This is a genomic window from Streptomyces sp. NPDC002577 (genome assembly GCF_053594815.1).
In genome coordinates this window covers 1-115,275 of the sequence record NZ_JBSFWK010000027.1, presented here as the reverse complement: position 1 = coordinate 115,275, position 115,275 = coordinate 1, and the positions used below count along the sequence as shown (strand labels likewise).

Annotated in this window: 89 protein-coding genes, 1 pseudogene and 1 riboswitch; of the genes and pseudogenes, 51 read left to right on the top strand and 39 right to left on the bottom strand. The window is 70.5% G+C overall.

Going from position 1 to position 115,275, the window contains the following annotated elements:
• The first annotated feature begins 217 nt into the window (after positions 1 to 217).
• From ACWD4J_RS28245 to ACWD4J_RS28235, 3 genes are all read left to right on the top strand, one after another.
• Positions 218 to 556, top strand: coding sequence for a DUF3817 domain-containing protein (locus ACWD4J_RS28245; protein WP_451398250.1), 339 nt, complete (start codon positions 218 to 220; stop codon positions 554 to 556).
• A gap of 18 nt (positions 557 to 574) precedes the next feature.
• Complete coding sequence (locus ACWD4J_RS28240) at positions 575 to 1,645, top strand: acyl-CoA dehydrogenase family protein (protein WP_451398249.1); 1,071 nt, start codon at positions 575 to 577, stop codon at positions 1,643 to 1,645.
• 80 nt (positions 1,646 to 1,725) lie between these two features.
• The gene (locus ACWD4J_RS28235; RefSeq protein WP_451398248.1) at positions 1,726 to 3,426 is read left to right on the top strand and encodes a methylmalonyl-CoA mutase family protein; all 1,701 of its coding nucleotides are present in this window, start codon (positions 1,726 to 1,728) and stop codon (positions 3,424 to 3,426) included.
• A gap of 30 nt (positions 3,427 to 3,456) precedes the next feature.
• Here ACWD4J_RS28235 and ACWD4J_RS28230 read toward each other — a convergent pair whose 3' ends face one another.
• Positions 3,457 to 4,074, bottom strand: a complete 618-nt coding sequence (locus ACWD4J_RS28230; RefSeq protein ID WP_451398247.1) for a TetR/AcrR family transcriptional regulator — start codon at positions 4,072 to 4,074, stop codon at positions 3,457 to 3,459.
• 252 nt (positions 4,075 to 4,326) lie between these two features.
• On the opposite strand from ACWD4J_RS28230, the gene ACWD4J_RS28225 reads away from it, so the two are divergent.
• From ACWD4J_RS28225 to ACWD4J_RS28210, 4 genes are all read left to right on the top strand, one after another.
• Positions 4,327 to 5,298, top strand: a complete 972-nt coding sequence (locus tag ACWD4J_RS28225; protein ID WP_451398246.1) for a tetratricopeptide repeat protein — start codon at positions 4,327 to 4,329, stop codon at positions 5,296 to 5,298.
• A gap of 601 nt (positions 5,299 to 5,899) precedes the next feature.
• A complete protein-coding gene (locus ACWD4J_RS28220) occupies positions 5,900 to 6,532 on the top strand; it encodes a DUF6230 family protein (protein ID WP_451398245.1) in 633 nt (210 codons plus the stop codon).
• A 132-nt stretch (positions 6,533 to 6,664) separates the two neighbouring features.
• On the top strand, positions 6,665 to 7,192 hold the full coding sequence (locus tag ACWD4J_RS28215; RefSeq protein WP_451398244.1) for a DUF6114 domain-containing protein: 528 nt from the start codon (positions 6,665 to 6,667) through the stop codon (positions 7,190 to 7,192).
• On the top strand, positions 7,182 to 8,471 hold the full coding sequence (locus ACWD4J_RS28210; protein WP_451398243.1) for a hypothetical protein: 1,290 nt from the start codon (positions 7,182 to 7,184) through the stop codon (positions 8,469 to 8,471). The genes ACWD4J_RS28215 and ACWD4J_RS28210 overlap by 11 nt, the downstream gene beginning before the upstream one ends.
• Positions 8,472 to 8,592: 121 nt before the next feature.
• Here ACWD4J_RS28210 and pyk read toward each other — a convergent pair whose 3' ends face one another.
• The 3 genes from pyk to pta form a co-directional block, all read right to left on the bottom strand.
• On the bottom strand, positions 8,593 to 10,023 hold the full coding sequence (pyk, locus tag ACWD4J_RS28205; protein WP_451398242.1) for a pyruvate kinase: 1,431 nt from the start codon (positions 10,021 to 10,023) through the stop codon (positions 8,593 to 8,595).
• Positions 10,024 to 10,096: 73 nt separating this feature from the next.
• On the bottom strand, positions 10,097 to 11,350 hold the full coding sequence (locus ACWD4J_RS28200; RefSeq protein WP_451398241.1) for an acetate kinase: 1,254 nt from the start codon (positions 11,348 to 11,350) through the stop codon (positions 10,097 to 10,099).
• An 89-nt stretch (positions 11,351 to 11,439) separates the two neighbouring features.
• Positions 11,440 to 13,518, bottom strand: a complete 2,079-nt coding sequence (pta, locus tag ACWD4J_RS28195; protein WP_451398240.1) for a phosphate acetyltransferase — start codon at positions 13,516 to 13,518, stop codon at positions 11,440 to 11,442.
• Positions 13,519 to 13,838: 320 nt separating this feature from the next.
• Between pta and ACWD4J_RS28190 the strand changes: the two genes are divergently transcribed.
• Positions 13,839 to 14,864 (top strand): ATP-dependent 6-phosphofructokinase, encoded by a 1,026-nt coding sequence (locus tag ACWD4J_RS28190; protein ID WP_451398239.1) that lies wholly within the window; start codon positions 13,839 to 13,841, stop codon positions 14,862 to 14,864.
• 70 nt (positions 14,865 to 14,934) lie between these two features.
• Here the strand turns inward: ACWD4J_RS28190 and ACWD4J_RS28185 are convergent, their stop codons facing one another.
• Positions 14,935 to 15,624, bottom strand: coding sequence for a response regulator (locus tag ACWD4J_RS28185; protein WP_451398238.1), 690 nt, complete (start codon positions 15,622 to 15,624; stop codon positions 14,935 to 14,937).
• A complete protein-coding gene (locus ACWD4J_RS28180; protein ID WP_451398237.1) occupies positions 15,621 to 17,354 on the bottom strand; it encodes a sensor histidine kinase in 1,734 nt (577 codons plus the stop codon). Before ACWD4J_RS28180 ends, ACWD4J_RS28185 begins: the two co-directional genes overlap by 4 nt.
• Positions 17,355 to 17,543: 189 nt before the next feature.
• Here ACWD4J_RS28180 and ACWD4J_RS28175 point away from each other — a divergent pair, with 189 nt between their 5' ends.
• From ACWD4J_RS28175 to ACWD4J_RS28160, 4 genes are all read left to right on the top strand, one after another.
• Positions 17,544 to 18,920 (top strand): cation:dicarboxylate symporter family transporter, encoded by a 1,377-nt coding sequence (locus ACWD4J_RS28175; protein WP_451398236.1) that lies wholly within the window; start codon positions 17,544 to 17,546, stop codon positions 18,918 to 18,920.
• A gap of 113 nt (positions 18,921 to 19,033) precedes the next feature.
• Entirely contained in the window at positions 19,034 to 19,453 is a 420-nt protein-coding gene (locus ACWD4J_RS28170) for a MerR family transcriptional regulator (RefSeq protein ID WP_451398235.1), read from the top strand.
• 5 nt (positions 19,454 to 19,458) lie between these two features.
• On the top strand, positions 19,459 to 19,791 hold the full coding sequence (gene trxA, locus ACWD4J_RS28165) for a thioredoxin (RefSeq protein ID WP_451398234.1): 333 nt from the start codon (positions 19,459 to 19,461) through the stop codon (positions 19,789 to 19,791).
• 165 nt (positions 19,792 to 19,956) lie between these two features.
• Positions 19,957 to 22,266, top strand: a complete 2,310-nt coding sequence (locus ACWD4J_RS28160; protein WP_451398233.1) for a HelD family protein — start codon at positions 19,957 to 19,959, stop codon at positions 22,264 to 22,266.
• 86 nt (positions 22,267 to 22,352) lie between these two features.
• Here ACWD4J_RS28160 and glgB read toward each other — a convergent pair whose 3' ends face one another.
• From glgB to ACWD4J_RS28135, 5 genes are all read right to left on the bottom strand, one after another.
• Positions 22,353 to 25,526 carry a 1,4-alpha-glucan branching enzyme gene (gene glgB / locus ACWD4J_RS28155; RefSeq protein ID WP_451398232.1) on the bottom strand — a complete coding sequence of 1,058 codons (3,174 nt, stop codon included), beginning with the start codon at positions 25,524 to 25,526 and terminating at the stop codon, positions 22,353 to 22,355.
• Between the two features lie 95 nt (positions 25,527 to 25,621).
• Positions 25,622 to 27,070, bottom strand: a complete 1,449-nt coding sequence (locus ACWD4J_RS28150) for a maltokinase N-terminal cap-like domain-containing protein (RefSeq protein ID WP_451398231.1) — start codon at positions 27,068 to 27,070, stop codon at positions 25,622 to 25,624.
• 231 nt (positions 27,071 to 27,301) lie between these two features.
• Positions 27,302 to 29,005: a maltose alpha-D-glucosyltransferase gene (gene treS, locus ACWD4J_RS28145; RefSeq protein WP_451398230.1), complete on the bottom strand. Its 1,704-nt coding sequence runs from the start codon at positions 29,003 to 29,005 to the stop codon at positions 27,302 to 27,304.
• Positions 29,002 to 31,089 carry an alpha-1,4-glucan--maltose-1-phosphate maltosyltransferase gene (locus ACWD4J_RS28140; protein WP_451398229.1) on the bottom strand — a complete coding sequence of 696 codons (2,088 nt, stop codon included), beginning with the start codon at positions 31,087 to 31,089 and terminating at the stop codon, positions 29,002 to 29,004. The genes treS and ACWD4J_RS28140 overlap by 4 nt, the downstream gene beginning before the upstream one ends.
• Before the next feature lie 333 nt (positions 31,090 to 31,422).
• The gene (locus ACWD4J_RS28135) at positions 31,423 to 32,628 is read right to left on the bottom strand and encodes a S8 family peptidase (RefSeq protein WP_451398228.1); all 1,206 of its coding nucleotides are present in this window, start codon (positions 32,626 to 32,628) and stop codon (positions 31,423 to 31,425) included.
• A gap of 423 nt (positions 32,629 to 33,051) precedes the next feature.
• On the opposite strand from ACWD4J_RS28135, the gene glgP reads away from it, so the two are divergent.
• Positions 33,052 to 35,685: an alpha-glucan family phosphorylase gene (gene glgP / locus ACWD4J_RS28130; protein WP_451398227.1), complete on the top strand. Its 2,634-nt coding sequence runs from the start codon at positions 33,052 to 33,054 to the stop codon at positions 35,683 to 35,685.
• Positions 35,686 to 35,763: 78 nt separating this feature from the next.
• Here the strand turns inward: glgP and ACWD4J_RS28125 are convergent, their stop codons facing one another.
• From ACWD4J_RS28125 to ACWD4J_RS28100, 6 genes are all read right to left on the bottom strand, one after another.
• A complete protein-coding gene (locus ACWD4J_RS28125; RefSeq protein ID WP_451398226.1) occupies positions 35,764 to 37,608 on the bottom strand; it encodes a hypothetical protein in 1,845 nt (614 codons plus the stop codon).
• 49 nt (positions 37,609 to 37,657) lie between these two features.
• Positions 37,658 to 39,376 carry a hypothetical protein gene (locus tag ACWD4J_RS28120; RefSeq protein ID WP_451398225.1) on the bottom strand — a complete coding sequence of 573 codons (1,719 nt, stop codon included), beginning with the start codon at positions 39,374 to 39,376 and terminating at the stop codon, positions 37,658 to 37,660.
• Between the two features lie 2 nt (positions 39,377 to 39,378).
• Positions 39,379 to 40,281 carry a carbohydrate ABC transporter permease gene (locus tag ACWD4J_RS28115; protein WP_451398224.1) on the bottom strand — a complete coding sequence of 301 codons (903 nt, stop codon included), beginning with the start codon at positions 40,279 to 40,281 and terminating at the stop codon, positions 39,379 to 39,381.
• Positions 40,278 to 41,189, bottom strand: a complete 912-nt coding sequence (locus ACWD4J_RS28110; RefSeq protein WP_451398223.1) for a carbohydrate ABC transporter permease — start codon at positions 41,187 to 41,189, stop codon at positions 40,278 to 40,280. Before ACWD4J_RS28110 ends, ACWD4J_RS28115 begins: the two co-directional genes overlap by 4 nt.
• A gap of 112 nt (positions 41,190 to 41,301) precedes the next feature.
• Positions 41,302 to 42,630: an ABC transporter substrate-binding protein gene (locus ACWD4J_RS28105; RefSeq protein ID WP_451398222.1), complete on the bottom strand. Its 1,329-nt coding sequence runs from the start codon at positions 42,628 to 42,630 to the stop codon at positions 41,302 to 41,304.
• Positions 42,631 to 43,021: 391 nt separating this feature from the next.
• Complete coding sequence (locus tag ACWD4J_RS28100) at positions 43,022 to 44,362, bottom strand: ROK family protein (RefSeq protein WP_451398221.1); 1,341 nt, start codon at positions 44,360 to 44,362, stop codon at positions 43,022 to 43,024.
• A 361-nt stretch (positions 44,363 to 44,723) separates the two neighbouring features.
• Between ACWD4J_RS28100 and ACWD4J_RS28095 the strand changes: the two genes are divergently transcribed.
• Together ACWD4J_RS28095 and ACWD4J_RS28090 are read left to right on the top strand one after the other, a co-directional pair.
• On the top strand, positions 44,724 to 45,635 hold the full coding sequence (locus tag ACWD4J_RS28095; protein WP_451398254.1) for a BadF/BadG/BcrA/BcrD ATPase family protein: 912 nt from the start codon (positions 44,724 to 44,726) through the stop codon (positions 45,633 to 45,635).
• A gap of 120 nt (positions 45,636 to 45,755) precedes the next feature.
• Positions 45,756 to 50,150 (top strand): glycoside hydrolase family 38 N-terminal domain-containing protein, encoded by a 4,395-nt coding sequence (locus ACWD4J_RS28090; RefSeq protein ID WP_451398220.1) that lies wholly within the window; start codon positions 45,756 to 45,758, stop codon positions 50,148 to 50,150.
• 25 nt (positions 50,151 to 50,175) lie between these two features.
• Here the strand turns inward: ACWD4J_RS28090 and ACWD4J_RS28085 are convergent, their stop codons facing one another.
• Positions 50,176 to 50,670, bottom strand: a complete 495-nt coding sequence (locus ACWD4J_RS28085) for a DUF1990 family protein (RefSeq protein ID WP_451398219.1) — start codon at positions 50,668 to 50,670, stop codon at positions 50,176 to 50,178.
• A 129-nt stretch (positions 50,671 to 50,799) separates the two neighbouring features.
• Here ACWD4J_RS28085 and ACWD4J_RS28080 point away from each other — a divergent pair, with 129 nt between their 5' ends.
• Positions 50,800 to 51,801: a GNAT family N-acetyltransferase gene (locus ACWD4J_RS28080; RefSeq protein ID WP_451398218.1), complete on the top strand. Its 1,002-nt coding sequence runs from the start codon at positions 50,800 to 50,802 to the stop codon at positions 51,799 to 51,801.
• Positions 51,802 to 52,059: 258 nt separating this feature from the next.
• On the opposite strand, the gene ACWD4J_RS28075 is transcribed toward ACWD4J_RS28080, so the two are convergent.
• From ACWD4J_RS28075 to glgX, 6 genes are all read right to left on the bottom strand, one after another.
• Complete coding sequence (locus ACWD4J_RS28075) at positions 52,060 to 54,144, bottom strand: M4 family metallopeptidase (RefSeq protein ID WP_451398217.1); 2,085 nt, start codon at positions 54,142 to 54,144, stop codon at positions 52,060 to 52,062.
• 472 nt (positions 54,145 to 54,616) lie between these two features.
• Positions 54,617 to 56,449 carry an ABC transporter ATP-binding protein gene (locus tag ACWD4J_RS28070; protein WP_451398216.1) on the bottom strand — a complete coding sequence of 611 codons (1,833 nt, stop codon included), beginning with the start codon at positions 56,447 to 56,449 and terminating at the stop codon, positions 54,617 to 54,619.
• Positions 56,446 to 58,206: an ABC transporter transmembrane domain-containing protein gene (locus tag ACWD4J_RS28065; RefSeq protein ID WP_451398215.1), complete on the bottom strand. Its 1,761-nt coding sequence runs from the start codon at positions 58,204 to 58,206 to the stop codon at positions 56,446 to 56,448. The genes ACWD4J_RS28070 and ACWD4J_RS28065 overlap by 4 nt, the downstream gene beginning before the upstream one ends.
• Positions 58,207 to 58,247: 41 nt before the next feature.
• Positions 58,248 to 60,110 (bottom strand): ABC transporter ATP-binding protein, encoded by a 1,863-nt coding sequence (locus ACWD4J_RS28060; RefSeq protein ID WP_451398214.1) that lies wholly within the window; start codon positions 60,108 to 60,110, stop codon positions 58,248 to 58,250.
• Complete coding sequence (locus tag ACWD4J_RS28055; RefSeq protein WP_451398213.1) at positions 60,107 to 62,020, bottom strand: ABC transporter ATP-binding protein; 1,914 nt, start codon at positions 62,018 to 62,020, stop codon at positions 60,107 to 60,109. The genes ACWD4J_RS28060 and ACWD4J_RS28055 overlap by 4 nt, the downstream gene beginning before the upstream one ends.
• Positions 62,021 to 62,118: 98 nt before the next feature.
• Positions 62,119 to 64,446 (bottom strand): glycogen debranching protein GlgX, encoded by a 2,328-nt coding sequence (gene glgX / locus ACWD4J_RS28050; protein WP_451398212.1) that lies wholly within the window; start codon positions 64,444 to 64,446, stop codon positions 62,119 to 62,121.
• A gap of 201 nt (positions 64,447 to 64,647) precedes the next feature.
• Here glgX and ACWD4J_RS28045 point away from each other — a divergent pair, with 201 nt between their 5' ends.
• The 8 genes from ACWD4J_RS28045 to ACWD4J_RS28010 all read left to right on the top strand — a co-directional run bounded on the left by ACWD4J_RS28045 (position 64,648) and on the right by ACWD4J_RS28010 (position 72,817).
• Entirely contained in the window at positions 64,648 to 65,862 is a 1,215-nt protein-coding gene (locus ACWD4J_RS28045; protein WP_451398211.1) for a L,D-transpeptidase, read from the top strand.
• A gap of 179 nt (positions 65,863 to 66,041) precedes the next feature.
• Positions 66,042 to 67,352, top strand: a complete 1,311-nt coding sequence (locus ACWD4J_RS28040; protein ID WP_451398210.1) for a L,D-transpeptidase — start codon at positions 66,042 to 66,044, stop codon at positions 67,350 to 67,352.
• Positions 67,353 to 67,490: 138 nt separating this feature from the next.
• The gene (locus tag ACWD4J_RS28035) at positions 67,491 to 68,258 is read left to right on the top strand and encodes an enoyl-CoA hydratase/isomerase family protein (RefSeq protein WP_451398209.1); all 768 of its coding nucleotides are present in this window, start codon (positions 67,491 to 67,493) and stop codon (positions 68,256 to 68,258) included.
• A gap of 333 nt (positions 68,259 to 68,591) precedes the next feature.
• Positions 68,592 to 69,089, top strand: coding sequence for an ATP-binding protein (locus ACWD4J_RS28030; RefSeq protein WP_451398208.1), 498 nt, complete (start codon positions 68,592 to 68,594; stop codon positions 69,087 to 69,089).
• Positions 69,090 to 69,537: 448 nt separating this feature from the next.
• Positions 69,538 to 70,335, top strand: a complete 798-nt coding sequence (locus ACWD4J_RS28025; protein WP_451398207.1) for a polysaccharide deacetylase family protein — start codon at positions 69,538 to 69,540, stop codon at positions 70,333 to 70,335.
• The gene (locus ACWD4J_RS28020; RefSeq protein WP_451398206.1) at positions 70,335 to 71,561 is read left to right on the top strand and encodes a YVTN family beta-propeller repeat protein; all 1,227 of its coding nucleotides are present in this window, start codon (positions 70,335 to 70,337) and stop codon (positions 71,559 to 71,561) included. Before ACWD4J_RS28025 ends, ACWD4J_RS28020 begins: the two co-directional genes overlap by 1 nt.
• A gap of 57 nt (positions 71,562 to 71,618) precedes the next feature.
• Positions 71,619 to 72,533, top strand: coding sequence for a helix-turn-helix domain-containing protein (locus ACWD4J_RS28015; protein ID WP_451398205.1), 915 nt, complete (start codon positions 71,619 to 71,621; stop codon positions 72,531 to 72,533).
• A 65-nt stretch (positions 72,534 to 72,598) separates the two neighbouring features.
• Positions 72,599 to 72,817 carry an EF-hand domain-containing protein gene (locus ACWD4J_RS28010; protein ID WP_451398204.1) on the top strand — a complete coding sequence of 73 codons (219 nt, stop codon included), beginning with the start codon at positions 72,599 to 72,601 and terminating at the stop codon, positions 72,815 to 72,817.
• 87 nt (positions 72,818 to 72,904) lie between these two features.
• Here ACWD4J_RS28010 and ACWD4J_RS28005 read toward each other — a convergent pair whose 3' ends face one another.
• The 4 genes from ACWD4J_RS28005 to gcvT form a co-directional block, all read right to left on the bottom strand.
• The gene (locus ACWD4J_RS28005; protein ID WP_451398203.1) at positions 72,905 to 74,272 is read right to left on the bottom strand and encodes an L-serine ammonia-lyase; all 1,368 of its coding nucleotides are present in this window, start codon (positions 74,270 to 74,272) and stop codon (positions 72,905 to 72,907) included.
• Between the two features lie 165 nt (positions 74,273 to 74,437).
• Positions 74,438 to 75,700 carry a serine hydroxymethyltransferase gene (glyA, locus tag ACWD4J_RS28000; protein ID WP_451398253.1) on the bottom strand — a complete coding sequence of 421 codons (1,263 nt, stop codon included), beginning with the start codon at positions 75,698 to 75,700 and terminating at the stop codon, positions 74,438 to 74,440.
• 79 nt (positions 75,701 to 75,779) lie between these two features.
• Positions 75,780 to 76,157, bottom strand: coding sequence for a glycine cleavage system protein GcvH (gene gcvH, locus ACWD4J_RS27995; RefSeq protein ID WP_451398202.1), 378 nt, complete (start codon positions 76,155 to 76,157; stop codon positions 75,780 to 75,782).
• A gap of 273 nt (positions 76,158 to 76,430) precedes the next feature.
• Complete coding sequence (gene gcvT, locus ACWD4J_RS27990) at positions 76,431 to 77,555, bottom strand: glycine cleavage system aminomethyltransferase GcvT (RefSeq protein WP_451398201.1); 1,125 nt, start codon at positions 77,553 to 77,555, stop codon at positions 76,431 to 76,433.
• A 178-nt stretch (positions 77,556 to 77,733) separates the two neighbouring features.
• Positions 77,734 to 77,873, bottom strand: a riboswitch (glycine riboswitch).
• A 167-nt stretch (positions 77,874 to 78,040) separates the two neighbouring features.
• Here gcvT and ACWD4J_RS27985 point away from each other — a divergent pair.
• From ACWD4J_RS27985 to ACWD4J_RS27940, 10 genes are all read left to right on the top strand, one after another.
• The gene (locus tag ACWD4J_RS27985; protein ID WP_451398252.1) at positions 78,041 to 78,715 is read left to right on the top strand and encodes an AAA family ATPase; all 675 of its coding nucleotides are present in this window, start codon (positions 78,041 to 78,043) and stop codon (positions 78,713 to 78,715) included.
• Between the two features lie 324 nt (positions 78,716 to 79,039).
• Positions 79,040 to 79,798 (top strand): enhanced serine sensitivity protein SseB, encoded by a 759-nt coding sequence (locus ACWD4J_RS27980; RefSeq protein WP_451398200.1) that lies wholly within the window; start codon positions 79,040 to 79,042, stop codon positions 79,796 to 79,798.
• Positions 79,799 to 80,024: 226 nt separating this feature from the next.
• Positions 80,025 to 80,819 carry an enhanced serine sensitivity protein SseB C-terminal domain-containing protein gene (locus ACWD4J_RS27975; RefSeq protein ID WP_451398199.1) on the top strand — a complete coding sequence of 265 codons (795 nt, stop codon included), beginning with the start codon at positions 80,025 to 80,027 and terminating at the stop codon, positions 80,817 to 80,819.
• A gap of 448 nt (positions 80,820 to 81,267) precedes the next feature.
• On the top strand, positions 81,268 to 82,269 hold the full coding sequence (locus tag ACWD4J_RS27970) for an ABC transporter permease (protein WP_451398198.1): 1,002 nt from the start codon (positions 81,268 to 81,270) through the stop codon (positions 82,267 to 82,269).
• A 98-nt stretch (positions 82,270 to 82,367) separates the two neighbouring features.
• Positions 82,368 to 84,140, top strand: a complete 1,773-nt coding sequence (locus tag ACWD4J_RS27965; RefSeq protein WP_451398197.1) for an ABC transporter substrate-binding protein — start codon at positions 82,368 to 82,370, stop codon at positions 84,138 to 84,140.
• Between the two features lie 127 nt (positions 84,141 to 84,267).
• Positions 84,268 to 85,269 carry an ABC transporter permease gene (locus ACWD4J_RS27960; protein WP_451398196.1) on the top strand — a complete coding sequence of 334 codons (1,002 nt, stop codon included), beginning with the start codon at positions 84,268 to 84,270 and terminating at the stop codon, positions 85,267 to 85,269.
• The gene (locus ACWD4J_RS27955; RefSeq protein ID WP_451398195.1) at positions 85,266 to 86,366 is read left to right on the top strand and encodes an ABC transporter ATP-binding protein; all 1,101 of its coding nucleotides are present in this window, start codon (positions 85,266 to 85,268) and stop codon (positions 86,364 to 86,366) included. The genes ACWD4J_RS27960 and ACWD4J_RS27955 overlap by 4 nt, the downstream gene beginning before the upstream one ends.
• Before the next feature lie 44 nt (positions 86,367 to 86,410).
• A complete protein-coding gene (locus tag ACWD4J_RS27950) occupies positions 86,411 to 87,682 on the top strand; it encodes a dipeptide ABC transporter ATP-binding protein (protein ID WP_451398251.1) in 1,272 nt (423 codons plus the stop codon).
• Between the two features lie 183 nt (positions 87,683 to 87,865).
• Entirely contained in the window at positions 87,866 to 88,555 is a 690-nt protein-coding gene (locus ACWD4J_RS27945; RefSeq protein ID WP_451398194.1) for a trimeric intracellular cation channel family protein, read from the top strand.
• 25 nt (positions 88,556 to 88,580) lie between these two features.
• Entirely contained in the window at positions 88,581 to 89,447 is an 867-nt protein-coding gene (locus tag ACWD4J_RS27940; RefSeq protein ID WP_451398193.1) for a thioesterase family protein, read from the top strand.
• 10 nt (positions 89,448 to 89,457) lie between these two features.
• Here ACWD4J_RS27940 and ACWD4J_RS27935 read toward each other — a convergent pair whose 3' ends face one another.
• Positions 89,458 to 90,048 (bottom strand): TIGR03086 family metal-binding protein, encoded by a 591-nt coding sequence (locus ACWD4J_RS27935; protein ID WP_451398192.1) that lies wholly within the window; start codon positions 90,046 to 90,048, stop codon positions 89,458 to 89,460.
• Between the two features lie 198 nt (positions 90,049 to 90,246).
• The gene (locus tag ACWD4J_RS27930; RefSeq protein WP_451398191.1) at positions 90,247 to 90,867 is read right to left on the bottom strand and encodes a TetR family transcriptional regulator; all 621 of its coding nucleotides are present in this window, start codon (positions 90,865 to 90,867) and stop codon (positions 90,247 to 90,249) included.
• Positions 90,868 to 90,985: 118 nt separating this feature from the next.
• Between ACWD4J_RS27930 and ACWD4J_RS27925 the strand changes: the two genes are divergently transcribed.
• The 3 genes from ACWD4J_RS27925 to ACWD4J_RS27915 all read left to right on the top strand — a co-directional run bounded on the left by ACWD4J_RS27925 (position 90,986) and on the right by ACWD4J_RS27915 (position 92,779).
• Positions 90,986 to 91,147 carry a hypothetical protein gene (locus tag ACWD4J_RS27925; protein ID WP_451398190.1) on the top strand — a complete coding sequence of 54 codons (162 nt, stop codon included), beginning with the start codon at positions 90,986 to 90,988 and terminating at the stop codon, positions 91,145 to 91,147.
• A 49-nt stretch (positions 91,148 to 91,196) separates the two neighbouring features.
• The gene (locus ACWD4J_RS27920; RefSeq protein WP_451398189.1) at positions 91,197 to 91,532 is read left to right on the top strand and encodes a DUF4190 domain-containing protein; all 336 of its coding nucleotides are present in this window, start codon (positions 91,197 to 91,199) and stop codon (positions 91,530 to 91,532) included.
• 83 nt (positions 91,533 to 91,615) lie between these two features.
• Positions 91,616 to 92,779, top strand: coding sequence for a cysteine desulfurase family protein (locus ACWD4J_RS27915; RefSeq protein WP_451398188.1), 1,164 nt, complete (start codon positions 91,616 to 91,618; stop codon positions 92,777 to 92,779).
• A gap of 63 nt (positions 92,780 to 92,842) precedes the next feature.
• On the opposite strand, the gene ACWD4J_RS27910 is transcribed toward ACWD4J_RS27915, so the two are convergent.
• Positions 92,843 to 93,526: an N-acetylmuramoyl-L-alanine amidase gene (locus ACWD4J_RS27910; RefSeq protein ID WP_451398187.1), complete on the bottom strand. Its 684-nt coding sequence runs from the start codon at positions 93,524 to 93,526 to the stop codon at positions 92,843 to 92,845.
• Between the two features lie 60 nt (positions 93,527 to 93,586).
• On the opposite strand from ACWD4J_RS27910, the gene mnmA reads away from it, so the two are divergent.
• Positions 93,587 to 94,708 (top strand): tRNA 2-thiouridine(34) synthase MnmA, encoded by a 1,122-nt coding sequence (gene mnmA / locus ACWD4J_RS27905; RefSeq protein WP_451398186.1) that lies wholly within the window; start codon positions 93,587 to 93,589, stop codon positions 94,706 to 94,708.
• Positions 94,709 to 94,744: 36 nt separating this feature from the next.
• Here mnmA and ACWD4J_RS27900 read toward each other — a convergent pair whose 3' ends face one another.
• From ACWD4J_RS27900 to ACWD4J_RS27890, 3 genes are all read right to left on the bottom strand, one after another.
• The gene (locus ACWD4J_RS27900; protein ID WP_451398185.1) at positions 94,745 to 94,894 is read right to left on the bottom strand and encodes a hypothetical protein; all 150 of its coding nucleotides are present in this window, start codon (positions 94,892 to 94,894) and stop codon (positions 94,745 to 94,747) included.
• Positions 94,895 to 94,924: 30 nt separating this feature from the next.
• Positions 94,925 to 95,233 carry a hypothetical protein gene (locus tag ACWD4J_RS27895; protein ID WP_451398184.1) on the bottom strand — a complete coding sequence of 103 codons (309 nt, stop codon included), beginning with the start codon at positions 95,231 to 95,233 and terminating at the stop codon, positions 94,925 to 94,927.
• Between the two features lie 62 nt (positions 95,234 to 95,295).
• On the bottom strand, positions 95,296 to 95,622 hold the full coding sequence (locus ACWD4J_RS27890; RefSeq protein ID WP_451398183.1) for a DUF427 domain-containing protein: 327 nt from the start codon (positions 95,620 to 95,622) through the stop codon (positions 95,296 to 95,298).
• A 51-nt stretch (positions 95,623 to 95,673) separates the two neighbouring features.
• Between ACWD4J_RS27890 and ACWD4J_RS27885 the strand changes: the two genes are divergently transcribed.
• From ACWD4J_RS27885 to ACWD4J_RS27865, 5 genes are all read left to right on the top strand, one after another.
• Complete coding sequence (locus tag ACWD4J_RS27885) at positions 95,674 to 96,213, top strand: LOG family protein (RefSeq protein WP_451398182.1); 540 nt, start codon at positions 95,674 to 95,676, stop codon at positions 96,211 to 96,213.
• A 71-nt stretch (positions 96,214 to 96,284) separates the two neighbouring features.
• Positions 96,285 to 96,974 (top strand): SDR family oxidoreductase, encoded by a 690-nt coding sequence (locus ACWD4J_RS27880; RefSeq protein ID WP_451398181.1) that lies wholly within the window; start codon positions 96,285 to 96,287, stop codon positions 96,972 to 96,974.
• A gap of 57 nt (positions 96,975 to 97,031) precedes the next feature.
• Entirely contained in the window at positions 97,032 to 98,045 is a 1,014-nt protein-coding gene (locus ACWD4J_RS27875) for a methionine synthase (RefSeq protein ID WP_451398180.1), read from the top strand.
• A 113-nt stretch (positions 98,046 to 98,158) separates the two neighbouring features.
• The gene (ligA, locus tag ACWD4J_RS27870) at positions 98,159 to 100,351 is read left to right on the top strand and encodes an NAD-dependent DNA ligase LigA (protein ID WP_451398179.1); all 2,193 of its coding nucleotides are present in this window, start codon (positions 98,159 to 98,161) and stop codon (positions 100,349 to 100,351) included.
• A 311-nt stretch (positions 100,352 to 100,662) separates the two neighbouring features.
• Positions 100,663 to 102,945, top strand: coding sequence for a putative bifunctional diguanylate cyclase/phosphodiesterase (locus ACWD4J_RS27865; RefSeq protein WP_451398178.1), 2,283 nt, complete (start codon positions 100,663 to 100,665; stop codon positions 102,943 to 102,945).
• A gap of 126 nt (positions 102,946 to 103,071) precedes the next feature.
• On the opposite strand, the pseudogene ACWD4J_RS27860 reads toward ACWD4J_RS27865, so the two are convergent.
• Positions 103,072 to 103,483: pseudogene (locus ACWD4J_RS27860) on the bottom strand (TetR/AcrR family transcriptional regulator).
• Positions 103,484 to 103,570: 87 nt separating this feature from the next.
• Between ACWD4J_RS27860 and ACWD4J_RS27855 the strand changes: the two are divergent.
• From ACWD4J_RS27855 to ACWD4J_RS27825, 7 genes are all read left to right on the top strand, one after another.
• The gene (locus tag ACWD4J_RS27855; protein ID WP_451398177.1) at positions 103,571 to 103,939 is read left to right on the top strand and encodes a DUF4267 domain-containing protein; all 369 of its coding nucleotides are present in this window, start codon (positions 103,571 to 103,573) and stop codon (positions 103,937 to 103,939) included.
• 32 nt (positions 103,940 to 103,971) lie between these two features.
• Positions 103,972 to 104,463 carry a cupin domain-containing protein gene (locus ACWD4J_RS27850; protein WP_451398176.1) on the top strand — a complete coding sequence of 164 codons (492 nt, stop codon included), beginning with the start codon at positions 103,972 to 103,974 and terminating at the stop codon, positions 104,461 to 104,463.
• A gap of 108 nt (positions 104,464 to 104,571) precedes the next feature.
• Complete coding sequence (gatC, locus tag ACWD4J_RS27845) at positions 104,572 to 104,868, top strand: Asp-tRNA(Asn)/Glu-tRNA(Gln) amidotransferase subunit GatC (protein WP_356633907.1); 297 nt, start codon at positions 104,572 to 104,574, stop codon at positions 104,866 to 104,868.
• A gap of 7 nt (positions 104,869 to 104,875) precedes the next feature.
• A complete protein-coding gene (gene gatA / locus ACWD4J_RS27840; protein WP_451398175.1) occupies positions 104,876 to 106,375 on the top strand; it encodes an Asp-tRNA(Asn)/Glu-tRNA(Gln) amidotransferase subunit GatA in 1,500 nt (499 codons plus the stop codon).
• The gene (locus tag ACWD4J_RS27835; RefSeq protein WP_451398174.1) at positions 106,372 to 106,611 is read left to right on the top strand and encodes a hypothetical protein; all 240 of its coding nucleotides are present in this window, start codon (positions 106,372 to 106,374) and stop codon (positions 106,609 to 106,611) included. The genes gatA and ACWD4J_RS27835 overlap by 4 nt, the downstream gene beginning before the upstream one ends.
• A 15-nt stretch (positions 106,612 to 106,626) precedes the next feature.
• On the top strand, positions 106,627 to 108,144 hold the full coding sequence (gene gatB / locus ACWD4J_RS27830) for an Asp-tRNA(Asn)/Glu-tRNA(Gln) amidotransferase subunit GatB (RefSeq protein WP_451398173.1): 1,518 nt from the start codon (positions 106,627 to 106,629) through the stop codon (positions 108,142 to 108,144).
• 160 nt (positions 108,145 to 108,304) lie between these two features.
• Complete coding sequence (locus ACWD4J_RS27825; protein ID WP_451398172.1) at positions 108,305 to 108,736, top strand: hypothetical protein; 432 nt, start codon at positions 108,305 to 108,307, stop codon at positions 108,734 to 108,736.
• Between the two features lie 43 nt (positions 108,737 to 108,779).
• Here ACWD4J_RS27825 and ACWD4J_RS27820 read toward each other — a convergent pair whose 3' ends face one another.
• The 4 genes from ACWD4J_RS27820 to ACWD4J_RS27805 form a co-directional block, all read right to left on the bottom strand.
• A complete protein-coding gene (locus ACWD4J_RS27820) occupies positions 108,780 to 109,685 on the bottom strand; it encodes an SAM-dependent methyltransferase (protein WP_451398171.1) in 906 nt (301 codons plus the stop codon).
• Positions 109,686 to 109,887: 202 nt separating this feature from the next.
• Complete coding sequence (locus tag ACWD4J_RS27815; protein WP_451398170.1) at positions 109,888 to 110,835, bottom strand: SGNH/GDSL hydrolase family protein; 948 nt, start codon at positions 110,833 to 110,835, stop codon at positions 109,888 to 109,890.
• A gap of 315 nt (positions 110,836 to 111,150) precedes the next feature.
• Positions 111,151 to 113,370: an MMPL family transporter gene (locus ACWD4J_RS27810; protein WP_451398169.1), complete on the bottom strand. Its 2,220-nt coding sequence runs from the start codon at positions 113,368 to 113,370 to the stop codon at positions 111,151 to 111,153.
• Between the two features lie 256 nt (positions 113,371 to 113,626).
• Positions 113,627 to 114,301, bottom strand: a complete 675-nt coding sequence (locus ACWD4J_RS27805) for a DUF4232 domain-containing protein (protein ID WP_451398168.1) — start codon at positions 114,299 to 114,301, stop codon at positions 113,627 to 113,629.
• 188 nt (positions 114,302 to 114,489) lie between these two features.
• On the opposite strand from ACWD4J_RS27805, the gene ACWD4J_RS27800 reads away from it, so the two are divergent.
• The gene (locus tag ACWD4J_RS27800; RefSeq protein WP_451398167.1) at positions 114,490 to 115,065 is read left to right on the top strand and encodes a hypothetical protein; all 576 of its coding nucleotides are present in this window, start codon (positions 114,490 to 114,492) and stop codon (positions 115,063 to 115,065) included.
• The last annotated feature ends 210 nt before the right edge of the window (positions 115,066 to 115,275 follow it).

Sequence of the window (115,275 nt, the reverse complement as noted above, 5' to 3'; positions counted from 1 at the left end):
CCTGCCCCCGAGTGATCAAACGGAAGATGTCCAACTGGCCGCTCAAACGGGCCGAGCATCGCAACGGGACACCACCCGCACCGGACACCGTCACCGTCACCATCACCCGGCAGGACAGAACCTAAGTCACCGCCATTGGGACTAGGCCCTGTCGGCCTAGGGCGCGGGGAGCGGGGCGCCGCAAGATCTCCTCTTGTGCCCGGTTACGCTCGTAGCCATGAAACGAAGCGTGCTGACCCGCTACCGCGTCATGGCCTACGTCACCGGCGTCCTGCTGGTCCTGCTGACCCTCGGTGTGATCGCCAAGTACGTGCTGGACATGAACGGCGCCGCGGACTTCACGCGGGTCGTCGGCATCGCGCACGGCTGGCTGTACGTGGTCTATCTCGTCTTCGCCTTCGATCTCGGGTCCAAGGCCAAGTGGCCGGTCGGCAAGCAGCTGTGGGTACTCATCGCCGGTACCATCCCGACCGCCGCCTTCTTCGTGGAGCGCAAGGTCTCCCGTGAGCTCGAGGCCAAGGTCGCGGAGGACGGCGCGGCGGTCGCCGAGGCCTAACCGGCCGGACAGCCCCGTATGACCGCCCGCGACGGCATCGCTCCCGGCGATCACCCGCTGATCGTCGCCGCGCGCCGGCTCGCCGCCGACGTGCTCGCCCCGGCCGCCGAGGCGGCCGACCGCGAGGGCGTGGCGCCCGGGACGATCGCCGCGGTGAAGGCCTCCGGCGTGCTCGGCGTCGGCGCGCCCGAGCGGTACGGCGGTGCGGACGCGCCGGACGCCGTCGCCCGGGAGATCGCGGAGATCCTGGCGGGGGCCTGCTGCTCGACGTTCTTCGTGCAGGCCCAGCACCACACCCCCGTACAGCTGCTGCGGACCGGCGAGCAGGCCGCCCGCGAGCGCTGGCTCCGCCCGCTCGGCGAGGGCGAGCTGCTCGCCGGGATCGCCTTCTCCCATCTGCGGGCGTTCCCGGACCGGCCGGTGCGGGTCACACGCGAGCGTGCGGGCTGGCGCTTCGACGGGCGGGTGCCCTGGTACACGGGCTGGGGACTCAACGACGTGTTCCTGCTGGGCGGGGCCACCGACGACGGCGAGGTGGTCTTCGCCGCGGCCGAGCCCCGCGAGCAGTCCGGCCTGACGCCCACCGCACCCCTCCAGCTGGCGGCCCTGACCGGTACACGCACGGTGGGCCTGCTCCTGGACGGCCTCGTGGTGCCCGAGGAGGCGGTCGTGCAGCACCTCCCGTACGAGGAGTGGGCCACCGCCGACCGGCCCAAGAACACCAACACCAACCCGGCGGTCTTCGGCGTGGCACGCGCCGCACTGGATCTGCTGGACGCATCCGGCGACCCCGAGGCGAAGGCGACGGCCGGTGTCCTGCGCGACCGCCTCGCGGCCACGCGGCGGGACGCCTACGCGCTCGTGGACGAGGTCCCGGCCGGCGAGCGCATCCCCGACCGGCTGCGGCTCAAGATCCGCGCGTACGACCTGATGCGTGCCGCCACCACCGCGGCGATCGTCGCGGGCGGCGGCCGTGCCGTCGCGCTGAGCAACCCGGCCCAGCGCCTTGCCCGCGAGGGGCTCTTCCTGGTCGTGCAGGGCCAGACGGCTGACGTCCGCGCCGCGCATCTCGTGGCGTTGCGGTCCTGACCTGCACCGATGGGTTCCCTGGGAGACTGGCCCGAGTTCGGCCGTCGACATTTACTAGGACGTCCTAGTAACTTCGAAGTATGGACGCTGACGCCATCGAGGACGGCCGCCGCCGCTGGCAGGCCCGCTACGACGCTGCGCGCAAGCGTGACGCCGACTTCTCCACGCTCTCCGGGGACCCCGTGGAGCCGGTGTACGGACCCCGGCCCGGGGACGCCTACGAGGGCTTCGAGCGGATCGGCTGGCCGGGCGAGTACCCGTTCACGCGCGGCCTGTATCCGACCGGCTACCGCGGCCGTACGTGGACGATCCGCCAGTTCGCGGGCTTCGGCAACGCCGAGCAGACCAACGAGCGCTACAAGACGATCCTGTCGAACGGTGGCGGCGGGCTCTCGGTCGCCTTCGACATGCCGACCCTCATGGGCCGCGACTCGGACGACCCGCGCTCCCTGGGCGAGGTCGGCCACTGCGGTGTGGCGATCGACTCGGCGGCGGACATGGAGGTCCTGTTCAGGGACATCCCGCTGGGCGACGTGACGACGTCGATGACGATCAGCGGGCCCGCGGTGCCCGTCTTCTGCATGTACCTCGTCGCCGCGGAACGCCAGGGCGTCGACGCCGCCGTCCTCAACGGCACGCTCCAGACCGACATCTTCAAGGAGTACATCGCGCAGAAGGAGTGGCTCTTCCAGCCCGAGCCCCATCTGCGTCTGATCGGCGACCTGATGGAGTACTGCGCGCGGAACATCCCCGCGTACAAGCCGCTCTCCGTCTCCGGCTACCACATCCGCGAGGCCGGCTCGACGGCCGCGCAGGAGCTGGCGTACACGCTCGCGGACGGCTTCGGCTACGTCGAGCTGGGGCTCAGCCGCGGTCTGGACGTGGACACCTTCGCGCCGGGGCTCTCCTTCTTCTTCGACGCGCACGTCGACTTCTTCGAGGAGATCGCCAAGTTCCGTGCGGCGCGGCGCATCTGGGCACGGTGGATGAAGGAGGTGTACGGCGCGAGGACGGAGAAGGCGCAGTGGTTGCGGTTCCACACGCAGACCGCGGGCGTCTCGCTCACCGCCCAGCAGCCGTACAACAACGTCGTACGGACGGCCGTCGAGGCGCTCGCGGCGGTTCTCGGCGGCACCAACTCACTCCACACCAACGCCCTCGACGAGACCCTCGCCCTGCCGAGCGAGCAGGCGGCGGAGATCGCGCTGCGCACACAGCAGGTGCTGATGGAGGAGACGGGCGTCGCCAACGTGGCCGACCCGCTGGGCGGTTCGTGGTACGTCGAGCAGCTCACCGACCGTATCGAGGCGGACGCCGAGCGGATCTTCGAGCAGATCAAGGAGCGGGGGCGGCTGGCGCATCCGGACGGGCAGCACCCCATCGGGCCCGTGACCTCCGGCATCCTGCGCGGTATCGAGGACGGCTGGTTCACCGGAGAGATCGCCGAGTCCGCGTTCCGGTACCAGCAGGCGCTGGAGAAGGGGGACAAGAACGTCGTCGGCGTCAACGTCCACCAGGGTTCTGTCACCGGGGATCTGGAGATTCTGCGGGTCGGCCATGAGGTGGAGCGGGAGCAGGTGCGGGTTCTCGGTGGCCGCAGGGCCGCGCGGGACGACGCCGCGGTGCGGGCCTCGCTGGATGCGCTGCTCGCGGCCGCGCGCGGTGGCTCGAACATGATCGGGCCCATGCTGGGGGCGGTGCGGGCGGAGGCCACGCTCGGCGAGATCTGTGACGTCCTTCGGGCCGAGTGGGGCGTATACACGGAGCCGCCCGGTTTTTAGCAGGTGCCGCCGACGTGGGCACAACAGTGGTCAGTTGCTCGCCAAGCCCTCGATCAGCAGTCGCGTGAACCGTTTCGCCCACTCCTCGTCCACGGGTTCCGCGCTGACCAGGGTGCGGTGGACCACCGCGCCCGCGACCACGTCGAAGATGAGGTCCGCCGTGCGGGCGGCGGCTGCCGGGTCCTTCTCCACGGGGAGTTCGCCGCGTGCCTGGGCGCGGCTGCGGCCCTCCAGTACGAGGCGCTTCTGGCGTTCCACGATCGACGTGCGGATGCGTTCGCGCAGTGGCTCGTCGCGGGTGGACTCCGCCACCACCGCCATGAGGGCGGTCTTCGCCTCGGGCCGGTCGAGGATGGCCGCGAACTGGAGCACCACGCCCTCGATGTCCGCCGCGAGGCTGCCGCGGTCGGGGAGTTCGAGCTCGTCGAAGAGGACCGCCACCGCGTCCACGACGAGTTCGTTCTTGCCGGCCCACCGCCGGTACAGCGTCGTCTTGGCGACCCCCGCCCTGCTCGCGACGTCGCCCAATGTGAGCTTGGACCAGCCGAGTTCGACCAGCGCCGCCCGGGTCGCCTCCAGGATCGCGGCGTCCGCCGCTGCGCTGCGCGGGCGGCCCGTACGGGAGGCGGAGGGCGTACGACTCGGCATGCGGGCGACCCTACTCGCAGCTTCTGTGCCCCTGGCTCAGTGAGGCAGATCACCGGGTAAGAGCCCTGCAAACACCGCCCCGGCGCCCCGCCGCACAGTTACGCTACGACCCGTATCGAAAGCGGTGGCGAGGGCGCCTGCGGCGCATCTCGCACCGAAAGAGTGACAACCACCCGCGCCAGGTGGGGACCCGGCGCAGTGCAGAACACGAACGCTTTTCACAGTCGCGCGCGAAAGGGGGAGGATGTAGCCATGCAGCCTAGGAACATGTCCATGAGCGGCGTCGTCGACCTCGCCGCGGTGAAGGCGGCCCAGGAGGCCAAGGCGAAGGCGGAGCAGGCGCGCGCCGAAGCGGCCCGGCAGGGCGGGGGCGGAGCCGTGTCCCCCGCCAGCCTCGTCATCGATGTCGACGAGGCGGGTTTCGAGCTCGACGTCCTGCAGCGCTCCACCGAGGTTCCGGTCGTCATCGACTTCTGGGCCGAGTGGTGCCAGCCGTGCAAGCAGCTCGGTCCTCTCCTCGAGCGGCTGGCCCTTGAGTACAACGGGCGCTTCGTCCTGGCCAAGGTCGACGTCGACGCCAACCAGATGCTCATGCAGCAGTTCGGGATCCAGGGCATCCCGGCGGTCTTCGCGGTGGTGGCCGGCCAGGCGCTGCCGCTCTTCCAGGGCGCGGCCCCCGAGGGGCAGATCCGGCAGACCCTGGACCAGCTGATCCAGGTCGCCGAGCAGCGCTTCGGCCTGACGGGCCTCATGGTCGACCCGGACGCGCAGGGCGAGGAGGCCCCGGCCCCCCAGGTGCCGGCGGGCCCGTACGACGCGTTGCTCGAGGCCGCGGTGCAGGCGCTGGACGCGGGCGATCTGGGCGGTGCCGTCCAGGCGTACAAGAACGTCCTCGCCGACGACCCCGGCAACACGGAGGCGAAGCTGGGCCTGTCCCAGGCCGAACTGCTGAAGCGGGTGCAGGACGTGGACCCGCAGCAGGTGCGCAAGGACGCGGCCGACAAGCCCGGCGATGTCGTGGCGCAGATCGCCGCGGCCGACCTGGATCTGGTGGGCGGGCACGTCGAGGACGCCTTCGGCCGGCTCGTCGAGACGGTGCAGCGCACGGCGGGTGACGACCGGGACGCGGTGCGGCTGCGCCTTCTCGAGCTGTTCGAGGTGGTCGGCTCCGAGGATCCGCGCGTGGCGACGGCCCGCAGGGCGCTGGCGCGGGCCTTGTTCTGACCCGTTCCCGGCGCTGGGGCTTGTGATGCCCAAGTGAAAGATTTGGTGATGGGGGACCAGAGCGGCCGCGTTTTACCAAAACTTGGTAAACGCGGCCGCTGTTACTCCAAGTAAGTCGGGGGTCGTTTTCTGTCCGGTTCTGCCCGGTGATCGGCCGAAGTGTCAACGGCTGAGAAGGCACCCTCAGTTGCCATTCCATACCCGCCGGTACTGGTTCGGTTATGCGGCCGTTACTAGTCAGTAACGAACCCCCTTGTGTCGGCGCCGAGAATGCACCACGATCGGCCACGCTCGGTCCATTGCCTTTCTGCCCGACAGCCAATCGGGGGAAGGGTTTTCTGGGTCCCCACCGAGTGGGCCGGCGGACAGGAGCGCCGGCCGAGGACAGGGGGGTCTCCGTCGTGAGGCGGAGCCTGTCCATCAGGTTGTGCGTGATGAGTTCAGGCGCGACCAGTGGTTGTCGCTCGGGGGTGATCGCCGGTGTTTCGGGTGCCGTCAGCGCCTCGACGCGGCGCTCTCCTTCCCGAGGACGTAGCACTTCTCCCATCCCAGGTCGGGCCCTGGAGCACGACCGGAGATGTACGTCCGAGAAGGAGGAAATATGGAGTCCCAGGTGCGTGGCGGGACCAGATGGAAGCGTTTCGCGGTTGTGATGGTGCCGAGTGTGGCCGCCACCGCCGCAATAGGCGTCGGCCTGGCGCAGGGCGCGCTCGCAGCGTCGTTCAGCGTCTCCGGCCAGTCGTTCAAGGTGACGACGGACGAGCTCGTCGGCAAGGGCTTCTCGCAGTACGGAGCCATTGACGAGGGGTACACCCTCAAGGGTGAGAAGACGGCGCACGCGGTCGCGGTGTCCGGGTTCAAGACCGCGTCGATCACGAACATGTGCCAGTCCGTGGTCACCCCGGACGTGCCGTTCCTCGGTTCCGTCACCCTGACGCTGACGGCCGGTGGCGGCGGTACGCCGGTCAAGGCGCAGAACCTGTACATCGACGTGGCCGACCTCAACGCCGACGCCACGTTCAAGGGCCTCGACATCGGTGTTGCCGCCGGGAAGGCCGACAAGGGTCCGGGCATCTCCGAGGACGACCAGGCGAACCCGTTCGGCTTCGCCCAGCAGGCCGACGAGGTCGTGCTGAAGAACGTGAAGCAGACGGCGTGGGCCACCACCGCCGGAACCTTCAAGCTCAGCGGTCTGCACATGTCGCTGTCCACGGGCGTCAAGGAGTGCTACTAGGCACTCCGGTGGCGGGCGGGGGAGTCTCGCGGCTGTCCCGCCCGTCCGCTCCACCCCTGCCCTCACGCGCGGCAACACCCCTAATCCAGCCTTCACTTCCCACAGCAACGCCGTTCCAGGGAGCTGTTTTCGATGAGCGCCGAGACTCCGGCTACGCGCGGCCGATTCACCGACTGGCGGCTGCGGTTCCGCGCCTGGCGTGGCGATCGGCCGTTCTGGGCGGGCCTGTTCGTCCTGTTCAGCGGAATCCCGATCGCCTACTTCCCGTACGCGAATCTCCAGCTCGGTCATCTGTCGCTGGCGATGTCCACGACGGCCGGCGCGGGGTCCCTGATCATCGGCGTGCTGCTGATCGTGCTCGGCATAAGCCTGTGGTTCCAGAAGCACGTGCGGGTCTTCGCGGGTGTCGCGGCGATTCTGCTGGCGCTGGTGTCGATCCCGGTGTCCAACCTCGGCGGCTTCGTGATCGGCTTCCTGTTCGCGCTCATCGGCGGTGCGATGGCCGTCTCGTGGGTGCCGGGTGCGCAGCCCGCCCCCGAGGAGGGCACCGCGCCGGAGGGTGATGCGGCGGCCACGGGCGTGGACGGTCTGAGCAAGGCTAACGACCTGTCAGGAACGAGCCCGGCCAACGGGGCGAACGGGAGGCACAGTGCCGGCTGACGAGGTGACCCACGGGACTGAGGTGGACGAGTCCCGTGTGAGAACCGGGCCGCGCCACGCGGCACCCAAGAAGCCGCTGTTCACCAGGTTCCACATGCCGGCCGGCAAGGCTCTTGCCGTGGCCGCGATGCCCACGGCGGTCATCATGGGGATGGGCTTCACGCCGACGCTCGCCCGCGCCCAGGACCAGCCGTCGGCGAAGAACCTGACGGTCGACGAGTACCAGAATTGTGTCGAGGCTCTGGACGACTCCGCGGACGGCAAGGACGCGTCGGCCTCGCCGTCGCCGTCCGCCTCCGCGTCGGAGAGCGCCACCGACTCCGCCGACAAGGCCGAGGCGACCCCGTCGCCGTCCAAGGACACGACCTCTTCGTCGGATTCAGGTTCCGACGACAAGGCCGAGCCCTCGCCGTCCGCGTCCTCCGCGGGCACGTCGCAGAAGTCTTCGGACAGCGGTACGTCCACCGCGACGCCGGCCCCCTCGGCGTCCGCGAGCAGCGACAACCTGCTGGACAGCATCGGCGACGCGATCACGGACGTCCTCACGGGCGGCAGCGGCTCCTCGGCGAGCGCGACGCCCACGCCGTCCGCCTCGGCGAGTGCGAGCAAGGACACGTCCGGCGACGACGCGTCCGACACCGTCAAGGACACCGTCGACAAGGTCACCGACACGGTGAAGGACACCGTCAAGGACACGACCGACAAGGTGTCCGAGGCGGCAGAGGACACCGCGGACAAGGTCACCGACGCGGCCACCGCGACCCCCAGCCCATCCGCGAGCTCCACCACGGACGCGGAGGACTGCCCGGCCGCCACCGACGACGAGGGCGGCGTCGAGCCGATCGTGGCCCTGCCCGACGACCCCTGGTACCTGGACGCCAGCTCGCTGCTGCTCAAGGGCGCCGACTACAAGGGCATCGTCAAGGTGAAGACCGCCAACGGCACGGTCAAGGAAGTCCTGAAGTACGTCATCTCCGACGGCACGGACATCGGCGACCTGCACCAGACGGTCAAGGACGACCAGGCCGGCAAGACCTACCACGTGCAGGCGGCCGAGGGCTCGACGTCGACCATCCGCAACGGCGAGACGGTCATGTACACGGAGAGCATCTCCGGCAACCTGTTCGGCCTGGTGCCGGTCACGTTCAGCCCGGACAACCCGCCGCCGCTCAACCTCCCGCTGATCTACTTCACCAAGGTGAAGGTCGTGCAGGCCGGCCAGTTCGGCGGCGACCTGCACGTGCCGGGACTGCACCAGTACACGACCGACCTGAACTGACCGGGCACTGCCGCAGCCGCGGCCGTATCGGACCCGTCCGGGAGCCGCAACACAGCTGAGGGCGCCCCCTGTCACAGGGGGCGCCCTCAGCCGTTTCGCGATGCTGTTTCCGGTTGCGGGATCAGTCCCGTGCGGCGGCGCCCAGGTGGTGCACCCGGACCATGTTGGTGGTGCCGGGGACGCCGGGGGGCGAGCCGGCGGTCATGACCATGATGTCGCCCGCGTTGTAGCGCTGGAGCTTGAGCAGCTCGGCGTCGACGAGCTCGACCATCGCGTCCGTGTTGTCCACGTGCGGGACGACGAACGACTCCACGCCCCAGCTCAGCGCGAGCTGGTTGCGGGTGGACTCCTCCGTGGTGAAGGCCATGATCGGCTGGGAGGCGCGGTAGCGCGAAAGGCGGCGGGCGGTGTCACCGGACTTGCTGAAGGCGACCAGCGCCTTGCCACCCAGGAAGTCCGCGATCTCGCAGGCGGCACGGGCCACCGAACCACCCTGCGTACGCGGCTTCTTGCCGGGCACCAGCGGCTGCAGGCCCTTGGACAGCAGCTCCTGCTCGGCCGCGACGACGATCTTCGACATCGTCTTCACGGTCTCGATCGGGAACGCACCGACGGACGACTCCGCCGAGAGCATGACCGCGTCCGCGCCGTCCAGGATCGCGTTGGCGACGTCGGACGCCTCGGCGCGCGTCGGGCGGGAGTTGGTGATCATCGACTCCATCATCTGGGTCGCGACGATCACCGGCTTGGCGTTGCGGCGGCACAGCTCGATGAGGCGCTTCTGCACCATGGGGACCTTTTCGAGCGGGTATTCGACGGCCAGGTCGCCGCGGGCGACCATCACGCTGTCGAACGCCATCACGACGTCCTCCATGTTCTCGACCGCCTGCGGCTTCTCCACCTTGGCGATGACGGGGACCCGGCGGCCCTCCTCGTCCATGACCCGGTGCACGTCCTTGACGTCGTTGGCGTCCCGGACGAAGGAGAGCGCGACCATGTCGCAGCCCATGCGCAGCGCGAACCGGAGGTCCTCGATGTCCTTCTCGGACAGCGCAGGGACGTTCACATGGGCGCCGGGCAGGTTGATGCCCTTGTGGTCGGAGATGACACCGCCCTCGATGACGACCGTCCTGACGCGCGGGCCGTCGACCTCGACGACCTTCAGCTCGACGTTGCCGTCGTTGATCAGGATCGGGTCGCCCTTGGACACGTCGCCGGGCAGGCCCTTGTAGGTCGTGCCGCAGATCGACTTGTCGCCCGGGACGTCCTCGATGGTGATGGTGAACTCGTCACCGCGCACCAGCTCGACGGGGCCTTCGGCGAAGGTCTCCAGGCGGATCTTGGGGCCCTGGAGGTCGGCGAGGACGCCGATGGCCTTCCCGGTCTCCTTGGCAGCGGCCCGGACGCGGTCGTACCGCCCCTGGTGCTCGGCGTGCGAGCCGTGGCTGAAGTTGAAGCGGGCCACATTCATGCCGGCTTCGATCATCCCGACGAGTTTTTCGTGGGAATCGACGGCGGGGCCCAGCGTGCAGACGATTTTCGAACGGCGCATGGGGCGATCCTATCGGTTTGTTTCGCTTCGGAATATTCCGTCTGGCGGAAGATACAAATGGGCGAATGGGTGCTCAGGCGTTGCCATTTTCGGTCCTCGCTGATGCGACAGCTGATGCGACAAGTGCGTAGCTCTGGCGAGCGATCTCCAGTTCCTCGTCGGTGGGTACGACGGCGACCGCCACGCGCGCGTACTCGGGCGAGATGAGCCGCGGTCCGTCGGCCCGGACGGCGTTCAGCTCGCCGTCGACCGCCAGGCCCAGCTCCTCCAGGCCCGCGACGGCGGCCTCCCGCACCGGGGCCGCGTTCTCGCCCACGCCCGCGGTGAACGCCACCGCGTCCACCGTGCCCAGTACCGCGTAGTAGGCGCCGATGTACTTCTTCAGCCGGTGGATGTAGATGTCGAACGCGAGCCGCGCCTGTTCGTCGCCTTCGTCGATCCGGCGGCGGATCTCCCGCATGTCGTTGTCGCCGCACAGCCCGATCAGGCCGCTCTTCTTGTTCAGCAGTTCGTCGATCTCGTCGGCCGACATGCCGCCGACCCGCATCAGATGGAAGATGACGGCCGGGTCCATGTCACCGGAGCGCGTACCCATCACGAGCCCCTCCAAAGGCGTCAGCCCCATGGAGGTGTCCACGCACCGCCCGCCGCGCACCGCGGACGCCGACGCGCCGTTGCCCAGGTGCAGCACGATCACGTTGACCTCGGACGGGTCCTTGCCGAGCAGCTTCGCGGTCTCGCGGGAGACGTACGCGTGCGACGTGCCGTGGAAGCCGTAGCGGCGGATGCGGTGCTCGTCGGCGGTCTTGACGTCGATCGCGTAGCGCGAGGCGGACTCCGGCATCGTCGTGTGGAAGGCGGTGTCGAAGACCGCGACCTGCGGCAGGTCCGGGCGCAGGGCCTGGGCGGTGCGGATGCCGGTGAGGTTCGCCGGGTTGTGCAGCGGCGCGACCGGGATCAGCCGCTCGATCTCGGCGAGCACCGCGTCGTCGATGACGGTCGGCTCGGTGAAGTGCTTGCCGCCGTGCACCACGCGGTGGCCGATCACGGCGAGCTCGGGGGAGTCCAGGCCGAGCCCGTCGGCCGCCAGCTCCTCGGCGACCGCCTTGAGCGCCGCGTCGTGGTCGGAGATCGGACCGGTGCGCTCGCGCTTCTCGCCGCCGTCGGTGAGGGGGGTGTGCACCAGGCGGGAGGTCTCCTCGCCGATCCGCTCGACCAGGCCCACGGCGAGCCGTGAGCTGTCGCTCATGTCGAGGAGCTGGTACTTCACCGACGAGGAGCCGGAGTTGAGGACGAGTACGCGAGTCGCCGCGCGGGTGTCGGACACGGATGGGGTGCTTTCTGGTGCGGAGGAGGGGGTGCTGTCGATGCGCCGGGACGGGCCTCGCCCGGTCATGCCCTGGCTCGTGCCTCGGCTCATGCCTTGGCGGGGCCCTGGGCCTGGATCGCCGTGATGGCGACCGTGTTGACGATGTCCTGGACGAGCGCTCCCCGGGACAGGTCGTTCACGGGCTTGCGCAGGCCCTGCAGCACCGGGCCGACGGCGATCGCGCCGGCCGAACGCTGCACGGCCTTGTAGGTGTTGTTGCCGGTGTTCAGGTCCGGGAAGATCAGCACGCTGGCCTGGCCCGCGACCTCGGATCCCGGCAGCTTGGTGGCGGCCACGCTCGGCTCGACCGCCGCGTCGTACTGGATCGGGCCCTCGATCAGCAGATCGGGGCGGCGCGAGCGCACCAGCTCGGTGGCCTCGCGCACCTTGTCGACGTCCGCTCCGGAGCCCGACGTTCCGGTCGAGTACGACAGCATCGCGATCCGCGGCTCGACGCCGAACCGGGCGGCGGTGGTGGCCGACTGGATGGCGATGTCCGCGAGCTGCTCGGCGTCCGGGTCCGGGTTCACGGCGCAGTCGCCGTAGACGAGGACCTTGTCGGCCAGGCACATGAAGAACACCGAGGACACGATCGACGCGTCCGGCTTGGTCTTGATGATCTCGAAGGCGGGACGGATGGTCGCGGCCGTGGAGTGCACCGAGCCGGACACCATGCCGTCGGCCAGGCCCTGCTGGACCATCAGCGTGCCGAAGTAGTTCACGTCCGCCACCACGTCGGTCGCGAGCTCGACGGTGACGCCCTTGTGGGCGCGCAGCGCCGCGTACTCGGCGGCGAACTGGTCGCGCAGCTCCGAGGTCCCCGGGTCGAGGATCTGCGCGCCGGAGAGGTCGATGCCGAGGTCGGCGGCCTTCTTGCGGATCTGCTCGTCGGGGCCGAGGAGGGTCAGGTCGCACACATCGCGGCGCAGCAGCACTTCGGCGGCGTGCAGGACGCGCTCCTCCGTGCCCTCGGGCAGCACGACCCGGCGCCGGTCTGAGCGGGCCTGCTCCAGCAGCTTGTGCTCGAACATCATGGGCGTGACGCGGGTGGTGCTGGGCGCCGAGACCCGCTTGACCAGGTCGCTCGTGTCCACGTACCGCTCGAAGAGGCCGAGCGCCGTCTCCGCCTTGCGGGGCGTCGCGGCGTTCAACTTGCCCTCCAGCGCGAACAGTTCCGCCGCCGTGGGAAAGCTGTTGGTCGCCACCGAGACGACCGGTGTGCCGGGGGCCAGGCGGTCCGCGAGGGCCAGGATCTCCGGCGTGGGCACCTCGCCCAGGGTCAGCAGCACACCCGCGATCGGCGGTGTCCCCGCACTGTGCGAGGCCAGTGTGCCCACGACGAGGTCGGCGCGGTCCCCCGGAGTGACGACCATGCAGCCGGGGGTCAGCGCGGTGAGGAGGTTCGGCAGCATAGCGCCGCCGAAGACGAAGTCGAGCGCGTCGCGGGAGAGGCCGGCGCTGTCGCCGAGGAGCACCTTGCCGCCCAGCGCGTGGGTGATCTGCGCGACCGTCGGAGCGGACAGCGCGGCATCGTCCGGCAGGACGTAGCACGGCACCGGCAGACGCGTGTCCACGCCCTGCTGGACGGCCTCGCGGTCCTCCGGCGCCACCCGGTTGGCGATCATGGCGATGACGTCGCAGCCCAGACCCTCGTACGCGCGATGGGCGTTGCGGACCTCGGCGAGCACCGACTCCGCGGTCTGCTTCCTGCCGCCCACGACCGGCAGCACGGACGCGCCGAACTCGTTGGCCAGGCGCGCGTTCAGAGCGAGCTCGTCGGGCAGCTGGGTGGCGGCGAAGTCGGTGCCGAGGACGAGGACGACGTCGTAGTCCCGGGCGACCCGGTGGAAACGGTCGACGAGCCGGGAGACCAGCTCGTCGGTGCCCTGCTCGGCCTGGATCGCCGAGGCCTCCTCGTACGGGAGGCCGTAGACGGATGCCGGATCCTGCTCCAGACGGTAGCGGGCGCGGAGCAGTTCGAAGAGGCGGTCCGGGCCTTCGTGGACGAGGGGACGGAACACGCCCACCCGGTCGACCTGGCGGGTCAGGAGCTCCATGACCCCCAGCTCGACGACCTGGCGCCCGTCGCCCCGGTCGATCCCGGTCACGTACACGCTGCGCGTCACGCTTGCTCTCCGTTTCGTCGCTGTCCGGTGGTGGCCGCCATGGACGTACTCGTGGTGCACATCGGAGCCGAGCGCTCGGATCGTGACCAGTCAGACAGAAAATACCCGCTGTCGTGGGCGTTGCCCTCTTGACAATACCCTTGGAGGTGGTTACGGCGCCCGCCGGGAGAAGGGCCTGGTGGGGGCCGGGGAACAGCACTGCGGACCGAGTCCTGGGGGCCGCCGCGGGGGCCCAGATGGCGCAGGACGCGAAGCACCTGGGGCCGTGAAACAATCGGACTGGCTCACAAGTATCACCAGCGAGCAGGAGACACAGCACGATGCGTATCGGAGTTCTCACCGCAGGCGGCGACTGCCCTGGGCTGAACGCAGTCATCCGGTCGGTCGTGCACCGCGCCGTCACGCACTACGGAGACGAGGTCATCGGCTTCGAGGACGGTTACGCGGGCCTGCTCGACGGGCGCTACCGCAACCTCGACCTCAACGCGGTGAGCGGCATCCTGGCCCGCGGCGGCACGATCCTCGGCTCATCCCGCCTGGAGCGCGACCGGCTCCGCGAGGCCTGCGAGAACGCCCGCGACATGGCCCGCGAGTTCGGCATCGACGCGCTCATCCCGATCGGTGGCGAAGGCACCCTGACCGCCGCGCGGATGCTCTCGGACGCGGGTCTGCCCGTCGTCGGGGTGCCGAAGACCATCGACAACGACATCTCCTCCACGGACCGCACCTTCGGCTTCGACACCGCGGTCGGTGTCGCCACCGATGCGATAGACCGCCTCAAGACCACAGCCGAGTCGCACCAGCGCGTCATGGTCGTCGAGGTCATGGGCCGTCACGCCGGGTGGATCGCGCTGGAGTCCGGCATGGCGGGCGGCGCGCACGGCATCTGCCTGCCCGAGCGTCCCTTCGACCCGGCCGACCTGGTCAAGATGGTCGAGGAACGCTTCGCGCGCGGCAAGAAGTTCGCCGTGATCTGCGTCGCCGAGGGCGCCCATCCGGCCGAGGGCACGATGGACTACGGCAAGGGCGCGATCGACCAGTACGGCCACGAGCGCTTCCAGGGCATCGGCACCGCCCTCGCGTTCGAGCTCGAGAGGCGCCTGGGCAAGGAGGCCAAGCCGGTCATCCTCGGCCACGTCCAGCGCGGCGGCGTCCCCACCGCTTACGACAGGGTCCTCGCCACGCGCTTCGGCTGGCACGCCGTGGAGGCGGCCCACAGCGGCGGCTTCGGCCATATGACGGCGCTGCGCGGCACGGACATCGCCATGGTGCCGCTCGCCGAGGCCGTCACCGAGCTGAAGACGGTGCCGAAGGACCGCATGGACGAGGCGGAGTCGGTCTTCTAGACATCGGTCTCCTGGACGTCGGTCTCCAGGACGTCGGTCTTCTAGGACACGGCCCGGCAGGGCCGTTCCTCTACTGCCCCGGAACCCACCGGTACTGGAACTCCGGCCGCCCCACCTGCCCGTACTGGGGACTTCGCGCGGCCCGCCCCGTGGTGACGAGGTGCTCCAGGTAACGGCGCGCCGTGATCCGGGAGATGCCCACGGACTCGGCCGCCGCCGTGGCCGTCAGGCCGTCGGCGGAGTCGCGCAGGGTGCGGGTGACCCGTTCCAGGGTCGGGCCGCTCAGGCCCTTGGGGAGCGCGGCAGGCCCGGGGGCCCGCAGGGTCGCGAGCGCCCGGTCCACCTCGTCCTGGCCGGTGGCCTCGCCGGCCGTCGTACGGAACTCCGCGTACCGTACGAGCCGGTCGCGCAGCGTCGCGAACGTGAACGGCTTCAGGACGTACTGCACGACGCCGAGCGAGACCCCCTCGCGGACCACCGCGAGGTCCCGGGCCGACGTCACCGCGATCACGTCGGTGTGGTGGCCGGCCGCGCGCAGGGTGCGGGCGAGTTGGAGGCCGTGGCCGTCCGGCAGGTGCAGGTCCAGCAGGAGCAGGTCGACCTGTATGCGGTCGAGGGCGCGGCGGGCCTCGGCGGCGCTGTGCACCACTCCGGCCACGGTGAAGCCGGGGACCCGGCCGACGTAGAGGCGGTGGGCGTCCGCGGCGACGGGGTCGTCCTCGACGACCAGTACGCGGATCTCCTCCTGCGGAGTGCTCACTCTTTGCCTCCGGGACCGGAGCCGTATGCGGCTTCCCTCGAGTCGGTTTCCGTCTCACCCGAGGGAGCCGGAATCGTGGGCACGGCGGTCGGCCGGGCACCCACAGCGGTTGCACGGCTGCCCACAACGGTGGTGGTCAGCGGCAGGCTCGCCGTGAAGTCCGCGCCGCCCTCCGCCGATTCCGTCACCGTCAGCGTGCCCCCGTTTCGTAGCACCGTCTGCCGTACCAGGGCCAGGCCCAGGCCGCGGCCGCCCGAGTCCGCGGGCTTCGTGGACCAGCCGCGCTGGAACACGGCCTCGGCGTGGGCCGGGTCCACTCCCGGGCCGGTGTCCGACACACGCAGGATCAGGCCGTCGTCGGCCGCGCGCGCCGTGACGGTCACGCACGCGTGCAGGGAGCCCTGGGCCGCGTCGACGGCGTTGTCGATCAGGTTGCCGAGGATCGTGACGAGGTCGCGGGCCGGCAGGGACTCCGGCAGCAGGCCGTCGTCGATGCGGCTGTCGTCGGAGACGAGAAGCTCCACGCCCCGCTCGTTCGCCTGGGCGGCCTTGCCGAGCAGCAGCGCCGCGAGCACCGGCTCGCCGACCGCCGCGACCACCTGGTCGGTGAGCGCCTGCGCCAGCTCCAGCTCGGCCGTGGCGAACTCGACGGCCTCGTCGGCCCGGCCCAGCTCGATGAGCGACACGACGGTGTGCAGCCGGTTCGCCGCCTCGTGCGCCTGGGAGCGCAGGGCCTGCGTGAAGCCCCGCTCGGAGTCCAGCTCGCCCATCACGGCCTGCAGCTCGGTGTGGTCGCGGAGCGTCACGACCGTACCGCGGCGTTCGCCGCCGGACACCGGCGAGGTGTTGACGACGACGACCCGGTCCGCGGTCAGGTGCACCTCGTCCACGCGCGGCTCCGTGGCCAGCAGCGCGCCGGTCAGCGGGGCGGGCAGGCCGAGCTCCGCGACGTTCCTGCCGATCACGTCGTCAGCGGCGGACACGCCGAGCAGCTCCCGCCCGCCGTCGTTGATCAGCGCGATCCGCCGCTGCCCGTCCAGCATCAGCAGCCCCTCGCGGACGGCGTGCAGGGTCGCCTCGTGGTAGGCGTGCATACGGCTGAGCTCGGTCGCGTTCATGCCGTGGGTGTGCCGCCGCAGCCGGGCGTTGATCACATACGTGCCGATGCCCCCCAGGATCAGCGCGCCCGCGGCGACGCCGAACAGCGCGGCCAGCTGGCTGCGCACCCGGGCGCTGATCTCGTCGACGCTGATACCCGCGCTGACCAGCCCGACGATCCGCCCGCCGCTGCGGATCGGCGTCACCACGCGCACCGACGGGCCCAGCGTGCCCGTGTAGGTCTCGTAGAAGGTCTTCCCGTGCAGCGCCGGCTCGATGTGGCCGAGAAAGTGCTGTCCTATCTCCCGCTCGTTGGGGTGCGTCCAGCGGATGCCGTGCGTGTCCATGATCGTGACGAAGTCGACGCCGGTGCTGCGCTGCACCTGAAGCGCGTACGGCTGGAGGACCAGCGACGGCTCGGCGTCGTCGACCGCGTCCCGCACCGTCGGCGCCACCGCGACCGCACGCGCCGCCGCGCCCGCCTGGCGCCGCGCGGCCTCCTCGGCCTGGCGTCCATCACTGATGTACGTGAAGAGGGCGCACCCGGCCACGACGACGGCGACCAGCACGACCTGCATGGCGAAGAGCTGGCCGGCCAGGCTGCGGGGGCGGGACACGCGGGGCAGACGCATGGAGCCAGTCTGCCTCGGTGGATAAGCGTGAACTAAATGAACGCAAGGGTGACCGCGCTCACAGCCTGGGAGATAGTCACCGCATTGAATCCGGCCAGGACGTGAGCCGCACGGACTGCGCGTATCGCGCCGAGTACCGCCCCTGCCGTACCCGCGCACGCCAATGATGTCGTTCAAGGAGGCACACCCGTGTCCGCAGCACAGGTGACACCCGTAGCCAAGCGGGACCGAACCCACTATCTGTACATCGCGGTGATCATCGCGGTGGCGATCGGCATCGCCGTGGGCCTGATCGCCCCCGACCTGGCGGTCGAGCTGAAGCCGATCGGCACCGGCTTCGTGAACCTGATCAAGATGATGATCTCGCCGATCATCTTCTGCACGATCGTGCTGGGCATCGGTTCGGTCCGCAAGGCCGCCAAGGTCGGCGCGGTCGGCGGTATCGCGCTCGGCTACTTCCTGGTGATGTCGCTGGTCGCGCTGACCATCGGTCTCGTCGTCGGCAACATCCTGCACCCCGGTGACGGGCTGCACCTGACCGACGCGATCAAGGCGACCGGGCACGACCAGGTGTCCAGCGAGGCGCTGCCGCCCGTCGAGTTCGTGCTGTCGATCATCCCGATGACCTTCGTCTCCGCGTTCACCGAGGGCCAGGTGCTGCAGACCCTGCTGGTGGCGCTGCTCACCGGCTTCGCGCTGCAGGCCATGGGCCCGGTCGGCCAGCCGATCCTGCGCGGTGTCGAGCACATCCAGCGGCTGGTCTTCCGCATCCTCTCCATGGTCATGTGGGCCGCCCCGATCGGTGCCTTCGGCGCCATCGCCGCGGTGGTCGGGTCCGCCGGTCTCGACGCGCTCAAGAGCCTCGCCGTGCTGATGCTCGGCTTCTACGTGACCTGCTTCCTGTTCGTCTTCGTCGTGCTCGGCATCCTGCTGCGGGCCGTCGCGGGGCTGAACATCTTCACGCTGTTCAAGTACCTGGCCCGCGAGTTCCTGCTGATCCTGTCCACCTCGTCCTCCGAGTCCGCGCTCCCGCGGCTCATCGCGAAGATGGAGCACCTGGGCGTCAGCAAGCCGGTGGTCGGCATCACCGTCCCGACCGGCTACTCCTTCAACCTCGACGGCACCATGATCTACATGACCATGGCGTCCCTCTACATCGCCGACGCCCTCGGTACGCCGATGTCGATCGGTGAGCAGATCCCGCTGCTGCTCTTCCTGCTGCTCGCCTCCAAGGGCGCGGCGGGCGTCAGCGGCGCCGGCCTCGCCACGCTGGCCGGCGGTCTGCAGTCGCACAAGCCCGCCCTGGTGGACGGCGTCGGTCTGATCGTCGGCATCGACCGCTTCATGAGCGAGGCCCGCGCCCTGACCAACTTCGCGGGCAACGCCGTCGCCACCGTCCTGGTCGGCACCTGGACCAAGGAGATCGACAAGGAACGCGTCCGCCAGGTCCTCGCCGGCGACCTGCCCTTCGACGAGACGACCCTGCTGGACGAGGACTCCGCCGGTGAGCCGGCGGGCGAGGTGCCCTCGCCGCGGGACGGGGCGCAGGAGTCGGTCAAGGCGTAGCGCCCGCCTCCACTGATCGCCGACGCCGGACGGGCTGGATCACTCCAGCCCGTCCGCGCTTTCCTTTGTCGCCTGTTGCCTTGACGTCGGCGTCAAGGACTACGGTCGCTCGCATGCGAATCGGCGAACTGGCAGCCCGGGCCGGGACGACCACGCGGGCACTGCGGTACTACGAGTCGCGGGGGCTGCTGCCCGCGCGGCGCGGCAGCAACGGGTACCGCACGTACGACGAGCGGGATCTGCGGCTGCTGCAGCAGATCAGGACCCTGCAGGACTTCGGGTTCGACCTGGAGGAGACCAGGCCGTTCGTGGACTGTCTGCGGGCCGGTCATCCGGCCGGCGACTCGTGCCCCGCGTCGCTCGCCGTCTACCGGCGAAAACTCGCCGAACTGGACGCGCTCATCGGCGAGCTGGCCGCCGTACGGGACGGGGTCCGCGCGCAGTTGGAGCGGGCCGAGCAGGCGCGCGACGAGCTGGCGGCCGAGGCGGGGGCTCCGGGTGGTCCGGAGCCGCACTGCGAGCTGGGAAGGTGACGGAAATGATCAAGGCGGCAGGCGTGGCCGAGGTGACCGACGCGGACTTCGAGTCGGAGGTGGTGGCGTCGGGCGTACCGGTCCTGGTCGAGTTCACGGCGGACTGGTGCGGCCCGTGCCGGCAGCTCGCGCCGGTGCTGAGCGACATCGCCCGGGAGGAGAGCGACCGGCTGAAGGTCGTACAGCTGGACGTGGACGCGAATCCGCAGACGACGATCGCGTACGGCGTGCTGTCGATGCCGACGCTCATGCTCTTCCGCGACGGCGAACCCGTGAAGTCGATGGTGGGCGCGCGCCCGAAGAGGAGGCTGCTGGCGGAGCTGGCCGACGTGCTCTGAACCCGGCGGACCGCAGCGGACCGAACAAGAAATCCCCCGGCGCAATTGCGTCGGGGGATTTCTTTGGCGTATATTCAATCTTTCGTGACTTCAGGCCGGTTGAGTCACGGAGAAGTTCAATGACGACACTATATCCGGGCGGGAGCGGAATTGTCAAACGGGCGCATGGAAAAAGGTCGTAATACACCGGGTGTGGACGAGGAATTGCAGCGCGAACAGGAATTCATCGACGGCCTCTACGCGCGCGTGGACGCGCTGCGCGGCGGCACCGAGGCCGAACTGGCGGGCGCGCTGGCCCCGGTCGGCAACGGCCTGCAGGCACGGCTCGAACGGGATGTGCTGGTCGCCGAACGCTCCGGTCTGCTCGCCGCACTCAATGCGGTGGACGGTTCGCTCTGCTTCGGGCGTATCGATCTCACGGAGGGAACGACCCATCACATCGGACGCGTCGGAATCCGCGAGGACAATGCCGAGCGCACCCCGGTTCTGATCGACTGGCGCGCCCCCGTCGCCCGCCCCTTCTATCTCGCCACCGGCCATACGCCGATGGGCCTGCGCCGCCGCCGGCACATCACCATGAAGGGCCGCACGGTAACCGAACTGCACGACGAGATCCTCGACCTCGACGACGCAACCCGCACCGGCCATGAGGACCCGACCGGTGACGCGGTGCTGCTGGCCGCCCTGAACGCGGCGCGCACCGGCCGCATGGGCGACATCGTGCAGACCATCCAGGCCGAGCAGGACCGCATCATCCGCGCCCCGCACCGCGGCGTCCTCGTCGTCGAGGGCGGCCCCGGCACCGGCAAGACGGCGGTGGCGCTGCACCGGGCCGCGTATCTCCTCTACGAGCACCGCGAACTGCTCGCCAAGCGGGCCGTGTTGATCGTCGGCCCGAACCCGGCGTTCCTCGGCTACATCGGCGAGGTCCTGCCGTCGCTCGGCGAGACGGGCGTGCTGCTCGCGACGATGGGCGAGCTGTATCCCGGCGTACGGGCCACCGGCACGGACACCCCGCACGCGGCCGCGGTCAAGGGCCGCGCGGAGATGGCGGACGTCCTCGCAGCCGTCGTCGGCGACCGGCAGGCGCTGCCCGACCCGGTGCTCACCATCGAGCACGACCGGGAGGTGCTGCTGCTCGACGACGACCTCGTACGGGTGGCCCGCGACCGCACCCGCGCGACCGGCCTGCCGCACAACGTGGCCCGCGAGCACTTCGAGGGCCACATCCTCAACACCCTCACCGACATGGTCGCCGAGCGCATCGGCACCGACCCGTACGACGGCACGAACCTGCTCGACGCGAGCGACATCACCCAGATCCGCGACGAGCTCGCCGAGAACCCCGAGGTGTGGTCGGCCGTCGACGAGCTGTGGCCGCGGCTCACCCCGCAGCAGCTGGTCGCCGGATTCCTGGCCGATCCCTCCCACCTGTCCGACGAGGACGCCGCGGCGATCCGGCGCCCTTCCCCCAGTGCCTTGAGGGCCCGGGAGGTGCCCTCATCGCGCGCGTGGACCCCCGCCGACGTGCCCCTCCTCGACGAGGCCGCCGAACTCCTCGGCGAGGACGAGCGGATCGTGCGGGCCGCGGCAGACCGGGAGCGGCGCGAGCAGATCGCGTTCGCGCAGGGCGTCCTGGACGTCTCGTACGCCTCGCGGACCTACGAGTTCGAGGACAAGGAGGACAGTGACCCCGACGGCTCCGAGGTCCTGTCCGCGCACGACATCATCGACGCCGAGCGGATGGCGGAGCGGCACGAGGAGGCCGACCACCGCAGCGCCGCAGAGCGGGCCGCCGCCGACCGTACCTGGGCGTTCGGCCACATCATCGTCGACGAGGCGCAGGAGCTGTCGCCGATGGCGTGGCGGCTGCTGATGCGCCGCTGCCCGACGCGCTCCATGACGCTGGTCGGCGACCCGGCCCAGACGGCGGAGGAGGCCGGCGTCGGCTCCTGGGAGAAGATCCTCGAGCCGTACGTCGAGGACCGCTGGGAGCACAACCGGCTCGGCGTCAACTACCGCACGCCCGCCGAGATCATGGACGTGGCGGCCGCCGTGCTCCGCGCCGAGCATCCCGGCTTCGAACCGCCGAGCTCGGTGCGGTCGACGGGGGACCGCCCCTGGGCGCGCGCCACCACCAGGGCCGAACTTGCGGGCACGGTCGCGAAGGCCGTCGCCGAGACGGCCCCCGCCGAGGGCCGGCTCGCGGTCATCGCGCCTCGCGACCTGCACCGCGAACTCGCCGCGCAGCTGCCGGGTGTCACGGCCGGAGCCGAACCGGACCTGACGCACCCGGTGGTCCTGCTCGACCCGCGTCAGTCGAAGGGTCTGGAGTTCGACACGGTCCTGGTCGTCGAGCCGTCCCGCTACGGCACGAGCGACCTGTACGTGGCCCTGACGAGGGCGACGCAGGCCTTGGGCGTCATCCACAGCACCCCGCTGCCGGAGGCACTTATCAGCCTGTCCGGCGTTTGAGGACGAGGCCGTTCAGGCCGATAGAAGGGGGTCCGGGGGGCGAAGCCCCCCGGGGTACGGGACGGGCAGGGGCGGAGGGGGCGAACTCAGGCCGGCCGCAACCACACCGTGGCAAGCGGCGGCAGCGTGAGCCGGATGCTCGCAGGGCGCCCATGAGCGCCCTGCGGCTCCGGCTTGACCGGGTCGGGGTTGTGCACGTCGCCACCCCCGTACCGCGCCCGGTCGGTGTTCAGCACCTCGTGCCACGCGGGCACGTCGTCGGGAACCCCCAGCCGGTACTCGTGACGCACCACCGGCGAGAAGTTGGAGACGACCAGAAGCGGGGAGCCCTCCGCGTCATGGCGCAGGAACGCGAAGACGTTGTCCTCCGACGCGTTGCCCTCGATCCAGGCGAACCCGGCCGGGTCCGTGTCCCGCTCCCACAGGGCGGGTTCGCGCACGTACACCGCGTTCAGGTCACGCACCAGATCCCGTACGCCCCGGTGGTCGGGCTCTGCCGAGTAGGCCGGGTCGAGCAGCCACCAGTCCGGGCCGTGGCTCTCCGACCACTCGGCGCCCTGCGCGAACTCCTGTCCCATGAAGAGGAGCTGCTTGCCGGGGTGGGCCCACATGAAGCCCAGATACGCACGGTGGTTGGCGCGCTGCTGCCACCAGTCGCCCGGCATCTTCGACACCAGCGAGCCCTTGCCGTGCACCACCTCGTCGTGCGAGATGGGCAGCACGTAGTTCTCGCTGTAGGCGTACACCATCGAGAACGTCATCTCGTGGTGGTGGTACTTGCGGTGCACGGGCTCGTGCGACACATAGCCCAGCGAGTCGTGCATCCAGCCCATGTTCCACTTCAGGCCGAAGCCGAGACCGCCGAAGCCGCCCGGGCCGACGTGGTGCGTGGCGCGCGTGACACCGTCCCAGGCCGTGGACTCCTCGGCGACGGTGACGACGCCCGGCACCCGCCGGTACACCGTGGCGTTCATCTCCTGCAGGAACGCCACCGCGTCCAGGTTCTCCCGGCCGCCGTACACGTTCGGGGTCCACTGGCCGTACTCGCGCGAGTAGTCGAGATAGAGCATCGAGGCGACGGCGTCGACGCGGAGCCCGTCGATGTGGAACTCCTCGCACCAGTAGACCGCGTTCGCCACCAGGAAGTTGCGGACCTCGTCGCGACCGTAGTCGAACTCCAGCGTGCCCCAGTCGGGGTGCGCGGCCCGCTGCGGGTCCTGGGGCTCGTACAGGGGAGTCCCGTCGAACTCGGCCAGCGCCCAGTCGTCGCGCGGGAAGTGCGCCGGGACCCAGTCCATGAGCACGCCGATGCCAGCCCGGTGCAACGCGTCGATCAGGTACTTGAAGTCGTCGGGGGTGCCCATACGGGCCGTCGGGGCGTAGAACCCGGTGACCTGGTAGCCCCACGAGCCGCCGAAGGGATGCTCGGCGACGGGCATCAGCTCGACGTGTGTGAAACCCAGGTCGTTGACGTACGCGGGGAGCTGCTCGGCCAGCTGGCGGTACGTGAGCCCCGGCCGCCAGGACGGCAGATGCAGCTCGTAGACCGAGAACGGCGACTCGTGCACGGGACGGGCGGCGCCGCGCCTCGCCATCCACTCGTCGTCCCGCCAGACGTGGTGCGACTCGTCGATCACCGACGCGTTGGCGGGCGGGACCTCCGTACGGCGGGCCAGCGGGTCCGCCCGCACCGTCTTCGAGCCGTCGGGCCGGGTGATCTCGTACTTGTACAGCTCGCCCACGCCGAGCGACGGCACGAACAGCTCCCAGATGCCGGACGAGCCCAGCGAGCGCATCGGGTAGCCGGTGCCGTCCCAGTAGTTGAAGTTCCCGACCACCCGCACGCCGCGTGCGTTCGGCGCCCACACCGTGAAGCGGGTGCCGGTCACCCCCTGGTGCACCATCGGCCGCGCACCGAGCGCCATCCACAGCTGCTCGTGCCGGCCCTCGCCGATCAGATGCAGATCGAGTTCACCGAGCGCGGGCAGGAAGCGGTACGGGTCGTGGGTCTCGACCTCGGCTCCTTCGTACGTCACGAGCAGCTTGTAGTCGGGAATGTCCCGCAGCGGCAGCACACCGGAGAAGAAACCGTCGCCGTCGTCGTGCAGTTCCGCCCGCAGCCCCTTGCCGACGACCGAGACCGACCGCGCGTACGGCCGCAGCACACGGAACACGACGCCGGCGCGCACCGGGTGGGCACCGAGCACCGAGTGCGGGGCGTGGTGCGTACCGCTGAGGAGCCGCTCCCGGTCGTCGTACGGCACGGGGTCGGCGGGCCGCCCGCCAGGCCGTCCCGGAGGGGAGTTCCTGGGCCCGTTCCCTTTGCCGGACGCGCCCTGCTCGGCGGCGGCATTGCCGGACTCGGCGTTGTTCGGGGCCGCTTCCCCGCCGGACGCGTTGCCGGGGACGGGTGCCCCGGGAGCCGTCCCGCCGGAACCGCCCGCTGCGGGGGACGCTTCGCCGGCTGCGGGGTCTTTGGCCGCCGCCATGGCCGGGGTGGTGTTCTGCTGTGCGGCGTTGCCCGAGACCGGGATCGCGCGGGACGCCCCGCTCGAGGCGGCCGTCGCACCGGCTGCCCGGCCGGGGGCAGTCCCTGAGGCCGTTTCATGGGAAGCGGCTGCTGCGCGTGTCGCCTCGCCGGCTGCGGGGTTCCCCGCAGCCGCCGTGGTCCTGGCGGTCTCGGCCGGGACCGCGTCGCCCGCGGCGGCTGCCGCGCGGGCAGCCTCGCTCGACGCGGCCGCCGAAGCCGTCCGGATCGCCCCGGCCGAGGGGGTTGTCCCGGCGGTCACCCGGCCGGAGGCGGCCGTACCCGCCTCGCGGGCCGTCTCGCTGAGAGCGGTCCCGGGCTGTTCCTTGCGTTCCTTGCCTGAAGCGGCCTTCCCAGTCACTGTCTTCTCCGAAGCCGCCGTGTCGGTCACTGCCTGGCCGGTCACTGCCTTGTCCGTCGCCGTCCCGCTCGTACTGGTCGCCTGCGATTCCGCCCCGCCGGCCTTCGCCTCCTTCGCGGCGACGCCCTTGCCGGAGGTCCTCGACGTCCTCGACGTCCGTGGCGTGCTCGACGTGCTCTTCGGCGACGTGCTCTTCGCGGAGCCGCCGTCCGGTTTCGCCGATGTCTTCTTCGTCTCCTTCTTGGCGGCACCGGCGCCGGAACCCGCGGCGCCCTCGGAGCTCGGTTCCGCTGATCGCGGCGCGGGCGGTGCGGGCGGCGCGGCCGGAGCCTCGGACTCGTCGGACGGCTTGCGGGCTGGTGGGCGGGTCACGGGGGAGGCCTCCTCGGAGGGCATCGTGTCGGTCGCGGGGCTTGTCGGCGGGTCGTGGCGGTCGTGGGCGGTTCGTGCGCGTCGATGGGCCGATGTCAGCGGCCCGGGCCGGGGTCGCGGGCCGACGCGGCGAGCCGGCGTACGGCGGCCAGCGGTACGGGCAGCCAGTCGGGCCGGTGCCGGGCCTCGTAGAGGACCTCGTACACCGCCTTGTCCGTCTCGTAGGCGCGCAGTATCACGGGCTCGGTGCGCGGGTCGCTGCCCGACACCTCGGCGTACCCCCTGCAGTACGCGGCCCGGCAGGTGTCGGCCCACTCGGGCGCCCACGGCTGGTGGGAGCGTGCGGCGTAGTCGAAGGAGCGGAGCATGCCCGCGACATCCCGCACCGTCGGCTGCGGCATCCGGCGTTCGGCGAGCGGACGCGCCGGCTCGCCCTCGAAGTCGATGAGCGACCACTCTCCGGCCGGCGAGCGCAGACACTGCCCCAGGTGCAGATCGCCGTGGACGCGCTGGGCCGTCCAGGTCTGACCCTCGGCGCCCAGCTGGGCCAGCGCGTCGAAGGCGGAGCGCAGCCCGGGAGCGTACGGGCGCAGGGCGGGCACCGCCTGGGCGGTCGCTTCGAGGCGCTCCGTCATCCCGCGGGCGAGGAGTTCCACCTGGGCACGGCCCAGCGTCGCGGTGGGCAGCGCACGGCCGAGCGCGAGGTGCACTTCGGCGGTCGCGCGGCCGAGGGCCCGCGCCTCCCCGCTGAAGTCCTCGCCCTTGGCGAGCATGCGCAGCGCCAGCTCCCAGCCGTCCGCGGACCCCTTGAGATAGGGCTGCAGCACGCCGAGTACGAGCGGTTCCGCCGCAGGACCCGGCTCGTGCGACTCGAACCAGGCGACCGGCGCCGGCACCCGGCCGCAGCCCTGCCGGGCCAGCGCCCGCGGCAGCTCCAGGTCCGGGTTCACACCGGGGACCACACGCCGGAACAGTTTCAGGATGAACGTATCTCCGTAGACGAGCGATGTGTTGGACTGCTCCGCGCCCAGCGCGCGCGGCACCAGCCCGAACGGGATGTCCACGCGGGTGTCGCGCCCGAACTGCAGCTCCCCGAGCCGCCCGGGCAGCCGCAGCCGCTCGAGCAGCAGCTCGGCGATGTGCGGATCGTGCAGCCCCTCGTACACGGTCTGCCCGGCCAGCGGGCCGTGGGTCACGTGCCCGATCAGTGCGGGCGCGAGATGCGGGGGCAGCGCCTTCCGTACGCCGATCAGCAGCTGGTAGCAGTCGGTGTGCGGGGCGCTGCTGTGTCCCGGCGTGCCGGCGGTGTGTATGGGCTGATGGTGCTGCTCCGCCTGGACGAGGAGGTGGAGGACACCGGGGGAAGTCAGGGGCGGCTCCACCAGTTCGGTCGCGGAGACCAGCGCGAAGCCGGTGACGGGCCTTCCCTTGCCGGCGAACCAGCGCTGCCGCGGCAGCCACTCACGCAACAGGGGATCGAGCGACGCCAGCAGGTCGGGAGGCGCGATGGACGTCGTACCCCTGCGGGTGGCGGCTTCCGACATGGCGTCGCGTCCTTTCCCCGGGCACCCACAGAAATGCGCGTCAAGTGTCCCGGAATGCGGCAAATGCTGTGCGGCTGTGCGGGACGTGTCGGGTGAGGATGGTCCGTACGGGATCGACCGGTACGACAGGTTCGGCCCGTGCGACGGGCTCGACCGGTGCGACACCGTACGGACTCGGTGATGGTCACAGTTCCCAGGGCGGGGCGGCGGAAACCGCCCCGCCGCCCGGAACTACGCGGCGCCTTCCTTGCGCAGCCGGAACCAGTAGAAGCCGTGCCCGGCGAGGGTCAGCAGATACGGCAGCTCACCGATGGCCGGGAACCGCACCCCGCCGATCAGCTCCACCGGATGCCGGCCGTCGAAGGCCTGCAGATCGAGCTCCGTCGGCTGCGCGAAGCGCGAGAAGTTGTTCACGCACAGGACCAGGTCGTCCTTGTACTCGCGCAGGAAGGCCAGCACGGCGGGGTTCGACGAGGGCAGCTCGGTGAACGAGCCGAGCCCGAACGCCATGTTCTGCTTGCGGATCTCGATCATCCGGCGCGTCCAGTGCAGCAGCGAGGACGGGGACGACATCGACGCCTCGACGTTGGTGACCTGGTAGCCGTAGACCGGGTCCATGATCGTCGGAAGGAAGAGCCGCCCCGGGTCGCAGGACGAGAAGCCCGCGTTGCGGTCGGGTGTCCACTGCATCGGTGTCCGCACCGCGTCGCGGTCGCCGAGCCAGATGTTGTCGCCCATCCCGATCTCGTCGCCGTAGTACAGGATCGGCGAGCCGGGCAGCGACAGCAGCAGGGCCGTGAACAGCTCGATCTGGTTGCGGTCGTTGTCCAGCAGCGGTGCCAGTCGGCGGCGAATGCCGATGTTGGCGCGCATGCGCGGATCCTTGGCGTACTCCGCGTACATGTAGTCGCGCTCTTCGTCCGTGACCATCTCGAGCGTGAGCTCGTCGTGGTTGCGCAGGAAGATGCCCCACTGGCACTTGGTGGGGATCTCCGGCGTCTTGGCCAGGATCTCCGAGACCGGGTAGCGCGACTCCCTGCGGACCGCCATGAAGATGCGCGGCATCACCGGGAAGTGGAACGCCATGTGGCACTCGTCGCCGCCGATCGCGTAGTCGCCGAAGTAGTCGACGACGTCCTCGGGCCACTGGTTGGCCTCTGCCAGCAGGACCGTGTCCGGGTAGTGGGCGTCGATCTCCTTGCGGACCCGCTTGAGGAACTCGTGCGTGGCCGGGAGGTTCTCGCAGTTGGTGCCCTCTTCCGCGTACAGATACGGCACCGCGTCCAGCCGGAAGCCGTCGATGCCGAGGTCCAGCCAGAAGCGCAGCGCGGCGAGGATCTCCTCCTGCACGGCGGGGTTCTCGTAGTTCAGGTCCGGCTGGTGGGCGAAGAAGCGGTGGAAGAAGTACTGCTTGCGGACCGGGTCGAAGGTCCAGTTGGACACCTCGGTGTCGACGAAGATGATCCGCGCGTCCTGGTACTGCTTGTCGTCGTCGGCCCACATGTAGTAGTCGCCGTAGGGGCCGTCGGGGTGGGCGCGGGACTCCTGGAACCACGGGTGCTGGTCGCTGGTGTGGTTCATGACGAAGTCGATGATCACCCGCATACCACGCTGGTGAGCGGCGTCCACGAACTCCACGAAGTCGGCGAGGTCACCGAACTCGGGCAGGACGGCCGTGTAGTCGGAGACGTCGTAGCCCCCGTCGCGCAGTGGCGATTTGAAGAAGGGCGGCAGCCACAGGCAGTCGACGCCGAGCCACTGCAGATAGTCGAGTTTGGCGGTGATGCCCTTCAGATCTCCGACGCCGTCGCCGTTGCTGTCCTGGAACGAGCGGACCAGTACCTCGTAGAAGACGGCTCGCTTGAACCACTCCGGGTCCCTCTCCTGGGCGGGAGTGTCCTCGAAGGTGTCCGGGACGGGTTCGTTGACGATCATGTTGTGGGTGACCCTCCGATCGGTGAGGACGGTCGCAGGACGTTGAAGACGTGCGCGGGCGCTCGACCCGGCTCCAGGCGCACGTAATTGGCCCTGCCCCATTGGTAGGTCGTTCCGGTGAGCTCGTCGCGCACCGGGACGGTGTCGTGCCAGTTCAGTCCTAGCAGCGGCATGTCCAACGAGATCGTCGCCTCCTGGGTGTGGTGCGGGTCCAAGTTGGCGACGACCAGAATCGTGTTCGAACCGTTGCGCTTTGAGTACGCGATGATCGCGTCCTGGTCCGAGTGGTGAAAGTGCAGGTCACGCAGTTGCTGAAGGGCCGGATTGAGGCGCCGGATCCGGTTCAGCGTGGTGATGAGGGGCGCAATGGTGTTCCCCGTGCGCTCTGCGGTCTTCCAGTCGCGCGGGCGCAGCTCGTACTTCTCGGAGTTCAGATACTCCTCGCTGCCCTCGCGCAGCGGGACGTTCTCGCACAGTTCGTATCCGCTGTAGACGCCCCAGGTCGGCGAGAGCGTGGCGGCCAGCACGGCCCGCACCTCGAAGGCGGGCCGACCGCCCTTCTGCAGGTAGGCGTGGAGGATGTCGGGCGTGTTCACGAAGAAGTTGGGCCGCATAGAGGCGGCCGCGTCCCCGGACAGCTCGGTGAGGTAGTCGGTCAGCTCCTGCTTGCTGTTGCGCCAGGTGAAGTACGTGTACGACTGCTGGAAGCCGATCGCGCCGAGTGTGCGCATCATCGCCGGGCGGGTGAACGCCTCGGCCAGGAAGATCACGTCCGGGTCGGTGCGGTTGATCTCGGCGATGACCTTCTCCCAGAACACCACCGGCTTGGTGTGCGGGTTGTCCACGCGGAAGATCCGCACCCCGTGGTCCATCCAGTGCCGCAGCACCCGCACGGTCTCGGCGACCAGGCCCTTCATGTCCCGGTCGAAGGCGATCGGGTAGATGTCCTGGTACTTCTTCGGCGGGTTCTCCGCGTACGCGATGGTGCCGTCCGGCCGGTGGTGGAACCACTCGGGATGCTTCTGGACCCACGGGTGGTCGGGGGAGCACTGCAGCGCGAAGTCGAGAGCGATCTCGAGGCGCAGCTCCGTGGCCTTGCGCACGAAGGCGTCGAAGTCCTCGATCGTGCCGAGGTCCGGGTGGATGGCGTCGTGCCCGCCCTCAGGGGAGCCGATGGCCCACGGCACACCGACGTCGTCCGGACCCGCCGACAGGGTGTTGTTCGGTCCCTTGCGGAACGTTGTGCCGATGGGGTGAACCGGCGGCAGGTACACCACGTCGAAGCCCATCGCCGCGATCGCGGGCAGGCGCTCGGCCGCGGTCCGGAAGGTGCCGCTGACAGCGGGCCTGCCTTCCTCGACGACCGCGCCCTCCGAGCGCGGGAAGAACTCGTACCAGGAGCCGAACAGCGCCCGCTTCCGCTCGACCAGCAGCGTCAGGGGCTCTGAGGAGGTCACCAGCTCGCGCAGCGGGTAGCGGGCGAGCACCTCGTCCAGCTCGGACGTGAGCGCCGCCGCCAGCCGGGACGCGGCCGGGCGCCCGGTGTCGCGCAGTGCGTCCACCGCGGCCAGCAGGGCCTCACGGCCGCCGTCGGCCTTGGGCACCCCCTTGGCCGCCCGCTCGTACAGCAGGGCGCCCTCCTCCAGGACCAGCTCCGTGTCCTGGCCGGCGGGGATCTTGATCCGTGCGTGGTGGCGCCAGGTGCTGACCGGATCGCTCCAGGCCTCCACCGCATACGTCCAGCGGCCCTCGGCGTCGGGCCTGACCGTCGCGCCCCAGCGGTCGGTGCCCGGTGCCAGCTCGCGCATCGGAGTCCACGGCCCGCTGCGGCCTTCCGGATCGTGCAGTACGACGTTGGCCGCCACCGCGTCATGGCCCTCGCGGAAGACGGTCGCGGTGATCTGGAACGCCTCGCCCGCCACGGCCTTCGCGGGCCTGCGACCGCAGTCGACGAGGGGGTGGACATCCAGAACGGGGATGCGGCCGATCATGGGATCACCTGGGGAGTCTCTATGGAGGGGTGTGGGCGATATGCCCTTTGCCCTTTGTATCTGTGGTGTCGACGACTGGCGCGTTGCGGGCATGACCGCTCCTGTCCGCGTTCACTCATTCGGAGGGGCGCCGATGGCGCTCCGACTGTTCTGGTGTCAGGAGGGGGGTTGGCCGATACGAAGGTATGAAGAGGGTCTAACACGGGAAACGGACGGCGAGGTGTCCGAGAGGTTTCTGTGCGTACCGGATGAGCCTTCCCCACGTCCTCGGGTGGGCAATCCGGTGGAGTGTTAACTACTCGCGCGTAGGTGCGCACACAACACCGGCCCCGCCGCGGAGACGGGGCCGGTGCCATGAACACGCCTTTCTCGACGGCTTTTCCTTCGCCAGTGCCCCGAGGGGCCCGAGAGGTACCCCCCAGGCTGCTACGGGTTGTTGACCTGGAGAAGCTTGTTGGGCGAGCCGGGCAGTGCGCCGGTGATCCTGCCGGACACGGCCCGGTCGACGAGAGCCTTGCTCACGTCGGCCGGAGATGCCCAGGCGTGGTCGGCCAGATAGAGCGCGGCAGCGCCCGCGGCGTGCGGCGCCGCCATGGACGTACCGGAGAAGGTCGCCTCGCCCGTGTCGTCAGCGTATGACGCCGATGTGATGTCCACACCGGGAGCGAACAGGTCCACTCGCGCTCCCCAGTTCGAGAAGCTCGCCCGGGCGTCCTTCTGGTCGGTCGCGCCGACCGTGATCGCCTCCCGCACCCGGGCGGGTGAGTCGAGGGAGGCCGGGAGCCCCTCGTTCCCCGCGGCCACCGTGTACGTCACACCGGAGGCGATCGAGTTGCGCACCGCCGCGTCCAGCTGGGCGCTGGCGGGACCGCCCAGGCTCATGTTGGCGACCGCCGGCTTGTGCGCGTGCTTCGTCACCCAGTCGATCCCGGCGATGACCTGTGCCGTCGTGCCGCTGCCCGCGTCGTCGAGTACGCGTACGGCGACGACGTTCGCCTTCTTCGCCACGCCGAACCTCGTGCCCACGGCGGTGGCCGCCACATGGGTGCCGTGGCCGTTGCCGTCCTGGGCGACGGCGTCGTTGTCGACGAAGTCCCAGCCGCTGCTCGCCCGGCCGCCGAAGTCCTCGTGCGTGGTGCGGATGCCGGTGTCGATGACGTACACCGTCACTCCCTGGCCCGCGGACTCCGGCCAGGTGTAGGACTTGTCGAGCGGCAGGTCGTCCTGGTCGATGCGGTCGAGGCCCCAGGACGGCGGGTTCTGCTGGTTGTGGTCCACGGTCACCTTCGCGTCCTGGACGACCGAGGCGACCTTCGGGTCGGCCGCCAGACGCCGGGCCTCCGTGGCGTCCGCTCGCACCGCGTACCCGTTGAGTGCCGTGCTGTAGGTGTGGCTGATTTTCGCCCCGTACTTCGACGCGATGGCCTTGCCGGCGTCCGACGGGGCCTTCGTTCCCCCCTTGAGCGTCACGATGTAGCTGCCGCTGACGGAACCGGGTGCCCCGGCCCCCAGAACGAGCCCCTCCGCGGGGGCCGCATGCGCCGGCAGGGTGACGGCCGAAAGCACCGCGGCCGTGGTGACCGCGGTGAGAGCCCCTCCCCAGCGCAGACGCTGTGTACGCGTCAGTGCCATGTCGTGAGTTCCCCTCCTCAACTCGACATGCGCCGGGCAGAGTTCAGCCGCTGGTGCTGGTCTGTCGATCCCCCCGCCGACGCCACTTGGCAGCCTCTCGTGCGGTGTGAAGCGCTACAAGACCACCGGAGGGGGCGGAATCGGCCATATCGCCCGTGATGAGCTCGTGAAGGCTGCGAAGGTTGCGGCGATTTCCGGACACGTGTGCGGGCTGGGGGGCCGGCGCCCGCCGGGGGAGAGCGCCGACCACATCCCGTGCACCGGTGGACACACTGTGCGCCGTGGTTACGAGGCTGCCGCGCCGCTAGTGTCGAAGTCACGTGACATGCCTTGAGGGGCCCGTACCGTAATCACTGAGGCACCCCGACGGTGATCAACCACCTCCGCAAGAGCGGCGCCATCTCAGCGCCAAAGAGGAGCCACGTGAAGGCCATCCGTCGATTTACCGTACGTCCCGTTCTCCCCGAACCCCTCCGTCCGCTGAGCGACCTCGCGCGGAATCTGCGCTGGTCGTGGCATGCGGAGACGCGTGATCTCTTCGAGTCCGTCGACCCGGGGAGGTGGGCCGACTCGCTGGGCGACCCGGTGCGGCTGCTGGGCAGCGTGCCGTCCGAGCGCCTGAGCGAGCTCGCCCGGGACCAGCAGTTCCTGCAGCGGCTCGGCACCGTCGCCGCCGATCTGCAGGACTATGTGAGCGGCGACCGCTGGTACCAGCAGCAGTCCGCCGAACTGCCCGCCGCCATCGCCTATTTCTCGCCCGAGTTCGGCATCACCGCCGCGCTTCCGCAGTACTCCGGAGGGCTCGGCATCCTCGCGGGCGACCATCTCAAAGCGGCCAGCGACCTCGGCGTACCGCTGATCGGGGTCGGCCTGCTCTACCGGCACGGATACTTCCGGCAGACGCTGTCTCGCGACGGCTGGCAGCAGGAGCACTACCCCGTCCTCGACCCGAACGAGCTGCCGCTCTCCCTGCTGCGAGAGGAGGACGGCACCCCCAGCCAGGTCGAGATCGCGATGCCCGGCGGAAAGTCGCTGCGCGCGCACATCTGGCTGGCCCAGGTCGGCCGCGTACCGCTGCTGATGCTCGACTCCGACGTCGAGGAGAACGACCTCGGCGAGCGCGACGTGACCGACCGGCTGTACGGCGGCGGCAGCGAGCACCGGCTGCTGCAGGAGATGCTCCTCGGCATAGGAGGTGTGCGGGCCGTCCGGACGTACTGCCGGCTGACCGGGCACCCGGAACCCGAGGTGTTCCACACCAACGAGGGGCACGCCGGATTCCTCGGCCTCGAACGCATCCATGAGCTCGCCGGGCAGGGGCTGCACGGCCCGGGCCTGGACTTCGACTCCGCGCTCGAGGCCGTGCGCGCCGGGACCGTCTTCACCACCCACACGCCCGTCCCGGCGGGCATCGACCGGTTCGACCGCGAACTCGTCGCCCGCCACTTCGGGCCGCACGCCGAGCTGCCCGGCATCGACGTCGAGCGGATCCTGCGGCTCGGCATGGAGACCTACCCCGGCGGTGAGCCGAACCTCTTCAACATGGCCGTCATGGGGCTGCGCCTCGGCCAGCGCGCGAACGGCGTCTCGCTGCTGCACGGCCGTGTCAGCCGCGAGATGTTCGCCGGGCTCTGGCCGGGCTTCGACCCCGAAGAGGTCCCCATCACCTCCGTCACCAACGGCGTCCACGCCCCGACCTGGGTCGCCCCCGAGGTCTTCCGCCTCGGCTCCCGGCAGACCGGCGGACGGCGCGCCGAGGAGGCGCTCGCGGTCGGCGGCGCCGAACGCTGGGACACCGTCGCCGACATCCCCGACCAGGACATCTGGGACCTGCGCCGCGTCCTGCGCGAGCAGCTGGTCACCGAGGTACGCAAACGGCTGTACACGTCCTGGCGGCAGCGCGGCGCCGGCGCGGCCGAGCTCGGCTGGATCGACAGCGTCCTCGACCCGGACGTGCTGACGATCGGCTTCGCCCGGCGTGTCCCCTCGTACAAGCGCCTGACGCTGATGCTGCGCGACCGCGACCGGCTGATGGAGCTTCTGCTGCACCCGGAGCACCCCATCCAGATCGTGGTCGCGGGCAAGGCGCACCCCGCGGACGACGGCGGCAAACGGCTCATCCAGGAGCTCGTGCGCTTCACCGACGACCCGCGCGTGCGCCATCGCATCGTCTTCCTGCCCGACTACGGGATGGCGATGGCGACGAAGCTCTACCCCGGCTGCGACGTCTGGCTCAACAACCCGCTGCGACCGCTGGAGGCCTGCGGCACATCCGGTATGAAGGCGGCACTGAACGGCTGTCTGAACCTGTCCGTCCTCGACGGCTGGTGGGACGAATGGTTCAAGCCCGACTTCGGCTGGGCGATCCCCACCGCCGACGGCTCGGGCATGGACACCGACCGGCGTGACGACCTGGAGGCGCAGGCGCTCTACGACCTGCTGGAGCAGCGGGTCACCCCCCGCTTCTACGAGCGCGGTCCCGAGGGCCTGCCGGACCGCTGGATCGACATGGTCCGCCAGACGCTGACCCAGCTCGGCCCCAAGGTCCTCGCCGGGCGCATGGTCCGGGAGTACGTGGAGCGGCTCTACGCACCGGCCGCCCGCGCCCACCGTGCGATGGACCCGGAGTCGGCGCGGGAGCTCGCCGTCTGGAAGTCCCGGGTGCGCGGCGCCTGGGGGCAGGTCGCCGTGGACCACGTCGAGGTCTCGGCCGCCACGGCGACCGCCGAGCTCGGGTCGACGCTGGGCGTGCGGGTCCGCGTACGCCTCGGCGACCTGCAGCCGGACGACGTCGAGGTGCAGGTCGTCGCGGGCCGCGTCGACTCCGAGGACCGCATCGCGGACGCGTCCGTGGTCGCGCTGAAACCCGCGGGCGGCCCCGACCTCGAGGGCCGCTGGGTCTACGAGGGGCCGCTCTCCCTGGACCGCACCGGGCCCTACGGGTACACGGTGCGGATCCTGCCCTCGCACCGGCTGCTGGGTTCACCCGCCGAGCTCGGCCTGGTGGCGGTGCCTTCCGAGGCCACCGGGGAGGAAGCCGGGGTTCTGATGCGGTGACGGCTGCGGAGCGGCATTGACGCGGACTGCACCGGTCGGGTCGTCAGCCCGGCCGGTGCAGTCCCGCTGTTCAGATCCTCAGCCCCGCTGCCGCAGCTCCAGCACCGGCTCGCCCGTGGCGTCCCCCTCGGGCGGGCCGATCACCGCGGAGAACGCCTCGGTCGTGACGAGCAGACCCGCGTCGGTGCGTTCGAAGGACGGAGCGAACGGCTCGTCGCCGCGGGCGGGTCCGTAGCGGACGGCGAAGACGGTCAGTCCGTCCGGGGCGCCCGGCACGGGCTCGGACTCCAGGGCGGTGGTCGCGACGGTGTGGCGCCAGCCGTCGTCGGGGTTGCCGTAGCCGCGCGGGTCGGCGGCGAGCGCGAACGCCGCCTGTTCCTGGGTGAGTTCGGCACGGGCGTCGAAGTACTCCACGCCCTGCGTCTGCGGGTGGGTCAGGCGTAGCGCACCTGCCGACGCCACCGCGCCCTCGGCCGTCCGGCGCACGCGGTCGCCGTCGTCCGCCGCGTACGGCAGACCGGCGAGCAGATACGGGTCTCCGGGCAGGCGTTCGACGGCAACCGTCGTCCACAGGCTCGTGCCGTCGGTGACGTAGAGGGACCGCACGTGCCGCAGGACGTGGTCTCGGCCGACCACCGGCTTGGTGACCAGCTTGGCCGCCAGGCCGTCGCTGCGCACGTCCCGTACCCGGATCCGACCCATGGGACGGCAGAACACGAATCCGCCCACCACGGGACCGAAGCCGTGCTGGCGGCCCACGGCCGCAGGCAGGTAGTAGGTGCCGCCCGCCTCGACGACAGACGGGGTCATACGGTCGTCGAACGCCACCGAGACGGTGCCCGCCCGGAGCTGGTGGCGTACGGGCTCGGCCGAGGGTGTGCGGTGCCAGCGTGTGGGGTCCTGGATCTGCCAGACCAGCATCCAGGCGAAGTGGCCGTCGACCCCGCCGTCCGGCTTGGCCGCGTGCCGCCCCCAGCGGGTGTCGCCCCGATAGCGGCCCAGGTCGGAGCCGATGCGGCGGCTGAAGTAGCGCAGGCCGAGGACCGACTCGAAGCCGGAGTGCTGCTCGCTGTAGCGGGGACCGCCGTTGTCGAAGCCGCCGCCGGTGAGGCGGGCGTCGATGTAGCGGGCGAGCGCGTCGCCGTCCTCCGCGAAGATCTCCTCGCCGCTGACCCGGTGGGCCTGGGCGAGGAAGGAGAGGGAGATCGGGCCGTAGTTGTTGTCGTAGGCGCCGCCGTGCTCGGGGGGCAGCAGCGCGCCCCGGTCGCGTACCCGGTGGGCGCGGATCTCCTCGGCGTACAACTCGATCGCCCGGGAGCGGACCGCCTCTCCCTCCGCCGGCGGGAGGTGACGCGCCAGCATCAGGCCGCCGACCACGCACCCGATGGCCTGGTTGCCGGCCTCCTGCGGGTTGAAGAAGGTCGCCTCGGTCAGCCAGCGCCAGTAGCCCCGCGCCACCTCGAGCAGTCGGGCTCGCTGGTCGATGTCGATCAGGCCGTCCGGCGCGTCGAGGATGTTGACCGTCTGGAGCAGCGCCCACACCGTGCTCGGCCAGTCGCCGATGGGGTGGGCGCCCGCCTCCAGGACGTAACGGGCGCACGGGAAGCCCGAGTTGCGGATTCTCAGGTTCGGGTAGCCGGGGTTGTCCTCGGTGTAGACCCGCTCGCGCAGGTGGAAGGCGAGGCTGCGGTGCACCGGCTCCGGCAGGCGCGGGTCTTTTGTGCGCTGTTGGGCGAGCACCAGCAGAGAGGTGAGGCCGAGGGAGGTGTCGCCGATGTCGTCGACGCAATCGGGGTGCTCGAGGTTGCCCTCCGGCGTCATCCGCCGCAGAGCCTGCTCGACCACGTCGGCGAGGACGGCGTCGTAGGCCTCGGGGCTGTCCGGCAGGTCGTGCAGGGGGCCGCGCTGGTGGGGGAGGTGCACGGGGATCAGTCCTTCATGCCTGAGGTGGCCATGGCGTGGGTCGTCGGGGTCACACGACAGGTGCGGGCCGGCGGGCGCGCAGTGCGACGGACAGTGTGTGCGGGCCGTGTCCACCGATGTAGACGCGGTTCCCGGTCGTCGCATCGGTGCCGCCCACCACGGTGTAGTCCTGCCCCGGGTCGTAGCGCAGTACGTCGCTCCGGTCCGGCCCGGCCAGCGGTTCGCCTGCCTCGACGTCGGCCTCGACCCGGATCTCGTCGTCACCGACCCGGTAGGTCATCGGCCCGGTCGTCAGGCACCAGCGTCCGTCGCCGATCGGTACGGCGCCCTCTGGCACGCCACCCGGCCGGAAGGTCAGTTCGAGGGCCCAGGGCACCCGTGGTCCGCTGATGTCGATCCGCAGGTCGGCACCGTCTTCCCTCAGGTCCACCTCGACGCGGGTCGTGTGTGAGACCTCGTCCCGGGGCCGGTCCGGGAAGGCCATCGCGGCCGAGAAGCGTCCCTCGTCCGCCATACGGTAGGCGCCGTCGTCCCGTCGCCGGCCCGGCGGGAGCGGCTGGTAGTAGGCGGCCGTGAGGGTTTCGGTGAGCCGGTAGCGGCTGTCGGCGAGGCGTTGCATGCCGGCGGCGCGGAACGGGCCCATGTCGAAGAACCCCCGCGAGAGACGGACCGCGTCGAGGACGGCGTCGCCGGCGAACAGGCGCAGGAAGGTGGGATTGCAGGCGAGGCCCGAGCGGATGCGCCGGTGTTCGGGCACGTCGGAGCCGCCGTACACCACCGTGTGCGCGCCGGCCGAGGCGCGTGCGGCGAGGCGCGCGGTGGTGATGTACCGCTCGCGCGGAAATGTCTCCGCAGCCGGTGTCGGCAGGGCCCGGCACAGGTCCGGGGTGAGGAGGGTCTCGGCGAGCAGGTCGGGGTCGTCGATGCCGCCGGTGGCCGCCAGCTGCGCCGCCCGGCTGAAGTCGCCCCGGCCGGTGCGGATCGCGAGCAGCCGGTAGTGCGGCAGATAGGGCGCCAGCGGGAACGGGTGGTTCTGGTCCTGCCGTCGCGAGTGGACGGTCTCCACCGTGCCGTCCGGCCTGATGAGGTCCAGGGTGGTGGCGAGATTGCGTTCGACGGCGTGCAGCAGGTCGGCGCGGCCGAGGACGCCGGCCAGCAGCAGCAGTGAAGGGTTGGACACGTGGGCCGCGTAGTTGGCGCTCCGTTCCGCGTACAGGCCCTCCGCGTCGATGTCGACGCCCTCGGAGAGCCACTCCTCGATGCGGTCGAGCAGCCGGTCGTCGGGGAACGACCGGTGCAGTCGGGCCAGCGCCGCGCACAGCTCCCAGCGGTGGTTCGGGGTGTGCACCCCACCGGTCAGGAGACTGCCGGAGGCGGCGCCGGCGATCTCGGCGAGCGCGGCCGTGACGTCGCGCAGTTCCGGCCCCGCGCCGGCGGCGAGGACGTGCGCGTCGCACACGTCGTTGACGGTGAACGCGGAGTCCGGCGGTGACTGCACGTTGTCGCCGCCGGCGAAGAGGCCGGTGCCGGTCTGCGTGGCCCGCAGGGCACGCAGGTGGGTCGTCGCGGCGGCGACGGCCTGTCCGCTGCCGTGCAGTTCCGAGTCCGGGGACCGGTATGCCGCGATCAGGGTCTTCACCCGCCGCGCCAGACCACGGTGCGGCACACCGGCGGGTTCCTCGTCGGGGCGGGCCGCCAGCGGGGCGGCCGGCCGGTCGGCGGCGCGGGCCACCGCGCGGACGAACTCGTGGTCGAGCGGGGTGGGCAAGGTCAGTCCTTCAGTCCGGCATTGATGTCGGCGCCCATGACGTAGCGCTGGAAGACCAGGAAGATGACGATCAGCGGGATCATCGAGATGACCGATGCGCCGAGCAGGACCGACCAGTTGATGTTCTGCGCGCCGACGATGCTCTGGATGCCGATCTGCACGGTGAACTTGTTGGGGTCGTTGAGCATCAGCAGCGGCCAGATGTAGTCGTTCCACCGCCACTGGAAGGACAGGATGGCGAGGGTCAGCATGATGGGCCGGGAGAGCGGCACCATGATCCGCAGGAAGATCGACAGTTCGCGGGCGCCGTCGATGCGTGCGGCTTCCACGAGTTCGTCGGGAACCGTCAGGAAGAACTGGCGGAACATGAAGCATCCGGTCGCGGTGAGCACGGCCGGGAGGATGATGCCGGCGAACGAGTTGTAGAGGCCGAGGTTGCGGACCACCAGGAACTCGGGGGCGAGCATGACCTCGGACGGCAGCATCGTGGTGGCCAGGATGCAGATGAAGAACGCCTTGAGCCATCTGTTGTCGTACTTGGCCAGCGCGTACCCGGTGCAGCAGCTGACGCCCACCGTGAGGATCGTCGTGATCACGCACACGATGGCCGTGTTGATGAAGTACTGGGAGAAGTTGGCGCTGTCCCACGCTGCCTTGAAACCCGACAGGGTGGGGTTGTGCGGAACCAGCGTCAGCGGATAGGAGAACAGGTCGCTGGACGGCTTGAGGGAGCTGAGGATGAACCACAGCACCGGAAACCCGTACAGGCACGCCAGGATCCACAGCAGTGTCGTCGGGGCCACCGCCCGCCGGAGCCCGCCGCTGGCCGCCCCACGGGGCCGCTTCTTGGAGACGGCTCGTTTGGGATCGGCGTCGACCGGACGTGGCAAATCTGTGGTTGTCATCGGTTCTCCACCCGCCGGTTGACGATCAGCTGGATGATCGCGACGGCCATCAGGATGAGCATGAGCACAAACGACGCGGCGCTCGCGTAGCCGATCTGGCCCCGTTTGAAGCCGGTCTCGTAGATGTACTGGACGAGCAGGTTGTTCGACGTGCCGGGTCCGCCGTTGTTGAGGGCGGCGAACACCGGGTATTCCTTCATCGCGTTGATCGTGTTGAGCAGGATGACGATGAAGGAGGTGGGCGCGATACTCGGCAGCGTGATGCTGAAGAACTGGCGCCAGGGGCCGGCGCCGTCGAGCGAGGCCGCCTCATAGTAGGACACCGGTACGTTCTTGATCGCCGCGATGAACAGCAGCATCGAGAACCCGGTCCAGGCCCAGGAGGCCGCCATCACGACCACTATCAGCGAGAGGTCCGCGTTCGACTGCCACGGAACGGCGCTGGCGCCGAACTTCTCGATGACGTAGTTGACCAGTCCGAAGTTCTCACCGAACATCCACCGCCACAGGACACCCACGACGATGGGCGACAGCAGCCATGGGATGAAGAAGATGACGCGCGCGACCGACCCGCCCTTGGCGTTCTTGCTCACCAGCAGGTTGGCGGTGAGCAGCGAGACCGCGAAGTTCAGCGGTACGAAGAGCACGGCGTACAGCAGCGTCCGGCTCAGCGCGTCGTAGAACGTGGAGTCCCCGAACAGGTTGTGGTAGTTGTCCAGTCCGATGAACTGGAACGCCCCCACGCCCGTGTAGTTCGTGAAGGAGTAGACGAGCCCGATCACCGCCGGCCAGACGAAGAACAGCGAGAAGAGCACGACATTGGCCGCGATGAGGACGAGCGGTGCAAGGGTGTACCTACTGCGTCTCCTGGGCGGGCTCGCGGACACGTCCGAGGCGCGTTTTGTCATCTTCCTGACTCCGTGCTGGTGAATGGATTGCGGTGGGTTCACGCCATGAGCCCGGCATCGTGTGGGCTTCAGGGCCGGGCGGTGGTGTCGAGACACCGCCCGGCCCTGTGGCCTACGAACCGCCGCCGACCTGCTGGTTGTAGCCGTCCACGATGTTCTGCAGGGCCTTGTCGGCCGACTGCTGGCCGTTGATCGCCTTGCCGAGCTCCGTCTTGGTCGGGTCCTCGGTGAGGCTCTTGCCCTTCAGCACCCAGTTCGTCTGCGCGCCGTTGAAGTAGCCGGAGATGGGGGCGTAGAGCGGGATCTCCTCGTTGTACAGCTTGAACGCCGCCTGCGCGGCCTCGGACTTGAAGGGGTACGTCGGGTTCAGACCGCTCTCGACGGGCAGGAACCCGGACGCCTCACAGAGCGTCTTGTAGTGGGCCGGCTCGTACAGCCAGGACAGGAACTTCTTCGCGGCGGTGGCCCCGGCGCCGTTGTTGTTGAAGCCGACCGTCATGCCGCCGCTGTTGACGTCGCTGGCCTGCACCGGCTGGGCGGGAGTCGGGACGCTCGCCCAGTCGAACTTCTTGATGCTCTCCGCGAAGGCGGGAACCTGCCACACGCCGGACCAGTAGGCGACCACGTCACCGCTCTGGAACATGGCCGACGGGTCGGCGCCGCTGGTCCACACCGACTTCGGCACGGTCTTGTCGTCGTTCAGTCCGACGAAGTACTTCACGGCCTTCTTGGTCGCCGCGTCCACCGAGAACTTGCCGGAGGAGTCCGCGTGGACGTACTTCCCGCCCATCTCGTACACCATGGCGCGGAGCCGGGACGGCGACGGGTCGAACGTCAGGGAGTACTTGGCGCCGGTCTTCTCCCGGACCTTGTTCGCCGCCTTGATGAAGTCGGTCCAGGTCCAGGTCGTCTGGGGCGAGGTCGGGAACGAGACGCCGGCCTTCTTGAACAGCGTCTTGTTGATGAACAGGCCGGACGCGGTGACGTCCGAGGGGATGGACAGCACCTTCCCGGACGAGTCCTTGGCGAGGAAGTTGGCGTTGATGTTGTTGCTCTTCTTGTTGGCGATGGAGCTGAGGTCGATCAGCTTGCTCGACCAGATCGGGTCCAGCGCCGGCACGGCCGCCACGTCGGGCAGGGAGTTCGCCTGCGCGGCGTTGTGCAGCTTCGTCGTGTAGCCGTCGTAGGGGATGTTGACGAGCTTGACCTTGACGCCGGCTTCCTTCTTGTACTGCGCCACCAGCTTCTTCCAGCCCGCGTCCTGCCCCGGAACCGTGGAGATCCAGAACGTCAGCGACTTGGCGTTGCCGCCCGAGCCGGAGTCCGACCCGCAGGCGGAGAGCAGCAGGGCACCTGCCGTGGCCACGGCAGCGAGGGGAACCATGCGGCGTATGCTGCCGCGGCCGAGTCGGCGGGAGCGCCGCACACCCACATTGATCATCTTGATCCCTTTTCGTCGTAGCAAACCGAGCACGGCGCCGGCCGCTGGTAGTGGCAGGTCCCCGTTTCCTAATCACTGGGATTGAGCGCTTCCGCGGGCCGCGGCCTCGCCCGGCCGCACCGCTTGCGTGGGTCCAAGGCCCCGGTTCACTCGCTGCCTCGCAGCGGTGGTACGAGCACGCCCTCGTACTGGGACCTCACCCGAACCGGAGTCCCGCCGGTTGTGGTAAGCGCTTGCCCGGGACCCTGGCAGATGGGGCGGGGCGGAGTCAATGTCCTGTCATAGTGCCGAGGGTCACGGTTCGGACTCGCGGCTTCCGCAAAGGGCCATGGTGCCGAGGGGCCGGGTCGAGGTCAGGGCGGGGCGCCGTGGGTCGCGGGCGGAGCCGAGGTCAGGCCGGGGCACCGTCGGTCACCGCCCGGATCCCGCGGGCCACGGCGAGGCGGGTGGCGCCCACCACCGTGCCGCTGCTGCCGAGCACGCTGGACACCACATCGGTGGGCCAGCTGAGGCGGTCCAGCTCCGCCCGCACACCGGGCAGGAGCTGCGGATTCGCGCCGATTCCGCCACCGAGCACGAGCAGGCCCGGATCGAGTACGGCGGTCACGGCCGCGGCCAGCCGGCCGACTTCCGCGGCGTGGCCGTCGACCATACGGCGCGCGGTGGGGTGGCCGGCCGCGGCGAGCGCGAAGAGCCGCTCGGCCGACTCAGGGTGGTGTCCGTCGTCCGCCTGCCAGGACGCCTCGGCCCGGCACAGCAGCGACCGGGCGCCGACGTACTCCTCCAGGGCCTCGGGGCGCGCACGCTGTTTGTCGGCCCACGGGTAGGGCAGCCGGGCCACCTCGCCCGCGGCACCGTTCGCGCCGCGCAGCACCTGGCCGCCGATCACGATGCCCAGGCCGATGCCGTATCCGACCTGCAGATAACCGAAGCTGTGGCGGCCACGCGCGGCGCCTTCGTGCAGCTCGGCGAGCGCGGCGCAGTTGACGTTGTTCTCCACGTGGACCGGTACGCCCTCGGGCAGCCCGAGGGAGTCGAAGGCGGCGGCGATACGGGGGGTTGCCGGGCGGGGACCGGGGGTGGGGCCGGGATCCGCGCCCTCGCTGCCGGCGGCGGGGGCGGCGGCGACGTCGGGGACGGCGACGACGGCGGCGCGCAGCGGGCCGGTGCCGGTGCCCGGGCCGGTCAGCTGCTCGAGGACGGACCGTACGGCGTCGGCCGGTTCCAAGCCGTCGTCGGTGGTCCGGACGGCGAGAACGGTGCCGTCCAGCGCGCAGCCGCGTACCTCGGTGTGGGTCGAGCCCAGGTCGATGGCGAGCACCGTTCCCGCGGCGGGGCCGAGGCCGTAGACGGCGGCGGAACGGCCGGTGTTGCCGTGCGCGGTGCCCGAACGGGCCGCGAGACCGGCGGCCTCCAGCTCGGTCATGGCGGCCGAGACGGTGGGCTTGGACAGGCGGGCGAGCTCGGCGAGCCGGGGGCGGGTGGCCTCGCCGGACTCGGCCAGCACGGCGAAGACGGCTCTGGCGCTGTCGGTCAGCGCCGGGGTGCGGGCAGCCGGGATGCCGTTGCGGTTGCCGCGGCCTGCGCCCGCACGGCGCCTGCCGGCTGCGCCTCGGAGGCGGTGATCGCCGCCGTCGTCCGGAGCGCGTTGGTCACCTGCGGCGTGGCTGTCGCCTGTCGCGGGGCTTTCGCCTGCGGCAGCGTGTCCGTCGCCTCTGGTGCTGAAGATCATGTGTGTGGTCCCTGTGGCTGGTTGTCGACGACGCTGTTCTGGCCGGCCGGCGATGAGGCCCTATCGGCTCTCTGCAGTCCCTTGACGCAGCCTACTTCGTTAGTTAATTTCCTAACGAACCCGTGGCGTACGCCCGCCACGCTCACCGAGGTCCGTCCCGGGGCCTCCCTACCAACCGTCCCCATCCGTAGAACAGATGACCCTGTCACGGTTCGCCCGCCGTGCGCAGCACGTCCCCACGAGGCTGCTGCGATGCGAACAAGGCGAAAGAGGCTCCGTGCAGGACTCCACACCATCCGCGCAGGACTCCACGGGGTACGCGAAGGACTCCACCCGGTCCGTGCAGGACTCCACCGGGTCCATGCAGGGCGGCCCCACACCACTCGTCCCACTCGTCGTCGGCATCGACGTGGGTGGTACGAAGACCCATCTCCGCGCCTGCTCGGGCACGGATGTCGTCGTCGACACCGTCCGCCCGAGCAGCGGCTGGCGGCCGCACGATCCCGGTGAGGCCGCACAGTGGCTCGCCGGGCTCCTCCGGGAGGCCCTGCCCGCAGACGCCAGACCCGCGTCCGTCGCCGTCGGCGCGCACGGCTGCGAATCCCCGCGTCAGGGCGCTCTCCTGCAACAGGCGCTCGGCGCCCACCTCGACGTGCCACGGCGCATCGTCAACGACGCCGAACTCCTCGTCCCCGCCCTCGGCCTCAAGCAGGGCGTCGGTCTGGTGGCGGGCACCGGCTCCGTCGCCGTCGGGCATCTCGCCGACGGGACCCTGGTGCAGGTCGGCGGCTGGGGCGCCGTCCTCGGCGACGAGGGCAGCTCGGCCGGGCTCGTGCGCGAGGCGGCACGTGCCGTCTGCGCCGCGCACGACCGGGGCTATCCCCCCGACCTCCTCGCCCGCGGGCTGCTCGCGGCCTTCGGCGTGGCCGAAGTCCCGGCGATCGGCGCGGCGCTGGAGTCCGCAGCCGATGTGTCGGCGGACTGGGGCCGGCACGCCGACGCCGTGTTCAGCGCTGCCGCAGCCGGCTCCGGCCTCGCCCACGACGTGATCGCCGCGGGAGGGCGGGCGCTGGCCGCGCTCGTGACACGACTCGCCGACCGCGGGGCCGCCGTGGACGACGTCGTCGTGGCCGGCGGAGTCATCCTGAACCAGGCCGCCCTCTACAGCGCACTCGACGACGCGCTCGGCCGGGCACTCCCCGGCACCCGACTGCACCCGCTGCGGGTCCCGCCCGTCGAGGGTGCAGTCGAACTGGCCCGCGCTCTGCTGTAGCCCGACGCCCGGACGTACCCCGCCGGACGCACCGGCCGCAGGCCACACGGCCCGTGACGTACGACCGGTGACCAGCCGCCCTTGAACAGCCCGTACAGCCACCGAAAGGCCCACGCCAGCATGCGGATCATCGACGTCCGGTCGACCGATCTCTTCGTCGGTACGCAGCAGTCCCCCCGCCAGGTCGTACGCGTCACCCTGCAGGGCGGCACCGGTCCCGTACGGGTCCGGGTCGAGGGGCCGACGGTCAGCACACCGCAGCCCGCGCTGATCGCCGCACCCGGTCCGGGGCGCGAGGCCGTCGCCGAGGTCGGGGTCGTCTTCTCGGCCCCGGCCGCCACCGGATCGGTACACCGGGTCACCGCGATCGCGGAGCGCGCCGACGACTCCGGAGCCGACCGCTGCACCGCCGAGGCGGCCGTCACGGCTGAGGACACCGGCTGGACCATGTGGATGGTCTCCCACTTCCACTACGACCCGGTCTGGTGGAACACCCAGGCGGGCTTCACCGAAGTCCGCCACGAACTCCCCGATCTGCCCTGGGTGGACCGGCTCCGCCCGCCCCATGTACGCAGCGCCTTCGACCTCGTACGGGCACATCTGGACTCGGCCCGCCACGACGACGACTACCGGTTCGTGCTCGCGGAGATCGACTATCTCAAGCCGCACTGGGACGCCTTTCCGCGCGACCGGGCCGACCTGCGCCGCTTCCTGCGCGACGACCGGATCGAACTGGTCGGCGGCAGCTACAACGAGCCCAACACCAATCTCACCCACCCCGAGTCGACGATCCGCAACACCGTCTACGGCATCGGCTACCAGCGCGACGTACTCGGCGGCGACCCGCGTTCCGGCTGGCTCCTCGACGTCTTCGGTCATGACCCCGCGCACCCCGGGATCATGGCCGACGCCGGACTCGACTCCAGCGCGTGGGCACGCGGTCCGTTCCACAATTCCGGGCCGATCGGGCACGCGGGGGACATCGCCCGGATGCAGTTCCCGACTGAGTTCGAGTGGATCGCGCCCAGCGGCCGCGGCGTCCTCACCCACTACATGGGAGCGCACTACACCGCCGGCTGGGCCATCCACCGGACCGATTCGCTCGATGCCGCGATGGCGGCCGCGTACGAGCAGTACGCCCAGCTGAAGAAGGTCGCCGCCACCCGCAATGTGATGCTGCCCGTGGGCCACGACCACAACGTGCCGTCCCGCTGGTGCACCGAGGTCCACCGGGAGTGGGCCAAGCGTTATGTCTGGCCGCGCTTCACGATGGGGCTGCCGCGGGACTTCTTCGCGGCCGTGCGGCGCGAGGCGGAGTCGCCGTCCCACTCGCATACGACGAGGGTGATCACGCCGCAGACCCGGGACATGAACCCCGTGTTCACCGGCAAGGACGTCTCGTACATCGACACCAAGCAGGCGCAGCGGGCGGCCGAGACAGCCGTACTGGACGGGGAGCGGCTCGCGACCCTCGCAAGCCTCTTCGGCGAGCGCTTCCCCAGCGAGCCACTCGACAAGGCATGGCGCCTCCTCGCCTACGGAGCCCACCACGACGCCGTCACGGGCACCGAGTCCGACCAGGTCTATCTCGACCTCGCCGACAACTGGCGCGAGGCGTACGAACTCGGCGACAGGGTGCGGACGGACGCGCTGCGGCAGCTGGCCGCCCGCACCGATACCCGCGACACACGAACGCCTGGGCGATCCAGGCGATCCCTGCTGGTCGCGAACTCGCTTTCGTGGGAACGGGACGGTCTGGTCACCGTGGACGGCGCGGCAGGCGCCGAGGTCAGGGACGAGGCCGGGCGGCCCGTGCCCTCGGTCACCGACGGCTCCGCTCTCGCCTTCCTCGCCCGCGGCGTACCCTCGCTCGGCCACCGGGTCTACCAGCTCGTCGAGCCCGGGGCGCCGGCCGAAGGCGAACCGGGCGCGGGCCGACTGGAGACAGATCAACCGGCCACGCCCGGCTGGGCTCTCGTGCCCGAGGCCACGGCCATCGAGAACGAGAGCTTCCGGATCGAGGCTGATCCGGCCCGCGGTGGCGCCCTGAGCCGCATCACCGATCTGCGCACCGGCCGCGAACTCCTGCGCCCCGGCGGCCTCGGGGCCGAACTGACCCTGCAGGACGAGTACACCACCCACCCCGTCTGGGGCGAGGGTCCCTGGCATCTGCTCCCCAAGGGGCCCGGCACGGGAACCGGCACCCGGCCCGCCACCTCCGTACGCGTCGAGCACTCCGCCATCGGCGCGCGGATCACCAGTGAAGTACGCCTGGACACCCTGCGGTTCACCCAGACGGCCACCCTCCTCCACGGCAGCTCCCGCATCGACTTCCGCACGCGCGTGGACGGCTCCATCGGCGAGGACCGTCTGCTGAGGGTCCGCTTCGATCTCGACCTGCCCGGAGCGTTGCCGGTCTCGGAGGTGGGATTCGCCGCGATCGGGCGGCCTTTCGGCTTCCCCGAGAACGACACCGCCGAGCATCTGTGGACCCTGGACAACCCCGCCCACACCTGGGCCGGACTCTCCACCACCGCCCGCATCGCCCTGCACCCGGCAGCGGGCGCGGGCGACGCAGCTCCGCACCCGGTCGGCGATGTGCCCCCGCACCCGGCCGCCGACTCCGCCAACTCGGCGGACTCGGCCGAATACTCCGCCACCAGCGACGGCAGCGGCCACAGCACGCTGTCCCACGCCATCGGCGTCGCCGAGGTGATAGCTCCGGAAAACCACGACGTACGCCCCCTCCTTGCCGCGCTCGTTGCCCAGGGTGTGACCGCCACCTGCACACGCCCGGACGGCCCGCGCCACGGCTCGCTCGACGCGGACTCCAACCTCCCCGACATCAGAGTGGCACCCGGCACTGACAACGCCTTCGCCGAACGCGTCCTGGCCGCCACCGGAGCGGACGAAGCCGCCTACCGGGCGGCGCTCGCCGCCCACGGCCGCGTCTTCGTGCCCGCCGCCCGCACCCGCCGAGAAGCCTGGGTCCCCGGCGCCGACCTGCGCGGCCCTCGCGACCTGCCGGTCCTCATCGTGCGCGCCCCCGACACTCTCACCGCGGACCTTTCCGACGCGGTCGTCGACGTCCCCGTACCCGACGGTCTGCCCACCACGGCCGAGCCCGCCGACGACTACTCGACCGCCCTGGTCAACCACGGAACGCCCGGTTCCGTGGCCACCGCGGACGGCACCCTCTACCTCTCCCTGATGCGTGCCTGCACCGACTGGCCCAGCGGCGTCTGGCTCGACGGCCCGCGCCGCACCGCCCCCGACGGCAGCAGCTTCGCCCTCCAGCACTGGACGCACGACTTCCACTACAGCCTCGTCGCGGGCCCCGGCGACTGGCGCCAGGCAGGCTTCGTACGGGCCGGACGTGAGGCGAACCATCCCCTGCTCGCCCTGCCCACCACCCCCTCCGAAGGTGAACTTCCGCCCTGCGCGTCACTCCTGAACGTCGAGCCGGCGAGCGTCGTGCTCTCCGCGCTCAAACCGCGCGGCAACCCCATGGCCTCGGGCCTCCCCGGCGACACCGATCCCGCCACCGACGGCCTGGTCCTGCGCCTGTACGAGTCGGAGGGCCGGGCGGTGACGGCGCGGGTCCGACTGCACGGCGGATTCACGTCCGGCGAGGCCACGGACCTCCTGGAACAGCGCACGGTGCGACCGCTGACCGCCGGCGAGGACGGTTCGCTGAGCATCGGTCTGACGGCGGCGGACGTCGTGACGATCGCGGCCCGCCCGGGCCTCACCCGGTCGGACCCGCCCGCCTCGGACACCGATGGCGGCGGCCCGGCACGCGAGCCCGTCCAGCCCGTCTTCACCCGCTACTGGCTGCACAACACAGGCCCGGCCCCCATCGGTTACCTCCCGGTCAGCCTCCGCCTGGAGCGCACGGAACGATCCGGCCAGGTCGGCGAGGGAGGCGAGGAGACCATACGCATCACCGTCGCGACATCCGCCCTCCCGGCCAAGGGCACCGTTTCCCTGTACGTCCCGGCGGGCCTCACCGTGGCAGCGCACGCGCCACTCCGATACGACCTGGCTCCCGGCGAGTTCGCGGAGTTCGATGTCACGATACGCCCGGAGAAGGACGCAGCCCCCGGCACGTACTTCCTGGCGGCCCGGATCCTCGACGGCATCGGCCAGGTGCTGGAGGACGCGCTGCCCGTAACCGTCGGCGGAAGCACCCCTGCCGCTCCCTTCGACATCGACCTCTCGCACCCCTCCCCGGACCGCCTCGTCCTGCGCCTGACCGGCCGTGCGCTGGGCGAGGTCCGCGGCGAGGCCCGCATCATCAGCCCGTACGGCACATGGGGCGCCCCCGGCGACGCCGTCGCGATCACGCCCCGGATCCAGGGATTCACCGTGTCCCCGGGAGCCGTGACGGAACTCCACTGCACCGTCGCCCGACCCCGTACCGGCGAAAGCGGCGACTGGTGGGCGCTGGCAAAGGTCTCCGCCTTCGGCACCGTGCAGTACTCGGCCACGGTGCCTGTGACGGCATCTCCCTGACAGCCGAGTCGGGGCGCCGCGACGGTCACCGGGACCGGCAGATGTGGCGCAGCACCGCACCACATCGCCGGGCGTAGGCGCGCTGGAGGACCCGGACCAGCGGGCCTCCCGCCCGCACCCACCACTTCACCGGACGGCTGAACGCCGTCACCGTCAGCCAGACCGCGCCGTCCGCTGTCCGCTCCACCAGGAAGGCTTCCTCGCCGCACTCGGGATGCCCGGCCAGCGTGCCGTACGCGAAGCCCGCGAGGTTCTCCTCCTCGACCGTCCAGACCACACGGCACGGTGCCTCGATCCACCCCAGGCCGACCGTCACGTCCGCACCCGCTCTCGCGGTCTCCGCGGCCGCGTCGATGCTGACGCCGACGGCCCGGTGCATCTGCCAGGACAGGACCGCCCGCGCCGCCGTACGGAACACGTCAGCGCCCGCCCCGACACGGGTCCGCACCCGCAAAGGGTGGAACCCCGTCGGGCACCGGCCCTCGCGGGTCGCTCCCACGTGCTCGTATGTGAAGGCCATGGAAACAGCCTAGGCACGGTACGCAGCCGCAGCACGAGATGCAGATGCTGACAACCTTCAACACGCCTATAAAAAAGGTAAGTTGAATAGATCGAGTGCGGCAGTAATGCATCACCCACCGGGGGTCGCATGGCTACGGAAGAGATCGAAGCGGTCGAGATCGTGCGAGCGGGCGAGGCTCACTTACCGGACATCCTGGCGCTGGCGGAGTCCCGGCGGCTGGATGCCGCGGAACCGGAGCGGGCGCGCCGCGAGGGATTCCTGGTGTCCGGCTACACGCTCGAGGACTACCGGGCCAGGCTCACCACCGCCGAGCACTTCTGGGTCGCGGTCAAGGGGACCGAGGTGCTCGGTTTTCTGCTGGCCTACAGCGACCAGCGCATCGAACCGGACGAATGGCTCAACCACCGGATCAAGACCACGCTGGGCGCCTTCCTCGTCATCAAACAGATCTGCGTTTCGCGCTCCTCCGCGCGCACGGGAGTGGCCTCCCGGCTCTACCACCACGTTCTCGAGCAGTGGCAGGACACCCCGGTCATCGCCGCGGTCGTCACCGAGCCGTACAACGCGGCATCGACGCTCTTCCACCGCAAGCTCGGCTTCGAGGAGCTGACGCGGCTGACACCGCCCGACGGCAAGCAGCGGATGGTGTGGGTGTGGCGCAAGCCGCGGGAGGCGATGCTCCAGGCGCAGTACGCCGTCGCCATCGACCTCTACAAGCACGAGGACGCGACCAACTGGCAGAAGCTGAACAACTTCTTCTACATCACGGCCGGTCTGGCCGCCGCCCTCGGCTTCTCGCTCAGCGAGGACAAGTCGGAGCCCGGCTCCATGGAGTCCATGGCACACAGCCTCGCCGTGATCATCACGATCATCGGGCTCGCCTCCTCTCTCGCCTTCTCGCAGATGCTGCGCTTCGGCCGCCGCTATCTCGACGCCCGCAAGCGGGCCGCCATGGAGCTCGAGGACCACATGGCGTGGCACGGCGGGCAGCGGATCGTGGGCCGTGAGGTGGCCGACGACGGAAACGACTGGCTCAGGAGGTCTCCGACAGGGCTCATCATGATGCTCCTGCCGGTACTGGTGGCGCTGTGCTGGGCGGCGATGCTGGGTGTGCTGATCGCGAACTGATCCCTGGAGTGCACGCCGCAGGCTCCAGCTGAGTCGAGTTACGCGTTCTCAGCCGCGATGCACGTCCTGCCACACCATCCGGTGGTCCGAGCTCGGCACGGGTGTCGAGCCGTCGGCCTTCGGGCCGTTTGTGGGGAATTGGGAAGGCGGCGCCCCGGGGATCGTGCGTGGAGGAAGACCGGAAAGAGTCTCCTCCGCGGGGCGCCGCCTGAACGAGGCCGTCAGGCCCCGGCGTGCTTACGGGCTACCACCCGCGATCTACGGGAACGTCAGCTTCCAGCTGTTGATGTACCCGGTGTCCTGCGCCGCCTGGTCCTGGACCTTCAACTGCCAGGTTCCGTTGGCGACCTCGGAGGACGCGTCGACCGTGTAGGTCGTGCTGACGTTGTCCGCCGAGTCCGAGGAGCTGAAGCTCTTCAGACGGTACGTCGAGCCGTCCGGGGCCACCAGGTCGACGACCAGGTCGCCGCGCCAGGTGTGCACGATGTCGACGCCGACCTGGAGGTTGCTCGGCGCGTTGCCGGTGCGGCCGGTGACGGCGATCGACGAGGTGACCGCGGCGCCGTTGTCCGGGATCGACACGTCGGTGGTGTTCTCGAACGACGTGCCCGAGCTGCCGCCGGACCGTGTGCCGACGTTGATCGCCGCCCAGGCGTTCTGCACCGCCGCGTACTCGGTGCTGGACGTGCCGTACAGCTCACCGGCCACCGCGAGAGTGCCGGTGCGGGCGGACGCGTAGTTCGTCGTCGACGTGAACTTCGTGGTCAGCGCCTTGTACCAGATCAGCGCCGCCTTGTCGCGGCCGATGCCGGTGACCGGGAGGCCGTCCGAGGTGGGGGAGTTGTACGAGACCCCGTTGATCGTCTTGGCTCCGCTGCCCTCGCTCAGCAGGTAGAAGAAGTGGTTCGCCGGGCCCGACGAGTAGTGCACGTCGATCGAGCCGATGCCCGAGTACCAGGCGTCCTTCGACGAACCGTCCTTGCTGGGCTGGTCCATGTAGCGCAGCGGGGTGCCGTCGCCGTTGATGTCGATCTTCTCGCCGACCATGTAGTCGCCGACGTCGGACGAGTTACCCGCGTAGAACTCGACCGCGGCGGCCATGATGTCGGACGTCGCCTCGTTCAGGCCGCCGGACTCGCCGCTGTAGTTGAGGCCCGCGGTGTTCGACGTGACGCCGTGCGTCATCTCGTGCGCGGCGACGTCGATCGACGTCAGCGGCTTGGCGTTGCCCTCGCCGTCGCCGTACGTCATGCAGAAGCAGCTGTCGTCCCAGAAGGCGTTGACGTAGTTGCTGCTGTAGTGGACCCGCGAGTACGCGCCGACGCCGTCACCGCGGATACCGGTGCGGCCCTGCACGTTCTTGTAGTAGTCCCAGGTCAGCGCCGCGCCGTAGTGGGCGTCCGCGCCTGCCGTCTCCAGGTTCGACGCGATGCCGTTGCCCCATACGTCGTCCGAGCCCGAGAACAGCGTGCCGGTGCCGGACGTGCCGCGGTTGAGGTTGTACGTCTTGTGGCTGCCGCGGGCCGTGTCGGTCAGGTTGTACGTCGAGCCGGACTGCGCGGTGCCGAGGGTGACGGTCCCGCTGTACTGGGTGTTGCCCGTGCCCGTCTCGATGCCCTGCCACTCGTAGAGCCTCTCGCCGGTGGTGGCGTCGGTGACGACGTGCAGCTCGTTCGGGGTGCCGTCGTGCTGCAGTCCGCCGACCACCGTCTCGTACGCGAGGGTCGGCTTGCCGGCGGCCATCCACACCACCTGGCGCGGGGCGCGGTCGGCCTCGGTCTTCTTGGACCCGTCGGCAGCCGCGGCGCGCAGCGCCTGCTTCTCGGCGGTCGCGGGCTTCACGTCGGCGGTGGTGTCGACGCCCTTGAGCTGGGTCTTCACGGCCCGCGTGACGCCTTCGGTCTTGCCGGAGGCCGCCGTGTCGACCACCAGGTCGCCGCCCAGGACGGGGAGTCCGTCGTAAGTGCGTTCGTAGCGGGTGTGGACCGTGCCGTCGCGGTCCTTGACGACATCGCGGACGACGAGCTTCTCCTTGGCGCCGAGGCCCAGCTCCTCGGCGGTGTCCGCCTTGGTGGAGTTGGCCTCACGTATCAGTTCGGCGCGCTGGGAGGGGGAGAGCTTGGCGGGCAGGGCGCCCTTGTCGAGTTTGCCGGCGGCCGGTGCCTGCTGGGCGACGTCGGCGGTCGCCGCCCCTGTCTGGACGGCGACGGAGAGCAGGGCCGCCACGGCGACGAGCGCTCCGGTGGCCGCGGCGCGGCGCCGGGTGTGGGGGGTGTGGGGGGTGCGTCCGTGGGACGTGGATCCATGGGGCGACGCGGATCCGTGGGAGGTTCGTCTCAACACTGACTCCTTTTGTGCGGCCGCGGGTCGCGCGGCCAGGGGAGACCGGACGGTTGGTGGCCGTCCGGGCAGGACAAAGGCGGAACCGTGTACGGGTGTGTGCGCGGGTGCTGGGCCGTGCGGTGTGTCGGGCTGTGCGGTGTGTCGGGCTGTGCGGTGCAGGCGTGTGCGGTGCTGATGGCCCGTAACGCCCGGTCGACGCGCGTAGCTTGTGGATGTGCTGTGCGTCGACCGAGGGAAGAGTGGCAGGAGAGCCGGGTTCCTGTCAGGAGCGCGTCAAAAGGTTGGCTGGAAATGTTTCATAGCCCGTCGGTCACGGCCGCTGTACTGAGATGCCCAGAGGCGAGGGAGCGCGGGTCCCTGAGCGGTGTATGCGCGGTCCACGAACGCCTCGGTGACGACCGGCAGTCCGGCGCTCGGGGAGGTGACGGCGAGACCGGATTCAGCTGCGACCGACCGCCGGCCGAGACCGGATTCAGTCGCGGCCGGCCGCCGGCCCGCCGTGCCAGGTGCCCCACAGTGCCGCGTACGCACCGCCGGCCGACACGAGGCTGTCGTGCGTGCCCAGTTCGGTCAGACGGCCGTCCTCCATCACGGCCACCCGGTCGGCGTCGTGCGCCGTGTGCAGGCGGTGCGCGATCGCGATGACGGTCCGCCCCTCGAGGACGGCGGCCAGGGCACGCTCCGTGTGGCGTGCGGTCGCCGGGTCCAGGAGCGCCGTGGCCTCGTCGAGGATCAGGGTGTGCGGATCGGCCAGCACGACACGCGCGAGGGCCAGTTGCTGGGCCGCCGAGCCGTCGGTCCGGTACCCGTCGGGCCCGAGCTCCGTGTCCAGACCGTCCGGCAGTTCGTCCGCCCACTCGGCACCGACGGCGGCGAGGGCGGCCCACAGCTCGGCGTCCGTGGCCGACGGCTCGGCGATGAGCAGGTTGTCGCGGACCGTGCCGAGGAACACGTGGTGCTCCTGCGTGACGAGGACGATCTGCCGTCGCAGCTGCTCCGGATCCAGATCCGCGATCGGTACGCCGCCCACCGTCACCGTGCCGGTGCCGGGGGCGTCGATGCCCGCGAGGAGCCTGCTCAGAGTGGTCTTGCCGGCGCCGGACGGCCCTACGACGGCCAGTCGCTCACCGGGCCGCACCGTCAGGTCGACCCCGCTCAGCACCTCGTCCCCGCCGGGGTAGGCGTAGTGCACACCGGTCACGTCGATCCGGTCGTCCACCGGAGCGGCCGGGGCCGTGGAACCGGCCGGTGAGGTCTTGGGAGCCCGGGCCAGCCCCTCGACGCGGGCGAAGGAGGCGCTGCTGCTCTGCAACTGCTCGATCCGCATCAGGACCATGTCGAGCGGCTCGGGCAGCTGCCGCAGATACAGCGCCGCGGCGACCACGTCACCCAGGCTCAACGCGCCCCGCCCGTGCAGCACCCCGCCCACCAGCAGCACCACGGCCACGGGGACCGTGTACGAGACCTCCACGACCGGGAAGAACACGGTGCGCAGGTACAGCGTGTACAGCCGCCTGCGACGCGACGTCTCGAGCGCGTCCCGGCTCGCGGTGACGCGGCGCCGCTGCAGCCCGAAGGCCTCGACCGTGCGCGCTCCCGAGGCGGTGGCCGCGAGGATCTCGGCGACCTCCGAAGTGGCGGCTCCCTCGGCGAGATAGGCGGGGCGCGCCCGCCGCAGATACCAGCGCAGCGCGAACCAGATGCCGAGCAGGCCGAGCAGCCCGCAGCCGCCGAGCAGCGGGTCGAGGGCGAAGACGGCGCCGAGGAGGAACAGCACCTGCACGGAGGCGATGAGCAGTTCGGGACCGGCATCGCGCAAGGTGGTGCCCACCGCGGTGACGTCGGCCGTGCCACGGGCCGTCAGATCACCGGTGCCTGCCCGCTCGACGGTCGAGGTGGGCAGCGCCAGCGCCCGGTCGACGAACTCCTCACGCACGCGTGCCAGCGTCCGCTCCCCGAACCGGTGGCCCACGTACCGGGCGTAGCGCGCCAGCAGCAGCTGTACCAGCGCGCACACCAGGATGGTGAGCGCCAGCCGGTCGACCGCGCTCACGCCGCCACCGGCCCGGACCTGGTCGATGATGCGGCCGAGCAGCCAGGGACCGACGAGACCGGCGCCGGCGGCCAGCGCGTTGAGGAGGAGCACGGCGGCGAAGGCGCGTGCGTCCGCGCGGATCAGCCGGCCCGCCGCCCGGCGGACGTCGGACGGTTCGGCGATGGGGAGTTGCCCGGCCGGCCGCGTCGAATCCAGCGCCGGTTGCGTCCTTGCCTGTCGCGTCTTCGCTTGTCGCGTCCTCGCCGTCATCGAACGGCCCCCTCTGTGTCCGTGTCGCGGGCCACGAGCGCGCGGTATCCGGGTTCCTGGTCGAGGAGTTCCCGGTGGCTGCCGACGGCGGCCACCTTGCCGTCGACCAGGTAGTACACGGTGTCCGCCTGGTCCAGCAGCAGCGGTGAGGTGGTGGTGACGAGGGTCGCGCGGCCGGAGCGCACGGCGCGCAGCCGGGCCGCGACGGCGGCCTCGGTGTGCGCGTCGAGCGCCGACGTGGGCTCGGCCGCCAGCAGTACCTCGGGATCGGCCAGCAGCGCCCGGACCAGGCGTACGCGCTGCCGCTGGCCGCCGGAGAGGTTGCGGCCCTGTGCGTCGATGAGCGAACCGAGCCCGTCCGGCAGGCCGCGGACGATGTCGTCCGCCACGGCCGCGTGCAGGGCGCGGGCGATGGCCGCCTCGTCCTTGCCGTCCGGTGCCCAGCGGCCGCAGACCAGGTCGCGCAGCGTGCCGGCGAACAGGTCGGCCTCGTTGTCCGCGACCAGGATCCGTGCCCGGACCTGCGGCAGGGCGATCCGGTCGAGGCGCACCCCACCCCAGGTGGCCGCCGATTCGGTGTACCGGCCGAGGCGGTCGACGACGGCCGCGGAATCCGCGGGCCGTGCGCCGACCAGCGCGGTCAGCCCGCCCGGCGCGACCTCGACGCCGGACTCCGCATCGCGCAGCACGGACGGGGACGCCGGCGCGTCCAGCAGAGGCTCGGGCCGCTCCGGGGCCTCGGGCCGCTCCAGAGCCTCGAGCCGCTCCGAAGGCTCCAGCGCCAGAAACCGTACGACCCGCCGGGCCGCCACCAGCCCCCGGCTGACCTGGTACGCAAGGTCGATGAAGAACGCCGCGGGCACCACGAGGACCGCGACATAGCCGTAGACCGAGACCAACTCGCCCACCGTGAGCGCACCCTGCGCGGCCATCCGCGCCGCCAGCCAGGTCACGACGGCGAGGAACAGCATCGGCAGTCCCATGCCCAGCGCCTGGAGCCAGCTGGTCACCGCCCCGACCCGGTACCCCTCCTCCAGCAGCCGCCGCGAGTCGCGCCGGAAGCCGTCTGCGTACAGCCCCTTGCCGCCGAGGCCGTTGAGGACCCGCAGGCCCTCGGCGAGGTCGTCGATACGGGCGGTCAGCCTGCCCTGCCGCTCGCGGTACCGCGTCTCCGCGCCCTGCAGCCGCCCCATGAGCGGCCGCACCAGAAGGCCGATCACCGGTACGCCGAGCAGCACCACCGCGGACAGCGGCAGCGAGATCGACATCAGGAGCGCGGCCACCACGACATAGGCGGCGACCGAGCCGACGCCGGGGCCGAGGATGGTCAGGCACTGGCTGATCGTCTGCACGTCGCTGACGCCGATCGTGACCACCTCGCCGGCCTTGGCCTGGCGCGGCAGGGCCGCCCCCAGCCGGACCGCCTGCCCGACCACCACCTTGACCGTGCGGAAGTTGGCGTCCATCCGGACCCTGGTCATCGTGCGGTGCCGCATGATGCTCACCCAGGCGTTGAACGTCCCGAGGCCCAGCAGAACCCCGGTCCAGCCGGCCAGCGCGGCGAAGTCCCCGGGCTCGAGGCCGTCGTCGACCGCACGCGACAGCACGTACGGCGTGATCGCCATGAGCACCAGCCACACGGAGCCGAGGAGCGCGCCGGCGGCGGTTCTGCCGGGCTGTCTGGTGACCAGCCACCACAGGTACCGGCCGCCGCTGCGACAGTCCGGAGTCCCAGGATCCGCGTAAGCGTCGATCATCCGCCCCGACCTTTCCCCTGCACGCTTTGCCCTACACGGCCCTACACGAGACTGGTGCGCCACGCCCGGTGCAGATCCGCGAACCGGCCCTCGCCCGCGACGAGTCCGGCGGGCGTCCCGTCCTCCACGATGCGGCCGTGCTCCATGACGAGCACCCGGTCGGCGATCTCCACCGTCGACAGGCGGTGCGCGATCACGACCGCCGTACGGCCGTTGAGGACCGTGTGCATCGCACGCTGCACGGCCCGCTCGCCGGGGATGTCCAGCGAGCTGGTCGCCTCGTCCAGGATCAGCACTGCCGGATCGGCGAGCAGGGCGCGGGCGAAGGACACCAACTGGCGCTGACCAGCGGAGATACGGCCGCCGCGCTTGCGTACGTCGGTGTCGTAGCCGTCGGGCAGGGCGCTGATGAAGTCGTGGGCGCCGATGGCCTTGGCCGCCTGTTCGATCTCCTCGCGGGTGGCGTCGGGGCGGCCGATGGCGATGTTCTCGGCGACGGTGCCGGAGAACAGGAACGCCTCCTGGGTCACCATCACCACACCGCGCCGCAGTTCGGGAGCCGCGAGGTCGCGCAGGTCGACGCCGTCGAGGAGGACCCGGCCGGCCGAGGGGTCGTAGAAGCGGGCCAGCAGCTTGGCGAGCGTCGACTTGCCGGCTCCCGTGGACCCGACGACGGCGACGGTCTGCCCTGCGGGAATGGTCAGATCGAAGCGGGGCAGCACCTCGGCGCCTGTGCGGTAACGGAACGAGACGCCCTCGAAGACGACCTCGCGCCCGGGGCGGTCACCGGGCAGCGGAGGCAGCGGGCGCGGCGACCCGGACTCCGGCACGGACGGCGCCTGGTGCAGCAGACCCGCGATCTTGCGGAGCGAAGCGGCCGCCGACTCGTACGAGTTGAGGAACATCGCGAGGCGGTCGATCGGGTCGTACAGCCGCCGCACGAACAGCACGGCGGCGGCCAGCACGCCGAGCTCCAGGGATCCGGCCGCGACGCGGTAGGCACCCCACAGCACCATGCCGGCCACGGCCGTGTTCGCCACCAGCCGTGAGCCGACGACATAGCGCGCCATCTCCAGCAGGGCATCTCCGTTGGTGCGCTCGTGGCGGTGGTTGAGCACGGCGAAGTGCGCGTCGTTCGCCCGCTCCCGGCGGAAGGCGCGGACCGGCCGGATGCCGTTCATGGTCTCCGCGAACTTCACGATCACGGCGGCGATCGCCGTCGACCGCTTCTCGTACACACGGCCCGCGCGCCGCCGGTACAGCCGGATCAGCACGTACAACGGCACGAACGACAGCGCGGCCACGCTTCCGATGCCGAGGTCCAGCCAGAGCAGCATCGCCGTGATGTAGACGGAGGCGAGGACGACGTTGATCAGCTCCTGCAGCCCCTCGGCGAGCAGCTCGCGCAGGGACTCCACGTCCGTGGTCGCACGGGAGATGAGGCGGCCGGAGGTGTAGCGGTCGTGGAAGTCCACACTGAGGGCCTGCGCATGGCGGAAGATACGGCCGCGCAGATCGAGGAGCACGTCCTGGTTGACGACGGCGGACAGCCGTACGAACGCGTACAGGAAGGAGCCGGAGCAGGCCGCCGCCAGCAGATACCCGACGGCGACGGCGATCAGCGGCCCGTAGTCGTGCGTCCGGAACGCGGGCACCGCGGTGTCGATCGCGTACGCGACGAGCAGCGGACCCGCCTGCACGGCGGCCTGCTGCAGGAGCAGGCAGAGGCCGACCGCCCAGACGGTGCGGCGCCGGGGCGCGAGCAGCGAGCGCAGCAGGGCGCCGGTCGCGCCCTTGGGGGTCGGCAGGTCGTCCTGATCGAACGGGTCGCCTTCGGCGGGTGGCTGAGGCTCGTCGACCGGGTCGGAGGCGGTCGGCGGTGTCTTCGCGGCGGTGGTGGTCATGGTGCGTCGTCCCCCTGTTCGCCCTGCTTACCTTGTTCGCCCTGCTCGCGCTGCTCGCCCTGTGCGCCGTGTCTGCCGTTTCGCTCCTGCGGGCCGCGCTGCTCCTCGCCGGACATCAGGTGCCGGTATTCGGCGTTCGTCCGCAGCAGCTCCTGATGCGTGCCCACCGCGGCGATCCGGCCGCCCGACAGCAGCGCCACGCGGTCGGCGAGCAGCACGGTCGACGGCCGGTGCGCCACGACGAGAGCGGTGCTCTCGGAGAGCACCTCCCGCAACGCGGCCTCCACCAACGCCTCCGTGTGCACGTCGAGAGCGGACAGCGGATCGTCGAGTACGAGGAAGCGGGGCTCGCCCACGACGGCCCGGGCCAGCGCGAGCCGCTGCCGCTGACCGCCGGAGAGGCTGAGGCCCTGTTCGCCCACCTGGGTGGCGGCGCCTTCCGGGAGCCGCTGGACGAATCCGGCCTGGGCGACGCCGAGCGCCCGGTCGAGATCTTGGTCGAAACGCTCGAGCACCGCGCGCCCGTCGGCGCCTGTGCCGTCCGCGCCTGTGCCGTCCGCGCCCATGAGGACGTTCTCGGCCACCGACGCCGAGAACAGCGTCGGCTCCTCGAAGGCAACGGACACCAAGGTCCGCAACTCCTCACGCTCCATGGCGGTGATGTCCCGGCCGTCCAGGGTGATGCGTCCGCCGGTGATCTCGTGCAGGCGCGGCACCAGCGCCGTCAGGGTCGTCTTGCCGCTGCCCGTGGCGCCGACGAGTGCCATGGTCTCGCCGGGCCGGATGTGCAGATCGATCCGATCGAGGACCGGGACAGACCCCTCCAGGGCGTCCGGATAGCGGAACTCGACCGCGTCGAACCGCAGCCCGCCGTCGCCACCGCCATCGCCCTCGCGTCCTTCGGCGCCGACCGCGCCGGGCCCCTCCTCCACCGCGTCCATGACCTCGAAATACCGCCGCGTCGCGGTCGCCGCCTCCTGGCTCATGGCGAGCAGGAAGCCGATCGACTCGATGGGCCAGCGCAGCGCGAGGGCGGTGGACAGGAAGGCCACCAGCGTGCCCGCCGACAGCTCCCCGTCGGCCACCTGCACGGTGCCGAGGACGAGCGCGGCGCCCAGAGCCGTCTCCGGCAGGACGGTGATCAGGCACAGGATCCCGGCGAGGAGCCGCGCCTTGGTGAGTTCGGTGCCCCGCAGCCTGCGCGAGAGCTCGCGGAAGGCCCGTGCCTGGCTGCGGTGCCGCCCGAACCCCTTGATGATCCGGATGCCGAGCACCGACTCCTCGACCACGGTGGTCAGGTCGCCCACCTGGTCCTGTGCCTTGCGCGCGGCGCCGGCGTACTTCGCCTCGAAGCGGTAGCAGAGGAGCATGAGCGGTACGGCGGGCACGAGCAGGACGAGCCCCAGCGTCCAGTCCTGCGCGATGAGAAGCCCGAAACCCGCCAGGATGGTCACGCCGTTGACCAGCAGGAATGTCAACGGAAAGGCCAGGAACATCCTTACGACCATGAGGTCGGTCGTGCCGCGGGACAGCAACTGCCCTGACGGCCACCGGTCGTGGAACGCCACCGGGAGCCGCTGCAGATGCCGGTACAGATCGGCCCGCATCGCCGCCTCGACACCGGCGAGCGGCCGCGCCACGAGCCACCGCCGCAACCCGAACAGCAGGGCCTCGGCGACGCCGAGCCCCAGTAGTAGTCCCGCACCGAGCCACACCCCACCCGGATCGCGGTCGGCGACCGGTCCGTCCACGATCCACTTCAGCACGATGGGGAAGACGAGCGACAGACACGACGCCACGACGGCGACCGTCGCTGCGCCGAACCAGCGGGCTCGTACGGGGCGTACGTACGGCCACAGGCGCAGGAGGGATCGCGCGGCGGACGGGGCGGGTACGGGTGTAGTGGACATCGTTGGCGAGCCTACGGTTCGCCACTGACAGTGCCCACCGAGTTTTGGCCGGGCTGGCGTGGTCCCTTGGCCGTACGACTCTTCCCCAATCCCACCCCCTACCCCACCGGCACAACCCGCAGCAACAGAACCGCCCGAGCCGGCACCGTCACCGCCACCCCCGCCGGGTGAACCACCCGCTGGGGCTCCCCCTGCTCCTCCCGCGACGTGTCGACAACGACCTCGTACCGCTCAGCCCAGGGCGCCCCCGGCAACACGAAACTCACCGGCCGGTCCCCGGCATGCAGCACCGCCAGGAAGCTGTCGTCCACGACCGGCGCCCCCCGCTCGTCCCGCCCGGGAATGTCGCGCCCGGACAGGTACATCCCGAGCGTCGCGGCAGGCGCGTACCAGTCCCGCTCCGTCATCTCCGCGCCGCGCGCCGTGAACCACGCGAGGTCGCGCAGCCCGTCCGCGGAATGCGGACGGCCGGAGAAGAAGGCCCGCCGCCGCAGCACCGGATGCGCGTGCCGCAGCGCGATCAGACGGGACGTCAAATCGAACAAGGCGCGCCAGCCGGGGTCCTCCAGGTTCGACCAGTCGACCCAGCTGATCTCGTTGTCCTGGCAGTACGCGTTGTTGTTGCCGCGCTGCGTACGGCCCATCTCGTCCCCGGCGACCAGCATCGGCACGCCCGTGGACAGCAGCAGCGTCGTCAGCAGGTTGCGCAGCTGGCGGCGGCGCAGGGCGTTGATGCGCTCGTCGTCCGTCTCGCCCTCCGCGCCGCAGTTCCAGGCCCGGTTGTCGTTCGAACCGTCCCGGTTGCCCTCCCCGTTGGCCTCGTTGTGCTTGCGCTCGTACGACACGAGGTCCCGCAGCGTGAAGCCGTCGTGGGCGGTGACGAAGTTGACGGAGGCGTACGGACGGCGGCCGCCCCAGGCGTACAGGTCGCTCGAGCCCGACAGGCGGTAGCCGAGGTCGCGTACGTCCGGCAGTGTGCCCCGCCAGAAGTCGCGCACAGCGCCCCGGTAGCGGTCGTTCCACTCGGTCCACAGCGGGGGGAAGGAGCCCACCTGGTAGCCGCCCGAGCCGACGTCCCACGGCTCGGCGATGAGTTTGACGCGCCGCAGCACCGGGTCCTGCGCGATCACCGCGAGGAACGGCGACAGCATGTCGACGTCGTGCATGGCGCGCGCCAGCGCCGCGGCGAGGTCGAAGCGGAAGCCGTCGACGCCCATCTCGGTCACCCAGTAGCGCAGCGAGTCCGTGATGAGCCGTAGCACCTGCGGCTGCATCACGTGCAGGGTGTTGCCGCAGCCCGTATAGTCCGCGTACCTGCGCGCGTCCGGCTGGAGGCGGTAGTAGCCGCGGTTGTCGATGCCCTTCAGGGACAGCATCGGGCCCAGCTCGCCCGCCTCCGCGGTGTGGTTGTAGACCACGTCGAGGATGACCTCGATCCCGGCCGCGTGCAGCGCCCGCACCATCCGCCGGAACTCGCCGACCTGCTGACCCCTGGTGCCGCTCGCCGCGTACGCCGCGTGGGGCGCGAAGTAGCCGATGGAGTTGTAGCCCCAGTAGTTGCGCAGGCCCCTGCGCAGCAGATGGTCCTCGTGCGCGAACTGGTGCACGGGGAGGAGTTCGACCGCGGTCACCCCGAGGCGTACGAGATGGTCGATCGCGGCGGGGTGGGCGAGGCCGGCATAGGTGCCGCGGAGCTCCTCCGGTATGCCGGGGTGCAGCTTCGTGAAACCGCGCACGTGCAGTTCGTAGATGGCCGAGTCCGCCCAGGGCGTCTTCGGGCGGCGGTCGTCGGCCCACTCGTCGTCGGGGTCGTCGTCGTGGACGACCACGCCCTTGGGGACGAACGGCGCCGAGTCCCGCTCGTCCCGCACGGTGTCGGCCACCTCCTGCTGCGGCCAGTCCCGTACGTGCCCGTACACCTCCGCGGGCAGCCTGCTGTAGTCATTTCCTCTGGCGCCGTCCACCGCGCGCGCGTACGGGTCGAGGAGCAGCTTGGCGGGGTTCCAGCGGGCTCCCGTCCACGGGTCCCAGCGGCCGTGCACCCGGTAGCCGTACCGCTGCCCGGGCATCACGCCCGGCACGAAACCGTGCCAGATCTCGTGCGTCAGTTCGGTCAGTGGACAGCGCGTCTCACGGCCCTCGTCGTCGAAGAGGCACAGCTCGACCGCCTCGGCCCCGCCCGCCCAGAGCGCGAAGTTGGTGCCCGCCACCCCGTCCGGGCCGACCCGGAAGCGCGCTCCGAGCGGAGTCGGCGCCCCGGGCCACGCCGGAACGGCCGGCAACGCCGGTTTGCTGCGCCGGCCTCCCCCACTCTCGACTTCGCTCGAGCGGGGGGACCCCCACAGCACGGCTGCAGGGCGCTCGGGCGTCCCGTTGCCCGTGCGCCTGCCTTCCTGAACTGCCTCCTGCTCGGCTGCGCTCGACACCTGTCAGCCTCCCGCGGCTCGGTTGGACGTGGCGCGACGGAGGCCCAGGCGTCCCGACCTCGGCCTCCCACGCGTCGTCCTCCCCACTGTTCTGCCCACCGCGTGGCTCGCACTCACGTTTCCCCAAGAGGGGGAGAAGCGGTTTTCCCGGGAAGGGGAAGAACCGGTTTCCCCAAGAGGGGGACGGTCGTTGGAACGGACATGATCGAGAATGTTCAGAAAGTGGCGCGCAACAGACGCGCAGGCGCCGTACTGGCCGCCGTGCTGACATGGGCCTGCCTGCTGGCCGGAGCGGCCGGATGCACCTCGGACGGGGTCGCCGGCAAGCCGTCGTCCCTCGAGGACACGATCCGTGTCACGCCGGCCGACGGCAGCAAGGGCGTGCGCGTCGACACACCCATCAAGGTGTCGGTGCCCGACGGACGGCTCGAGTCCGTGAAGGTCGTCAGGTTCCAGGACGCCCAGAACTACCCGGTGCCGGGCCGTGTCTCCCAGGACGGCATGACCTGGCGGGCGAACGACGAGAAGCTGGTCATGGCCGCCAAGTACACGCTGGACGTCGTGGCACTGGACAGCGAGGGCCGCCGCTCGGCACGCCACACGACCTTCACGACGGTCGTCCCCGCCGAGCGGTTCATCGGCTACGTCACTCCGGAGAACCGTTCCACCGTGGGCACCGGCATGATCGTCTCGCTTACGTTCAACCGCGAGATCGAGGACCGCGCGGCCGTCGAACGCGCCGTGCGCGTCCGGTCGGTACCGGCCGTCGAGATCGCCCCGCACTGGTTCGGCGACACCCGCCTGGACTTCCGCCCGCAGAACTACTGGAAGCCCGGCACCAAGGTCACCGTCGATCTGCGGCTGCGCGACGTGCAGGAGGCGAAGGGGATCTACGGACTGCAGCAGAAATCCTTCTCGTTCACCATCGGCCGCAGCCAGGTCAGCCTGGTCGACGTCGCCGCGCACACCATGCAGGTGCGCCGCGACGGCCGGCTCGTCGCGACCCTGCCGATCACCGCGGGCGCGCCGAAGACCACCACGTACAACGGGAAGATGGTGGTCTCCGAGATGCTCGAGGAGACCCGGATGAACAGCCAGACGGTCGGTTTCGGCGGTGAGTACGACGTCCCGGACGTCCCGCACGCGATGCGCCTCACCACATCCGGCACGTTCCTGCACGGCAACTACTGGCTGTCCCGGGCCTTCGGGGAAGAGAACGTCACCCACGGCTGCATCGGTCTGCGCGACGTGAGGGGCGGCGACCAGGACACACCGGCCGCCTGGTTCTTCGACCGGAGTCTCGTCGGCGATGTCATCGAAGTGGTCAACTCCGCCGACAAGCTGGTCGCTCCCGACAACGGCCTCAACGGGTGGAACATGGACTGGGCCGACTGGAAGGCGGGCTCAGCGAACTGACGACCCCTCCGGCAGTCCGGCCCCTCACCACCGTCACCAGGGCTCATTGCGATTGAAGTTGGAACTGAACGGTGACAATCGCAGGGAGTCATGGCCGTCGAACGTGTGGTTAATGTTGCGCAGTGCGCGCGTGACGCGCGGGGGGCGGGCCTGACCAGGCCGCGTGAGGGGAGAAACAAGTGAACAGGCGACCGATATCAGGGGCGCCGGTCGGGGCGCGGTTGCGTCCGGTGCGAAACGGCGGTGCGGGGCGAGGGCGTGGCAGCGGGCGCCGGACCCGTGCGGGCCGAGGGGGCGGCACGCATCTTCTGGCCCTGCTGCTGGGGGCGTTGCTGATGCTCGTCACGGCGTGCGGCGGGGGCGGCGGGTCGGGCTCCGGCAGCGGCGACAACGACGGCAAGGGCTCGGGCGAGTCGGCGGGAGCGACCGCGCCCTCGCAGGCCGTCGTGAAGATATCCCCCAAGGACGGCGCGGACGACGTCGCCACGACAGGCGCCCTCAAGGTCACGGCGGAGAAGGGCAAGCTCACCGAGGTCGAGGTCGAGGACTCCAAGGGCAACCCGGTCGAGGGAGAGATCACCGACGGCGCCAAGTGGGAGCCCGCGCAGCACCTCGCGTCCGCGACCAAGTACAAGGTCCACGCGGTGGCGGAGGACTCCGAGGGCAGGCAGTCGGCCACGGACACCACGTTCACCACCCTCGTGCCGAAGAACACCTTCATCGGCTACTTCACGCCGGAGGACGGCTCGAAGGTCGGCGTCGGCATGCCCTTCTCGATCCGCTTCACGCGCGGCATCACCAGCCCCGGTGACGTCGAGAAGGCGATACAGATCAAGACCGAGCCGTCCGTGCCCGTCGAGGGCCACTGGTTCGGCAACGACCGCCTGGACTTCCGCCCTGAGAAGTACTGGAAGGCGGGCACCAAGGTCACCGTGACGCTGAACCTCGACGGCGTCGAGGGCCGGCCCGGCGTCTACGGCAAGCAGTCCAAGACCGTGTCCTTCACCATCGGCCGCAACCAGGTCTCGGTCGTCGACGCCAAGAAGCACACGATGAAGGTCATGCAGGACGGCAAGGTCGTCAGGACCATCCCCGTCACCACGGGCAAGCCCGGCTACGACACCTGGAACGGCCAGATGGTCATCAGCCAGAGGCTCACGGTGACCCGCATGAACGGCGATACCGTCGGCTACGGCGGCGAGTACGACATCAAGGACGTCCCGCACGCCATGCGCCTGACCGACTCCGGCACCTTTATCCACGGCAACTACTGGGGCGGCGGCGCCTTCGGCAACTACAACGCCAGCCACGGCTGCGTGGGCCTGCGCGACGTGCGCGGCGGCTACGACAAGAGCGTGCCGGCCGCGTGGTTCTTCAACCACTCGCTGATCGGCGACGTGGTGATCGTCAAGAACTCCGACGACCGGATCGTCGACCCGGGCAACGGGCTCAACGGCTGGAACATGTCGTGGAAGAAGTGGACGTCGTAAGTCCCCTCTGACTCCCGGGCCCGGTGCGACGTGTGACTGATCGCACCGGGCCCGTTGTCGGGCAACCCCCGGACCCCCGGCCGGGTGTGACCGACAGCACCGAACCGGTTGCCGTTAGTCCCCGTTAACCTGCTCTGCATGACTGTGCATCTCGAAGTCGCCGAAGGCATCGGCACCATCCGCCTCGACCGCCCGCCGATGAACGCGCTGGACATCGCCGTCCAGGACCGGCTCCGTGAGCTGGCCGAGGAGGCCACCCGCCGCGAGGACGTACGCGCCGTGATCCTCTACGGCGGCGAGAAGGTGTTCGCAGCGGGAGCGGACATCAAGGAGATGCAGGCAATGGACCATACGGCGATGGTCGTGCGCTCCCGGGACCTGCAGGACTCCTTCACCGCCGTGGCGCGCATCCCCAAGCCCGTCGTCGCCGCCGTCACCGGCTATGCGCTGGGCGGCGGCTGCGAGCTGGCGCTGTGCGCGGACTACCGGATCGCCGCGGACAACGCCAAGCTCGGCCAGCCGGAGATCCTCCTCGGCCTGATCCCGGGCGCGGGCGGCACCCAGCGGCTGCCCCGGCTGATCGGCCCCTCCAAGGCCAAGGACCTCATCTTCACCGGCCGCATGGTGACGGCGGACGAGGCCCTCTCGATCGGCCTGGTGGACCGCGTCGTCCCGGCCGCCGAGGTCTACGAGCAGGCGCGCGCCTGGGCGGCCAGGCTCGTCCAGGGGCCGGCTCTCGCGCTGCGCGCGGCCAAGGAGTCCGTCGACGACGGCCTGGAGACGGACATCGACACGGGCCTCACGATCGAACGCAACTGGTTCTCGGGCCTGTTCGCCACAGAGGACCGCGAGCGCGGCATGCGCAGCTTCGTGGAGGAAGGGCCGGGCAAGGCGAAGTTCCTGTGATCCGGAAGCGGCGAACTCACCTGCGAGCAGGGAAAGTTGACGAATCCCCGGTTCGGGACGTGCGATCCGTGGGCCGGCGTCAGTGCGCGGGCCCACGCCGGATTCCCTCGTTGGAGCGGACTGCGGTTGCCTGAGAAAAGCCTTAACGCTCGCCTGGCTCCAGTGCTCCACGAGCATGCGTGAGCGTGAAGTCATCGCAGGTCAAGCCGGGTCCTGTGATGCTTTCAATGCCAGGGGCATATGCCAACTCGGCCGTCCGGAGCGCGCGGCTCCATGTCACGTATTCCTGCGGAACCCCCTCCGTGGTGCGCTCCGGGCGGCCATGATGGGGGCATGGCAGCGGGGCTGGAGGGTTTCGAGCAGCCGCGACGGCTGGCCGGTGCGACAGCGGCGCGCTGGTCACCCGCGGTGGAGGACGAACTGGCGCTCAGGGCGCTTGACTTGTACGGCAATCCGGCGGAGGCCGAGGTCTCGCTGCCGTCGCGCCCCGAGTCCGCGGCCGTCGCGCGTCGGCTCGCCCAGGTCGTGGTCCTGCGCCACTGGGGGTTCTCCCCGAGGCTCACCGAGGATGTCGTGCTTCTCGTCTCGGAACTCGTCGGCAATGCCGTGCGCCACACCGGTGCCCGGATCTTCGGTCTCGGCATGCAGCGCCGCCGCGGATGGATCCGTGTCGAGGTGCGCGACCCCTCGCGTGGACTGCCCTGTCTGATGCCCGTCCATGAGCTCGACATCAGCGGGCGCGGCCTCTTCCTGGTCGACAAGCTCTCCGACCGCTGGGGCGTGGATCTGCTGCCGCGCGGCAAGACGACGTGGTTCGAACTGCGCGTCTGACAGGCGTTTTACGCAGTTCCGTTCACGCGCGAAGACCTGCCCGTCGTCGCAGGGGCGCGCCACCGCACGGCCCGTACGCCGACACACAGAAGCCCCCGTTCGCCGTTGTGCGGCGCTTGGGGGCTTCTGTGGAGTGCCGTGGATGCGGTGGGGTGTGCTCCACGGCAGCTGTTGAACGACCTGGCCCGGGTCAATGGAGGTCGTGGTTCCGACTATGTCAGACAACGGACGTTGACCCAACGCCCCCATTCGGGCATATGTGCTTAAAGTGGATGAAATTCTAGATGAATCCTCGGTGATTTCGGCCACTAGCCTGGTAAATGCTGGCTGAACACGACAAGAATCGGCCATTCTGCAAGATCTTTTTCAGCCGTCGAACGGTGTGCGTGGCGACCCGCGGCGCCCGCAACCGGGTCAATCGTTATGCAGCCCGGCAATTCGCCCTTAAATGGGTCGAGTGACCACTGCCGACCGTCGCTCAGCTCTCCGTACGGGCGCCGGGCTCGCCGTCGCGGGCACGCTGACCGCCGGGTGTTCCACGAGCGGCCCGGCGCGCCCCGCGGACCTCCGTCCCGCGCACCCCTCAGCGCGTCCGTCCCCCGCCGAGCACTCCGCCGCCGCTCCCGGCCCCCGCCGCTTCCCGGGCCTGCCCGCCCAGATCAGCCACAGTCCCCGCGGACGCCCGGAGGTGGCGCTCACGTTCCACGGCCAGGGCGACCCGGCCACCGCCGTCGCGCTGCTCGGGACGGCCGAGCGGGCGGACGCCCGGGTCACCGTCCTGGCCGTCGGCACCTGGCTCGACGAGCATCCGGAGCTCGCCCGCCGCATCCTCGACGGCGGCCACGACCTCGGCAACCACACCCTCAACCACCGCGCCGTCAACACCATGTCCGAGGCCGAGGCGGCCGCGGAGATCAACGGCTGCGCGGACCGCCTGCACCGGCTGACCGGCTCCATCGGCAGCTTCTTCCGGCCGTCCCGGGCAAAGGAGGCAGCCCCGCTCGTCGAACGCCTCGCCCGCAGCGCGGGCTACCCGCACGTCCTGTCGTACGACGTCGACTCCCTCGACTACACCTCGCCCGGACCCGAGGCCGTCGTCCGCACCGTCGGCGGACAGGTGCGTCCCGGGTCCGTGGTGAGCATGCACTTCGGGTACGCGGACACGGTTGCCGCGCTGCCCGGCCTCCTCGACCTTCTCGCGCGCCGCGGACTGCGCGCGGTGACCACCACGGAGCTGTTGACCTGATGCCCCTGTACCTGACCCTCACCAAGCGCGCCGGCGTCACTCTCGCCGGTGCCCTGCTGGCCGCTCTCGCGGGCTGTGCCGCCCCGTCGTCCGGCCCGGCGGAGCGGGATCCCGGCATCAAGGGCGCGGTCACTCCGTCAACCGGTCAGGGCACCATGTCGCCCGGCCAGGTGCAGTCCGAGGCGCAGGCGATCCACGGTCTTGCGGGCATGCCGCCCGTGCTGGACCCGAAGGACGTGTACGCGGCCGACCGCCCAGGCGAACTCTCGCCGGTCGTCAAGGACTTCCCGTCCCGCGTCTACGTCCCCAACACCGAGTCGAACACGGTGTCGGTCATCGATCCGAAGACGTACGAAGTGATCAGGACGATCCCCGTCGGCAACCAGCCCCAGCACGTCGTGCCCTCCTGGGACATGAAGACGCTGTGGGTCAACAACGACCGCGGCAACACGCTCACGCCCATCGACCCGAAGACCGGCAAGGTAGGCAAGCCCGTCGACGTGCACGACCCGTACAACCTCTACTTCACGCCCGACGGGAAGTACGCCGTCGTCATGGCCTCGCTCGACCGCGAGCTCGTCTTCCGCGACCCGCACACCATGAAGCGCGTCAAGTCCGTCCCGGTCAGCTGCTACGGCGTCAACCACGCCGACTTCTCGCTCGACGGGAGGTACTTCATCGTCTCCTGCGAGTTCTCCGGCGAACTGCTCAAGGTCGACACCGCGAAGATGAAGGTCATCGGCCAGCAGAAGCTGCCCTTCTCGGGCGCCATGCCGCAGGACGTGAAACTCTCCCCGGACGGCAAGACCTTCTACATCGCCGACATGATGGCCAACGGCATGTGGGTGCTCGACGGCGACAAGTTCACCGAACCGAAGCTGCTGCCCACCGGCAAGGGCGCACACGGCCTGTACGTCAGCCGCGACTCGAAGGAGATGTACATCTCCAACCGCGGAGAAGGAACCATCTCCATCTTCGATTTCGCCAAGAACAAGCTGACCAAGAAGTGGAGGCTGCCGGACGGCGGCAGCCCCGACATGGGCGGCGTCTCGGCGGACGGCCATGTGCTGTGGCTGTCGGGGCGGTACAACTCGGAGGTGTACGCCATCGACACACGCACCGGCCGGCAGATCGCCCGCATCCCTGTCGGCGGCGGCCCGCACGGCCTGGCCGTCTACCCTCAGCCGGGCAGGTACTCGCTGGGACACACGGGCGTCTTCCGCTGACGGGGGCCGGGTCCGTGGCTTGAGTCTCCACCCACTGGAAGGCCCAGACTCCGACACATGATCGACGACGGCACCGGGCTGCTCACCATCGGGCAGCTCTCCCGTCGCACCGGCCTGTCGGTGCGCACCATCCGCTACTGGTCCGACGAGGGAGTCCTGCCGCCCGTGACGCGCTCGGGCGGCGGCTACCGGCTCTACGACGCCGGGTCCCTCGCCCGCCTCGAACTGATCCGCACCCTGCGCGAGCTGGGCCTCGGCCTCGACGACGTGCGCAGGGTGGTGGCGGGCGAGCGGACCGTCGCGGAGGTCGCCGCCACGCATGTGGCGGCGCTCGATGCGCAGATCCGGGGACTGCGGGTGACCAGGGCCGTGCTGTCGACCGTGGCGCAACGCGGGTCCACCGCAGAGGAGATGACACTCATGAACAAGCTGGCCCGGCTCTCGGCCGCCGAACGGAAGCGCATCATCGACGGCTTCGTCGAGGAGGCGTTCGCCGGCCTCGACACCGCCGACCCCGCCATCCGTGAACGCCTGCGCAACACTGTCGCCGACATGCCGGACGACCCCACGCCCGAGCAGGTGGACGCCTGGGTGGAGCTCGCCGAACTGGTGCAGGATGCCGGATTCCGGGCCCAGATGCGGCAGATGATCGAGTTCAATGCCGCGGACCGCGGCCCCGACGTCCCGGCCGGCGCCTCGCTGTGGTTCTTCAGGAGGCTCGTGGAACTCGCGGGTGACGCACGCGCGCGTGGCGTCGCTCCGGAGTCCACGGATGCGGCTGACGTGCTGCAGGAACTGCTCGGCGACGGGGACCGCGCAGCCGTACTGGAACGCCTCGAATCGTCGGCGGAGGCCAAGGTCGCCCGCTACCGCGAACTGACGGCCATCGTGAACGGCCGCGCGTGCGTACCCGCGCACTCCGAGGAGTTCGCCTGGGTCGTCTCCGCGCTCCGCGCACAACTGGGCCGTTGACCCCTGCCCTTCCTTGTGCCGCTAATCTGACCGACGTCAGTAGGTACCAAGAAGGGGCGGATCCGGTGGCGGACATCGAGGAAGCACGCAGGGCATTCGAGCGGTTCGACGTGGACGGCGACGGATTCATCACGGCCGCCGAGTACAGCAGCGTCATGGCGCAGCTGGGTGACTTCTACGTCACCGTGCCCGTGGCGGAGGCCGTGATCGCCGCCAAGGACAGCAACCAGGACAAGCTGCTCTCGTTCGACGAGTTCTGGGCGTCTCTCAACAAGGACGCCTGACGCGGCTGAAGCAGAGGCCGGGCACCCCGAGGGTGTGCCCGGCCTCTGCTCACGTGGTGCGGGCGTTTCGCCCAGCACTGGATGACGTCAGCACTCGATGATGTTCACCGCGAGCCCGCCCCGCGCCGTCTCCTTGTACTTCACGGACATGTCGGCACCCGTCTCCTTCATGGTCTTGATGACCTTGTCGAGGGACACCTTGTGGCTGCCGTCGCCGCGCATCGCCATCCGCGCGGCGGTGACGGCCTTGACCGCCGCCATGCCGTTGCGTTCGATGCAGGGGATCTGGACGAGGCCGCCGACCGGGTCGCAGGTGAGGCCGAGGTTGTGCTCCATGCCGATCTCGGCGGCGTTCTCGACCTGCTCCGGGGAGCCGCCCAGAACCTCGGCCAGTGCGCCGGCCGCCATCGAGCAGGCCGAGCCGACCTCGCCCTGGCAGCCGACCTCGGCGCCCGAGATCGAGGCGTTCTCCTTGAAGAGCATGCCGACCGCGCCGGCGGCCAGCAGGAAGCGGACGATGCCGTCCTCGTCGGCGCCGGGCACGAAGTTCTTGTAGTAGTGCAGAACCGCCGGGATGATGCCCGCGGCGCCGTTCGTGGGGGCGGTGACGACGCGGCCGCCCGCGGCGTTCTCCTCGTTCACGGCCATCGCGTACAGAGTGATCCACTCCATCGCGTGTGCGAGCGCGTCGCCCTCGGCGCGCAGCTGGCGCGCGGAGGTGGCGGCGCGGCGGCGGACCTTGAGACCGCCGGGCAGGATGCCCTCACGGGACATGCCGCGCGCCACGCAGGACTGCATGACCCGCCAGATCTCCAGCAGGCCCTCGCGGATCTCGTCCTCGGTGCGCCAGGCCTTCTCGTTCTCCAGCATGAGGGAGGAGATCGACAGTCCCGTTTCGCGGGTCAGGCGCAGCAGCTCGTCGCCCGTGCGGAAGGGGTACTTCAGCACGGTGTCGTCGAGCTTGATGCGGTCGGCGCCCACCGCGTCCTCGTCGACGACGAAGCCGCCGCCCACCGAGTAGTAGGTCTTCTCCAGCAGCGCCCCGCCCTCCGCGTCGTACGCCCACAGGGTCATGCCGTTCGCGTGGTACGGGAGGGCCTTGCGGCGGTGCAGGACCAGGTGCTCGTCGAAGTCGAAGGCGATGTCGTGCGTGCCGAGCAAAACGATCCGCCCGGCCGACTTGATCTTCTCGACGCGCTCGTCGGCGGTCTCGACGTCGACAGTGCGCGGGGACTCGCCCTCGAGCCCGAGGAGGACGGCCTTCGGCGTGCCGTGGCCGTGTCCGGTCGCGCCCAGCGAGCCGTACAGCTCGGCGCGTATCGAGACCGTCCGGGTGAGCAGGTCCTCGTTCCGCAGCCTGCGGGCGAACATCCGGGCCGCCCGCATCGGCCCGACGGTGTGCGAGCTCGACGGGCCGATGCCGATCGAGAACAGGTCGAAGACCGAGATGGCCACGGGGAACTCCTTGGGGTACTGCTCTGCGAAAACATGGGGCGGGGCACCGCGCGCTGGTGAATTCCGTCGCCGGATTCCGTTCTTTCAGTGTGCGCGGTGCCCCGTGGGGCCTGGGGCCACGTGCCGTGGGCCCGGGTGGGGGCCTGCGGCGACGTGGCGAGGCGACTACTTGCCGAGGGCGGGGTACAGCGGGTACTTCGCGGTGAGAGCGGCGACCCGGGCCTTGAGGGCTGCGGCGTCGTACGACGGCTTGAGCGCCTCGGCGATGATGTCGGCGACCTCGCGGAAGTCGTCGGCCTGGAAGCCGCGGGTGGCCAGGGCCGGGGTGCCGATCCGCAGGCCCGAGGTGACCATCGGCGGGCGCGGGTCGTTCGGGACGGCGTTGCGGTTGACCGTGATGCCGACCTCGTGGAGGCGGTCCTCGGCCTGCTGGCCGTCGAGCTCGCTGTGGCGCAGGTCGACCAGGACGAGGTGGACGTCGGTGCCGCCGGAGAGGACGGAGACGCCGGCCTCGGTGACGTCGGGCTGCACGAGGCGCTCGGCGATGATCTTGGAGCCCTCGAGGGTGCGCTGCTGGCGCTCCTTGAACTCCTCGCTCGCCGCGACCTTGAAGGAGACGGCCTTGGCCGCGATGACGTGCTCCAGCGGGCCGCCCTGCTGACCGGGGAACACCGCCGAGTTGATCTTCTTGGCGAGTTCCTGGGTGGAGAGGATCACTCCGCCGCGCGGGCCGCCCAGCGTCTTGTGCGTGGTCGTGGTCACGACATGGGCGTGCGGGACCGGGTTGGGGTGGAGCCCGGCCGCGACGAGGCCGGCGAAGTGCGCCATGTCGACCATGAGGTAGGCGCCGACCTCGTCCGCGATTCGGCGGAACGCGGCGAAGTCCAGCTGGCGCGGGTACGCCGACCAGCCGGCGACGATCAGCTTCGGCTTGGACTCCTTGGCGAGGCGCTCGACCTCGGCCATGTCCACGACGCCGTTGTCGTCCACGTGGTAGGCGACCACGTTGTACAGCTTGCCGGAGAAGTTGATCTTCATGCCGTGGGTCAGGTGGCCGCCGTGCGCCAGGTTCAGGCCCATGATCGTGTCGCCGGGCTGCAGCAGCGCGAACATCGCCGCCGCGTTCGCCTGCGCGCCGGAGTGCGGCTGCACGTTGGCTGCCTCGGCACCGAACAGCGCCTTGATCCGGTCGATGGCGATCTGCTCGATGACGTCCACGTGCTCGCAGCCGCCGTAGTAGCGGCGGCCGGGGTAGCCCTCGGCGTACTTGTTGGTCAGCACCGAGCCCTGCGCCTCCATGACGGCCACCGGAGCGAAGTTCTCCGAGGCGATCATCTCGAGCGTGGACTGCTGGCGGTGGAGCTCGGCGTCGACGGCGGCGGCGACATCCGGGTCGAGCTCGTGAAGGGAGGAGTTGAGAAGCGACATCGAGGTCCCGTTCGGTGCGGCGGTCATTTCGGTGCGTCGGTCGGTGCGGCCGTACGGTCGGTACGGCCGGGCGCCGGGGTCAGTTGCCGGAGAAGTCGGCGTACTCGTCGGCGGAGAGCAGGTCGGCCGGCTCCTCCGAGACGCGTACCTTGAACAGCCAGCCGCCCTCGAAGGGCGCGGAGTTCACCAGCGACGGGTCGTTGACTACGTCCTCGTTGGTCTCGGTGACCTCACCGGAGACGGGCGCGTACAGATCGCTGACCGACTTGGTCGACTCCAGCTCGCCGCAGGTCTCGCCCGCGGTCACCGTGTCGCCGACCTCCGGGAGCTGGGCGTAGACGACATCGCCCAGCGCGTTCGCGGCGTACTCGGTGATGCCGACCGTCGAGACGCCGTCCTCGGCGGCCGACACCCACTCGTGCTCTTTGCTGTAGCGCAGCTGCTGGGGGTTGCTCATGACCTGAATTCTCCTGTACGCGGGACGGTGCTGTGATGGTGGGGTGATGCGGGTGCTGACTACAGAGGGATATCAGCCGCTCACGCCGTGGTACGGGTGCCGCCGCGGGTGCTTCGGACGAGAACCACGTCCGATTTCCCATGGTCCGCGGCGTCTGTTTCTTTTCCGGGCTGGTTTCGACCCGGCTGGTGCTGATCGCGTCAGACTCGTCGGTTCACTGAGCCGTCGAGCAGCGTGAGCCAGGAATCCCTTGCCTTCGTGGCCGGGGAGGGTTCAATTCTGGCGCTTGTAGAAGGGGAGCGAGACGACCTGGTGCGGCTCGCTCTTCCCGCGGATGTCCACTCCGACGCCCGCCGTGCCCGGCGCGGCGTGGGCGGCGTCGACGTACGCGATCGCGATCGGCTTGGCGAGCGTGGGCGACGGCGCGCCGGAGGTGACCTCGCCGATCACCTTGCCCTCGGCGACGACCTGGTACCCGGCGCGGGGCACGCGGCGGCCCTCGGCGATCAGCCCGACGAGCTTGCGGGGCGGGTTCTTCTCGGCCCGCTCGGCGGCCTCGAGCAGGGCGGGGCGCCCCACGAAGTCACCGTTGTTGGAGGTCTTGTCGAACTTGACCACTCGTCCCAGACCGGCGTCGAACGGGGTCAGCGCGGTGGACAGCTCGTGCCCGTACAGCGGCATGCCCGCCTCCAGGCGGAGCGTGTCGCGGCACGACAGCCCGCACGCGACGAGACCGACGGGGGCGCCCGCCTCGGTCAGCGCCTGCCACAGCTTCTCCGCGTGCTCGGGCGCCACGAACAGCTCGAAGCCGTCCTCACCCGTGTAGCCGGTACGGGCGATCAGCGCGGGGACGCCCGCGACGGTGCCTGGCAGACCGGCGTAGTACTTCAGCCCGTCCAGGTCGGCGTCGGTGAGCGACTTCAGGATGCCGGGGGACTCGGGGCCCTGGACCGCGATCAGCGCGTACGCGTCACGGTCGTCGTGTACGGCCGCGTCGAAACCGGCCGCGCGGGCCGTGACGGCGTCCAGCACCACCTGCGCGTTGGAGGCGTTGGCGACGATCATGTACTCCTGCTCGGCGAGCCGGTACACGATCAGGTCGTCGAGGATGCCGCCGTCCTCCCGGCAGATCATGGTGTAGCGGGCACGGCCGACCGCGACGGCGCCGATGTTGCCGACCAGCGCGTAGTCCAGCAGGTTCGCGGCGTCCGGCCCGGTGACGGTGATCTCGCCCATGTGAGAGAGGTCGAAGAGGCCGGCCCGGGTGCGTACGGCGTTGTGCTCGTCGCGCTCGCTGCCGTACCGCAGCGGCATGTCCCAGCCCGCGAAGTCGGTCATGGTCGCGCCGAGCGCGCGGTGCAGCGCATCGAGGGCGGTGTTGCGCAGGGCATTGCTCATAGGGGGGTGCTCCCAGGGGGCATGACGGGCGAGGTCGAGTCGATCCTCCCCATCTGTCATCGGAACCTGAGAGGTTCGCCACGAGCCGGGGGCCCGCGGCTTGCACCGTGGGTGGAGCCGTCCCCGCCTGGGCAGTAACCCGACTGCCCGGCCGTGACGGCCCGCTTTTCAGATGTGCCTCGCCCGCGCGGTATCGGGGCCTGAGAGATTCAAGGGAGGGACTTGCTCCTTCGGCGCCCCAGCCAGGATCTGTCAGGAACAGGACCGGTGTGGACCTGCCATGACCTGGACGGCTGAGGGCTCTCCCGCGCGGATTCAAGCGGCCGGTATGCAGTTGGCGCGCCCATCATTGCACGCCCCTCCGGGCACTGTCGCAGGGGAGCAACAGGATTCTTCCGGGAGCAACGGCCCTGTAATCAGCTTGTCCGGTATTACTGTCTCTTTACACTCGTCAGGGCAGGGTGATGTGACCGACGGGGAGGACGATCACGGTGCAGAGGACCAGGGCATACGCGACCACGACCGGGGTGGCGCTGCAGGGGCGGGCCGCCGCCGCAGTCGGGAAGAACCGCGGCCGTCTCCCCGAGGCCGTCGTCCGCGATCTCCGTGACCGGGTGGGCAGCGGTCCGCGCCGCCTGTCGTTCGCCGCGGGTGACATCGTCGTCGTGTCCGGGCTGCCGGGCAGCGGCAAGTCCACGCTGATGCGGCGGGCCGTGGCCGGCGCGCGGGTCGACTCGCAGGACACCCGCGACCGCTGGGACCGGCGGGCGCCCCGCCTGTTCCCCTATGCCGTCTACCGCCCCTTCGTCCGCCTCGCGCACTACGCCGGGCTGCGCCGCGCGCTGCGCTCTGGCGAGAGCGTCGTCGTGCACGACTGCGGTACGCAGGCGTGGGTGCGCCGGTGGCTGGGGCGCGCGGCCCGGCGCCGCGGCTCCACCCTGCACCTGCTGGTACTCGACGTCACACCCGGCACGGCACTGGCGGGGCAGCGGGAGCGCGGCCGAGGCGTCTCCCGGTACGCGTTCGCGCGACACCGCCGGGCGGTCGCACAACTGATCCGCTCTGTCGAGCGCGGCGAGCTGCCGGTGGGCTGCTCGTCTGCGGTGCTGCTGGACCGGCCGGGGGCGGATGTACTGCGGGCGGTCGATTTCGACCGGTGAGCGGGGCTCTGCCGGTCGGCGGTTCGCCTTCCGCCGGTGGGTCCGTTGGCGCGTGCGCGTCTGCGGGTTGTTCTCGGCTGGGGCGCCTGCGGCCGGTGGGTGGGTCGGGGCCGCGCCGGGATGTACTCCCCCAGTGCCTCAAAGGCCTGGGAGGTGCCCCCAGCGGGCGGACATCCCGCCACGTCCCCTTCGGCACGTACGCGGCTACCGGCCGGTGGCCGGTACCGCCTTTGCGGCGCGGGCGCGGGCGGGGGTGGGCGCCAGACCCAGCGGCCGGCGTTAGGGTGCGAACCGCAGCAAACAGAGGCACGAGGTGGTAGGCACATGGACATCCCGCACCCCCATCCGCACGGCGGATGGCCCGCCAACGAGCTGGAGGAGGTGCTCGCCGCCTCCCTCGGCGTCCCGTCGGCGGGTGCCCGCATCGTCGAGGTGCTCGGGCGCAGCCCCCTATGGATCCCGCTGCCGGGCGGCGGCGGTCCCGACAGCCGGGGCCTGGACCTGCCGACCCTGGAGATCGACGGTCAGGCGTACGTCCCCGTCTTCAGCTCCGAGCAGCAATTCCGCCAGGTCGTGGGCGACCACATGAGCTACACGGTGGCACCCGCCGTCGAGTTCGCGCGCGGTCTGCCGCCCGGCCTCGGCATAGCCGTCAATCCGGACGGCACGGTCGGCGTACCGCTGCCGCCGCCCGCCGTCGCCGAGCTGTGCCGGGCGGGCCGCACCCCCCTCGACGGTCCCGCGAGCGGCGGACGCGTACGCCTCTTCGAACCCGACTGGCAGGACGACCCGGTGGACTTCCTGTCCGCGGCCTCCGGAGAGTTCGCGGAGACCGGCATCGTGCTGACCGCACGCCGCTGCCTCGCCAGCATCGAGGGCGGCGACCCGGTGCTCTTCGTCGGCGTGGAGCTCTCGGAGTGGGAGGGAAACGCCCGGAACATCCCGATGGACGCGCTGGGCCGCGCCCTCGGCCGCGTACCGGTCGCCTGGCCGGTGAACCTCGTCCTCATGGACCTGGCCCAGGACCCGGTGGCCGACTGGATGCGCGAGACGGTGCGCCCCTTTTACCGCCGCGACCACTGACCGGATCCGCCGTCGGCTGGGCCCTCGGCACGCGGTGCGTCAAGCCGCTGTCAGTACCGCCCCCTAACCTGGTTTCATGTCGGGGCGGGGGCGGAATTCCGGCCGGGGCCCGAGTGTCGGCGCCCGGAAGATGCAGAATGACTCCGTCGGCGGCGGTGAGCGTATGCGCGCGGATCCGGCGGTCCCGTCGGGTCCGTAGGAGTGCGTCATGAAGGGGCGGTCAAGGGTGAGTGCGTCGGGCACGGCTGCGGCCGGGCAGGTCGAGCACATGCTGCGGCAGGTGACGCCCGGGCGTTACGACGCGTACGAGGCGCTGCTGCGTGCGCTCGCCGACCCGGCTGCCGGCCAGGTCTGGATGCTGCTCTGGCACGGCCAGGCCGGATCCCCGGACGCGCAGTACGGGAACATGGAGGTCGACGGGTTCAACTACGCGCCCTGCGTCACCTCCGCACAGGAGCTCTCGGCCAGCGGCTGGACCCGCGCCACCGAGGTCGTGAGCGGACTCGAAGCGGCCCGCGCGCTCTACCCCGACCACTTCGGGCTCTGGCTCAACCCGCATGCGCCGGGGGGCGGCGTCGGCGTCCCCTGGCTCGACCTGCGCCGTATCGCCACCGGGCTCGACCGCCAGCCCGCGGGACCGCTCCGGCTCAGCGAGCCGGCCATCGAGATCCCGCAGTTCTACGCCCTGCTCACGCAGAACGCCCACCGTACCCCCGTGGTGCGCGCCTTGCGCCGCGCCTGGGTGCAACCGGCCCTGGGTGCGCCCTATTTGGCGATCGGCCTCGATGTATACGACACCAGCACGCCGGCGGTCGACTCGGTGCGGGCGATGATGCAGCAGTCGATCGGAGCCGTGCCGGACGGGCTGCCCGTATCGACCGTCGCGATGTCCGACGACCACGACCCGGTCGCGATGTGGCTCCGCGCCAACTCCCGGCCGTTCTACGACCGCGAGGCCCACGCGGCCCCCGTTGCCCCCGCCGCGGGATACGGATATCCGCCGCCGGGCGCCACGTACTGAACCGTTCCGCCTTCCTACACCCCCTGCGCCCGCAGGCGATGGCCCGAGGGTCCTGGGGGCGGTCCGACCCTGTCCACAGGGGCAATTTCCAGGACACATTCACCTGTTCCACTTTGTGGACGCGTTTCACAGCAACACCAAACCGATATGTCCGCTCTGGGGTTGTCTGGTGGTGAAAGTGGCGTAGATCTACGCGCGTGAACCCTTTCGGCCCAACTGCCCTGCGTCCGAGGGGCGTTATCAAGCGTCCGGATAACGGAAACCCCAGCACAGCATCACGTTTAGGCATCCATTCGCCGTACGGTCTGGCAACAGATCACGACGGCGATGAAGACTCCCGCTCCAAGGGGGGTTCTGCCACCCTCTGCTGACGACTTGTCGATTGATCACCGCCGCTACAGCGGCAAGTGCGGCCCGGCCACCGCCGGTTGAGAGGGGTCCCTGCCTGATGACGGCACCACTGCACGAGCCGACCGCGGAGGCGGCGCCGCCCGCGCTCGCAGACCCCGCCGCGGCGGGGGTGAAGAAGGTCGAGGGCCGTTCCCTCAAGCAGATCGCCTGGAACCGTCTGAAGCAGGACAAGGTCGCGCTCGCCGGCGGTATCACCGTGCTCGTGCTGATCCTGGTGGCCGTCTTCGCGCCGCTGATCGTGAGCCTTCTCGGCCACCCCCCGAACGACTTCCACCAGGACAAGCTCGACCCGCTGACCAATCTCCCGCAGGGGTCGTTCGGCGGAATGAGCAGCGACTTCCTCTTCGGGGTCGAGCCCAACAAGGGCCGCGACGTCTTCAGCCGCATCGTCTACGGCGCCCGCATCTCGCTTCTGGTGGCCTTCCTCGCCGCCGTGGTCGCGGTCGTGCTCGGCACCCTCTTCGGCATCGTGGCGGGCTACTTCGGCGGCTGGATCGACGCGCTCATCAGCCGCATCATGGACGTGCTGCTGTCCTTCCCGCAGCTGCTGTTCATCATCTCCCTGGTCTCGGTCCTCCCGGACGATCTGCTGGGCCTGACCGGCTCGGGGGTGCGGATCGCCGTGCTCGTTGCGGTCATCGGCTTCTTCGGCTGGCCGTACGTCGGCCGCATCGTCCGCGGCCAGACCCTGAGCCTGAGGGAGCGCGAATACATCGAAGCCGCGCGCAGCCTCGGTGGAGGCCGCCGGCACATCCTCTTCCGGGAACTGCTGCCCAACCTCGTCGCCCCCATCACCGTCTACGCGACGCTGATGATCCCCACCAACATCCTCACGGAGGCGGCCCTGAGCTTCCTCGGTGCGGGTGTCCGGCCGCCGACGGCCTCGTGGGGCGGCATGCTGCGCGACGCCCTGGAGACCTACGAGCACGACCCGATGTTCATGGTCTTCCCCGGCGCGACGATCTTCATCACCGTGCTCGCCTTCAACCTCTTCGGAGACGGTCTGCGCGACGCGCTCGACCCCAAGGGGACCCGTTAGCCGAACGACCAGCCCCTGCCGCACCGTCAGGTGGCCTTTCTTCCCATGGTTCTCCGGCTTGAGGCCCGGGACCGCGAATCTCGGAGGTTACGAGAAAAATGCCCACAGGTTCCCCGAAGCGACGGCTCGCTGCTGGCGCAGCCCTCGTTGTCGCGGCGCTGGTGACCACCACGGCGTGCGGCGGCGGCGATGACGGCAACGGCAGCGACGACGCGAAGGGCGCGGGCTACAACGCCGCGCTGAACAAGGTCGTCAACGCGTCCACCAAGAAGGGCGGGACGCTGAAGTTCGTCGGCAAGCAGGACTTCGACTCCCTGGACCCGCAGCGCACGTACTACGGCATGACCTGGGACTTCATGCGGTTCTTCACCCGCACCCTGGTCACGTACGACACCAAGCCGGGCGCCGCGTCCAACAAGCTCGTCGGCGACCTCGCCACCGGTCCGGCCGAGGTCTCGGCCGACGGCAAGACCTACACGTACAAGCTGCGTGACGGCCTGACGTGGGAGGACGGCTCCAAGCTGACCTCCAAGGACGTCAAGTACGGCATCGAGCGCATCTGGGCGACCGACGTCATCACCGGCGGCCCCGCGTACCTCAAGCAGACGCTCGACCCCAAGGGCGAGTACAAGGGCCCCTACAAGGACAAGTCCGCGGACAAGCTGGGCCTGAAGGCGATCGAGACGCCGGACGACCAGACCGTCGTCTTCAAGCTGCCGAAGCCCAACGGTGACTTCGAGCAGTTCCTGGCGATGCCCACCGGCGCCCCGGTGAAGCAGAGCGAGGACACGGGCGCCAAGTACACGCAGCACCCGTTCTCCTCCGGCCCGTACAAGGTCCAGTCGTACAAGGCGAACAAGGGCCTGACCCTGGTCCGCAACGACAAGTGGAACAAGGCGTCGGACCCGATCCGCCCGGCCCTGCCGAACAAGATCACCGTGACGATCTCCGCCAACCTGGAGGAGAACGACAAGCGGCTGATGGAAGGCGACTACGACATCGACGTCAACGGCACGGGCATGACCCAGTCCGGCCGTGTCACCGCCGTCGAGGACCACAAGGCCGACATCGACAACATCCAGACGTCGTTCGTCCGTTACGTGGCGCTCGTCCACACCGCGAAGCCGCTGGACAACGTCCACTGCCGCAAGGCCGTCTTCTACGCCACGGACTTCGCGGGCCTGCAGCAGACCCGCGGTGGCGCGGTCGCCGGCGGTGAGATCGCCAACTCCACCTTCCCGAAGGCGATCCCCGGCTACAGCGACTACGACCCGTACGGCGTCCTCGCCCGCAAGGGCAAGCCGGACCTCACCAAGGCCAAGGCGGAGCTGAAGGAGTGCGGCGAGCCGAACGGCTTCTCCACCAAGATCAGCGCCCGTAGCAACAACCCGGGTGAGGTCGACACCGCCGAGGCCCTGCAGGAGCAGCTCGGCAAGGTCGGCATCAAGATCGAGGTCGACCCGATCGACGGCGCCGAGTCCTCCAGCATCACCGGCTCGCCGAAGGTCGTGAAGGCGCGTGGCTACGGCATGACGATGAGCGGCTGGGGCCCGGACTTCGCGACCGGCCAGGGCTACGCGCAGCCGCTGTTCGACAGCCGCTTCCTGTTCGAGAGCGGCAACTACAACGAGTCGCAGATCAAGGACAAGACGATCGACAAGATCTTCGACGACGCGATCGCGACGACCGACAAGGCCAAGTCCGAGGAGCTGTACAAGCAGCTCGACAAGCGCCTGCTCGACAACGCCGACTGGATGCCGTTCATCTACGAGAAGAACATCTCGTGGCGCGGCCCGCGTCTGACGAACGTCTACTCGTCCGCTGCATACAACGGTCGGTACGACTACGTGTCGCTGGGCGTCGTCAAGTAGTCGCCGAACACCAGTAGTCACCGTTTCCACGCCGCCGAATCCCGCCAGTCCGAAGGGCAGGTGATGGCCCCGGGCGGCGGCCGGGACCTCTCACGAGGAGGACCCGGCCGCCGCCGGGCCGCGCACAGTGCTTGCTTATCTCATCCGGCGCCTGATCGCCGTAGTCATCATGGTGCTGGTCGTACTGCTCGCGACCTTCACCGTCTTCTTCATGCTGCCCAAGTGGGCGGGACAGGACATCGCCGTCCTCTTCGCCGGCAAGGCATCGGGTGCCGAGCAAGTCGAGGGCATCCGCACCAAACTGGGCCTCGACCAGCCGCTGCTCGTGCAGTTCTGGGACTTCGTCAAGGCCATCCCGATGGGGCGCGACTACGCCAACGGCAACGACGTCACCCACTGCCCCGCCCCCTGCTTCGGCTACTCCTTCCGCACGGAGGAGCCGGTGTGGAGCACGCTCAAGGACGCGCTGCCCGTCACCGCTGCCCTCACCGCCGGTGCCTGCGTCCTGTGGCTCGCCGCGGGTGTCGCGACCGGGGTGCTCTCCGCCCTCAAGCGGGGCTCCGTCTGGGACCGCACCGCGATGATCGCCGCGCTCGGCGGCGTCTCCCTGCCGATCTTCTTCACCGGCATGGTCGCGATGGGCATCTTCGTGCACAGCCTGGGCTGGGTGCACATCGAGGACAACCTGAGCACGGACGACTCCATCGGCGTCTGGTTCCAGACGCTGCTGCTGCCGTGGATCGTGCTCGCCCTGCTCAACGCAGCCATGTACGCCCGCCTCACCCGCGCCACCATGCTGGAGGTGCTCGGCGAGGACTACATCCGCACCGCCCGCGCCAAGGGGCTCGGTGAGCGCGCCGTCATCACCCGGCACGCCCTGCGCTCCGCGATGACGCCGATCCTGACCGTCTTCGGTCTCGACATCGGCGTACTGCTCGGCGGCGCCGTGCTGACCGAGTCCACGTTCAACCTGCCGGGGCTCGGTCTCGCCGCGGTCCAGGCCATCAGCTCCAAGGACCTGCCGGTGATCCTCGGCGTGACGCTGTTCGCGGCCCTCGCGATCGCCGTCGCGAACCTCGTCGTGGACCTCCTGTACGCCGTGATCGATCCCCGAGTGAGGCTCGCATGACCGAACTCAGCAAGAGCGGAGCGGCCGTCGGCGAGCCCGTCGCCCAGGACTCGCCCGCCCCGACCGCCTTCCTCGAAGTACGCGACCTCAAGGTGCACTTCCCCACCGACGACGGCCTGGTCAAGTCCGTCGACGGGCTCAGCTTCCAGCTGGAGAAGGGCAAGACCCTCGGCATCGTGGGTGAGTCGGGCTCCGGCAAGTCCGTGACCTCGCTCGGCATCATGGGCCTGCACACCGCCGGCCAGTACGGCAAGCGCAAGGCGCAGCTCTCCGGCGAGATCTGGCTCGACGGCAGGGAACTGCTGTCCGCCGACCCGGACGAGGTGCGCAAGCTGCGCGGCCGCGAGATGTCCATGATCTTCCAGGATCCGCTGTCGGCCCTGCACCCGTACTACACGATCGGCCGGCAGATCGTGGAGGCGTACCAGGTCCACCACGACGTGGACAAGAAGACCGCCCGCAGGCGCGCCATCGAGATGCTCGACCGGGTGGGCATCCCCCAGCCGGACAAGCGGGTCGACAGCTACCCGCACGAGTTCTCCGGCGGTATGCGGCAGCGCGCGATGATCGCCATGGCGCTCGTCAACAACCCCGAGCTGCTCATCGCGGACGAGCCGACGACCGCCCTCGACGTGACGGTCCAGGCGCAGATCCTCGACCTGATCCGCGATCTGCAGAAGGAGTTCGGCTCCGCGGTCATCATCATCACCCACGACCTCGGCGTGGTCGCCGAGCTCGCGGACGACATCCTCGTGATGTACGGCGGCCGCTGCGTGGAGCGCGGCCCGGCCGAGAGCGTGTTCTACGAGCCCCGGCACCCGTACACCTGGGGCCTGCTCGGGTCGATGCCGCGGCTCGACCGCGAGCAGACCGACCGGCTGATCCCGGTCAAGGGCTCCCCGCCCTCACTGATCAACATCCCGTCGGGCTGTGCCTTCAACCCGCGCTGCCCGTACGCGGACGTGCCCAAGGACAACGTGACCCGCACCGTCCGTCCTGAGCTCGCCGAGGTCGGCAGCCGGCACTGGGCCGCCTGCCATATGACGCAGGAGCAGCGGGAACGTATCTGGACCGAAGAGATTGCGCCCAAGCTGTGAGCGCGAACCCTGAGAAGAGCGCCGTGACGAGCGAGGACAAGGCCGTGACCATTCCCGCGCAGAGCGGTGGCGCCAAGCTGAAGAAGGGTCCGGCCCAGGGCGAGGCCCTGCTCAGGGTCTCCGGGCTGCAGAAGCACTTCCCCATCCGCAAGGGCCTCCTGCAGCGCCAGGCCGGCGCGGTGAAGGCCGTCGACGGGCTCGACTTCGAGGTGCGCTCGGGCGAGACGCTCGGCGTCGTCGGCGAGTCCGGCTGCGGCAAGTCGACCATGGGGCGGCTGATCACACGGCTGCTCGAACCGACCGCAGGGAAGATCGAGTTCGAGGGCAAGGACATCACGCACCTCGGCGTCGGCGGGATGCGCCCGCTGCGCCGCGACGTGCAGATGATCTTCCAGGACCCCTACTCGTCGCTGAACCCGCGCCACACGATCGGCACGATCGTCGGCGCGCCCTTCCGGCTGCAGGGCGTCACGCCCGAGGGCGGCATCAAGAAGGAGGTGCAGCGGCTCCTCGAGGTCGTGGGCCTGAGCCCCGAGCACTACAACCGCTACCCGCACGAGTTCTCCGGAGGCCAGCGCCAGCGCATCGGCATCGCCCGCGCGCTCGCGCTCAACCCGAAGCTCGTCGTGGCGGACGAGCCGGTCTCCGCGCTCGACGTGTCGATCCAGGCGCAGGTGGTGAACCTGCTCGACGACCTCCAGGCCGAGCTGGGTCTCACCTACGTGATCATCGCCCACGACCTGTCGGTCGTCCGGCATGTGTCCGACCGCATCGCGGTGATGTACCTCGGCAAGATCGTCGAGCTCGCCGACCGGGACTCGCTGTACAAGGCGCCCATGCACCCGTACACCAAGGCCCTGATGTCGGCGGTGCCGATCCCCGACCCCAGGCGCCGGGCGGCCAAGAGCGAGCGGATCCTGCTCAAGGGCGACGTGCCGTCGCCGATCTCGCCGCCGAGCGGCTGCCGGTTCCACACCCGCTGCTGGAAGGCGACGGACATCTGCAGGACGCAGGAGCCGCTGCTGCTCGAACTGAAGCCCGGCCAGCAGGTCGCCTGCCACCACCCCGAGAACGCCGAGGACCAGGCACCGCAGGACACGGTCCTGCTGACGGCGGCCACCGAGGCGATCGACGTGGTGACGGTGGGCGGGGACGAGCCCGAGGAGACGGCTGCCGAGCAGGCGTCCGAGCCGGAGCCGTCTGAGCCGGAAGCGTCCGTGCCGGAGCCGTCCGATCCGGAAGCGTCCGAGCCGGAAGCGGTCGGGGCGGAGCCCGCCGTGCCGGAACCGTCCGCGGAGAAGCCGGTCAAGGAGTAGCAGGCCGGGAGCAGCAGGCCGTATGAGCGGTCACGATCACGGCCGGACGGGAGCGCGGCGACGCGGCGCCTTCCCGTCCGGCGAGACGGCGCCCTCCCGTCCTGCGGGACCGCCCTGACCTGCGCCGGGACGGCCCTGACCTGCGACGTCACGACACAGTCGGCACACAGGTAAGAATGTCGGGTGCTCCAGGATCTGTTCACCCCTTCCGTCCAGCATTCGCTCGACCTCGCCGGGATCTTCGTCTTCGCCATCTCCGGCGCCCTCCTCGCCGTACGCAAGAACTTCGACGTCTTCGGCATCGGGGTGCTCGCGGAGGTCACCGCGCTGGGCGGAGGGGTGCTGCGCGACCTGATCATCGGGGCGGTCCCGCCGGCCGCCTTCACGGATCTCGGGTACTTCCTCATGCCGCTGATCGCGGCGGCGCTGGTCTTCTTCCTGCACCCCGAGGTGGAGCGGATCCAGACCGGCGTGAACATCTTCGACGCGGCGGGCCTCGGGCTCTTCTGCGTTGCCGGTACCACCAAGGCGTACGAGTACGGGCTCGGGCTGACCGCCTCGGCGGCTCTGGGCGTTGCTACGGCGGTGGGCGGCGGTGTGCTGCGCGACATCATCGCCAACGAGGTGCCCTCGCTCGTGCGCTGGGACCGGGACCTGTACGCGGTGCCCGCGATGGTCGGCACGGCGATGGTCGCGCTGTGCATCAAGTTCGACGCCCTGTCCGCCGTCACGAGCGGCGTCGCCGCGGCGACCGCGTTCGTCCTGCGGCTGCTCGCGATGCGGTACCACTGGCGCGCGCCCCGGGCCTGGAACCGGAGGTCCACGGCGGTCGAGCCCGACGATGCGGCAGGAGAATTCAAAGCTACCGCTTAGTAGTTTTCTGTTGTACGGTGCCGCCATGGCAGCAGCACAGGCAGCGCAGACGACCCAGGCAACGATCGGGGACAGTGAGTTCGACCGGGACACCGCGGTCACACCGCGCGAGCCGGGCCTGTACGAGGCCGAGCTCTCCGCCGGCTGGACGATCGCCGGCGCCGTCAACGGCGGCTATCTGCTCGCCGTCCTGGGTCGGGCCCTCGCGGACACCCTGCCGCACACCGACCCGTTCACGATCTCCGCGCACTATCTGACGGCGTCCCGCCCGGGCCCCGCCGTCGTCCGCACGGAGACCGTACGCACCGGCCGCACCCTGTCGACCGGGCAGGCGTCGCTCCTGCAGTACGACGACGAGGGCAACGAGGTCGAGCGCATCCGGGTGCTTGCCTCGTACGGCGACCTCGACGGACTCCCCGACGACGTGCGCACCACGGCCGAGCCGCCCCGGATGCCGCCCGTCGAGCAGTGCTTCGGCGCGGATGACGCACCCGAGGGCGCGTCGCCGATGGGCGGCTTCCCGATCGCCGACCGGCTGATGGTCAAACTCGACCCGTCGACGCTCGGCTGGGCGCTGGGTCAGCCGTCCGGCAAGGGGGACATGCGGGCGTGGTTCGGGCTCGCAGACGGCCGGGACGCCGACCCCTTCTCGCTGCTGCTCGCCGTGGACGCCCTGCCGCCCACCGCCTTCGACCTGGGCCTCAAGGGCTGGGTGCCGACGGTCGAGCTCACCGTGCACGTACGGTGCCGCCCGGCGCCCGGACCGCTGCGGGTCGCCATCAGCACGCGCAACCTCGCGGGCGGCTTCCTGGAGGAGGACGCCGAGGTCTGGGACAGCGCGGACCGGCTGGTCGCTCAGTCGCGCCAGCTGGCGCGGGCGCGGCTGAGCTGAGTCGCCCGGATCACCGGAGGGCGACGGGCTGCCGTCCGAGCCAGGCGGCCAGCTGTCCGTAGGCGTCCGCCCCCTCGGGGGCGGGCAGCACCGCCTCGAAGGGAACACCCTCCCCGCGGCGTTCGGCCGGCAGCGCCTGTCGACCGAACCTCAGTGCGAACTCGGCCAGCTCCTGGTCCAGTTCGAGCGGCCTCCCCAGCCCCTCGGACAGGTCCCAGGCGTGCGTCACCAGCTCCATGACGAACCCGGAGAGCGCCGCCCGTCCCGGCATCGTGCCCCACGGCATCTCCATCTGTGCGTCCAGCCGCGCGCTGTCCGCCCATGCGGCGATCGCACCGGCCCGCATCTCCTCGTACGCGACGCTCCAGCCGTCGTCGGGCACGCCTTCGGCGGACGCCGGAACGGACAGTGCCTTGCCGCCCTCGCCGACGACCGCGATGCGGCGGGTGACGCCGACGATGTGCGAGAGCAGGGCGCGTACGTCGAACTCGGAGCAGGGTGTCGGCGCCGTCAGCTGCTCGGCGCGGACCGTCTTGATCAGCGCGGAGAGCTGCTCGGTGGCGCGTTCGAACAGGGGGCGCGGGTCGGGCAGGGTATTCATCTCGGGCCTCTTCCTCTGTGGTGCTCGATTTCCTGTGTTGCTCGGGCGCTGCTCGTGGCGTTGCTCCATGGCTACCGCACAGTGCCCGAATTTCCTGACATTTACTGTCAGGTGTTCCCGTGCCCTCCCAGTCGCCTTCCCTCCGCGCCGTCCGCGCCTCCTGGAGGCCGATGACGGGTTGGTTCGGCGGGGTGCCGTTCAGTCCAGCCAGTGGCGGCGGCCCAGGCTCACCAGGCGCATCTGGCGGCGCGCGAGGCTGGCCACGCGCTCCTCGGTGCCCGGTTCGGTCTCGAGGAACGCGGACGCGGTCATCACCATGTGGTCGACGTACAGGCGCGCCAGCATCAGCAGGTCGTCCTCGCTCCAGCCCTCCGATTCGGGGTGCTTGGCGAGTTCGACGGCCACTTCCCCGGCGAACCGGTCCAGTTGCTCGCCGATGGCGGCGCGGACCGGCTGTACGCCGCCGTGTCGCTCGCGCGTGATGAAGCGGACGTGCGGGGCGTGAGTCCGTACATGACTCGCGATCAAGTCGACGGTGCGGTCGATGCGCTGGTCGCTGTCGCCGGTCGCCGCGAGCGTGGTGCCGATCATCTCGTGCAGGCTGCCGAGCGCCTCCTCGACCAGCGCGACTCCGAGGTCCGCGGTGCTGCGGAAGTGCCGGTAGAAGGCGGTCGGCGCGATACCGACGGCGCGGGTGACCTCGCGCAGGCCCAGGCTGCTCAGGCTCTGACCCTCCAGCAGCCCCAACGCCGCGTCCAGCAGGGCCTGTCGGGTCCTCTGCTTCTGGGTCTGGCGGATACCGGCTGGTATGTGACTCATGCCATGCAGTTAACAACTGTTCTCTGGAATTGGGAAGCCGGGAGGGCAGTTAGACTCAGTAGTCAGTGAACAGTTGTAGCGACAAGCGTTCACCCAAAACTTCCACGAGAGGCATTCGATGCTGATCCTCGTCGCAGCCCTGCTTCTGCTGGGCGTCACGCTGGGCACCGTGGCCCACGCCCCTCTTCCCCTCACGCTGGCCGCCGCAGCCGTGATCGGCGTATGGCTCGCCGTCTTCGCCGTACGCGAGCGGCACTCCCGCCGGCGCCACGACCACTGACCGCTGATCCCCTCAGGAACTCTCCGCAGATCCCTTCAGGAGTGGAGTCATGCAATTCACCGCCGCCTTCTCCGCGCGTCCGACATCTTCCGCACCGCCTGCGGGCCGGTCCGACCGGTCCGGCAAGCGAGGCCCCGAGCTGCGCCGCTCCGGCGTGGGTGACGCCGACGGCATGGCCGTCGCCTCGTTCGTCCTCGGCCTGGTCGGCCTGCTCGTCCTCAATCTCTTCCTCGGGCCGGTCGCCATCGCCCTTGCGGCCTTCGCGCTCCACCGCGGCACCGCGCGCCGCGGCCGCGCCCTGCTCGGCCTGGGCCTCGGCCTTGCCGACCTGCTGGTTCTGGCAGCCTTCGTCTCGGTCGACCACACGGTGTCCTGGTCCTTCTGACCTGCCGCCGTGACGCCACCCGGCAGGGGGCGCCCCACGGTGGCGGACGGGCCCGCGCCCGGGCCTCGTAGAATCAGACCACCATGGCCTACCTCGACCACGCCGCGACCACTCCGATGCTTCCGGAGGCGATCGAGGCGATGACAGCCCAGCTCGCCGTGACCGGCAACGCCTCCTCGCTGCACGCCGCCGGCCGCCGGGCCCGGCGCACCGTCGAGGAGGCCCGTGAATCCCTCGCCGAGGCACTGGGCGCACGCCCCAGCGAGGTCGTCTTCACCTCCGGTGGCACCGAGGCGGACAACCTCGCGGTGAAGGGCCTGTTCTGGGCCCGCCGTGCCGCCGACCCCGCCCGTACCCGCGTCCTGGCGAGCCCTGTCGAGCACCATGCCGTCCTCGACGCCGTGCACTGGCTCGGCGAACAGGAGGGCGCGACGGTGGAGTACCTGCCCGTGGACACCTACGGCCGGGTGCACCCCGAGGCGCTGCGCGAGGCGATCGAGCGCAACCCCGACGATGTCGCCCTGGTGACCGTGATGTGGGCCAACAACGAGATCGGCACCGTCATGCCGGTCCGTCAACTCGCCGCGGTCGCCGCCGAGTTCGGCGTCCCGGTGCACGCGGACGCCGTCCAGGCCTTCGGGCAGGTGCCCGTCGACTTCGGCACCTCCGGGCTCGCGGCGATGACCGTGTCCGGGCACAAGATCGGCGGCCCGTACGGCATCGGCGCACTGCTGCTCGGTCGTGAGTACAGCCCCGTGCCGGTGCTGCACGGCGGCGGCCAGGAACGCCACGTCCGCTCCGGCACCCTGGACGTGCCTGCCGTCGCCGCGTTCGCCGTCGCCGGACGGCTCGCTGCCGAGCAGCGCGAGCGGTTCGCCCTCGAGATCGGCGGACTGCGCGACCAGCTGATCGACGTGGTGCGCAAGGCCGTTCCGGACGCGATCCTCGGCGGAGACCCCACTGACCGGCTGCCCGCCAACGCGCACTTCACGTTCCCCGGCTGCGAGGGCGACTCGCTGCTCCTCCTGCTCGACGCCCAGGGCATCGAGTGCTCCACGGGGTCCGCGTGCACGGCCGGCGTGGCCCAGCCGAGCCATGTCCTGCTCGCCACCGGCACCGACCCCGACCTGGCCCGCGGCACCCTCCGCTTCTCCCTCGGCCATACGTCGACGGAGGCGGACGTCGACGCGGTGGCCCAGGCGATCGGCCCGGCGGTGGAGCGCGCACGTACGGCAGGGCTGACGTAGGCGTCCTCTGCAGAAACGGTTGAGCACACGCCGTACGGGGGTGGGGCGCGCCGTGGTACGGGATCAGGCGCTCGCCGTACGGGCCTCACGGACCAGGCGTATGTACCGGTCCCAGTCCCAGTGCGGCCCCGGGTCCGTGTGGTCCGTGCCCGGCACCTCGGCATGGCCGATGATGTGCTCCCGGTCGACCGGCATGTCGTACCGCGCGCATATCGCGGCCGTCAGCCGCGCCGAGGCGCGGTACATCGCGTCCGTGAACGACGAGGGCCGGTCGACGAAGCCCTCGTGCTCGATGCCGACGCTCCGTTCGTTGTAGGCCCGGTTGCCCGCGTGGAACGCCACGTCCAGCTCGCGGATCATCTGGGCTATGTGCCCGTCCTTGCGCACCACGTAGTGCGAGGCGGCCTGGTGCCCGGGGTCCCGGAACACCTTCAGGGTCGAGGCGTAACTGCCCTGTGCGACGTGGATGACCACCCGGTCGATGCGGTAGTCGTCGGGACGGTCCGCCCGCCGGCGGTTCGCCGAGGACGCCGCCACCCACTGCGCGCCACGGAAATCGACCTCCCCCTCCTTGCGGTCCTTCTCCACGCCCGGGAGACGCCACCACAGGCGCCCCAGCTCTTCGCGCGCGAGCCCTGCCGCGCTCACGGCGACCGCCGCACCGCCGATGAACAGCGCGCGTCGCCCGAGGCTCGGCCCCGAGTCCTTCCCCGCCTGGCGGCTCCCCAGGCCCTTCTGTTCCCCCATGTGATCGTCAACGGATACGCGCGGGACCAGGTTCCCGTCGACCCGTACTCTTGAAGAGCTATGACTGAGATCTCGCAGCGCCCTCTCCGCGTCCTCGCCGCCATGTCCGGCGGAGTGGACTCCGCCGTCGCCGCCGCCCGAGCCGCCGAGGCCGGGCACGACGTGACCGGAGTGCACCTCGCCCTCTCGGCGAACCCGCAGTCGTTCCGCACGGGCGCCCGGGGCTGTTGCACCATCGAGGACTCGCGCGACGCCCGGCGCGCCGCAGACGTCATCGGCATCCCCTTCTACGTCTGGGACCTCGCCGAGCGGTTCCGCGAGGACGTCGTCGAGGACTTCATCGCCGAGTACGAGGCGGGACGCACCCCGAACCCGTGCCTGCGCTGCAACGAGAAGATCAAGTTCGCGGCGCTGCTCGACAAGGCGCTCGCGCTCGGCTTCGACGCGGTCTGCACCGGTCACTACGCCAAGGTGATCGTGAACGAGGACGGCACCCGCGAGCTGCACCGTGCATCGGACATGGCCAAGGACCAGTCGTACGTGCTCGGAGTCCTGGACGACAAGCAGCTGGCGCACGCGATGTTCCCGCTGGGCGACACGGTCACCACCAAGGACGAGATCCGTGCGGAGGCCGAGCGCCGCGGGCTCGCCGTCGCGAAGAAGCCCGACAGCCACGACATCTGCTTCATCGCCGACGGCGACACCCAGGGCTTCCTCGCGCAGCGGCTCGGCAAGGCCGAGGGCGACATCGTCGACGAGTCGGGCACCAGGCTGGGCACCCACGAGGGGGCGTACGGCTTCACGATCGGCCAGCGCAAGGGCCTGCGCATCGGCACCCCTGCGGCCGACGGCAAGCCGCGCTACGTGCTGGACATCTCTCCCGTGAACAACACGGTGACGGTTGGCCCGGCAGCCTCCCTCGACGTCTCGGGCCTCACCGCGATCAAGCCCCGCTGGTGCGGTGTCGCGCCGGCGGGCGCGGGCACGTACACCGCTCAGCTGCGTGCCCACGGCGGCGAGACGGCCGTGACCGCCGAGCTCGTCGGCGACGAGCTCCAGGTCGCCTTCGAGGAGCCGGTGCGCGGCGTCGCTCCGGGCCAGGCGATCGTGCTGTACGACGGCACGCGCGTGGTGGGCTCGGCGACGATCGCGACGACCACGCGCGCGAGGGCGGTCGCCTGACGCCTCCCGCCCGGAGGCCGTGTCCTCCGGGGCGTGTCAGAGCTGCCTTGCGGACAGGTAGTGGTGCAGGCCGCCGCCCAGTTCGCTGTACCAGGCATGCAGCGCGGACGTGCGGCGCGCCTTCACCCGGCACTCGAACATCCGGCCGTCGAGCACCACCGCCGCCACACACAAGTAGGCGCCCATAGGCCGGAAATGGACGGTCTGCAGATGCGGTCACGGGAAATCGGCCGCGTAGACGCCCTGTTCGAAGTGCACGCCCTCAGGGCCGACGGCCACGCCGTTGTCGGGGTCGGCGGCCAGGAACTCGGGGCCGTCCAGCGGTGTCGCAGGCGCCGACGGGTAGGGCGGCGCAACCGGTGCCGGCGGGGGAGGAGAGGCGGGGACCGCGGGCTGGAACGGCGCAGGCGGGGCGGGCTGGAACGACGATGCGGCCGGGGGCGGCGCGAAGGGCGGGGGCGGCGGACCGAAGCCCCCCGGGTCGGCCTGACCGCCGTGGCTCTGCTCGACTCCCATGCCGGTCATGCCCGTCCCCCTCGAAGGTCTCCGTGGCGTCGCCCCGCGTCCCACCTGGTTTTTACCTGGTTCTACCCCACCACCTCGACCTCGTAGAAACAGAGGTGGTCCTTGATCTCGGCGACGTCCGGCTTCGGATCGGGGTAAGCCCACACCAGGTCGGGCGAGCCCGGCACCGACCAGTAGGACGCCGTGCCCTTGAAGGGGCAGTACGTGTGGGTCTCGGAGGCTGTGAGGAGGTCCGTCCGGACGTCCTCCGGAGGCAGGTAGTAGCGCACCGGACAGCCGGTTTCTCGCAGCACGACGGGGCGCCGGCTCTCCGCGAGGACCTCGCCCCGGTGCACCACGCGTACGTGCTCCGTGCTCTGCTCGACAGTGATGGTGTGTCCTTCGGCCATGCAAGGCACAGCGCGTGAAGGGCGTGAGTTCTTCCCCCGTACGGTAGGCGCATGAATATCTGTGTCTTCCTCTCCGCCGCCGACCTCGACGACCGCTACACGCGCCCCGCGCGGGAGTTCGCCGAGCTGTTGGGGAAAGGAGGGCACACCCTGGTGTGGGGCGGGTCCGACGTGGGGCTCATGAAGGTCGTCGCGGACGGTGTGCAGGAGGCCGGCGGGCGGCTCGTCGGCATCTCCGTCGACTTCCTGGCGTCCAAGACGCGGGTGGGCGCCGACGAGATGGTGATCGCCAAGGATCTCGCCGAGAGGAAGGCGCTGCTCCTGGAGAGGGCCGACGCGATCGTGATCATGGTCGGCGGGACCGGGACGCTGGACGAGGCCACCGAGATCCTGGAGCTCAAGAAGCACGGGCTCCACACCAAGCCCGTGGTGCTGCTCAACGCGGCGGGCTTCTACGACGGGCTCAAGGAGCAGTTCCGGCGGATGGAGGAAGAGGGCTTCCTGCCGCTGCCCCTCAACGAGCTGGTGTTCTTCGCCGAGGAGCCGGTGGGGGCCCTCGCCTACCTCGAAGAGTCGCTCGGCACGCAGTGAATCGCCCGCACACAGGGGGTCGCGGGCAGGCAGTGACCAGCCCGGCATGCCGTGATGCGAGCATGTGAAGCATGGCTACACATGTGATCACCGGGGCAGGCTCCGGCATCGGCGCGGCCGTCGCCCGGCGCCTCCACGCGCGCGGGGACGAGCTGGTGCTCCTCGTACGGGACGCCGGCCGCGCGAAGGAGCTGGCCGCGGACTACTCCGGCGCCCGGACCCTGGTGGGCGACCTCGCCGACCCGGACAGGCTGTCGTGGGCGTTCTCGCACCAGACGTTGCCCGACCGGGTCGACTCGCTGTTGCACATCGCGGGTGTCGTCGACCTCGGCCCCGTCGGCGAGCTCACCCCGAAGACATGGCGCAGCCAGCTCAACGTCAACCTGATCGCCCCCGCTGAGCTGACCCGGCACTTCCTGCCCCAGCTCCGTGTCGCCCAGGGGCATGTGGTGTTCGTGAACTCGGGCGCGGGCCTGAACGCGCACGCCGACTGGTCCGCGTACGCCGCCTCCAAGCACGGCCTGAAGGCGCTGGCCGACTCGCTGCGGCAGGAGGAGCACGCGAACGGCGTCCGCGTCACCTCCGTCTACCCGGGCCGCACGGCCAGCCCCATGCAGGCCAAGGTCCACCAGCAGGAGGGCAAGGAGTACGACCCCGCCCGCTGGATCGACCCCGAGTCCGTCGCCACGACGATCCTCATGGCCATCGACCTCCCGCGGGATGCCGAGGTCAACGACCTGACGGTGCGGCCGGGCCGCTGACCTCGACAGTGCGGCCGGGCCGCTGACCGCCCCGGAGCGATTTCGTACGCTTCCCCGGTGAGCGAAAACAGCAAGTTCAGCCCCGGTCCCGCGACCGGCATCGGATCCATGCCGGGCGGCGACGCGCGCGAGGCCGCCAAGACGGTCGTCGGGACCTTCGGCGCCGGCGAGGGCATGCCGTACCTGCCGGAGCTGCCTGGCCGCGGGCCCGGCGCGGACATGATCGGGCGGACCGCCGGGATGCTCGTCGAGCTGTACGCGCGCGTGGAGCCCAGCGGCTGGCGGATGGGGGACCGGCCGGGGCGGGACACCAGGCGTGCCAGGTCCTGGCTGGTCGAGGACCTGGACGCGCTGGAGGAGTTCACACAGGGGTACGAAGGGCCGCTGAAGGTGCAGGCCGTCGGCCCGTGGACGCTCGCGGCCGCCCTGGAGCTGAGGAACGGCGAGGCCTCGCTGTCCGACCTCGGGGCCTGCCGGGACCTGGCCGAGTCCCTGACCGAAGGGCTGCGGGTGCACCTCGCCGACGTACGGCGGAGGGTGCCCGGCGCCGAGCTCGTGCTCCAGCTCGACGAGCCCTCGCTCATCGCCGTCCTGCGCGGCCAGGTGAAGACAGCCAGCGGCTACCGCACGCACCGGGCCGTCGACCGGCAGCTCGTGGAGAGCACGCTGCGGGAAGTGATCGGGGTGCACGACGGACCCGTCGTCGTGCACTCCTGCGCGCCCGACGTGCCCTTCGCGCTGCTGCGCCGCGCCGGGGCGGCCGGGATCTCCCTCGACTTCTCGCTGCTCACCGAGCGTGACGACGACTCGATCGGGGAAGCGATCGAAGGCGGCACCAGGCTCCTCGCCGGGGTCGTGCCGGGCACCGACGGCCCATTGTCAGACCCTGCCGGTAGCGTCATGGGTGTCAGGAAGCTGTGGCGCAGGCTGGGGCTGAATCCGGGGCTGCTGGGGGAGGCGGTCGCGATCACCCCTGCGTGCGGACTCGCGGGGGCGTCCCCGGAGTACGCGCGCAAAGCCCTTGGCCACTGCGTCCGGGCGGCGAGATCCCTCGCGGACAACCCTGAGTGACGGCGCGTACGAGCACGTGAGGGCACGGGCGAGTGACAGCACCAGAGACAGACACAAGCGCGTGGCAGCACGAGCAAGTGACGGGCCGTACAAGAAATCGGGAGGAAAAGACGGTGGCCGGCGAACAGCAAGCACAGCCCGCATCGGCGCCCGCAGAGGCGCGCGAGAAGCACGCGCAGCTCGCTGAGCAGATCGAGGAGCACCGCTTCCGGTACTACGTGAAGGACCAGCCGGTCATCAGCGACGCGGAGTTCGACAAGCTGCTGCGCTCGCTGGAGGCCCTCGAGGACGAGTACCCGGAGCTGCGCACCCCCGACTCGCCGACCCAGAAGGTCGCGAGGGCGTATGCGACGGAGTTCACGGCGGTCCAGCACCGCGAGCGGATGCTCTCCCTCGACAACGCCTTCGACGATGAGGAGCTCGCCGCCTGGGCGGAGCGCGTCGCCAAGGAGGTCGGCACCTCGGCCTACCACTTCCTGTGCGAGCTCAAGGTCGACGGCCTCGCGGTCAACCTCACGTACGAGCACGGGCGGCTCACGCGCGCGGCGACCCGCGGCGACGGACGCACAGGCGAGGACATCACCCCCAACGTGCGGACGATCGCGGAGATCCCGGACCGGCTCAAGGGCGACCGCATCCCGGCGCTGGTGGAGATCCGGGGCGAGGTCTACTTCCCCATGGAGAAGTTCGAGGAGCTCAACACCCGCCTGGTGGAGGCCGACGAGAAGCCCTTCGCCAACCCGCGCAACGCCGCCGCCGGTTCGCTGCGCCAGAAGGACCCACGCATCACGGCGACCCGCCCGCTGCACATGGTCGTGCACGGCATCGGCGCCCGCGAGGGCTTCGACATCGACCGCCTGTCCCAGGCGTACGACCTGCTGCGCGAATGGGGCCTGCCCACGGCCCGGCACAACAAGGTGGTGGACGGCCTCGACGGCGTCCGGGAGTTCATCGCGTACTACGGCGAGAACCGCCACTCCGTGGAGCACGAGATCGACGGCGTCGTCGTCAAGCTCGACGAGATCCCGCTGCAGGGGCGCCTCGGCTCCACCTCGCGCGCCCCGCGCTGGGCGATCGCCTGGAAGTATCCGCCGGAGGAGGTCAACACCAAACTGGTGGACATCCGGGTTGGCGTAGGCCGTACGGGACGTGTGACGCCGTACGCCGTGGTGGAGCCGGTCGTGGTCGCCGGGTCCGAGGTCGAGTTCGCGACGCTGCACAACCAGGACGTGGTCAAGGCCAAGGGCGTGCTCATCGGTGACACGGTGGTGCTGCGCAAGGCCGGTGACGTCATCCCGGAGATCCTCGGCCCGGTCGTCGACCTGCGCGACGGCACGGAGAGCGAGTTCCAGATGCCCGCCGAGTGCCCGGAGTGCGGTTGGGAGCTGCGGCCCATGAAGGAGGGCGACGTCGACCTGCGCTGCCCCAACGGCCGGTCCTGCCCCGCCCAGTTGCGCGAACGGTTGTTCTATCTGGCCGGCCGCAAGTGCCTGGACATCGAGAACTTCGGCTATGTCGCAGCGGCGGCGCTCACCAGGCCGCTGGAGCCGTCCGAGCCGCCCCTGCGGGACGAGGGCGACCTGTTCGACCTGAAGGTGGAGCAACTGCTGCCCATCAAGTCGTACGTCCTGGACCAGGACACGGGCCTGCCCAAGCGCGACCCCAAGACCGGCGAGGAGAAGGTCGTCACGTTCTTCGCCAACCAGAAGGGCGAGCCCAAGAAGAACACGCTGGCCATGCTGGAGAACATCGCGGCCGCCAAGGAGCGTCCGCTCGCCCGCATCATCACGGGGCTGTCCATCCGGCATGTGGGACCGGTCGCCGCCGAGGCCCTGGCCCGTGAGTTCCGGTCGATCGACCGGATCGAACAGGCGTCAGAGGAGGAGTTGGCCGCCGTCGAGGGCGTGGGGCCGACCATCGCGGCTTCGCTCAAACAGTGGTTCGAAGAGGACTGGCATCGCGAGATCCTGCGCAAGTGGCGTGCGGCCGGGGTCCGGATGGAGGAGGAGGGTGCGGGCGAGGAACAGGGCCCGCGCCCGCTGGAAGGCCTCACGGTCGTCGTGACGGGAACTCTGCAGAACTACACGCGGGATGGCGCAAAAGAAGCCCTCCAGAGCCGTGGCGCAAAGGTGACCGGTTCGGTGTCGAAGAAAACCTCATTCGTCATTGTGGGTGACAACCCCGGTTCGAAATATGACAAGGCGATGCAGGTCAAGGTTCCTGTTCTGAACGAGGAAGGCTTCGACGTGCTGCTGGAGCAGGGGCCGGACGCGGCTGCGGAAGTTGCGCTTCCGGTCGAGGAGTAGCGGTTCAAGGCCACCCGTTCAGCCCATATCAGTTGCATACGGGTGGCCTGGTCGCATTCGGGCAACCGTCGGCGACCGGTGCCCGTACAAGCCTTCTGCGGCCTACTGTTGAGATGTGCGCCTGCCGTGCCCAACTGCGGTCGGCGCATCCCCCGCTCTCCTGCGAGCTCGGGGAAGCGTTTTCGGACGCGGTTTTCGTTCGTCGGCAGCCTCCCGGGCTTCCTCCTCCAGCGACCGCTGGAGGCCACCCGGGGAGGCCGCAGACGTCGGGCCGCGTGGCGTGGGCACCGCCGGCTGTGAGAGGGACGGGAATGGAACCGACCGATAGCGCCGCCCCGGTCTCACGGCTGCGTGCGCGCCTGCGAGTACGGCGTGGCCCGGGATCCGGCCGGACCGGCGTCCACTGGTCCGTCCGCCGGCCCCCGCGAGGCCCCGACACCGGCGGCCCGGGCGGGAAACCCGTGGAGGGCGGGCGCAGCCCGGGGCACGTCACGGTCGGGCACGGCCCCGGCCAGGGCGGCTCCGCGCGGACGCAGAACCGGCTCACTGTCCCGACGCTGCTGCCCGGCGCCGTCGTCGCGGTGGCCTCGCTGGCGCTGGCAGCCGGCTTCTACCGGGCTTTCACCGGCAGCCACGGGCTCTTCCCGACCGGCGCCGCGGGCTGGTCCCTTGCCGTCCTCACCGGCCTCGTCGTCGGCCATCTGGTGGCGTTCGGGCGGGGCCGCTGGTGGAACGGCGCGGGCTCCGGCGCGGCCCTGACCCTCGCGGTACTGCTGCTGTACGGGTGGCTGCCCGCCGGCATGGTCAGCCTCGCCGTCGTCGTCCTCGTCGGCATCGCGCGCAGAAACCGCTGGTGGCAGGGCGCGCTGCACGGCGCCGTCGACATCATCGGCATCGGCGCGGGCGCCCTCGTCATGGCGGTGTTCGGTACCGTGCCCACGGCCGAGAACCCCTGGCCGCCGGAGGCATGGAACCTCTACACCGTGCCGGAAGTGGCCCTGGTGGCGGCCGCATACCTGTCCGTCACCCGCGTCCTCCTCTGGTACGTGCACGCGCCCCCCACCGCGGGACTGCCGACCGCCACCCGCACCGCCCTGGTCCGGCAGGGTCTGCTCGCCGGCGCACTGCTCGGCATCGCGCCCCTGATCTGCGTCGTCGCGAGGGCCATGCCCATCCTGCTGCCCCTGTTCGCCGTTCCGCTCATCGCGCTCGACTCCACGCTGTGGATCGCCCGCGCCCGGGCCGAGGAGCAGCTGCGCGACCCGCTCACCGGCCTGCCCAACCGGCAGTGGCTGCTGGAGCGCACCTGGGCGGCGCTGGACGACGCCGAGCGCATCGGAGCCCGGTCCGCACTCCTGCTGATCGACCTCGACCGGTTCCGGTCGGTGAACGACACCCTCGGTCATCTCGCGGGTGACCGGTTGCTCCTCCAGATAGCCGACCGGCTGCAGACGGCCCTGCCGCGCGGCGCCGAGGCCGCGCGGCTCGGCGGCGACGAGTTCGCCGTACTGCTGCCGGTCGCCGACTCCACGACGTCGGCCACGCGCGTCGCCCGGGCGCTCGTCGCCGCACTCGGCTCCCCGCTCGACCTCGACGGGCTCACGCTGGTGCTGGAGGCCAGCGCGGGGCTCGCGGTCTTCCCGGACCACGCGCTGGATGCGGAGGGGCTGCTGCGGCGGGCGGACGTCGCGATGTACCAGGCGAAGCGGGACCGCACCGGCGTCGAGGTGTACGAGTCCAAGCGCGATTCGAACACGCCGGACCGGCTGGGCCTGCTCGGCGACCTGCGGCGGGCGCTGGACGCCTCCGAGGTCGAGCTGCACTACCAGCCGAAGGTCCGCTTCGACGGCCAGGTCGCCGGGCTCGAGGCGCTCGTACGGTGGGTGCATCCGGAGCGCGGCAGGGTGCCGCCGGACGAGTTCATCGCGATCGCCGAGTCGTCCGGGCTCATGCCGCACCTCACGGAGTACGTGCTGGAGACGGCGCTCGCCCAGGTGGCGCGGTGGCGCGCGCAGGGGCTGCGCGTGCCCGTCGCCGTCAACGTGTCCCCGCGCGACGTCCATACGCCCGGCTTCGCGGGTGCCGTCGCCGCACGGCTGGCGCGGCACGGCGTCCCCCCGGGAGCCCTGCAGCTGGAGATCACGGAGCACGTCCTCCTCGAGGACCCGCAGCGGGCGGCCGACACACTGGCCGGTCTGACCGGGCACGGCGTGAAGATGTCGCTGGACGACTTCGGCACCGGGTACTCCTCGCTGGTGCATCTGCGGCGGCTGCCGGTGAGCGAGCTCAAGATCGACCGGTCCTTCGTCGCCCGGCTCGCCGTGGACGCCGAGGACGCGGAGATCGTCCGCTGCACCGTCGATCTCGCGCACTCCCTCGGGCTGCTCGTGGTCGCCGAGGGCGTCGAGGACGACGAGACCTGGGAGCGGCTGCGGGATCTCGGGTGCGATGCCGTTCAGGGATGGCTCGTCGCCGCGGCGATGCCGGCCGACGAGACGACGGCCTGGCTGCGGGCGCGGGGCACCAGAGGCTGGCAGCGGCCCAGGGCCGCCCTTCCCGCGGCCGCGGCGGACGATCCGGGCCGCCTCGGCTGATGCGGGTCGCGTGGGCTGATGCGGGCCGCGTGGGCAGATCCGCCGGATCGGCCGGCGTCGTGCCGGCGAAACGGCTCGTAAGCGGCTCGTGGCGGACTCCTCGCAGCGGGTGCTGCGAGGGCTGCCTCAGTCGGCCGCCACCCCTTCGGTCCCCGCCCTTTCGGCCCCCGCCGAGAAGTGCCCCATCAGCAGGGCGAGACGGCGATCATGGGCCTCCTCGGGAAGGCGTCCGCTGCGCATCAGCGTGACCAGGCCGTGCAGGCCGGCCCAGTAGGTCTCCGCGAGCAGGCCCGGATCGTCGCCTTCGGCCGCGATCGGCTCGACGGCCTGGAACAGTTCGACGGAACGCCTCATGCAGGGCAGCGTCCTTGCCCTTGAAGTGGCTGTAGAGGACGGGCTGGCTGTACTCGATCTGGAAGGCCGGCCGCCGCGTGGTGACCGCGTCCCAGCCCTCGGTCTCCGCGAGTTCCCGCGCGGTCGTGACGATCAGCCGCTCCCGCTCTGCTCGTTCGCGCTCCCGGCGAGTCTGGATCGACATGGCCGAGTTTCTAGCATCGCTAGAATTCATGTCGCCGCTCTGATAGCTTCGCTCATGTCCCTAGCGTTGCTAGCAAGGAGATGTGACGTGACCGTCGCCGCGTACACCCTGGCCGTCGTGCTCGACCTGCTCGTCCTGTTCATCGGGGCCCGCTTCCTGCTCCAGCCCCGCCCCGCCGCCACCGGCTACGGCGTCCCGGCCAAGCCGGACGGAGACGCCGCCTACCTCGCGATCAAGGGCCTCAGGGACGCCACCTTCGGCATCCTCGGCCTGGCACTGCTCGCGTTCACCGGCGCCCGTGCCGGGGCATGGTTCATGCTCGTCGTGGCTCTCGTGCCGCTCGGTGACACGCTGATAGTGCTGCGCCACGGCGGCACGAAGGCCGTGGCCTTCGGGATCCACTTCGCCACGGCCGCCGTTGTCCTGATCAGTGCCGGACTGCTCTTCGCCGTCTGATCACGTCCGTACCGTCACCAGGGGGTTCAGAAATGTCGCTGTTCGTACCGAAGTTCGACGAGTCCGTGATCGTCCGTGAGGCCGAGGCCGAGGTGGTCGGCCGCGCTCCCACCACCATGCGCCTGCTGGCCGACAGCAGCCGGACCGGCGGTGCCCTGTCGACCCAGCGCGTCACCCTCACCGACGGCGCCGACGGTGCGCGCCCGCACTGGCACGACAACTCCGCCGAGATGTTCTTCCTGCTCGACGGCGCCGCCGAGATCCTGTCCGGCGACGACATCGTCACCGCCGGCCGCGGCGACCTCGTCATCGTGCCGCCGGGCAGGCCGCACGCCTTCGCCGCCGTACCCGGGACCGACGCCGACATCCTGATCGTCATCACCCCCGGCGTCGAACGGTTCGAGTACTTCCGCCATCTCCAGCGCATCGCCCTGGGTGAGGCCACCCCGGAGAGCCTGCTGGAGGTGCAGGAGCTGTACGACAACCACTTCCTGAAGAGCGAGCCCTGGGACGGGCGCCGCTGACGCGCCGGGCCTCGCGTGCGGGGTCCCGGGAAACCGTTTCACGGGCACCGGGCCCCGCCCCATAGGATTGAGCCCAAACCACACACACTCACCCCAGAGGATCGCTGCATGCCTGGCATCACGCGCGAGGAGGTCGCCCACCTCGCCCGGCTGGCGCGTCTGGAGCTGAAGGACGAAGAGCTCGAACACTTCGCCGGCCAGCTCGACGACATCATCGGCGCGGTCGCCCGCGTCTCCGAGGTCGCCGACCAAGACGTACCGCCGACCTCCCACCCGCTGCCGCTGACGAACGTCATGCGCGCGGACGAGGTCCGTCCTTCGCTCACCCCGGAGCAGGCGCTCTCCGGTGCCCCTGCCCAGGAGCAGCAGCGTTTCAAGGTGCCGCAGATCCTGGGGGAGGACTAGGACCACCATGACGGACAGCACCATCATCAAGCTGACCGCGGCCGAGACGGCCGCGAAGATCGCCTCCGGCGAGCTCACGGCCGTCCAGGTCACCGAGGCCCACCTCGCCCGGATCGACGCCGTCGACGAGAAGGTCCACGCCTTCCTGCATGTCGACCGCGAGGGCGCCCTCGCGCAGGCCCGCGCCGTCGACGAGAAGCGGGAGCGGGGCGAGAAGCTCGGACCGCTCGCCGGCGTGCCGCTGGCGCTGAAGGACATCTTCACCACCGTGGGCATTCCGACCACGGTCGGCTCGAAGATCCTCGAGGGCTGGATCCCGCCGTACGACGCCACGCTCACCAAGAAGCTCAAGGCCGCCGACGTCGTCATCCTCGGCAAGACCAACATGGACGAGTTCGCCATGGGGTCCTCGACCGAGAACAGCGCGTTCGGTCCGACGGGCAACCCGTGGGACGTCACCAAGATCCCCGGCGGCTCGGGCGGCGGTTCCGCCGCCGCGCTGGCCTCCTTCCAGGCGCCGCTCGCCATCGGCACCGACACCGGCGGCTCCATCCGCCAGCCGGCCGCCGTCACCGGCACGGTCGGCGTCAAACCGACCTACGGCGGCGTGTCCCGCTACGGCATGGTGGCGTTCTCCAGCTCCCTGGACCAGGGCGGCCCCTGCGCCCGTACGGTCCTGGACGCGGCCCTCCTGCACGAGGTGATCGCCGGACACGACCCGCTCGACTCGACGTCCATCGACGCCCCGGTCCCGCCGGTCGTCGAGGCCGCCCGCAACGGCTCCGTCGAGGGCATGCGCGTCGGCGTCGTGAAGCAGTTCGCCGGCGAGGGCTACCAGGCCGGTGTCGTCGAGCGCTTCAACGAGTCCGTGTCGCTGCTCAAGGAGCTGGGCGCGGAGATCGTCGAGCTGGACTGCCCGTCCTTCGACCTGGCGCTGTCGGCGTACTACCTGATCGCGCCGTCCGAGTGTTCGAGCAACCTCGCCCGGTTCGACGGTCTGCGCTACGGCCTGCGCACCGGCGACGACGGCACCCGCTCCGCCGAGGACGTCACCTCGCTCACCCGCGAGTCGGGCTTCGGCGACGAGGTCAAGCGCCGCATCATGCTCGGCACGTACGCGCTCAGCTCCGGCTACTACGACGCGTACTACGGCTCCGCCCAGAAGGTGCGGACGCTGATCAGCCGCGACTTCGAGAAGGCCTTCGAAAAGGTCGACGTCGTCGTCTCGCCGACGACGCCGACCACCGCCTTCGCGATCGGCGAGCGTGCCGACGACCCGCTGGCGATGTACCTGGCGGACCTGTGCACCATCCCGGTCAACCTCGCCGGCAACGCGGCCATGTCGCTGCCCTGCGGCCTCGCGCCGGAGGACGGCCTGCCGGTCGGCCTGCAGATCATCGCCCCGGCGATGAAGGACGACCGCCTGTACAAGGTCGGTGCCGCGGTCGAGGCGGCCTTCGTGGAACGCTGGGGCCACCCGCTGCTCGAGGAGGCTCCGTCGCTGTGAGTGCACTGTCGAAGGCCAAGGGCTTCAAGAAGTCCAAGTCCGGCACGTACCTGTCCATCGCCACCACCGCGTTCGGCGCGGTCGGCATCGCGAAGCAGGCCAAGAAGGCCCGCATCGAGCACGACACGCTGCGGCTGCTCGACGCGGCCATTTCCGCCGCCGCCATCGTCACCGGCCTGGCGATCCTCTACCGGGAGCTGAAGCGCCTGGGCGACGACGACGTCCTGCTGGGCTGAGAGGGAAGTTTCACCGTGACTGCCACGACCACGACCGACCTGGTCCCGTACGAGGACGCACTCGCGTCGTACGACCCGGTCATGGGCCTCGAGGTCCATGTCGAACTCGGCACCAAGACGAAGATGTTCTGCGGCTGCTCGACGTCGCTGGGCGCCGACCCCAACACGCAGACCTGCCCGGTCTGCCTGGGCCTGCCCGGCTCGCTGCCCGTCGTCAACGCGACCGGCGTCGAGTCCGCGATCAAGATCGGCCTCGCGCTGAACTGCGAGATCGCCGAATGGTGCCGCTTCGCCCGGAAGAACTATTTCTATCCGGACATGCCGAAGAACTTCCAGACCTCGCAGTACGACGAGCCGATCGCCTTCAACGGCTATCTGGACGTCCAGCTCGAGGACGGCGAGGTCTTCCGCGTGGAGATCGAGCGCGCCCACATGGAGGAGGACACCGGCAAGTCCACGCACATCGGCGGCGCGACGGGCCGTATCCACGGCGCCTCGCACTCCCTCCTCGACTACAACCGCGCGGGCATCCCGCTCATCGAGATCGTCACCAAGCCGATCGTCGGCGCGGGCGAGCGCGCTCCCGAGGTCGCCAAGGCGTACGTCGCCGAGCTGCGCGAGCTCATCAAGGCGCTCGGTGTCTCCGAGGCCCGTATGGAGATGGGCCAGATGCGCTGCGACGTCAACTTGTCGCTGATGCCCAAGGGCGCTGAGAAGTTCGGCACCCGCAGCGAGACGAAGAACGTCAACTCGCTGCGCTCCGTCGAGCGCTCGGTCCGCTTCGAGATCGAGCGGCACGCGGGCGTCCTCAACAGCGGTGGCACGATCGTGCAGGAGACCCGCCACTTCCACGAGGACACGGGTTCGACGACGTCGGGCCGCGTGAAGGAGGAGGCCGAGGACTACCGGTACTTCCCGGAGCCCGACCTGGTGCCGGTCGCCCCGTCCCGCGAGTGGGTCGAGGAGCTGCGCACCGGGCTGCCGGAGCTGCCGCTGGCCCGCCGCAACCGGCTGCGTGAGGACTGGGGCGTCACCGCCCACGACATGCAGTCGATGCTCAACGCCGGTGCCATCGACCCGATCGTCGCCACGATCGAGGCCGGGGCCGACTCCGCCTCCGCGCGCAAGTGGTGGATGGGCGAACTGGCCCGCCGCGCCAACGAGGACGGTGTCGAGCTGAGCGCGCTGCCCATCACCCCTGAGCAGGTGGCCCGCGTGGCCGGCCTGGTCAAGGAGGGCTCCCTCAACGACAAGCTGGCCCGCCAGGTCATCGAGGGTGTGCTCGCGGGCGAGGGCACTCCGGACGAGGTCGTCGAGAAGCGCGGCCTGAAGGTCGTCTCGGACGACTCCGCGCTGGGCACGGCCGTCGACGAGGCCATCGCCGGCAACCCGGCCATCGCGGACAAGATCCGCGGCGGCAAGGTGGCCGCGGCCGGCGCCCTGGTGGGCGCCGTCATGAAGGCCACGCGCGGTCAGGCCGACGCGGCGCGCGTCAAGGAGCTGATCCTGGAGAAGCTCGGCGTCGAGGGCTGACCTGCCCCTCTCGCGCTCCCGCAAAGGGATCGTTTCGCACGGCATGAAGGGGCGGTGCACCGACCGGTGCGCCGCCCCTTCGCTGTACGGCCTGGGTTTTCCTTTCCGTGTACGGCCCCCCGGATTACCGGATTCCACTCACCGGGTACGCTGCCGGGCCATGGCGGAACTCGACGGGAACACAGCCCAACTGGCCCGCACGGACGACACGACGGACGACCGGCCGGAACCCGAGGAGCAACTCGACGCCGGCCTCGACGTAGAACCCGGTGTCGGGCCGAACGCATCCAAAGACGAAGACGAAGACGAGAACGAGAACCTGGAGACCGTCGCCGAGCAGCGGGCCCGGGAGGCACGGCGCGCCCGTCGGGCGTCGACGGCGTCCGGCGCGGTACTGGCGCTGGCCGGATCCGGCGCCTCCGCGATGCGGTTCGGCACCGGAGCGTCGGCGGCCGCGGCTCTCGCGTACGCGGTCGGTGCGGTCATCTGCGCCGCCGTGGCCGTACTGGGCTGGCGCGGGCGCACGAAGCGGGCGCTCGTCGGGCTGATCGCCGGGGTGCTACTGATGGCGATCGGCGATCAGCTCGACTGAGCAGCCGCCCGCACCGGGCCGGCCGGGGGCCCTGGCTCGAAGGTCAAGCCACGCGACGGCCCACCAGCCGTGCGAAGCCGAAGGTCCGGCCCGCGTCCGCGCGAAGGATCTTCGACCAGCGGCGGGCCTGGGTCACCGTGAACTCGTCGTCGCTCTCCTCGGCGCACACCTCGCACCACAGCAGCCAGTCGCGCCAGCCGTCGGGCTGCAGGTCCGCTGCTTCCACGTTCACGCCTCCGCTGCGCGCCCAGTGCCGCCGCCACCACTGCGGTGAGTGGAGGGTCCACAGATCCGGAGACCAGACAGGCCTCAGATGCTCCGGCGGCTCGTCGCCGTCCGGCCCCTCAGGCCACCCGGGCCCGTCCGGCTCCTCGAGGAACACCGGTACGACGACGCCGATCCGCCCGCCCGGCCTGAGCAGCCGGGTGAGTGTGGGCAGGTACATGTTGTCGGTGCCGAAGTAGTGGTACGCGTCGATGGACACGATCGCGTCGAAGCAGCCCTCGGCGAAAGGCAGATCGTGCGCCTCGACGTGCAGCGGAAGGACACGGTCCGCGCAGCCGGCCTGCACGATGCGCTGCCAGTTGTCGTCGGGCTTGATCCACAGGTCGGCGGCGGTGACCTGGACGTCGTACTCCCTGGTGAGGAACACGGACGTCAACGCCCGGCCGCAGCCGAGATCGAGGACTCGCGAGCCGGGGGCCGGCGCGTCCAGGCCGAGGGCGGGCGCCAGCCACTCCAGCAGCCAGAGCGGGTGCGGGCCCATCTGGTTCTCGATGATCCAGCGGACGTCGTACCGGTTGCTGCGCGGGTAGCGGGCCTGGGTCAGGCGCCGGGTGAGTTCGTCGGCCGGAGCGCCGGCCGGACCGTCAGGCGACGGGTCACGCGAGATGTCGTGCGAAATTCCTTGTGAGGGCCCCTGAGGGGTCCCCTGAGTGATGTCGTGCATCGGTGAAAGGGCTCCTTGAGTCCTGGAAGCGATAGGGGATGGCTTCGGAGCTCGGTCGGACCCTCATGCAATGCACCTTCTCGGGGCTGACGCTGGGCCTCGGCGGAAAGCCGCCGGGACGGATTGAGCGCGGACGCTAGCACGCGCGAAACGGCGCGCGACACCGAATATCCCGCGCCCCGCTCGCGTCCACGCCAGCGGCTCAGCCATGAGCGTGGAGGGCGCGCAGGACGGCGTCGGCCATGCCGCGCTCGCCGCGCTCGTTGGGATGGACGGACGCCGCGGGGTTGAGGGGGATCAGGGGCTCGACCCAGCGGGTGTCCTCGGCCGCGCAGGCGTCGCGGCCCACGGAGGGGGTGTACGTGTCGACGTATCCGGCGCCGGCGGCCTCCGCCCGTCGGCGCAGCATGGCGTTGAGCTGCTGTTCCTCGTCGTGCAGGAAGGTCACATCGCCCGGTGCGAGTCCCATGTCGCGGCCGCAGCCGGTCTCTTCGGACTCCTTGGACGGCAGGATCGCCGGATATCCCACCACGTACACGCGGGCCTTGGGCGCGCGGCGCCTGACGTCTTTCAGCGCTTCGGAGAGCCGCTCGCCGGCTGTGGTGATCCTCTGCCGCACCTCGTCGGTCCCTTCGGACACGTACCGCCTGCTGCAGGGGGCGTCGTCGGGTACGTACTTGCCGCTGCCCAACACGTGATAGATCGCCCCCGCGGTGACGCACTGCCTGACCAGCGAGGCGAAGCCGATGTCGTTGCCGCCGATCCCGATGGTCACCAGCCGGGTGCCGGCCGACAGCGCCGACAGCTGCGCCGGGTTGACCCCGTCGCCGGTGGACTGTGCTGCGGTGAGGTCGGAGATGGTGGCCCCACTGCAGCTCACATCGCGGAATTCGGCCGCCGCCAGGCCCAGCTCCTTGGCCACCAGCGCCGGGTAGTTGTGGTCGGAGCGCTCGCAACCGGCGGGTTTTCCGGTCTGGTCGGGGATCTTCGGGCCGGCGGTGTAGGAGTCGCCGAGGGCGACGTAGGGGCCCTTCGGGGGCGCTGCCTCGTCGGCGAGGCCGCCGCCGTCGTGCCCGCCGAAGGCGAGCGCGGCGATCAGCGTGCCGCATGCGAGCGCCCCGACCACCCCGGCTTGTACGGAGGTCTTCATCGGTGTGTCCTGCCTTCCGTCTCCGGCGGTAACGCGTTGACGTGCACCGGAGGAGGTTCTGTCGGTGGCTTGGCCGGGGGATGGGCGGCTGGGCGGCCGAGCGAGCGGGGTGAAGGGGTGAGGGGTGTCCGCGGGCCCGGCGGCGGACCGGGGGGAAGTGATCCGCCCGCCGGGCCCGGGACCGCGCCGGGCCCCCGTCCCCACGGGGTGCCGGCGCGTCGGGGCCGCCGCCGCTACGGCGGCCCCGGCCGGTCAGCGGCCGGCCGCCTGGGGGTGGGAGGCGGCCGCCCGCCGGGCGATGGGTCCCGCCGTGTGTCAGCGGACGGGTACGGGCTCGGTGTCGGCCCGGTCGGCCGGGGCGGGGGCCGAGGGGGCGGGAGCTATGCGGCTGAGTGCCTCGCCCTCGACGTCGACGTCGGGCAGGAGCCGGTCCAGCCAGCGGGGGAGGTACCAGGCCTTCTCGCCGAGAAGGGCGAGGACGGCGGGAACGATGGCCATGCGGACGACGAAGGCGTCGAAGAGGACGGCGATGGCCAGGCCGAACCCGATCATCTTGATCATGGATTCCTGGGCGCCGACGAAGCCGGAGAAGACGGCCATCATGATCAGCGCGGCGGCGACGACGACGCGGGCGCTGTAGCGGAAGCCGGTGACGACGGCCTGGGCGGGCAGGTCACCGTGGACGTGGGCCTCCCGCATCCGTGAGACGAGGAACACCTCGTAGTCCATGGCGAGGCCGAAGACGATGCCGACCAGGAAGATCGGCATGAGGCTCATGATGGGGCCGGTCTGCTCGACGCCGAGGAGGTCGGCGCCGTGCCCCTGCTGGAAGACGGTGACGACGGAGCCGAGGGCGGCCAGGACGGAGAGCAGGAAGCCGACGGCTGCCTTGAGGGGCACGAGGAGGGAGCGGAAGACCAGCAGGAGGAGGACGACGGCCAGGCCGACGACGACGGCGAGGTAGGGGATGAGGGCGTCCTGGACCTTCTGGGCGACGTCGATGTTCAGGGCGGTGGTGCCGGTGACCTCGAAGCTCGCCCCCGCGTGCGTCTCGATGGCGGGCCGGTCGTCGCGGATGGCGTGGACGAGATTCTTGGTCTTCTCGTCGGTCGGCGCGGTGCTGGGCACGGCGGTGAAGACGGCGGTGTCGCCGTCGGGGTTGAAGCGGGCCGGCGAGACGGAGACGACGCCGTGGGTGGCCGCGATCTCCTTGGCGATGGTGGACACGGCCGTCTTCGGGTGCTCGGCGTTCCGGGCGTCGACGACGATGGTCAGGGGTCCGTTGAAACCGGGGCCGAAGCCGTCGGCGAGGGCGTCGTAGGCGCGGCGTTCGGTGGTGGAGGTGGGTTTGGCCTCGTCGCCGGGCATGCCGAGCTGGAGGTTCATGACGGGGGTGGCGATGGCCCCCAGGCCCACGACGCCGAGCAGCAGTACGGGGAGGGGGTGGCGTACCACGAGCCTCGCCCAGCGGCTGCCGCCGTTGTGCGCGTCGGCCGGCTGGATCCGGCCGCGCTTGCGGGCGGAGCGGGAGAGGACGGCGTTGGGCCAGAAGCCGAGGATGGCCGGCACCAGGGTGAGGGAGATGAGGACGGCGGCGATGACGGCGCCGGCGGCGGCCAGGCCCATCTTCGTGAGCATCGGGATGCCGACGACGGAGAGTCCGGCGAGGGCGATGACGACGGTGAGTCCGGCGAAGACGACCGCGGAACCGGCGGTTCCCGCGGCCAGCCCGGCGGCTTCCTGGGGCGTGTGGCCCTTGGCGCGTTCCTCGCGGTAGCGGGAGACGACGAACAACGCGTAGTCGATGCCGCAGGCCAGCCCGAGCATGGTGGCCAGAGTTCCGGTGGTCTCGGACAGACCGAAGGTGCTGCCCAGGGCGAGGATCGCGGCCATGCTGATGCCGACGCCGAGGATGGCGGTCAGCAGCGGCAGGCCGGCGGCGGCCAGTGAGCCGAAGGTGATCAGCAGGACGACGGCGGCGATGGCGATGCCGATGACCTCGGCGGGCCCGCCGGCCGCGGGCTGGGTGGCCAGAGCGTTCCCGCCGACCTCGACGGTCAGGCCGGCGTCGCGGGCCTGGTCGATGGCGTGCTGAAGATGGTTCTTGGCGGCGCCGGTGAGGTCGTCGGCCTTGGCCTTGAAGGTGACCGTCGCGTATGCGGTGGTGGCGTCCTTGCTGACGGCCTTGGCCTGGAAGGGGTTCACCGCGGCGGCGACCTGGGAGCCGTCGGCCGCCTCGTCGACGAGGTGCTTGATCGCCGCCTTGTTGCCGGCCGCGGTGACCTTCTCGCCGGTCGGGGCGACGAAGACGATCCGGGCGACCGCCGCGTCGGCGGTGGAGCCGGGGAAGCGCTGCTCGAGCAGGTCGAACGCCTTCTGCGACTCGATGCCCGGCATGGAGAAGCCGTCGTCGGGTGCGGTGGGAGCCTTGGCGGCGGCGAGGCCGACGGCGGCCAGCACGGCCACCCACAGCAGGGTGACGCACCAACGCCACCGGAAGGCCAGACGGCCCAGTCGATACAGGAAAGCAGCCACGGCAGGAGGCCTCCACATCCGGTTTCGGGAACCTCCACAGGCTCTCCGGCCGGGGCCCGTCGGGTCGTCGTGCGCCTGCCGACAATCCCGGCTACTGAGAACGCAGTACGCCGGGGCGTGCACGTAATGGCGATACAGGTGTTCCCGCCGGTTCGCGGCCCGCGGCCCGCAGTAGGGCGCCGGCGCTGGTCGCGCCGGCGCTCACGGGCCGGTGGTGCAGAAAGGGTGCAGAAGGGATGAGGCGGGCCGGGGCCGCTTACCAGTTGAGGGCGTCGTCGGCGGACTCCTGCCAGTACGTCACCTCGGCCGTGCCCTCCTCGACGTAGACCGAACCGCCCGGCGCGGCGACGGTCACCGCACTGCCGGTGGTGCCCGAGCCCTCGGCGGCGTGGAGGGTCAGGCCGATGCTGGAGGCGTCGTGGCCGCTGGCCTTGCCGGAGCCGGTGCCGGTGGAGAGGGTGACGCCGGCGTAGACGCTCTCCTTGGGCGGCACGGTCACCACGTACTTCGGCTTGGTCTCCTCGGCAGTGCCGATCGGGCCCTGATCGCTGAACGTCACGGAGGGGAAGCCGTAGATGTAGCAGGGCTCCGATGTGGTGTTCGTGGCCGTGATGAGCATGTGGTTGATCGGCCGCGACACGTTCTCGGCGGTGAACTTCAGGTTGTCCGTGGTGCAGTCGGAGGGGGCGGAGCCCTGGCCGTCCTTGGCTGTGGGCGTCTGAGAGGCCGGGGTTCCGTTGCCGGTTCCCTTGCTGGTGTCCGCGGCCGCGGAGGCGTCGGCGGGAGCCGCGGTGACGCTCGACGTCGCCGTCGCCGCGGAGGCCGAAGCCTGGCTGCTCGCGTCGGAGGCCCCATCGTCCTTGCAGGCGGTCAGGCCCATCGCCATAAGGGCTGTGAGGGCGACGGCAGCGGCGGTGTGCGGAGTGCGCATGAGAATTTCTCCCCGTTGATCAGTGTTGTCCTCACCCTCACGGGTGAACTTCACAGCCTTGCCACAGCGAGATCCGGATCCGGCCACAGGTCTAGACCTATGACCGGCGTCGAAGGCGACGGCCTCGAAGCCGCGGGGTGAAAGGATCATTAAGGGAGTTCTCAGACTCTCTCCGTACGGTGCGGGGCATGGGAACCAAGACAGCTGAGGCAGCCGGAAGCAAGGCCGGGGAAGAGGTCGACACGGTCGAGGAGGAGACCGCGGGGACCAAGGCGGAGGAGAGCTCCGCGGACGCCGCCGAGGCCGCCCCGGAGACGGGCGCGGACGCGGACGCCGCACCGGCCGGTGCAGAGGCGGCCGCCAAGGCGTCCACCGGTGTCGGCCAGGGTGCCGCCGCCGTCGTCTCCGCCGCGCTCGGCCTGGTCTCGCTCACCGGCAGCTGGGTGGGCACCGTGGCCCAGGCGCGCGACTCGCTGTACGGCCAGCTGGAGGTGGCGTCGGGCTCCAGCGTCGCCACGCAGATCAAGCAGATCTACGCGGACTCCTGGAACGTCAACGCGCTGGTGGCCGGTATCTTCGCGCTCGTCGCGCTGATCGTCGGTGTCGTGGTGCTGGTCCGGCCCGCGTTCGGCGCCCCGGACCGGGTCCAGGCGCCCTGGATCAAGTCCGTCGCGTGGGCCGGAGTCTCGCTCGGCGTCATCGGCCTGCTGCTGGCCGTCGCCAAGTACACGGACGTCCTCCTCGCCATGCCGACCACCTCATAGGTCCGGCCCACCTGATCGGTCCGTAGGCCTGGCCATGTGGACCGGCCTGATCAGCCGCGTTTCTCCTGAGGGGCCTCGGGCCCGTCGTCCAGCTGCATAAGCAGCCTTACGACGGGCCTAGGGCGCGTATCGAGTCGTGATCAATGGGTGGTCCGGGTGAGGTCTTTGAGCCAGATCATCGAGGCGCGCAGGTGGAGTCCGGCGAGATAG

What these genes read in the sequence shown, in the direction of transcription:
- treS (WP_451398230.1), bottom strand. Translation starts at nt 29,005, where the DNA reads ATGATCGTCAACGAACCCGTCCCGGACACCTTCGAGGACACTCCCGCC.
- ACWD4J_RS28105 (WP_451398222.1), bottom strand. Translation starts at nt 42,630, where the DNA reads ATGATCAATGTGGGTGTGCGGCGCTCCCGCCGACTCGGCCGCGGCAGC.
- ACWD4J_RS28135 (WP_451398228.1), bottom strand. Translation starts at nt 32,628, where the DNA reads ATGGCACTGACGCGTACACAGCGTCTGCGCTGGGGAGGGGCTCTCACC.
- ACWD4J_RS28090 (WP_451398220.1), top strand. Translation starts at nt 45,756, where the DNA reads ATGCGGATCATCGACGTCCGGTCGACCGATCTCTTCGTCGGTACGCAG.
- gcvH (WP_451398202.1), bottom strand. Translation starts at nt 76,157, where the DNA reads ATGAGCAACCCCCAGCAGCTGCGCTACAGCAAAGAGCACGAGTGGGTG.
- ACWD4J_RS27900 (WP_451398185.1), bottom strand. Translation starts at nt 94,894, where the DNA reads ATGGGCGCCTACTTGTGTGTGGCGGCGGTGGTGCTCGACGGCCGGATG.
- ACWD4J_RS28225 (WP_451398246.1), top strand. Translation starts at nt 4,327, where the DNA reads ATGCAGCCTAGGAACATGTCCATGAGCGGCGTCGTCGACCTCGCCGCG.
- ACWD4J_RS28020 (WP_451398206.1), top strand. Translation starts at nt 70,335, where the DNA reads ATGCCCCTGTACCTGACCCTCACCAAGCGCGCCGGCGTCACTCTCGCC.
- ACWD4J_RS27885 (WP_451398182.1), top strand. Translation starts at nt 95,674, where the DNA reads ATGAATATCTGTGTCTTCCTCTCCGCCGCCGACCTCGACGACCGCTAC.
- ACWD4J_RS28025 (WP_451398207.1), top strand. Translation starts at nt 69,538, where the DNA reads ATGGGTCGAGTGACCACTGCCGACCGTCGCTCAGCTCTCCGTACGGGC.
- ACWD4J_RS27980 (WP_451398200.1), top strand. Translation starts at nt 79,040, where the DNA reads ATGGACATCCCGCACCCCCATCCGCACGGCGGATGGCCCGCCAACGAG.
- ACWD4J_RS27895 (WP_451398184.1), bottom strand. Translation starts at nt 95,233, where the DNA reads ATGACCGGCATGGGAGTCGAGCAGAGCCACGGCGGTCAGGCCGACCCG.
- ACWD4J_RS28015 (WP_451398205.1), top strand. Translation starts at nt 71,619, where the DNA reads ATGATCGACGACGGCACCGGGCTGCTCACCATCGGGCAGCTCTCCCGT.
- ACWD4J_RS28030 (WP_451398208.1), top strand. Translation starts at nt 68,592, where the DNA reads ATGGCAGCGGGGCTGGAGGGTTTCGAGCAGCCGCGACGGCTGGCCGGT.
- trxA (WP_451398234.1), top strand. Translation starts at nt 19,459, where the DNA reads ATGATCAAGGCGGCAGGCGTGGCCGAGGTGACCGACGCGGACTTCGAG.
- ACWD4J_RS27940 (WP_451398193.1), top strand. Translation starts at nt 88,581, where the DNA reads ATGGCAGCAGCACAGGCAGCGCAGACGACCCAGGCAACGATCGGGGAC.
- ACWD4J_RS28215 (WP_451398244.1), top strand. Translation starts at nt 6,665, where the DNA reads ATGAGCGCCGAGACTCCGGCTACGCGCGGCCGATTCACCGACTGGCGG.
- gatC (WP_356633907.1), top strand. Translation starts at nt 104,572, where the DNA reads ATGCCTGGCATCACGCGCGAGGAGGTCGCCCACCTCGCCCGGCTGGCG.
- ACWD4J_RS27865 (WP_451398178.1), top strand. Translation starts at nt 100,663, where the DNA reads ATGGAACCGACCGATAGCGCCGCCCCGGTCTCACGGCTGCGTGCGCGC.
- ACWD4J_RS27930 (WP_451398191.1), bottom strand. Translation starts at nt 90,867, where the DNA reads ATGAGTCACATACCAGCCGGTATCCGCCAGACCCAGAAGCAGAGGACC.
- ACWD4J_RS28080 (WP_451398218.1), top strand. Translation starts at nt 50,800, where the DNA reads ATGGCTACGGAAGAGATCGAAGCGGTCGAGATCGTGCGAGCGGGCGAG.
- ACWD4J_RS27920 (WP_451398189.1), top strand. Translation starts at nt 91,197, where the DNA reads ATGCAATTCACCGCCGCCTTCTCCGCGCGTCCGACATCTTCCGCACCG.
- ACWD4J_RS28150 (WP_451398231.1), bottom strand. Translation starts at nt 27,070, where the DNA reads ATGTCGGAAGCCGCCACCCGCAGGGGTACGACGTCCATCGCGCCTCCC.
- ACWD4J_RS28190 (WP_451398239.1), top strand. Translation starts at nt 13,839, where the DNA reads ATGCGTATCGGAGTTCTCACCGCAGGCGGCGACTGCCCTGGGCTGAAC.
- mnmA (WP_451398186.1), top strand. Translation starts at nt 93,587, where the DNA reads ATGACTGAGATCTCGCAGCGCCCTCTCCGCGTCCTCGCCGCCATGTCC.
- ACWD4J_RS28085 (WP_451398219.1), bottom strand. Translation starts at nt 50,670, where the DNA reads ATGGCCTTCACATACGAGCACGTGGGAGCGACCCGCGAGGGCCGGTGC.
- ACWD4J_RS27880 (WP_451398181.1), top strand. Translation starts at nt 96,285, where the DNA reads ATGGCTACACATGTGATCACCGGGGCAGGCTCCGGCATCGGCGCGGCC.
- ACWD4J_RS27805 (WP_451398168.1), bottom strand. Translation starts at nt 114,301, where the DNA reads ATGCGCACTCCGCACACCGCCGCTGCCGTCGCCCTCACAGCCCTTATG.
- ACWD4J_RS27970 (WP_451398198.1), top strand. Translation starts at nt 81,268, where the DNA reads ATGACGGCACCACTGCACGAGCCGACCGCGGAGGCGGCGCCGCCCGCG.
- ACWD4J_RS27915 (WP_451398188.1), top strand. Translation starts at nt 91,616, where the DNA reads ATGGCCTACCTCGACCACGCCGCGACCACTCCGATGCTTCCGGAGGCG.
- ACWD4J_RS27925 (WP_451398190.1), top strand. Translation starts at nt 90,986, where the DNA reads ATGCTGATCCTCGTCGCAGCCCTGCTTCTGCTGGGCGTCACGCTGGGC.
- ACWD4J_RS28240 (WP_451398249.1), top strand. Translation starts at nt 575, where the DNA reads ATGACCGCCCGCGACGGCATCGCTCCCGGCGATCACCCGCTGATCGTC.
- ACWD4J_RS28140 (WP_451398229.1), bottom strand. Translation starts at nt 31,089, where the DNA reads ATGCCCGCAACGCGCCAGTCGTCGACACCACAGATACAAAGGGCAAAG.
- ACWD4J_RS28220 (WP_451398245.1), top strand. Translation starts at nt 5,900, where the DNA reads ATGGAGTCCCAGGTGCGTGGCGGGACCAGATGGAAGCGTTTCGCGGTT.
- ACWD4J_RS28060 (WP_451398214.1), bottom strand. Translation starts at nt 60,110, where the DNA reads ATGACCACCACCGCCGCGAAGACACCGCCGACCGCCTCCGACCCGGTC.
- gatA (WP_451398175.1), top strand. Translation starts at nt 104,876, where the DNA reads ATGACGGACAGCACCATCATCAAGCTGACCGCGGCCGAGACGGCCGCG.
- ACWD4J_RS27825 (WP_451398172.1), top strand. Translation starts at nt 108,305, where the DNA reads ATGGCGGAACTCGACGGGAACACAGCCCAACTGGCCCGCACGGACGAC.
- glyA (WP_451398253.1), bottom strand. Translation starts at nt 75,700, where the DNA reads ATGTCGCTTCTCAACTCCTCCCTTCACGAGCTCGACCCGGATGTCGCC.
- ACWD4J_RS27955 (WP_451398195.1), top strand. Translation starts at nt 85,266, where the DNA reads ATGACCGAACTCAGCAAGAGCGGAGCGGCCGTCGGCGAGCCCGTCGCC.
- ACWD4J_RS28170 (WP_451398235.1), top strand. Translation starts at nt 19,034, where the DNA reads ATGCGAATCGGCGAACTGGCAGCCCGGGCCGGGACGACCACGCGGGCA.
- ACWD4J_RS28110 (WP_451398223.1), bottom strand. Translation starts at nt 41,189, where the DNA reads ATGACAAAACGCGCCTCGGACGTGTCCGCGAGCCCGCCCAGGAGACGC.
- ACWD4J_RS28035 (WP_451398209.1), top strand. Translation starts at nt 67,491, where the DNA reads ATGACTGTGCATCTCGAAGTCGCCGAAGGCATCGGCACCATCCGCCTC.
- pyk (WP_451398242.1), bottom strand. Translation starts at nt 10,023, where the DNA reads ATGCGCCGTTCGAAAATCGTCTGCACGCTGGGCCCCGCCGTCGATTCC.
- ACWD4J_RS28245 (WP_451398250.1), top strand. Translation starts at nt 218, where the DNA reads ATGAAACGAAGCGTGCTGACCCGCTACCGCGTCATGGCCTACGTCACC.
- ACWD4J_RS27800 (WP_451398167.1), top strand. Translation starts at nt 114,490, where the DNA reads ATGGGAACCAAGACAGCTGAGGCAGCCGGAAGCAAGGCCGGGGAAGAG.
- ACWD4J_RS27935 (WP_451398192.1), bottom strand. Translation starts at nt 90,048, where the DNA reads ATGAATACCCTGCCCGACCCGCGCCCCCTGTTCGAACGCGCCACCGAG.
- ACWD4J_RS28055 (WP_451398213.1), bottom strand. Translation starts at nt 62,020, where the DNA reads ATGTCCACTACACCCGTACCCGCCCCGTCCGCCGCGCGATCCCTCCTG.
- ACWD4J_RS27910 (WP_451398187.1), bottom strand. Translation starts at nt 93,526, where the DNA reads ATGGGGGAACAGAAGGGCCTGGGGAGCCGCCAGGCGGGGAAGGACTCG.
- ACWD4J_RS28160 (WP_451398233.1), top strand. Translation starts at nt 19,957, where the DNA reads ATGGAAAAAGGTCGTAATACACCGGGTGTGGACGAGGAATTGCAGCGC.
- ACWD4J_RS27850 (WP_451398176.1), top strand. Translation starts at nt 103,972, where the DNA reads ATGTCGCTGTTCGTACCGAAGTTCGACGAGTCCGTGATCGTCCGTGAG.
- ACWD4J_RS28070 (WP_451398216.1), bottom strand. Translation starts at nt 56,449, where the DNA reads ATGACGGCGAGGACGCGACAAGCGAAGACGCGACAGGCAAGGACGCAA.
- ACWD4J_RS28095 (WP_451398254.1), top strand. Translation starts at nt 44,724, where the DNA reads ATGCAGGGCGGCCCCACACCACTCGTCCCACTCGTCGTCGGCATCGAC.
- ACWD4J_RS28230 (WP_451398247.1), bottom strand. Translation starts at nt 4,074, where the DNA reads ATGCCGAGTCGTACGCCCTCCGCCTCCCGTACGGGCCGCCCGCGCAGC.
- ACWD4J_RS27890 (WP_451398183.1), bottom strand. Translation starts at nt 95,622, where the DNA reads ATGGCCGAAGGACACACCATCACTGTCGAGCAGAGCACGGAGCACGTA.
- ACWD4J_RS28100 (WP_451398221.1), bottom strand. Translation starts at nt 44,362, where the DNA reads ATGATCTTCAGCACCAGAGGCGACGGACACGCTGCCGCAGGCGAAAGC.
- ACWD4J_RS28065 (WP_451398215.1), bottom strand. Translation starts at nt 58,206, where the DNA reads ATGATCGACGCTTACGCGGATCCTGGGACTCCGGACTGTCGCAGCGGC.
- ACWD4J_RS27820 (WP_451398171.1), bottom strand. Translation starts at nt 109,685, where the DNA reads ATGCACGACATCACTCAGGGGACCCCTCAGGGGCCCTCACAAGGAATT.
- ACWD4J_RS28180 (WP_451398237.1), bottom strand. Translation starts at nt 17,354, where the DNA reads ATGCGTCTGCCCCGCGTGTCCCGCCCCCGCAGCCTGGCCGGCCAGCTC.
- ACWD4J_RS28115 (WP_451398224.1), bottom strand. Translation starts at nt 40,281, where the DNA reads ATGACAACCACAGATTTGCCACGTCCGGTCGACGCCGATCCCAAACGA.
- ACWD4J_RS28045 (WP_451398211.1), top strand. Translation starts at nt 64,648, where the DNA reads ATGATCGAGAATGTTCAGAAAGTGGCGCGCAACAGACGCGCAGGCGCC.
- ACWD4J_RS27815 (WP_451398170.1), bottom strand. Translation starts at nt 110,835, where the DNA reads ATGAAGACCTCCGTACAAGCCGGGGTGGTCGGGGCGCTCGCATGCGGC.
- gcvT (WP_451398201.1), bottom strand. Translation starts at nt 77,555, where the DNA reads ATGAGCAATGCCCTGCGCAACACCGCCCTCGATGCGCTGCACCGCGCG.
- ACWD4J_RS27965 (WP_451398197.1), top strand. Translation starts at nt 82,368, where the DNA reads ATGCCCACAGGTTCCCCGAAGCGACGGCTCGCTGCTGGCGCAGCCCTC.
- ACWD4J_RS28235 (WP_451398248.1), top strand. Translation starts at nt 1,726, where the DNA reads ATGGACGCTGACGCCATCGAGGACGGCCGCCGCCGCTGGCAGGCCCGC.